General features: G+C 68.9%; 106 protein-coding genes and 2 pseudogenes (2 of these 108 running past the window's edge). 53 read left to right on the top strand and 55 right to left on the bottom strand.

What is annotated here, in order from left to right; translation table 11 throughout:
- Nucleotides 1-2200 carry the 5' portion of a bifunctional lysylphosphatidylglycerol synthetase/lysine--tRNA ligase LysX gene (lysX, locus tag ACZ5BU_RS07450; RefSeq protein WP_465696343.1) on the bottom strand. 1157 nt of this gene lie to the left of the window's left edge, so 2200 of the gene's 3357 nt are visible here — the first part of the coding sequence; the start codon lies at nucleotides 2198-2200; its stop codon lies off the left edge, out of view.
- A gap of 109 nt (nucleotides 2201-2309) precedes the next feature.
- On the opposite strand from lysX, the gene ACZ5BU_RS07445 reads away from it, so the two are divergent.
- Nucleotides 2310-3017 (top strand): DUF998 domain-containing protein, encoded by a 708-nt coding sequence (locus ACZ5BU_RS07445; RefSeq protein ID WP_465696341.1) that lies wholly within the window; start codon nucleotides 2310-2312, stop codon nucleotides 3015-3017.
- The gene (locus ACZ5BU_RS07440; protein ID WP_465696339.1) at nucleotides 2980-3759 is read left to right on the top strand and encodes an alpha/beta fold hydrolase; all 780 of its coding nucleotides are present in this window, start codon (nucleotides 2980-2982) and stop codon (nucleotides 3757-3759) included. Before ACZ5BU_RS07445 ends, ACZ5BU_RS07440 begins: the two co-directional genes overlap by 38 nt.
- Here the strand turns inward: ACZ5BU_RS07440 and ACZ5BU_RS07435 are convergent.
- Nucleotides 3730-4890: an epoxide hydrolase family protein gene (locus ACZ5BU_RS07435; protein WP_465696338.1), complete on the bottom strand. Its 1161-nt coding sequence runs from the start codon at nucleotides 4888-4890 to the stop codon at nucleotides 3730-3732. The two genes, ACZ5BU_RS07440 and ACZ5BU_RS07435, sit on opposite strands and share 30 nt — an antisense overlap.
- 79 nt (nucleotides 4891-4969) lie before the next feature.
- On the opposite strand from ACZ5BU_RS07435, the gene ACZ5BU_RS07430 reads away from it, so the two are divergent.
- Nucleotides 4970-5524, top strand: coding sequence for a CGNR zinc finger domain-containing protein (locus tag ACZ5BU_RS07430; RefSeq protein ID WP_465696336.1), 555 nt, complete (start codon nucleotides 4970-4972; stop codon nucleotides 5522-5524).
- Here ACZ5BU_RS07430 and ACZ5BU_RS07425 read toward each other — a convergent pair.
- The 4 genes from ACZ5BU_RS07425 to ACZ5BU_RS07410 form a co-directional block, all read right to left on the bottom strand.
- Entirely contained in the window at nucleotides 5517-6767 is a 1251-nt protein-coding gene (locus ACZ5BU_RS07425; RefSeq protein ID WP_465696335.1) for an ROK family transcriptional regulator, read from the bottom strand. The two genes, ACZ5BU_RS07430 and ACZ5BU_RS07425, sit on opposite strands and share 8 nt — an antisense overlap.
- Nucleotides 6768-6909: 142 nt before the next feature.
- On the bottom strand, nucleotides 6910-9834 hold the full coding sequence (locus ACZ5BU_RS07420) for an ATP-binding protein (protein ID WP_465696333.1): 2925 nt from the start codon (nucleotides 9832-9834) through the stop codon (nucleotides 6910-6912).
- 103 nt (nucleotides 9835-9937) lie between these two features.
- Nucleotides 9938-10150 (bottom strand): hypothetical protein, encoded by a 213-nt coding sequence (locus tag ACZ5BU_RS07415; protein ID WP_465696332.1) that lies wholly within the window; start codon nucleotides 10148-10150, stop codon nucleotides 9938-9940.
- A gap of 14 nt (nucleotides 10151-10164) precedes the next feature.
- Complete coding sequence (locus ACZ5BU_RS07410; protein WP_465696330.1) at nucleotides 10165-13128, bottom strand: type 2 lanthipeptide synthetase LanM family protein; 2964 nt, start codon at nucleotides 13126-13128, stop codon at nucleotides 10165-10167.
- A 242-nt stretch (nucleotides 13129-13370) separates the two neighbouring features.
- Between ACZ5BU_RS07410 and ACZ5BU_RS07405 the strand changes: the two genes are divergently transcribed.
- Nucleotides 13371-14456 (top strand): MsnO8 family LLM class oxidoreductase, encoded by a 1086-nt coding sequence (locus tag ACZ5BU_RS07405; protein WP_465696328.1) that lies wholly within the window; start codon nucleotides 13371-13373, stop codon nucleotides 14454-14456.
- Nucleotides 14457-14492: 36 nt separating this feature from the next.
- On the top strand, nucleotides 14493-15947 hold the full coding sequence (locus ACZ5BU_RS07400) for an NAD-dependent succinate-semialdehyde dehydrogenase (RefSeq protein WP_465696326.1): 1455 nt from the start codon (nucleotides 14493-14495) through the stop codon (nucleotides 15945-15947).
- Here the strand turns inward: ACZ5BU_RS07400 and ACZ5BU_RS07395 are convergent.
- The 6 genes from ACZ5BU_RS07395 to ACZ5BU_RS07370 form a co-directional block, all read right to left on the bottom strand.
- Nucleotides 15934-16644, bottom strand: a complete 711-nt coding sequence (locus tag ACZ5BU_RS07395) for a polysaccharide deacetylase family protein (protein ID WP_465696324.1) — start codon at nucleotides 16642-16644, stop codon at nucleotides 15934-15936. The genes ACZ5BU_RS07400 and ACZ5BU_RS07395 overlap by 14 nt on opposite strands.
- A gap of 157 nt (nucleotides 16645-16801) precedes the next feature.
- Nucleotides 16802-17530, bottom strand: coding sequence for a 3D domain-containing protein (locus ACZ5BU_RS07390; RefSeq protein ID WP_465696322.1), 729 nt, complete (start codon nucleotides 17528-17530; stop codon nucleotides 16802-16804).
- Nucleotides 17531-17621: 91 nt separating this feature from the next.
- Nucleotides 17622-20063 (bottom strand): glycoside hydrolase family 2 protein, encoded by a 2442-nt coding sequence (locus tag ACZ5BU_RS07385; RefSeq protein ID WP_465696320.1) that lies wholly within the window; start codon nucleotides 20061-20063, stop codon nucleotides 17622-17624.
- A 72-nt stretch (nucleotides 20064-20135) separates the two neighbouring features.
- Nucleotides 20136-20741, bottom strand: a complete 606-nt coding sequence (locus ACZ5BU_RS07380; protein WP_465696318.1) for an SGNH/GDSL hydrolase family protein — start codon at nucleotides 20739-20741, stop codon at nucleotides 20136-20138.
- Nucleotides 20738-21835, bottom strand: a complete 1098-nt coding sequence (locus tag ACZ5BU_RS07375) for a Gfo/Idh/MocA family protein (RefSeq protein ID WP_465696316.1) — start codon at nucleotides 21833-21835, stop codon at nucleotides 20738-20740. Before ACZ5BU_RS07375 ends, ACZ5BU_RS07380 begins: the two co-directional genes overlap by 4 nt.
- Nucleotides 21832-22581, bottom strand: a complete 750-nt coding sequence (locus ACZ5BU_RS07370) for a sugar phosphate isomerase/epimerase family protein (RefSeq protein WP_465696314.1) — start codon at nucleotides 22579-22581, stop codon at nucleotides 21832-21834. The genes ACZ5BU_RS07375 and ACZ5BU_RS07370 overlap by 4 nt, the downstream gene beginning before the upstream one ends.
- Nucleotides 22582-22834: 253 nt before the next feature.
- Between ACZ5BU_RS07370 and ACZ5BU_RS07365 the strand changes: the two genes are divergently transcribed.
- The gene (locus ACZ5BU_RS07365) at nucleotides 22835-23842 is read left to right on the top strand and encodes a LacI family DNA-binding transcriptional regulator (protein WP_465696312.1); all 1008 of its coding nucleotides are present in this window, start codon (nucleotides 22835-22837) and stop codon (nucleotides 23840-23842) included.
- Here the strand turns inward: ACZ5BU_RS07365 and ACZ5BU_RS07360 are convergent.
- The 3 genes from ACZ5BU_RS07360 to ACZ5BU_RS07350 all read right to left on the bottom strand — a co-directional run bounded on the left by ACZ5BU_RS07360 (nucleotide 23808) and on the right by ACZ5BU_RS07350 (nucleotide 27182).
- Nucleotides 23808-25916: a molybdopterin-dependent oxidoreductase gene (locus ACZ5BU_RS07360; protein WP_465696310.1), complete on the bottom strand. Its 2109-nt coding sequence runs from the start codon at nucleotides 25914-25916 to the stop codon at nucleotides 23808-23810. The genes ACZ5BU_RS07365 and ACZ5BU_RS07360 overlap by 35 nt on opposite strands.
- Before the next feature lie 32 nt (nucleotides 25917-25948).
- Complete coding sequence (locus tag ACZ5BU_RS07355; protein WP_465696308.1) at nucleotides 25949-26464, bottom strand: AAA family ATPase; 516 nt, start codon at nucleotides 26462-26464, stop codon at nucleotides 25949-25951.
- Nucleotides 26465-26582: 118 nt separating this feature from the next.
- On the bottom strand, nucleotides 26583-27182 hold the full coding sequence (locus ACZ5BU_RS07350) for a TetR/AcrR family transcriptional regulator (protein ID WP_465696307.1): 600 nt from the start codon (nucleotides 27180-27182) through the stop codon (nucleotides 26583-26585).
- Nucleotides 27183-27256: 74 nt separating this feature from the next.
- On the opposite strand from ACZ5BU_RS07350, the gene ACZ5BU_RS07345 reads away from it, so the two are divergent.
- Both ACZ5BU_RS07345 and ACZ5BU_RS07340 read left to right on the top strand, forming a co-directional pair.
- On the top strand, nucleotides 27257-27898 hold the full coding sequence (locus tag ACZ5BU_RS07345; RefSeq protein ID WP_465696305.1) for a Pr6Pr family membrane protein: 642 nt from the start codon (nucleotides 27257-27259) through the stop codon (nucleotides 27896-27898).
- Between the two features lie 4 nt (nucleotides 27899-27902).
- Nucleotides 27903-28553: a class I SAM-dependent methyltransferase gene (locus ACZ5BU_RS07340; protein WP_465696303.1), complete on the top strand. Its 651-nt coding sequence runs from the start codon at nucleotides 27903-27905 to the stop codon at nucleotides 28551-28553.
- Nucleotides 28554-28619: 66 nt separating this feature from the next.
- On the opposite strand, the gene ACZ5BU_RS07335 is transcribed toward ACZ5BU_RS07340, so the two are convergent.
- Nucleotides 28620-29252, bottom strand: coding sequence for a transglycosylase family protein (locus ACZ5BU_RS07335; protein WP_465696301.1), 633 nt, complete (start codon nucleotides 29250-29252; stop codon nucleotides 28620-28622).
- A 290-nt stretch (nucleotides 29253-29542) separates the two neighbouring features.
- Nucleotides 29543-30079 (bottom strand): DUF5946 family protein, encoded by a 537-nt coding sequence (locus ACZ5BU_RS07330; protein ID WP_465696299.1) that lies wholly within the window; start codon nucleotides 30077-30079, stop codon nucleotides 29543-29545.
- Nucleotides 30080-30177: 98 nt separating this feature from the next.
- Here ACZ5BU_RS07330 and ACZ5BU_RS07325 point away from each other — a divergent pair, with 98 nt between their 5' ends.
- Nucleotides 30178-30768 (top strand): response regulator transcription factor, encoded by a 591-nt coding sequence (locus ACZ5BU_RS07325; protein WP_465696297.1) that lies wholly within the window; start codon nucleotides 30178-30180, stop codon nucleotides 30766-30768.
- Here the strand turns inward: ACZ5BU_RS07325 and ACZ5BU_RS07320 are convergent.
- The 10 genes from ACZ5BU_RS07320 to ACZ5BU_RS07275 all read right to left on the bottom strand — a co-directional run bounded on the left by ACZ5BU_RS07320 (nucleotide 30765) and on the right by ACZ5BU_RS07275 (nucleotide 42454).
- Nucleotides 30765-32423, bottom strand: a complete 1659-nt coding sequence (locus ACZ5BU_RS07320) for an ABC transporter ATP-binding protein (protein ID WP_465696295.1) — start codon at nucleotides 32421-32423, stop codon at nucleotides 30765-30767. The two genes, ACZ5BU_RS07325 and ACZ5BU_RS07320, sit on opposite strands and share 4 nt — an antisense overlap.
- Entirely contained in the window at nucleotides 32420-34054 is a 1635-nt protein-coding gene (locus ACZ5BU_RS07315) for an ABC transporter ATP-binding protein (protein WP_465696293.1), read from the bottom strand. Before ACZ5BU_RS07315 ends, ACZ5BU_RS07320 begins: the two co-directional genes overlap by 4 nt.
- A 14-nt stretch (nucleotides 34055-34068) precedes the next feature.
- Nucleotides 34069-35904, bottom strand: a complete 1836-nt coding sequence (locus ACZ5BU_RS07310) for a prolyl oligopeptidase family serine peptidase (protein ID WP_465696291.1) — start codon at nucleotides 35902-35904, stop codon at nucleotides 34069-34071.
- 122 nt (nucleotides 35905-36026) lie between these two features.
- A complete protein-coding gene (locus ACZ5BU_RS07305; RefSeq protein ID WP_465696289.1) occupies nucleotides 36027-36164 on the bottom strand; it encodes a SapB/AmfS family lanthipeptide in 138 nt (45 codons plus the stop codon).
- A gap of 4 nt (nucleotides 36165-36168) precedes the next feature.
- Entirely contained in the window at nucleotides 36169-38733 is a 2565-nt protein-coding gene (gene lanKC / locus ACZ5BU_RS07300) for a class III lanthionine synthetase LanKC (RefSeq protein WP_465696288.1), read from the bottom strand.
- Nucleotides 38734-39105: 372 nt separating this feature from the next.
- Nucleotides 39106-39396 (bottom strand): DUF6247 family protein, encoded by a 291-nt coding sequence (locus ACZ5BU_RS07295; RefSeq protein WP_465696286.1) that lies wholly within the window; start codon nucleotides 39394-39396, stop codon nucleotides 39106-39108.
- 19 nt (nucleotides 39397-39415) lie between these two features.
- Nucleotides 39416-40477, bottom strand: a complete 1062-nt coding sequence (locus tag ACZ5BU_RS07290) for an ABC transporter ATP-binding protein (RefSeq protein ID WP_465696283.1) — start codon at nucleotides 40475-40477, stop codon at nucleotides 39416-39418.
- Entirely contained in the window at nucleotides 40474-41280 is an 807-nt protein-coding gene (locus ACZ5BU_RS07285; RefSeq protein WP_465696281.1) for an ABC transporter permease, read from the bottom strand. The genes ACZ5BU_RS07290 and ACZ5BU_RS07285 overlap by 4 nt, the downstream gene beginning before the upstream one ends.
- Nucleotides 41277-42059, bottom strand: coding sequence for a molybdate ABC transporter substrate-binding protein (gene modA / locus ACZ5BU_RS07280; protein WP_465696279.1), 783 nt, complete (start codon nucleotides 42057-42059; stop codon nucleotides 41277-41279). The genes ACZ5BU_RS07285 and modA overlap by 4 nt, the downstream gene beginning before the upstream one ends.
- Nucleotides 42059-42454 (bottom strand): TOBE domain-containing protein, encoded by a 396-nt coding sequence (locus ACZ5BU_RS07275; RefSeq protein WP_465696277.1) that lies wholly within the window; start codon nucleotides 42452-42454, stop codon nucleotides 42059-42061. Before ACZ5BU_RS07275 ends, modA begins: the two co-directional genes overlap by 1 nt.
- 115 nt (nucleotides 42455-42569) lie before the next feature.
- Between ACZ5BU_RS07275 and ACZ5BU_RS07270 the strand changes: the two genes are divergently transcribed.
- Together ACZ5BU_RS07270 and ACZ5BU_RS07265 are read left to right on the top strand one after the other, a co-directional pair.
- Nucleotides 42570-44468 (top strand): acyl-CoA dehydrogenase family protein, encoded by a 1899-nt coding sequence (locus ACZ5BU_RS07270; RefSeq protein WP_465696275.1) that lies wholly within the window; start codon nucleotides 42570-42572, stop codon nucleotides 44466-44468.
- A gap of 2 nt (nucleotides 44469-44470) precedes the next feature.
- Nucleotides 44471-45097 (top strand): hypothetical protein, encoded by a 627-nt coding sequence (locus tag ACZ5BU_RS07265; protein ID WP_465696273.1) that lies wholly within the window; start codon nucleotides 44471-44473, stop codon nucleotides 45095-45097.
- 713 nt (nucleotides 45098-45810) lie between these two features.
- On the opposite strand, the gene ACZ5BU_RS07260 is transcribed toward ACZ5BU_RS07265, so the two are convergent.
- Nucleotides 45811-48327 carry a bifunctional FO biosynthesis protein CofGH gene (locus ACZ5BU_RS07260; RefSeq protein WP_465696272.1) on the bottom strand — a complete coding sequence of 839 codons (2517 nt, stop codon included), beginning with the start codon at nucleotides 48325-48327 and terminating at the stop codon, nucleotides 45811-45813.
- Between the two features lie 91 nt (nucleotides 48328-48418).
- On the opposite strand from ACZ5BU_RS07260, the gene ACZ5BU_RS07255 reads away from it, so the two are divergent.
- The 4 genes from ACZ5BU_RS07255 (at nucleotide 48419) to ACZ5BU_RS07240 (ending at nucleotide 53635) form a co-directional block, all read left to right on the top strand.
- On the top strand, nucleotides 48419-48973 hold the full coding sequence (locus ACZ5BU_RS07255) for a TetR/AcrR family transcriptional regulator (RefSeq protein ID WP_465696270.1): 555 nt from the start codon (nucleotides 48419-48421) through the stop codon (nucleotides 48971-48973).
- Nucleotides 48974-49022: 49 nt separating this feature from the next.
- Nucleotides 49023-51341 carry a CehA/McbA family metallohydrolase gene (locus tag ACZ5BU_RS07250; RefSeq protein ID WP_465696268.1) on the top strand — a complete coding sequence of 773 codons (2319 nt, stop codon included), beginning with the start codon at nucleotides 49023-49025 and terminating at the stop codon, nucleotides 51339-51341.
- Complete coding sequence (locus ACZ5BU_RS07245; protein ID WP_465696266.1) at nucleotides 51341-51739, top strand: hypothetical protein; 399 nt, start codon at nucleotides 51341-51343, stop codon at nucleotides 51737-51739. The genes ACZ5BU_RS07250 and ACZ5BU_RS07245 overlap by 1 nt, the downstream gene beginning before the upstream one ends.
- Before the next feature lie 69 nt (nucleotides 51740-51808).
- On the top strand, nucleotides 51809-53635 hold the full coding sequence (locus ACZ5BU_RS07240) for an FtsX-like permease family protein (protein WP_465696264.1): 1827 nt from the start codon (nucleotides 51809-51811) through the stop codon (nucleotides 53633-53635).
- Here the strand turns inward: ACZ5BU_RS07240 and ACZ5BU_RS07235 are convergent.
- The 8 genes from ACZ5BU_RS07235 to ACZ5BU_RS07200 all read right to left on the bottom strand — a co-directional run bounded on the left by ACZ5BU_RS07235 (nucleotide 53592) and on the right by ACZ5BU_RS07200 (nucleotide 58745).
- A complete protein-coding gene (locus tag ACZ5BU_RS07235) occupies nucleotides 53592-54089 on the bottom strand; it encodes a DUF2867 domain-containing protein (RefSeq protein WP_465696262.1) in 498 nt (165 codons plus the stop codon). The two genes, ACZ5BU_RS07240 and ACZ5BU_RS07235, sit on opposite strands and share 44 nt — an antisense overlap.
- A gap of 10 nt (nucleotides 54090-54099) precedes the next feature.
- Entirely contained in the window at nucleotides 54100-54624 is a 525-nt protein-coding gene (locus tag ACZ5BU_RS07230) for a TetR/AcrR family transcriptional regulator (protein WP_465696723.1), read from the bottom strand.
- Nucleotides 54625-54669: 45 nt separating this feature from the next.
- Entirely contained in the window at nucleotides 54670-55884 is a 1215-nt protein-coding gene (locus ACZ5BU_RS07225; protein WP_465696260.1) for an MFS transporter, read from the bottom strand.
- Nucleotides 55881-56327: a MarR family winged helix-turn-helix transcriptional regulator gene (locus ACZ5BU_RS07220; RefSeq protein ID WP_465696258.1), complete on the bottom strand. Its 447-nt coding sequence runs from the start codon at nucleotides 56325-56327 to the stop codon at nucleotides 55881-55883. Before ACZ5BU_RS07220 ends, ACZ5BU_RS07225 begins: the two co-directional genes overlap by 4 nt.
- A gap of 127 nt (nucleotides 56328-56454) precedes the next feature.
- Nucleotides 56455-56589, bottom strand: a complete 135-nt coding sequence (locus ACZ5BU_RS07215) for a hypothetical protein (protein WP_465696256.1) — start codon at nucleotides 56587-56589, stop codon at nucleotides 56455-56457.
- Nucleotides 56590-56721: 132 nt separating this feature from the next.
- Complete coding sequence (locus ACZ5BU_RS07210; RefSeq protein WP_465696254.1) at nucleotides 56722-56922, bottom strand: hypothetical protein; 201 nt, start codon at nucleotides 56920-56922, stop codon at nucleotides 56722-56724.
- A 270-nt stretch (nucleotides 56923-57192) separates the two neighbouring features.
- The gene (gene rarD / locus ACZ5BU_RS07205) at nucleotides 57193-58107 is read right to left on the bottom strand and encodes an EamA family transporter RarD (RefSeq protein WP_465696252.1); all 915 of its coding nucleotides are present in this window, start codon (nucleotides 58105-58107) and stop codon (nucleotides 57193-57195) included.
- Nucleotides 58104-58745 carry a dihydrofolate reductase family protein gene (locus ACZ5BU_RS07200; protein WP_465696251.1) on the bottom strand — a complete coding sequence of 214 codons (642 nt, stop codon included), beginning with the start codon at nucleotides 58743-58745 and terminating at the stop codon, nucleotides 58104-58106. The genes rarD and ACZ5BU_RS07200 overlap by 4 nt, the downstream gene beginning before the upstream one ends.
- Before the next feature lie 96 nt (nucleotides 58746-58841).
- On the opposite strand from ACZ5BU_RS07200, the gene ACZ5BU_RS07195 reads away from it, so the two are divergent.
- Entirely contained in the window at nucleotides 58842-59705 is an 864-nt protein-coding gene (locus ACZ5BU_RS07195) for a LysR family transcriptional regulator (RefSeq protein ID WP_465696249.1), read from the top strand.
- Nucleotides 59706-59824: 119 nt separating this feature from the next.
- Here the strand turns inward: ACZ5BU_RS07195 and ACZ5BU_RS07190 are convergent, their stop codons facing one another.
- The 6 genes from ACZ5BU_RS07190 to ACZ5BU_RS07165 all read right to left on the bottom strand — a co-directional run bounded on the left by ACZ5BU_RS07190 (nucleotide 59825) and on the right by ACZ5BU_RS07165 (nucleotide 65893).
- Entirely contained in the window at nucleotides 59825-62440 is a 2616-nt protein-coding gene (locus ACZ5BU_RS07190; protein WP_465696247.1) for an RICIN domain-containing protein, read from the bottom strand.
- Nucleotides 62441-62512: 72 nt separating this feature from the next.
- Entirely contained in the window at nucleotides 62513-62767 is a 255-nt protein-coding gene (locus tag ACZ5BU_RS07185) for a hypothetical protein (RefSeq protein WP_465696245.1), read from the bottom strand.
- Nucleotides 62768-62779: 12 nt separating this feature from the next.
- On the bottom strand, nucleotides 62780-63742 hold the full coding sequence (locus tag ACZ5BU_RS07180; RefSeq protein ID WP_465696243.1) for a sigma-70 family RNA polymerase sigma factor: 963 nt from the start codon (nucleotides 63740-63742) through the stop codon (nucleotides 62780-62782).
- Between the two features lie 47 nt (nucleotides 63743-63789).
- On the bottom strand, nucleotides 63790-64491 hold the full coding sequence (locus ACZ5BU_RS07175) for an NAD(P)-dependent oxidoreductase (RefSeq protein WP_465696241.1): 702 nt from the start codon (nucleotides 64489-64491) through the stop codon (nucleotides 63790-63792).
- A gap of 29 nt (nucleotides 64492-64520) precedes the next feature.
- Nucleotides 64521-65069: a hypothetical protein gene (locus ACZ5BU_RS07170; RefSeq protein WP_465696239.1), complete on the bottom strand. Its 549-nt coding sequence runs from the start codon at nucleotides 65067-65069 to the stop codon at nucleotides 64521-64523.
- A 32-nt stretch (nucleotides 65070-65101) separates the two neighbouring features.
- Nucleotides 65102-65893 carry an SDR family NAD(P)-dependent oxidoreductase gene (locus ACZ5BU_RS07165; protein ID WP_465696237.1) on the bottom strand — a complete coding sequence of 264 codons (792 nt, stop codon included), beginning with the start codon at nucleotides 65891-65893 and terminating at the stop codon, nucleotides 65102-65104.
- Nucleotides 65894-66040: 147 nt separating this feature from the next.
- Between ACZ5BU_RS07165 and ACZ5BU_RS07160 the strand changes: the two genes are divergently transcribed.
- The 5 genes from ACZ5BU_RS07160 (at nucleotide 66041) to ACZ5BU_RS07140 (ending at nucleotide 70069) form a co-directional block, all read left to right on the top strand.
- Nucleotides 66041-66499: a methyltransferase family protein gene (locus ACZ5BU_RS07160; protein WP_465696235.1), complete on the top strand. Its 459-nt coding sequence runs from the start codon at nucleotides 66041-66043 to the stop codon at nucleotides 66497-66499.
- A 64-nt stretch (nucleotides 66500-66563) separates the two neighbouring features.
- Nucleotides 66564-67517 (top strand): hypothetical protein, encoded by a 954-nt coding sequence (locus tag ACZ5BU_RS07155; protein WP_465696233.1) that lies wholly within the window; start codon nucleotides 66564-66566, stop codon nucleotides 67515-67517.
- 73 nt (nucleotides 67518-67590) lie between these two features.
- Nucleotides 67591-68211: a TetR family transcriptional regulator gene (locus tag ACZ5BU_RS07150; RefSeq protein ID WP_465696232.1), complete on the top strand. Its 621-nt coding sequence runs from the start codon at nucleotides 67591-67593 to the stop codon at nucleotides 68209-68211.
- Between the two features lie 77 nt (nucleotides 68212-68288).
- Nucleotides 68289-69773, top strand: a complete 1485-nt coding sequence (locus ACZ5BU_RS07145) for an MFS transporter (RefSeq protein WP_465696230.1) — start codon at nucleotides 68289-68291, stop codon at nucleotides 69771-69773.
- Complete coding sequence (locus ACZ5BU_RS07140; RefSeq protein WP_465696228.1) at nucleotides 69770-70069, top strand: thiamine-binding protein; 300 nt, start codon at nucleotides 69770-69772, stop codon at nucleotides 70067-70069. Before ACZ5BU_RS07145 ends, ACZ5BU_RS07140 begins: the two co-directional genes overlap by 4 nt.
- On the opposite strand, the gene ACZ5BU_RS07135 is transcribed toward ACZ5BU_RS07140, so the two are convergent.
- Entirely contained in the window at nucleotides 70058-70789 is a 732-nt protein-coding gene (locus tag ACZ5BU_RS07135; protein WP_465696226.1) for an SDR family oxidoreductase, read from the bottom strand. The genes ACZ5BU_RS07140 and ACZ5BU_RS07135 overlap by 12 nt on opposite strands.
- A 99-nt stretch (nucleotides 70790-70888) precedes the next feature.
- Here ACZ5BU_RS07135 and ACZ5BU_RS07130 point away from each other — a divergent pair, with 99 nt between their 5' ends.
- The 3 genes from ACZ5BU_RS07130 to ACZ5BU_RS07120 all read left to right on the top strand — a co-directional run bounded on the left by ACZ5BU_RS07130 (nucleotide 70889) and on the right by ACZ5BU_RS07120 (nucleotide 74634).
- Nucleotides 70889-71749 carry a helix-turn-helix transcriptional regulator gene (locus ACZ5BU_RS07130; protein ID WP_465696224.1) on the top strand — a complete coding sequence of 287 codons (861 nt, stop codon included), beginning with the start codon at nucleotides 70889-70891 and terminating at the stop codon, nucleotides 71747-71749.
- A gap of 150 nt (nucleotides 71750-71899) precedes the next feature.
- A complete protein-coding gene (locus ACZ5BU_RS07125) occupies nucleotides 71900-72970 on the top strand; it encodes a WD40/YVTN/BNR-like repeat-containing protein (protein WP_465696222.1) in 1071 nt (356 codons plus the stop codon).
- A gap of 248 nt (nucleotides 72971-73218) precedes the next feature.
- Nucleotides 73219-74634, top strand: coding sequence for a C40 family peptidase (locus ACZ5BU_RS07120; RefSeq protein WP_465696220.1), 1416 nt, complete (start codon nucleotides 73219-73221; stop codon nucleotides 74632-74634).
- A 17-nt stretch (nucleotides 74635-74651) separates the two neighbouring features.
- On the opposite strand, the gene ACZ5BU_RS07115 is transcribed toward ACZ5BU_RS07120, so the two are convergent.
- The 3 genes from ACZ5BU_RS07115 to ACZ5BU_RS07105 are packed head-to-tail and all read right to left on the bottom strand — an operon-like array spanning nucleotide 74652 to nucleotide 77276.
- Nucleotides 74652-75359: an SDR family oxidoreductase gene (locus tag ACZ5BU_RS07115; RefSeq protein WP_465696218.1), complete on the bottom strand. Its 708-nt coding sequence runs from the start codon at nucleotides 75357-75359 to the stop codon at nucleotides 74652-74654.
- 47 nt (nucleotides 75360-75406) lie between these two features.
- The gene (locus tag ACZ5BU_RS07110) at nucleotides 75407-76297 is read right to left on the bottom strand and encodes a LysR family transcriptional regulator (protein WP_465696217.1); all 891 of its coding nucleotides are present in this window, start codon (nucleotides 76295-76297) and stop codon (nucleotides 75407-75409) included.
- Between the two features lie 13 nt (nucleotides 76298-76310).
- Nucleotides 76311-77276 (bottom strand): quinone oxidoreductase family protein, encoded by a 966-nt coding sequence (locus ACZ5BU_RS07105; RefSeq protein ID WP_465696215.1) that lies wholly within the window; start codon nucleotides 77274-77276, stop codon nucleotides 76311-76313.
- Between the two features lie 88 nt (nucleotides 77277-77364).
- On the opposite strand from ACZ5BU_RS07105, the gene ACZ5BU_RS07100 reads away from it, so the two are divergent.
- Nucleotides 77365-77802, top strand: a complete 438-nt coding sequence (locus ACZ5BU_RS07100) for a MarR family winged helix-turn-helix transcriptional regulator (RefSeq protein WP_465696213.1) — start codon at nucleotides 77365-77367, stop codon at nucleotides 77800-77802.
- Here ACZ5BU_RS07100 and ACZ5BU_RS07095 read toward each other — a convergent pair.
- The gene (locus tag ACZ5BU_RS07095) at nucleotides 77799-78287 is read right to left on the bottom strand and encodes an inorganic diphosphatase (RefSeq protein WP_465696211.1); all 489 of its coding nucleotides are present in this window, start codon (nucleotides 78285-78287) and stop codon (nucleotides 77799-77801) included. The two genes, ACZ5BU_RS07100 and ACZ5BU_RS07095, sit on opposite strands and share 4 nt — an antisense overlap.
- A 50-nt stretch (nucleotides 78288-78337) precedes the next feature.
- Between ACZ5BU_RS07095 and dacB the strand changes: the two genes are divergently transcribed.
- The 14 genes from dacB to ACZ5BU_RS07025 all read left to right on the top strand — a co-directional run bounded on the left by dacB (nucleotide 78338) and on the right by ACZ5BU_RS07025 (nucleotide 90731).
- The gene (gene dacB, locus ACZ5BU_RS07090; RefSeq protein ID WP_465696209.1) at nucleotides 78338-79705 is read left to right on the top strand and encodes a D-alanyl-D-alanine carboxypeptidase/D-alanyl-D-alanine endopeptidase; all 1368 of its coding nucleotides are present in this window, start codon (nucleotides 78338-78340) and stop codon (nucleotides 79703-79705) included.
- Between the two features lie 29 nt (nucleotides 79706-79734).
- The gene (locus ACZ5BU_RS07085) at nucleotides 79735-80826 is read left to right on the top strand and encodes a zinc-dependent metalloprotease (protein ID WP_465696208.1); all 1092 of its coding nucleotides are present in this window, start codon (nucleotides 79735-79737) and stop codon (nucleotides 80824-80826) included.
- Nucleotides 80798-81838: a tRNA lysidine(34) synthetase TilS gene (gene tilS / locus ACZ5BU_RS07080; RefSeq protein WP_465696206.1), complete on the top strand. Its 1041-nt coding sequence runs from the start codon at nucleotides 80798-80800 to the stop codon at nucleotides 81836-81838. Before ACZ5BU_RS07085 ends, tilS begins: the two co-directional genes overlap by 29 nt.
- 4 nt (nucleotides 81839-81842) lie before the next feature.
- A complete protein-coding gene (gene hpt, locus ACZ5BU_RS07075) occupies nucleotides 81843-82397 on the top strand; it encodes a hypoxanthine phosphoribosyltransferase (protein ID WP_465696204.1) in 555 nt (184 codons plus the stop codon).
- Between the two features lie 175 nt (nucleotides 82398-82572).
- Nucleotides 82573-84618, top strand: a complete 2046-nt coding sequence (gene ftsH / locus ACZ5BU_RS07070; RefSeq protein WP_465696202.1) for an ATP-dependent zinc metalloprotease FtsH — start codon at nucleotides 82573-82575, stop codon at nucleotides 84616-84618.
- A 72-nt stretch (nucleotides 84619-84690) separates the two neighbouring features.
- Complete coding sequence (gene folE / locus ACZ5BU_RS07065) at nucleotides 84691-85263, top strand: GTP cyclohydrolase I FolE (RefSeq protein ID WP_465696200.1); 573 nt, start codon at nucleotides 84691-84693, stop codon at nucleotides 85261-85263.
- Between the two features lie 137 nt (nucleotides 85264-85400).
- The gene (locus ACZ5BU_RS07060; RefSeq protein WP_465696198.1) at nucleotides 85401-86537 is read left to right on the top strand and encodes a S1 family peptidase; all 1137 of its coding nucleotides are present in this window, start codon (nucleotides 85401-85403) and stop codon (nucleotides 86535-86537) included.
- A gap of 114 nt (nucleotides 86538-86651) precedes the next feature.
- Nucleotides 86652-87449, top strand: a complete 798-nt coding sequence (gene folP / locus ACZ5BU_RS07055; RefSeq protein ID WP_465696722.1) for a dihydropteroate synthase — start codon at nucleotides 86652-86654, stop codon at nucleotides 87447-87449.
- Entirely contained in the window at nucleotides 87446-87916 is a 471-nt protein-coding gene (locus ACZ5BU_RS07050) for a nuclear transport factor 2 family protein (protein WP_465696196.1), read from the top strand. The genes folP and ACZ5BU_RS07050 overlap by 4 nt, the downstream gene beginning before the upstream one ends.
- Before the next feature lie 75 nt (nucleotides 87917-87991).
- A complete protein-coding gene (gene folB / locus ACZ5BU_RS07045) occupies nucleotides 87992-88384 on the top strand; it encodes a dihydroneopterin aldolase (protein ID WP_465696195.1) in 393 nt (130 codons plus the stop codon).
- Complete coding sequence (folK, locus tag ACZ5BU_RS07040; protein WP_465696193.1) at nucleotides 88381-88938, top strand: 2-amino-4-hydroxy-6-hydroxymethyldihydropteridine diphosphokinase; 558 nt, start codon at nucleotides 88381-88383, stop codon at nucleotides 88936-88938. Before folB ends, folK begins: the two co-directional genes overlap by 4 nt.
- 59 nt (nucleotides 88939-88997) lie before the next feature.
- Complete coding sequence (locus ACZ5BU_RS07035) at nucleotides 88998-89450, top strand: DUF3180 domain-containing protein (RefSeq protein ID WP_465696192.1); 453 nt, start codon at nucleotides 88998-89000, stop codon at nucleotides 89448-89450.
- 11 nt (nucleotides 89451-89461) lie between these two features.
- Entirely contained in the window at nucleotides 89462-89902 is a 441-nt protein-coding gene (locus ACZ5BU_RS07030; RefSeq protein ID WP_465696190.1) for a hypothetical protein, read from the top strand.
- A 61-nt stretch (nucleotides 89903-89963) separates the two neighbouring features.
- Nucleotides 89964-90731 carry an inositol monophosphatase family protein gene (locus ACZ5BU_RS07025; protein ID WP_465696188.1) on the top strand — a complete coding sequence of 256 codons (768 nt, stop codon included), beginning with the start codon at nucleotides 89964-89966 and terminating at the stop codon, nucleotides 90729-90731.
- A 1-nt stretch (nucleotide 90732) separates the two neighbouring features.
- Here the strand turns inward: ACZ5BU_RS07025 and ACZ5BU_RS07020 are convergent, their stop codons facing one another.
- Nucleotides 90733-91926, bottom strand: coding sequence for an NADH-quinone oxidoreductase subunit D (locus tag ACZ5BU_RS07020; protein WP_465696186.1), 1194 nt, complete (start codon nucleotides 91924-91926; stop codon nucleotides 90733-90735).
- 26 nt (nucleotides 91927-91952) lie between these two features.
- Between ACZ5BU_RS07020 and ACZ5BU_RS07015 the strand changes: the two genes are divergently transcribed.
- Complete coding sequence (locus tag ACZ5BU_RS07015) at nucleotides 91953-92441, top strand: PH domain-containing protein (RefSeq protein ID WP_465696184.1); 489 nt, start codon at nucleotides 91953-91955, stop codon at nucleotides 92439-92441.
- Nucleotides 92438-93844, top strand: a complete 1407-nt coding sequence (locus ACZ5BU_RS07010) for a PH domain-containing protein (protein WP_465696182.1) — start codon at nucleotides 92438-92440, stop codon at nucleotides 93842-93844. The genes ACZ5BU_RS07015 and ACZ5BU_RS07010 overlap by 4 nt, the downstream gene beginning before the upstream one ends.
- A gap of 107 nt (nucleotides 93845-93951) precedes the next feature.
- Here the strand turns inward: ACZ5BU_RS07010 and ACZ5BU_RS07005 are convergent.
- Nucleotides 93952-94599 (bottom strand): annotated as a pseudogene (locus tag ACZ5BU_RS07005) (SAM-dependent methyltransferase); the annotation flags it as partial.
- Nucleotides 94596-95150 (bottom strand): 2'-5' RNA ligase family protein, encoded by a 555-nt coding sequence (locus tag ACZ5BU_RS07000; protein ID WP_465696180.1) that lies wholly within the window; start codon nucleotides 95148-95150, stop codon nucleotides 94596-94598. The gene ACZ5BU_RS07000 and the pseudogene ACZ5BU_RS07005, both read right to left, overlap by 4 nt.
- Nucleotides 95151-95232: 82 nt before the next feature.
- Here ACZ5BU_RS07000 and ACZ5BU_RS06995 point away from each other — a divergent pair, with 82 nt between their 5' ends.
- From ACZ5BU_RS06995 to ACZ5BU_RS06970, 6 genes are all read left to right on the top strand, one after another.
- A complete protein-coding gene (locus ACZ5BU_RS06995; RefSeq protein ID WP_465696178.1) occupies nucleotides 95233-96072 on the top strand; it encodes a Rossmann-like and DUF2520 domain-containing protein in 840 nt (279 codons plus the stop codon).
- On the top strand, nucleotides 96069-96896 hold the full coding sequence (panC, locus tag ACZ5BU_RS06990) for a pantoate--beta-alanine ligase (RefSeq protein ID WP_465696176.1): 828 nt from the start codon (nucleotides 96069-96071) through the stop codon (nucleotides 96894-96896). The genes ACZ5BU_RS06995 and panC overlap by 4 nt, the downstream gene beginning before the upstream one ends.
- 22 nt (nucleotides 96897-96918) lie before the next feature.
- On the top strand, nucleotides 96919-98577 hold the full coding sequence (locus ACZ5BU_RS06985; protein WP_465696174.1) for an L-aspartate oxidase: 1659 nt from the start codon (nucleotides 96919-96921) through the stop codon (nucleotides 98575-98577).
- On the top strand, nucleotides 98570-99424 hold the full coding sequence (gene nadC, locus ACZ5BU_RS06980; protein ID WP_465696172.1) for a carboxylating nicotinate-nucleotide diphosphorylase: 855 nt from the start codon (nucleotides 98570-98572) through the stop codon (nucleotides 99422-99424). Before ACZ5BU_RS06985 ends, nadC begins: the two co-directional genes overlap by 8 nt.
- 1 nt (nucleotide 99425) lies before the next feature.
- The gene (locus ACZ5BU_RS06975) at nucleotides 99426-100190 is read left to right on the top strand and encodes a type III pantothenate kinase (protein ID WP_465696171.1); all 765 of its coding nucleotides are present in this window, start codon (nucleotides 99426-99428) and stop codon (nucleotides 100188-100190) included.
- A 62-nt stretch (nucleotides 100191-100252) separates the two neighbouring features.
- Complete coding sequence (locus ACZ5BU_RS06970) at nucleotides 100253-100684, top strand: DUF6220 domain-containing protein (RefSeq protein WP_465696169.1); 432 nt, start codon at nucleotides 100253-100255, stop codon at nucleotides 100682-100684.
- 13 nt (nucleotides 100685-100697) lie between these two features.
- On the opposite strand, the gene ACZ5BU_RS06965 is transcribed toward ACZ5BU_RS06970, so the two are convergent.
- A complete protein-coding gene (locus tag ACZ5BU_RS06965) occupies nucleotides 100698-101258 on the bottom strand; it encodes a carboxymuconolactone decarboxylase family protein (protein WP_465696168.1) in 561 nt (186 codons plus the stop codon).
- A 130-nt stretch (nucleotides 101259-101388) separates the two neighbouring features.
- Between ACZ5BU_RS06965 and ACZ5BU_RS06960 the strand changes: the two genes are divergently transcribed.
- On the top strand, nucleotides 101389-102684 hold the full coding sequence (locus tag ACZ5BU_RS06960; RefSeq protein WP_465696166.1) for a hypothetical protein: 1296 nt from the start codon (nucleotides 101389-101391) through the stop codon (nucleotides 102682-102684).
- Here ACZ5BU_RS06960 and ACZ5BU_RS06955 read toward each other — a convergent pair.
- From ACZ5BU_RS06955 to ACZ5BU_RS06940, 4 genes and pseudogenes are all read right to left on the bottom strand, one after another.
- Nucleotides 102670-103329 carry a DedA family protein gene (locus ACZ5BU_RS06955; RefSeq protein WP_465696165.1) on the bottom strand — a complete coding sequence of 220 codons (660 nt, stop codon included), beginning with the start codon at nucleotides 103327-103329 and terminating at the stop codon, nucleotides 102670-102672. The two genes, ACZ5BU_RS06960 and ACZ5BU_RS06955, sit on opposite strands and share 15 nt — an antisense overlap.
- A gap of 193 nt (nucleotides 103330-103522) precedes the next feature.
- Nucleotides 103523-104272: pseudogene (locus tag ACZ5BU_RS06950) on the bottom strand (SPFH domain-containing protein); the annotation flags it as partial.
- Nucleotides 104260-104706, bottom strand: coding sequence for an NfeD family protein (locus ACZ5BU_RS06945; protein ID WP_465696163.1), 447 nt, complete (start codon nucleotides 104704-104706; stop codon nucleotides 104260-104262). The gene ACZ5BU_RS06945 and the pseudogene ACZ5BU_RS06950, both read right to left, overlap by 13 nt.
- A 72-nt stretch (nucleotides 104707-104778) precedes the next feature.
- Nucleotides 104779-105357 carry an ArsR/SmtB family transcription factor gene (locus ACZ5BU_RS06940; RefSeq protein ID WP_465696162.1) on the bottom strand — a complete coding sequence of 193 codons (579 nt, stop codon included), beginning with the start codon at nucleotides 105355-105357 and terminating at the stop codon, nucleotides 104779-104781.
- A 58-nt stretch (nucleotides 105358-105415) separates the two neighbouring features.
- On the opposite strand from ACZ5BU_RS06940, the gene ACZ5BU_RS06935 reads away from it, so the two are divergent.
- The 5 genes from ACZ5BU_RS06935 to ACZ5BU_RS06915 form a co-directional block, all read left to right on the top strand.
- On the top strand, nucleotides 105416-106630 hold the full coding sequence (locus ACZ5BU_RS06935) for an MFS transporter (RefSeq protein ID WP_465696160.1): 1215 nt from the start codon (nucleotides 105416-105418) through the stop codon (nucleotides 106628-106630).
- A gap of 9 nt (nucleotides 106631-106639) precedes the next feature.
- Nucleotides 106640-108160, top strand: a complete 1521-nt coding sequence (gene lysS, locus ACZ5BU_RS06930; protein ID WP_465696159.1) for a lysine--tRNA ligase — start codon at nucleotides 106640-106642, stop codon at nucleotides 108158-108160.
- 188 nt (nucleotides 108161-108348) lie between these two features.
- Complete coding sequence (locus tag ACZ5BU_RS06925) at nucleotides 108349-108681, top strand: histone-like nucleoid-structuring protein Lsr2 (RefSeq protein WP_325039858.1); 333 nt, start codon at nucleotides 108349-108351, stop codon at nucleotides 108679-108681.
- Nucleotides 108682-109022: 341 nt separating this feature from the next.
- Nucleotides 109023-111563: an ATP-dependent Clp protease ATP-binding subunit gene (locus ACZ5BU_RS06920; protein ID WP_465696158.1), complete on the top strand. Its 2541-nt coding sequence runs from the start codon at nucleotides 109023-109025 to the stop codon at nucleotides 111561-111563.
- Between the two features lie 380 nt (nucleotides 111564-111943).
- Nucleotides 111944-112759: the 5' end (the start) of a kinetoplast-associated-like protein gene (locus tag ACZ5BU_RS06915; protein ID WP_465696156.1), read on the top strand. It continues 1233 nt past the right edge of the window; only the first 816 of its 2049 coding nucleotides appear in the window; its start codon is at nucleotides 111944-111946; its stop codon lies off the right edge, out of view.

The raw sequence follows: 112759 nt of genomic DNA, 5'->3' as shown, positions 1-112759 counted from the left end.
GGTCGCCGATGTCGACGAGTCGCCGCCACTGGTCCAGCGGTACGTCGCCACACGCGTCGGCGGTCAGCATCACCTGCAGCTGGGTCAGCCCGTCCTGCAACTGCGCGAACGACAGCCCGCCGTGGTCCCGCATCCGCAGCACCCGGCCGGTGACGGACACGGCGTGGCCGGTGTGGTGGTCCGGCGGGAGGTTCGGGTACAGCTCGCGGACCCGTTCCAGCGTCTCGGTACGCGGCACGCTGACCGGGTACGGGTCGATGCCTGCGGCAACAAGCTCGGCCAGCTTGGTCCGCCGGATCTGCTCCTGCTCGGTGAGCTTCCGGGTCGGCAGCGCGGGCCGTAGCAGCTCGTCCTCCTGCTCGCGTACGGCCGTTGCGAACACGCCGCCGTCCGTAGCCCTGATCGCGTGCCGCTCGGCCGCCTCCACGGTGTCTACACGTGTCCACGGCCGTGGCGCGGGCAGGAAGCCCTCCGCCGTGCCCGCAGCGAGGACGACCTGGGCGAGCGACGCGCCACGCGAGTAGCACATCAGTCGCGGTGACCAGCGCGGCAGGTACTTCTCGTTCGACTGGTAGAGACTTTCCAGTTGCCAGAAACGGGACGCCCCGGTCAGCAGCGCGTTCGTGAGTCGCAGTACCGGGCCGGCGCCGACGCGTTCGGCGTCGCTGAAGATCTCGCGGAACATCGCGAAGTTCAGCGAGATCCGGTGGATCCCGAGATCGTGACCCGCCTCGATCAGCGAGGTGACCATGAACTCCATCAGCCCGTTCGCGGACTCCGGGTCGCGCCGCATCACGTCCAGCGACACCCCGCGCACTCCCCACGGTACGAACGACAGCAACCCGCGGACGATGCCGGCGGAGTCCCGCGCGATCACCATCACGCACCGCGCGTCGGCCGGGTCGCCGAGCCGCCCGAGCGCCATCGAGAACCCGCGCTCGGTCCGCGCCCCGCGCCACTTCTCGGTGAGATGGACGTACTCCGCCAGCGCTTCGGGGGACAGGTCCCCGTGCCGTACCACCTCCGCGTGGTACCCCGCCCGCTGCACCCGCGTGACCGCCTGGCGTACCGGCCGCATCGTCCGGCCCTCGAGGGTGAAGTCGGCGACGTCGATGATCGCCTCGTCGCCCATCGACAGGGCGCGCAGCCCGGCGTCCACGTACGCGTGCGCCGCCTCCTCGCTCGCGGACAGCACCGCGGGGGACCAGCCGTACCGGCGGGCTTCGGCGAGCCAGCGCTGGATCGCGGCCGGCCAGGCGGCCGGGTCACCGAGCGGATCGCCACTGGCCAGGCTGACCCCGTTCACCACCCGGTACGCGATCGCGGCGTCGTTGCCCGGGGCGAACACCACCGCCTTGTCCCGGCGGGTGGCGAAGTACCCGAGGGAGTCGCGTTCGCCGTGCAGCAGGAGCAGGCGCCGTACTTGGAGCTCCTCGGGCTGGGTGAGGTACCGGACCCGCTGGACGGAGCGGAGGAAGATCCAGAACGCGACCACCAGCGAGGCCGCCGAGATCGCGCCGACGGTCAGGCCGATCCAGCCGTGGCCCTCGTGGCCGCCCATCTTGCTGCGGGACTGCCCGAGCGCGGCGATCACGGCCCAGCCGATCTTCTGCCGCTGGCCGGACAGGGTCCGCGGGAACAACTGGGTGAGGGTGATGCTGACCGCGATCGAGATCAGCATGCCGAACACGAGTGCGCCGATCGCGAGCCGGCGGCTACCGGGTGCCAGCCGGGCCGGGAACGCGCCGCGGATCTGCCACAGCAGGACGACGATGGCAGCGATCACGACCGCCTGCACGATGCCCCACTCCAGGTCCTGGACGCTGGCCGGGCCGAAGTCGCGGAGCAGTTCCGCGTCGGTCGGGTTGGCCAGCCGGACACTGGTGAACGCGATCCCGGCGATCTGCGCCAGGAACCAGAGCGCCTCGAAGACCCACAGCACCCAGAGCAGCGCGGCGCGCTTGCCGCGCAGCAAGGCACTGCCGACGACTGCGAGGTAGACGGCGGAGAAGATCGTGTGCCCGGCCGGGATGCCGACGAAGTCGAACGCGATGTCGACGTGCTTGACCAGCCTGGGATTCGCGACATGCAACGGGATTGCAACAAACGACCAGACCGAGGCCAGCACGACGACGCGGCCCACCCAGACCGCGGCTCGGTGTTGCCACACCGGTACTACTGCTGTTTGCTCCGACCGCACCAGCCGATCATCCCATTAGTTTGCTGAGACTTCGGTCGACCTAGGTCTACCCAGACAGTACAGCTGACGCTACAGCCAATACTTTGGTTGACATGCCACGCTGACGACTATGGCGCTTGTCCCGTACCGCCTGGTCCGCAACCTGCTCGTCGTGGCCGCCGTGCTCTACTGCAGCCTGCTGCTGGAAGCGGCTGCCGGGTTCCCGCTGGACATCCACAGCTCGTTCCTCAGCGAGCTCGGCGCGAAGGACCAGTCGACCAGCCTGTACGCGCGGGGGATGGACCTGTCGAGCAGCGTGCTGACGCTGGTCGCGGTTCTGCTCTCCCGGCGCGCGGCCAACCGGCGGTGGGACGTGGCCGGCCTGCTGATCAGTACGGCGCTGTTCGCCGTCGGGACGATGTTCGACTCGTTCTTCCCGATGGAGTGTGCACCATCGGCCGGCGAGGCCTGCCGGAGCGCCGAAGGCGGCGGCCAGGCCGGAGCGGCGCTGGTGCTGCACGAGGCGACCTCGACGATCGCAGGCGCCGGCACCATCGCTCTCGGCGTCTTCGCGGTCCTGGTGCTCTGGAGGTGCGGCTGGGGCGGGTGGCTGAGCAAACTGGTCGCGGCGCTCGCCGCCGGGGTCGTGGTGACCCAGGTCTGGCTGGGGACAGTGGTGGCCTACGAGACCCTGAGCGGTGCCGACGTGATCGCACCGGGTCTGCTGCAACGAGCCTCGACCTTGGTGACCTGCGTAATGCTGGCGACGGCATTACCAGGTCTGAGGCAGGCTTGTCCCGATGACCGTGACCTGGATCGTGGTGCCCGGCCTGGCTGAGACTCCGGAGGAGTTCAGCCGGGTCGTCGAGTTGCTGCCGGACCTCGACGTCCGCGTCATCGATCCGTGGCGTACGCCGATCACGTCGGACGTGGACACGCTGCGCGCCGCAGCCGGCCTGTCGCCGGACGCGGAGCTCGGCCTGGTCGGCCATTCGATCGGTGGGCTCGCCGTTCTGCGCTGGGCGCTGACGCGGCCGGACGAGGTGTCGCGGCTCGTACTGGTGGACAGCAGCCTCACGTCGGAGACCGGGTGGCGCCCGTTCTACCCGGGGATGCCAGGCGACCGGGCGGTGCGTTCGGTGGCGCGGCTGCTCGGGAGGGTCGGCGTACCGCAGTTGCTCGGTCCCGCCGTACGGCGGCTGATCGTGCGGCTCGGTAGCAAGTACAACCGCGACCTGCTGTCGAGAGCAACCGCCAAGAGCAGGTACGGCGGCCGCGATTCGTGGCTGCTCTTCTGGGACGAGCTGGCCGGCAGCTGGGAGTTGGCCGCCGAGGTAGGCAGGCTGGTGGCCGCCCCGATCGGCAGCATCGCGCCCACCTCCCTGTTGGTGGCAACCGGCGGCACCTCCCGTTTCACTGCCAAAGGCTGGCTCGCGGGCCAGCAACGCCTGGCTGACGCACTGAACGGAACGGTGGAAGTCCTGCCGGACTCCGCTCACCTGGTCCACCTGGATCTCCCAGACGCAATCGCCGCCACTGTCAAGAAGCCGTCACGGACTCGCGGCCAGCACAGCAGCTAGGCCTTCTCGTAGGTCGGTGACGAAGTACTCAGGGACCTCCAGCGACGGGAAGTGTCCGCCGGCTTCGGGGGACCGCCAGCGGACGATCTGCCGGTACCGCTGCTCCGACCAGGGCCGTGGGTACTTCTCGACGTCGGCGGGGTAGATGGTGATGGCGGACGGGACGTCGACCTTGAGCTCGGGGTCGAGTGAGGCGTGGCTCTCGTAGTAGATGCGGGCCGCCGAGGCGCCGGTCCGCGTCAGCCAGTACAGCGTGACGTCGTCGAGGATGCGGTCCCGGGAGATCCGTTCGAACGGGCTGTCCTCGGTGTCCGACCAGTCGGCGAACTTGTCCAGGATCCAGGCGAGCAGGCCGACCGGTGAGTCGACGAGCGAGTAGCCGATGGTCTGCGGCCGGGTTGCCTGCTGCTTCGCGTACGCCGCGCGGTGTTGCCAGAAGTCGTACGTTTCCTCGGTCCACCTGCGTTCGTCGTCCGTCAGGCCCTCGGTCGTCAGCCCGGGCGGTCCTTCCGCGAACGTCGTGTGGATGCCGAGTACGTGCGCCGGGAAACGGCCGGCCAGGACGGTGGTGATGTTGCCGCCCCAGTCGCCACCGTGGGCGGCGAACCTGGCGTAGCCGAGCCTGCCCATCAGTTCGACCCACGCAGCCGCGATCTTCTCGGTTCCCCAGCCGGTCGTGGCCGGCTTGTCGCTGTAACCGAAGCCGGGGAGCGACGGGACGACGACGTGGAACGCCGGTACGTCTGCGTTCTCCGGGTCGGCCAGCTCGTCCACCACGTCGACGAACTCGGCGATGCTGCCCGGCCAGCCGTGGGTCATGAGCAGCGGCGTCGCATCCGCGCGCGTGGACCGGCGGTGCAGGAAGTGGATGCCGAGGCCGTCGATGGTCGTACGGAACTGGCCGATCCGGTTGAGGCGCTCCTCGAACGGCCGCCAGTCGTAGCCCGTGCGCCAGTAGTCCACGACGTCGACGAGGTCGGCGAGCGGAACACCCTGATCCCAGCGGCGCTGGCCGGGCGTGGCGCCGTACACGGTCTCAGGCTCCGGCAGCCGCGCGGCGGTCAACCGCGCGCGCAGCTCGTCGAGCTCGGCGTCGGTCGCGTGGGCTTCGAACGCTTGTACGTCGTTCATCGGACCTCCTGTCGTTGGAACCGGCTAAGACGGTTCTAACAGGTTCCCGGCATGGGTCGCAACCGGCTAAGGTGGTTCCATGCGTGCCGGATTCCCCGATTTCCGTCTCGGTACCGTGCTGGCGACCAGCTTCACGGGGACCTTGTCGGAGCGCCTCGGCGAGCCCGTGGAGCGGATTCCCACGCCGCAGCGCCTCATCGACTGGCTGGCGGTCTACGGCCTCGCCGTCGACGCCTGCAGCACGGCCCAGCTCGACCTCGCCCGGGAGTTGCGTGAGTCGATCCACGCCGCCGCCACAGCCGCCGCGCTTCAGAAACCTCTCCCCGCCGCAGCCGTCCAGATCATCAACGAGCGCAGTGCTCAGGGGCGCCCCGCGGCCGTCCTGACCACCGAGGCCGAGCGCCAGTGGCGGATCGCGGGCGTGGAGGACGCCCTGAGCGTGATCGCCGCCGACGCCATCAGCGTCATCGCCGGCGAACGCGACGGACGGCTGGCCCTCTGCGCGTCGCCCACCTGCCAGGCCGCCTTCTTCGACACCAGTCAGAGCCGCACGCGCCGGTGGTGCGACATGAACACCTGCGGCAACCGCCAGAAGAAGTCCCGCTTCAATGCCAAGAAGGGTGAGCCTACGTAGTGCTGGTCATGGCTGGGGTCGGGAGCTTGCGCTGCCAGACCTCGTCCAGGGCCATCCGCATCGCGCCGGTCACCACCGCGTCCTCGGCCAGGGCGGAGAGCTCCAGCTTCGGGTGGTTGAGGGTGAGGAGGCGCAGCTGGTCCGCGATGGCGTCCAGCAGTACGGCGCCGGCGCGGGCGACGCCACCGCCGATGACGACGGCGGTCGGGTCCAGGACCAGTACGGACGGAGCAAGTGCGCGCGCGAACGTCCGGGCGACCTGCTGTACGACGGCCTGCGCGACCGGGTCACGTTCCGCCGCGGCGGCGAACACGTCCGCGGTGTCGAGCTGCTCTCCGCCGAGCTCGGCCAACCGCGACTGCGGGTTCTCCAGCGCGGCCTGACGCCCCAGCGCTGCGATCGCCTCCGACCCGACGGCGCGCTCCAGCGGGCCGCGGCTGTCGTCCGGGTTGATCACGTCGTCGGTGTCCGTGGCGATGAAGCCGATCTCTCCGGCGGCCCCGGTACCGCGGTGCAGCCGGCCGTCGATGACGATGCCCGCGCCGAGCCGCTCACCCCACTGGACCGCCAGGAGCGTGCCGGTACCGCCGCGCGCCGCGGCGATCGCCAGTGCGGCCAGGTTGGCGTCGTTGTCCAGCATGACCGGGCAGTCGAGCAGACCGCGGACGTGCTTGATCAGGTCGACCGCCGACCAGCCCGGAACACTCGGGACCAGCTGCACGCGGCCGGTGTGCTCGTCGACGATGCCAGGGCTCGCGGCGACCGCGGCCGCGACGTCCTCGGCCGGTACGTCGGCCTCGGCCAGCGCCTCGGTGATGACCTCACCGATGACGCCGAGCAGCTCCTGCGCGGTCCAGCCCGGTCCGGAGCGCCGTACGAGCGAAAGCTTCCGGCCGGCCAGATCGGAGACGCCGACGGTCACCCGGTGCGGGCCGACGTCCAGCCCGAGCACGGGCGCGGCGCGGCCGCGGAGCGAGACGCGGATGGCCGGGCGGCCGAGCGAGCGGTCCGCGGAATCGGGGCCGTGCTGCTGCAGCCAGCCGGCGTCCAGCAGCTCGTCGACGGCCTGGGCGACCGTCGGCCGGGCCAGCCCGGTGCGCTCGACCAGCTCGGCGACGCGCAACGGTGCGGGTGCGGACCGGCGGACCGCATCCAGGACCGCGGCGACATTGATCCGCCGCAGCATCGTCGTACCGCCGCCGCCGACCGTTCCCTTGCCCATGTCCGACCCCTTGCCTGCCACTCGCACAGTATAGAGAGCGAGCGTTCGTAAATACTGTCCAATTGGCGCTTCGGCTGGCGGATGCCGGTGCGTGCGTCGACAACTATCACCCCGCGGGTGCCGGATGCTCCAGTACACGCACCCTGCCCGGAATCGGGACTGTTCAGTCCTGAAGAACGGTCCTGGCGAAACTGCTCAGTGCCTCCCGGTCCGGTTGCTGGGTCTTGGTCATCAGGCTCGCCACGTGCTTCTCGACCGTTCGTGGCGAGATGTGCAGCCGGGACGCGATCGACTTGTTCCCGATCCGGTCCACCAGCAGCCGGCAGACCTCGTACTCCCGGGTGGTGATCCCCAGCTGCCGCAGGTACGCCGGGACCTGCTCCGACCCGCTCCGCCGCTGCGAGACGGTCGCACCGAGCTGCCGCATCAGCCCGCGGCACGCACTCGCCACCACCGCGATGCCCGCGGTGTGGAAGTAGTCCTCGGCCAGCCGCAACCACGCGACCGGTTCACCCCAGCCGTCCGCGGCGGCCGGCTCGGCCACCAGCCGCAGCCCGAGGTGCCGCGCCATCGGGAACAGCGCCGCGGTCTCCATCGCCTCCAGCATCTTGGCCTCGGCTGCCGCCGTCCGGCCGTCCCGGCCGAGCAGTACGGCGTGGGCGAACTGGACGAACTGCTTGTTCCACCGCATCCCGCTCGCCGCGGTCGCGGTGACCGCCTCGAAGTGCTCCCAGCCGTTCCGTCCCGACAGAACGCCGAGCAGCAACGCGAGGCCGTTCTTCCCGGAGAGGTGGAACGTGGTCGGGTTCTGCGCGTCGTACGCGAGGGCCTGCGCCAGCTCGGAGTCGGCCAGTTCGCGGTTCTCCTCCAGCAGTGCGCAGAACGTGCGCCCGAGGCCGTACGAGTACGGCAGCTCGTACGATGCCCGCTCGCCGCCCCAGTTCGCGATCTCGGCGAGCGTCGCCTCCATCGCGGACCGGCGGCCCTGGTGTGCCTCCAGGATCGCCTTCGTGGCCAGGAAGAACGTCGCCGACCGGCCGAGCCGCAGCCGCCGGGTGACCTCGACACATTCGTCGATGATCTCGGCGGCGCGCGCGTACTCGGCTCGCAGGATCAGCTGCTGGCCGAGCATGCTGTCCACGTCGTAGACCAGCGTGACGGCGCCGATCCGCAGCGCCTGCTGCCGGGAACGCTCCAGCTCGTCGCTGCCGCCGTCGGCGAGATAGACGCTGACCGCCTGGAGCATGTGCGAGACGACGCGTTGCAGTGTCATCCCGTGGTCCTCGGCGATCTGCCGGGCCCGGTGGAAGTAGTCGATCGACCGGTCGAGGTCGTGCTCGCGGGCGAGAATGCCCAGCAGCTGCAGGGCTTCGCAGGCCACGTCGGGAAGGTCGGCGCGTTCGGCCGCCGCGGCGGCACGGGTGGCCAGTTCGGCCGTGGTCTTCAGCCGTCCGGGGCTGGTCCGGGCGAACTCGAGGTTGGCGGCGACCACATCGATCGGCGCCAGGTCGGCGTCGCCGGCGTCGCTGCCGAGCAGCGACCGGGCGGTCGCGACGTGCTGGAGCGCGGCCGCCCAGCGGCCGGCCACCATCTCGGTGTTCGCGAGCTGGACGTGCAACGCGGCGACCTTGCGGCTGTCGAGATTGCGGTCGGCCAGCTCGTCGACGGTCGCGGCGTGCACGGCCAGCTGCTCGAAGCCGCCGGTCGCACTGAGCGCGAGCAGCAGGGCGCCGAGCACGTCGGCGCGATGGGCGATGTCGGGATCGGCTGCCAGCAGGGTGTTCGCGCGGTCCAGCAGGTTGGCCGCCGACCCGGTCGAGCCGTCGTCGAACGACCGGCGCCCGGCCAGCGCGAACAGCCGGCCGGCGCGGATGGTGTCGCCACCGGTCTCGGCGAGCTCGGCAACCATCGGGCACCACTCGCCGGGCAGCCCCGGATGCAGTTTCTCGACTGCGTCCGCGCAGCGACCGGCCAGGGCGGACCGTTCGGTCGGCGTCAGGCCGGCGAGCAACGACTCGGCGGTCAGCGGATGCCGGAACGCGTACCAGTCCGGCGCCGGCTCGTCCGGACCGACCAGCTGGGCGGCGACGCCGGCCCGGAGCGTTGCCAGCAGCAACCGTTCGTCCGTGCCCGTCGCCTCGCGGACGACGCTCAGCGGGAACCTGTGCCCGATCACGGCGGCCAGCACCAAGATGTCCCGCGACTGCTGCCCGAGCTGGGCGGTACGGCTCCCGATACTGCGCACCACCGCGGCCGGAACCTTCGTGTGCAGATCGTCGACCACCTGCACGCTGCCGTCCGGCCCGGACACCAGCTGTCCGCTGCGGTTCGCCTCCTGCAGCAGTTCCTCGACGATAAAGGGGATTCCGGCACTGTCGTCCCACAGCCGGTCGGCCAACTGCTCCGGCACGCTGTCGACCGGAACCTCCAGGCAACCAGCGGCGAGCTCGGCGACCTCGCTGCGCTGCAAGGGCTGCAGTTCGACCAGCGCGGCAGCACCGCGCTGCGCCGACAGTCGTGCCAGTTCGTACGCCGGGCACGTCTCGGACCGCAGCGTCGCGACGAGGGTGATCGGCTGGTCCTCCAGGTTGTCGAGCAGGTACTCGATCACGGCCAGCGTCTCCGGGTCGGAGCCGTGCAGGTCCTCGAGCACCAGCAGGCACCCGCGGTCCCGGCCCACCAGTGTGAGCAGTCGCAGTACTGCCTCTCCGAGTACGACCGGTGACGCAGCGGTGTCGTGCGCGCTGCCGTCGTCCCACTCCGGAACGAGCCGGCCGAGCACCTGCCGGTACGGCCCGAGGCCTTCCGTGGAGGGCATCTCGCCGCGCCGGATCAACGAGAGCAGTGCCTCGGTGAACGGGCGGAAGGCAACCATCGTGCCGATCGCCCCGACCCGTCCACGCAGCGTCGTCATGCCCGCGTCGAGGGCCTGGGTGGTGGCCGTCGCGGCGAGTCGGCTCTTGCCGATGCCGGGCTCGCCAACGAGGAAGATCGCACCACCGTGACCACCGCGGGCTCCGGCCAGCAGGTGGTGAAGGCTCTCGATCTCCCGGTCTCTGCCGACCACAGTAGGCGAGCGGGTCTGCATGGTTGCCAACCTTAACGAGGAATCGCTGTCACCGCAGACAGCTTGACCGAGGGCCGGCCCCCGCCGGCCCCCGGTCAAACGTTCGCTGGTCTCCGCAGCCGGCTCAGCCGCTGGTCGTCCACGGGATGCCGTTGGGGGCCATCACGGCAACTGCCATGGTGCTGAAGCCGACGACCCCGGCGAGGGCCATCGCCCGGGCGCCGACCTGGTGCCGCTTCGGCAGCGCGGGCGGGCCGAGCGGATCGGTGCGGTCCGGCGCCGCTTGCTGTTCGGCTGCCGGAGGTTCGTGCTGAACATCGTGGTGCTGGGCGGTCATGCTGTAACCCCTTGTCACACAGTGGGCTCCGGTGCTGTGCCCCACCTCGGCCCGGCGGTTGGTTGGAGCAGCAGCACGGACGGAACCTGTTCGGGGTACGCAAGACGGAGCAGTCCGTGGCCGATCCCTGCCAGACCGGTCAGCAGGCCTGGAGACGGTACGGCGTTGGGTGTCCCGCACTGCGGTCCGTACTGCTCTAGTACCGCGAGCACCAGCCCTGCACGACGTCGTCGTGCTGCCTCTGCGGCTGGGTACTCACGTGCGGCGAGCCACAGCAGTGGCTCCACCGCGCCGAACTCGCCGTGGCACAGACTGAGATCGGCGAGCACCGGACGTTCGGTTGCGGACCGCAGGTAAGCGTCGAGGTCCGCGGGTACTCCCGCCGTAGCCCGGGCCAGGGTGGTGCCGGCATCACCCGAACACCACCCGTGGCCGGCTGGACCGTTCCGGCGGTCCAGATCAGTTGCCGCTCGCGCAGCGTCGAGGTACCGGTCGCCAGGTGCGCCGTACTGCCCGAGCGCCCACGCGATGCCCTGGTAGCCACGAGCGAAGCCGTGGTCCGCTGCTACTCGGCCACGGAGGCCGCTCTCGACAGTGGCTACCAGTTGGTCCGCGTAGCGCTCGGCCAGCCGGCCGGCAGCCGGAAAGCCTGCTATTGCTTGCATCGCGGCCAGTCCGCCCGCCGCGCCTTCGGCGTACGACGGGAACTCGGCAGGGTCAGGTACGAGGCGTTCGCTGAGCTCCAGCGACGCTTCGAGCCAGGTGTTGAGGTCAGGGTCGTCCAGGAGCTCGGCGAGCCGGTGCAGGCCGTAGCTGATCCCGCCGAGACCGTGATAGCCCGGCCCGATCAGTTGGGCGGAATCCGGGTCGCCGGCGAGGGCTTCGAGCAGCCGCGGGATCGGACGGATCGCGTCGCGTGCCAGCTCGCTGTACACGTGTGCCCCGGTCAGTGCGCCGACCTGTGCGAGGAACAGCGCCGTTCCGGTGTAGCCGTTGGACAAGCCGGCGCCCATGGCGTTCACGGCCCAGTGGTGGTCGTCCAGAAGTTCGAGACCGAGCCAGTTGGCGGCGCCGTCGCGTTCACTGATCACCTGGGCCACGACCTCGTCGGCGATGTCTGTGGCGGCTGCGAGGAGACGGTCCGGGTCTGCTTCGTCAGTACCCACATGCGGCCGGGTAGCCGTACTCACGTGGCTGATCGGCTCTGGGCGAGTCGCCAGCGACGCGGAGATCAGCCAGGTCTGGCGGTGCTCGTCGACGTCGCCGAGGTTCCTGAGCTTGTCCTCGACGGCGGACAGGCCGTCGGTGGTCAGTACGTCGGCGACGCGTGTGCCGTCGGACGACCATAGGTCGCGGCTGTTCGGCTGCACGGTGAAGAGCGGTACGTCGCCGGCCCACAGGTCAGCGAGCTCGAACGGGACGATGGCGTGCAGCGACGCGTCCGCATCCCACAGCAGGTCCAGCAACTGACTGCGACCTGCTGCGTCGCGTAATGCGTCCGGGTGCGTCGACTCGTCGAGCAGACTCGTGTAGAGACGCGTACTGCGTGGCACGAAGCGGACCTGGTCCGAGGCGCACTGCGCGAGCAGTCCGTCCGTTCCGAGGAACTCGTCCCGATGCAAGCCGATCGCCTGGTACGCGCTCCGAAACCCCGTCAGCACAGCGATCTCGTACTCCCGCGGCTCCGTCAGCTGCCCGTCGAGCAGCGGCCGGTTCGCGGCGCGCCGCGCCTGCCCGGGACGCCGGACGAGGTGCATCGAGTCCAGCCCGGCGTCGGCCCAGGCGACCTCGCTGATCGGTGCCGACGAGCCGGCGTCACCGCCGAGCCCGGACATGTCCGCAACACCGTGTTCACTCGACACGAGCATCGGCAGCAGGGCGGTGCGGTACACCGAAGCCAGGAGCGATCGTTGCGCCGGATCGTTGCCCAAGGCATTCGACGGCCCGTGGCAGGGGTGGAACAGCGTCTCGACGTCCACCAGCACCGGCTGGTCGCCTGCGGCGATCAGGTTCTCGAAGTGCATGTCCGTGCCGTCCAGCACGTACAGCAGTGCCAGCAACGCGCCCTGCCGGCGGTAGAACCGGCGGACGCCGGCAGCGTCGTCGCAGGGCTCGTGGACGACGTACTCGAGCCAGCCGTACCCGTCGCGAGGGAGCAGACGAACCGTACGGATGCCCAGCGCGGTCTTGACGTTCAGCCAGTCCACGAACCCGTTGAAGTGCTCGTGCAGCTCGAGCGGCCGGGGCTTGTAGACCAGGCGCTGCCCGTCCTCGAAGGTGAGGATCGCGGTGCAACGCCCGCCGCGGTGCGGGTCGCCGCCGGGCTCGATCGCGATCAGCGCGCCGGGGTCCCGGCCGTTCAGCAGCCCCGTGACCAGTGACTCACGGTCCTCGGCGAGTCGTGCCAGCAGCTCGAGGTGTCCCTCGACGCCCTGACGGCACGACTCGCCCAGGACCCGGGCCAGCACCGGGTAGGCGGCCAGGAACTCCGCCAGCTCGCTCCCTCCGACGAGCCGGTGGGTGAAGTCCAGGAAGCGCGCGGCCGGGGTGTCACCGGCCAGCTCGCCGCGGTCGCGGGCCTGGGCGAGCTCCCGGACCAGCGTGCGGGCGGCCAGCTTGACCAGCCGCAGGCCCAGCCGCTGCAGGAAGGCCTCGGCCAGTACGCCGCTGTGGCCCGCCGCGGCCAGGTCCTGGCGGGCGGAGTCCAGCAGCGGCTCCAGGCAACGCATGAGCGCCTGCCGCCAGTCCGTGCCGGACCCATCCGTTGCCGCGGCCGCCCCACCTGACGTGTGGCCGCCGGTGGCACCGGTCCCTGCAGGGTCTCGACCGGCGGCAGGCGCGCTCGGTGGGAGAGAGGTACTGCGTTCCACGTACGCCGCCCAGGCAGGGGCGGTCAGTGCGTGGTTCAGCTCCTGCGGCCGCAGCCCGGCGGACCACCAGGTGGCCGTCCGGTCGGTGCGGGTCGCGGAGTTGAGCACGCGCTCAGGCTGTCATCGCACCCTGGGCCGGGGCATGGGGGATCGGCACCCATATTTGTCCCGCATCCGTGGCGTCACAGCGGGTGTCTGCCGTGAGGTGACGACCGGGTTCGAGCCGGTACGATGCCTGCGCCCTGCCCGCACCGGCAAGAGCCGCGATCACCCAAATTCCGGCCGCACCGGCAGCCCACGAACTGGGGGCTCGTCCACCGGAAGATGGGGGTGCTGTCCCCATGCGGCGGATGGCTGTGCGCTGCGACGGTGAGCCAGTGCTCACCCCTGTTGCTCCCGGACTGCCCGTCTCGGCCCACTCGGTCCTGGACGTCGTTCCGCAGCTGCCCGGTCAGTCGGCTGCGGCCGCGCTCAGGGAAACCGCGGAGGTGGCACTGGCCGCCGACGACCTCGGATATCGCCGTTTCTGGGTAGGCGAGCAGCACGGCGTCCGAGGTGTCGGCGGTGCCGCGCCGGCCGTTCTTGCGGCAGTACTGGCCGCAAGGACGGACCGCATCCGGCTGGGTGCCGGCGGGCTCCTGCTCACCAATCACCAGCCCTTGGTCGTGGCCGAACAGTTCGCCGCGCTCTCAGCGGCGTACCCGAGCCGGATCGACCTAGGCGTTACGGAGCAGCGGAGCATCGCAGCTAGTACTGCGGCTGCTCTCGCCGGAGGTCCTCGCGGTACGTTCGCGCAGCGGTTGGACGAGCTGTGCGGGTTCCTGCGCGACGGTACGCCGGGCCGGGCGCCGGTGGGCGACGTACGGCTGTCGTTGGCAGGGCTGCCGCCACCTGTGTTCGTGCTGGCCGACCAGCCCGCTACTGCGGTAACAGCAGCCGTACGAGGGCTGCCGGTGTTCTTGTCGAAGGCGTCGCCTGAAGCAGTAGCGGCGTACCGCGAGCGCTTCGAGCCGACCGGTCCGAAGGTGCAGCCGTACGTGGCTGTCACGGTCGGTGTGGTCGCGGCTGACTCGGACGAGGCGGCGTTGACCCGTTTCGCCGAGTACGTCCGTGTGAAGTCCCGGCTGGCCGCTGCTGGACCACGGGCGTCCTCAGGCGAACTCATGGCTCTGCTGGAACCACCTCTTACCAGCCGCGAGCGCGGCCAGGCAGAGCGGCTGCTGGACGACCCTGCGCACATCATCGGCTCTCGCACGACCGTATCGGCGCAACTGGGCGAACTAGTACGCGAGACAACAGCAGACGAGGTAATGCTCGTACCGCTGGCCTTCGACGGCCTGATCCGTTCGTCGATCCTGCGCACCGTCGCAGCCGGCCTGAGCCACAACGTCCGCACGGTCCCGAGGTACGCATCGCCCCTGATCGCCACCGCCTAATGTGGGTACTGCCGAACCAAGTCGAAAGGCAGGCTCATGTCACGAGAGCGGGAAGTCGTCGAGGCTTGTCCGAACGAGTTGTTCATCGGTGGCAAGTGGGTCGCGGCCGGGAAGACCTTCGCCGTGGAGGACCCGGCCACCGGTACGACGCTCTGCGACGTTGCTGATGCGAGCCCGGCCGACGGGAAGGCTGCCCTGGACGCGGCAGTCGCCGCGCAGGCGGACTGGGCCGCGACGCCACCACGCGAGCGGGGCGAGATCCTGCGCCGGACGTACGAGCTGATGACCGAGCTGGCCGACGACCTCGCGTTGCTGATGACGCTGGAGATGGGCAAGCCGGTCGCCGAGTCGAAGGGTGAGATCGCCTACGCGGCCGACTTCTTCCGCTGGTTCGCCGAGGAGGCGGTACGGATCGACGGCGGCTACCAGATCGCGCCGAACGGTGCGAGCCGCTTCCTGGTGATGCGCCAGCCGGTCGGACCGTGCCTGCTGATCACGCCGTGGAACTTCCCGGCCGCGATGGGCGCCCGCAAGATCGGCCCCGCGGTCGCGGCCGGCTGCACGATGGTGATCAAGCCGGCGTCCCAGACGCCGCTGTCGATGCTCAAGCTGGCCGAGCTGATGACCGAGGCGGGCCTCCCGGCCGGCGTACTGAACGTGATCACCACGCAGGACGCCGGCGGCGTGATGGAGCCGCTGATCCGCGACGGCCGCGCCCGCAAGCTGTCGTTCACCGGCTCCACCGCGGTCGGCCGCAAACTGCTCGAGCAGGCCTCGGACCAGGTGCTGCGGACCAGCATGGAGCTCGGCGGCAACGCACCGCTGATGGTCTTCGAGGACGCCGACCTGGACAAGGCCGTCGACGGCGCGATGCTGGCCAAGATGCGCAACGGCGGCGAGGCCTGTACGGCGGCCAACCGGATCTACGTGCACTCGTCGGTGATGGAGTCGTTCGCGTCGAAGCTGACCGAGCGGATGGCCGCGCTGAAGGTCGGCCGTGGCACCGAGCCGGGCGTCGACGTCGGCCCGCTGATCGACGCCACCCAGCGGGACAAGGTGGCCGACCTGGTCGCCGACGCGATCGCGCAGGGCGCCCGTACGCTGACCGGCGGGTCGGTTGCCGACGGCAACGGGTACTTCTACCAGCCGACCGTGCTGGCCGACGTACCGGAGAGTGCCCGGCTGCAGAAGGAGGAGATCTTCGGGCCGGTCGCCCCGCTGACCGCGTTCGAGACCGAGGACGACGCAGTACGGATGGCCAACGCCACGGAGTTCGGGCTGGTGTCCTACCTGTTCACGAAGGACCTGAGCCGCGCGCTGCGGGTCTCGGAACGGCTCGAGGCCGGCATGATCGGCCTCAACCAGGGCATCGTGTCCAACCCGGCCGCCCCGTTCGGCGGCGTCAAGCAGTCCGGCCTCGGCCGCGAGGGCGGCACCGTCGGCATCGACGAGTACCTCGAGGTCAAGTACGTCGCGGTCAACGTCGACTGACGAGCTGCGTCACCGTCACCAGCTGGTAGCCGCGGGCTCGGAGTTCGCGGACGATCGGGCCGACGGCCTGGGCGGTGTACGGGGCGTTGTCGCCGCCGTGCATGTGGAGGACGACGATCGAGCCGTTCTGCACGTGGTCCAGGACCTGCTTGATGATCGGCTGGGCCGACTTGGCGAACCCGTCCGCGCCCGGGACATCCAGCCCGACCGCTGTGACACCAGCCGGCGCCAGCTCGTGCAGTGCGGTCGCGTCGTAGCAGTCACCGGGGAAGCGGAACCACCTGGTGGCGTGCGGATCCAGCTTGTCCAGCTCCACGATGGCCCGCCGTACGTCGGCCAGCATCTGGTCGGGTGGCACTGTCCCCAGCGTGTAGCAGTGCTTCGTGAAACCGCGGTGGTCGTACGTGTGTGAGCCGAGCTCGAACTGCGGATCGTTGGCGAGCTCTCGCGTCACCTCCGGGTACTGCTCCATCCACATCCCGGTGAGGAACAGGGTGGCCGGTACGTGCAGTGCACGCAGCTCTTGGATCAGGGCCGCGTTGTAGTACGACTTGACCTTCCCGGAGAGCAGCCGTCGCCGCATCAGAGCCGTGAGGTCCGCGTCGAACGTCAACGCGACCTCCTTCTTGTCCCGCGGCCCGTGGTCGAACACAGGCATCACCCGGGCGTTGTTGGACGTACCAGGCTTAACCTGCACGGGCGCAAGCGTCGGCCGCACAGGTTTCCCCGTACGGACCGGCTCCACCGGTGCACTGGTCTGCGGTACGACACCCGCGGTTTGCTTGGTGTCGCTGCACGCGACAAGTGTCAGTAGGAGCGCACCGACTGCAACACGTTTCCCCCAAGTCACCCGTTCACTGTACGGTGAGCGTCAGACGCTGGATCCCCCAGTTGTCCGCATCGGGGCCGGGCGGGAACCAGACATCGACGATGTCGTCCTTGATCCAGCTGCCGATGTCAGCCGCGTAGCAGTGCCCGTAGCCGGGCACGTAGAGCCGCGTACCCCACGGGATGATCCGCGCGTCCACTGCACAGATCCCTGTGCCGGCGTTGTAGCCGAGAGCGGTCTGCGCGACGTCGTTGTACGCCGAGACGCGGTAGTTCAATGTCGTACCCGCCGGCAGCCGGTACGCAGCCAGCCGGTTCGAAGAGTCCAGGCGGTACGACGTACTGATCTGACCGATCGACGACGCCGCGGTGTCCTCGGAGGACATCGCGTACACCTGGTAGTGCGCGCCGTCGCACGGGCTCGCGTCCGTGACCTGCAGCGTCGGCTGCCCCCAGTCGCTGATCCACTGCAGCGCCTGCCCGTTCCGGAACGCGCGGTACGCCTTCGCGCCCGCGACCCGGTTGAACGTGAACGTCACCTTCCCGTCGCTACCGAGACCGCCCGCGACCCCGTCAGGCGCAGGCAGCCGGCCGCTCACGTCGTACGGCGGTGCGATCGTCCCGTTGCCGTGACCGCCGGAAACGGGACGGTCGGGGATCGGGCCGGTGTAGAAGTGCTGACAGACCGGCAAGGTATTGGTGGGCGCTACGAGAAGAGAGCTGAGACTCAGCAGGGCCACGGCAAGAGCGCGCATGACGACAAGACCTCCGAGGTGGGGCGGGACCAGGGGGTTTCACTCTCAAGTAGCGGTCCCGCCACACCTTTAGTCAAGGTCTCGACATAAATCAGCGCAAAAGATCGTTGGCCGACCTCAGCACCGGGACGCCGACCTGCTCCGGCGCGCTCGCGCCGGTGACGTGGAACGTGTGGCTCTCGCCCGCGGACAGGGTGACGAGGCACGAGTCCACCCGGGCCGCCGCGTCCAGCCGGTCCGGGAACAGCGCCAGGTCCTTCGCCAGAGCGGTCGCCGTGACGGTCACGTCGTACCCATCGTCGGTGGGCGTGACGGTCGCCGCGTAGGCGTCGCCCGCGAGCTGCAGTGCGGTGTCTTCGACGAAGTACCAGTACGCCGTCTCGCCGTCACCGGCCCGCACCTGGAGGTACTCCTCCGACGGCTTCCCGGCCACCGCGACGGACTCCGGCAGATCGTTGACGACAGCCGAGCGCGCCGCGACCTCGATCGCGAACGTCTCCTGGGCCAGCACCTCGGCACCGGTGGTCGACCGCCGGGTGACCGTCACCTCCGTCGTCCAGGCCGAGTCGGTGTCGTTGTGTGCGGCAACGACCAGGCCGTGCTCGCGCGGCTGCACGGTGAGCAGGCGGTCGGCGTACACGCGCTTGAGTGCGTACCACAACGGCTTGCGGATCCCGTGCCCGTCGACGGCTGCCCACGAGACCACCGGCCAGTTGTCGTTCAGCTGCCACACGACCGCGCCGGTGTTCAGCGGGAACAGCGACCGGAAGTGTTCGATGCCGTAGGCAACCGCACGCGCCTGGTTCAGCTGCGTCGTCCAGTGCCAGTCGTCAATGTTCTTCCACACCGGAAGGTGCTCACCAAGCCCGCGCTCGAGCTTGAGGTTTCCCTCAAACGCTTTCTGGTGAACGAGCATCTGCGAACCGTACGGATCCAGCGGTACGTCGTGCACGACCGACGTCAGCGTCGACCACGCCGGCGGGCCCTGGAAACCGAACTCGGAAACGAACCGCGGCTTGTACTTGCGGTACGTCGTGTAGTCCACCTGGTTCCACACGTCCCAGATGTGCATCGTCCCGTGCCGGTCGTCGTTCGGGTGGATGAACTGGTCGAACGAGTACGGGCTGCCGGGCGAGTACGGTGTCCGCGGGTCGAGCTCGGCCACGATCTTCGGGAGCAGGTCCAGGTAGTACCCCGCACCCCACGGCCTGCCGGCCAGCGGGACCCGCCAGCCCCACTCGACGTACCCCCAGATGTTCTCGTTGTTGCCGTTCCACACGGCGAGGCTCGCGTGCTTGCTCAGCCGTGTCACCGCCTGGCGCGCCTCGGCCTCGACCTCGCTCCACAGCGGCTCGTCCTCGGAGTACGCCGCACACGCGAACAGGAAGTCCTGCCAGACCAGGATGCCGAGCTCGTCGCAGACGTCGTAGAACAGCTCGCTCTCGTAGATCCCGCCGCCCCAGACGCGCAACAGGTTCATCCCGGCGTCGACGGCGTCCTCGATGCTGGTCCGGTAGGTTTCCGCGTTCAGCCGGGTGACGAAAGCGCTGTCCGGAATCCAGTTCGCGCCGCGGACGTAGACCGGCTTCCCGTTCACCGACAGCACGAACGGCGTCCCGTCGTTGTCCGGGGCAACGTTCACGGTGATGTTCCGGAAGCCGACCCGGCCGTGCCAGTCGTCGTCGTTCACCGTCACGGTCACGTCGTACAGCGGCTGCTCGCCGTACCCGCGCGGCCACCACACGTCCACCGCGGAGACCGTGTTCACGAGTTCGAGGGTCTCGGTGCCCGGCTGCACCGTCACCGACTGCTGCGTACCGCCGACCTCGACGGTCACGGCCGCCTCAACCGCGTTGTCCGTCCAGGCCAGCTCGACGAAGGTCTTGAGTACGCCGTCCGTGCGTTCAACGCCGGCGAGCGGCCGGACCGAGGAGATCCGGACACCGGACCAGGACTCGATCCGGATCGGCCGCCAGATGCCCGCGGTCGCGACGTCGGGTCCCCAGTCCCAGCCGAAGTTCGAGGCCATCTTGCGCAGCTCGTTGTAGGGGTGCAGGTTGGTGTGCGGCCAGCTGCCGACCTTCGCGCGCTCCGCCTCGGCCGCGGTCATCGGACCCTCGAACTCGACCACCAGCTCGTTCTCTCCGGCAACCAGCACACCGGTGACGTCGAACCGGTACGACCGGTGCTGGTTCGCCGTCCGGCCCAGCTCCTGCCCGTTCAGCGTGACGGTCGCGACCGTGTCGAGTCCCTCGGCCACCAGCTCCTGCCGGTCGTTGCCATCGGCAACCCATTGGAATCTACTCGTGCAGCTCCAGCGGGTACGGCCGATCCAGTGCAGCTTCGACTCGTTGTCGCCGTCGAACGGGTCCGGGATCTCGCCGGCCGCGAGCAGGTCGGTGTGCACCTCACCGGGCACGGTTGCGGCCAGTGCGCGGCCGATCAGGCCGTCGGGGGCCGGACCCTCGACGGCCTGCACGGTCCAGGTGGCACCGCCGTCGGTGGTCAGGTCGAGGGTCTTGAGTGATGTCACAGTGAGGCTCCAGGGGATGAACCGGTTTAGTAGAACCGCACCGCTCCCCGCGAAACGAGGAGCGGTGAAACGTCAGGTGTCCAGGACGTACCGGCGCCACAGATCGGCGAGCGCCTGATGTCCGGCCGCCGACGGATGGACGCCGTCACCTGCCAGCGTGGCCGCGCCGACCGAGGCAGCTTGTTTGGTCAGCTCGACGTCGGTCGGTACCAGGATCGCGCCGTACTCGACGGCCAGCTTCCGGACAACCTCGAGCTTCGGGTCGAGGTCCTCGCGCCACTCCTCCTGCCCGTCCTTCACCGGCAGCAGGAACGGCTCCATCAGCACGACCGGACAGGACAGCGGGTCGAGCAAGGACCGGTACGACGCCTCGAAGGACTCCGGCGTCGTCGGGTTGTTCTCGTCGTACCGCCGCCAGGTGTCGTTGATCCCGATCAGGATCGACACCAGCGCCGGGTCGTGGGCCAGTACGTCGGTGGTCCACCGGGCGGCCAGATCGACCGCGCGGTTGCCACTGATGCCGGCGTTGACGATCGCCGGCCGATGCTCACCGAGGTCGTCGTACAGCCTGCGGACGTAGCCGTCGCCGAGCCCGACCGGGTCGGTACGGCGGCCGCAGTCGGTGACCGAGTCCCCGGCGAACACCACGGTCCGCCGGGGATCCAGAACGACACTCACAGAGTGGCCGCCGTGACGTCCCAGTCGTCCGGCAGGATCGGTGCGACCTCGACGGTGCTCTGTACGTCGACGAACGCACCGGTGTCGATCGAGTCGGTGACGGAGGCCATCACGTCGACGATGTGGAACGCCAGCGCGCCGGTCGCCCGGTGCGGCCGGCCGGCCCGGATGGCGCGCGCCATCTCGAGCACCCCGGTACCGCGCTGCGCGACCGCCCTGGTCTCCGCGATCGTCTCCCAGTCCTCCGCACCCCGGCGGCGGATCTTGATCGCACCGTCGAACCCGTTCGGATCCGGTACGGCGAGCGTCGCGTCCGAGCCGGTGATCTCGACGAACCCGGCCCGCGGCAGCGGCGAGTCGAAGCTGAAGATGCTCTGCGACGACTGTCCCGACTCGAACTTCGCGATCGCGCTGACATGCGTCGGCACGGTCACGTCGAAGTCGGTCCCCGCCAGCGGACCGGAGCCGATCGTGCGCTTCTCACGCGACTTCGAGCCGAGCCCCGCGACCGCGGCGACCGGACCGAACAGCTGCACCAGGGTGGTCAGGTAGTACGGGCCGATGTCCCAGAGCGGGCCCGCGCCCTCCTGGAACAGGAACGCCGGGTTCGGGTGCCAGGACTCCGGGCCGGGGGACTGCATCAGCGTCAACGCGGTCAGCGGCGTACCGATGTCACCGCGCTCGATGATCCGGCGGGACTCCTGCAGCCCCGGGCCGAGGATGGTGTCCGGCGCGCAACCGAGCCGGACGCCCGCGTCCTGGGCCGTCGCCAGCAGCTTCAGGCCGCTCGACTGGTCCAGCGAGAACGGCTTCTCGCTCCACACATGCTTGCCGGCGGCAACGGCCGCGAGGGCCACCTCGACGTGTGCGACCGGGATGGTCAGGTTGACCACGATCTCGACGTCCGGGTTGTTCAGCACCACCTCGGGACCCCCGTGGGCCTCGATGCCGTACTCCTTGGCCTTCGCCTCGGCCGCCTCCGGCCGGAGGTCGCCGATCGCGACGACCTTCAGGTCCGGGAAGCTCTGCATGCTCTTGATGTAGGCGTCGGAGATCACCCCGGCGCCGATCACCCCTACTCCGACGGCCGTCATTCGGGTGCGCCCTCTCCGGTGAGGAACTTGTACGAGCCCTCGACCGCGTCGAAGATCTCGCCGGAGAAGTCGTCCAGCTCGACGACCCGCAGCGCCTGCGGTGCCGCGGCCAGGATGTCCCGGACCGCGATGGTGCCGTCGCCGACCGCGACCTGCGCCTTGTTGTCCAGCGTCCCGTCGCCGTCCTTGACGTGGATCGCGGTGACCCGCTCGCCGAACTTCTTCAGCAGCGCCGGTACGTCGGCACCGCCGACCGCGGCCCAGTACGTGTCGACCTCGAGGATCACCTCGTCGGACAGGTTGTCGACCAGGATCTCCAGCGCGTGCACGCCGTCGATCTTCGACTCGAGCTCGAACTGGTGGTTGTGGTAGCCGACCGTGATGCCCTGGTCGGCGGCCTCCTTCGCGGCCTCGTTCAGGCCCGCGGCGATGACCTTGATCTCGTCGGCCGACTGCCAGCGGGCCGGGTCGGTGTGCGGGTCGATGACCGTGCTGATGCCGAGCCGCTTGGCGGCGGCGTAGATCGGGGCGCTGTCCTCGCGGAGCAGGCCGGCGTGGGTGGTCGGGGCCGACAGTCCGTGCTTGGGCAGCGCGTCGGCCAGACGGTCCGCGAAGGCGGTCACACCGAAGGGCTCGACCTTGGTGTAGCCGAGCTCCGCGATCCGGGCCAGGGTGCCGTCGAAGTCTTCTTCGAGCTTGCCCCGGACCGTGTACAACTGGAGGGACAGGTGGTCCTTTGCGACCATGGTTTCTCCTTGTCGGCGGCGCGTCACCCGCTGCCCTGGGGTTGGCGCCGTCTGCTAAGCCGAACCGGTTAAGTAACGAAGGAAACCGTATCCCACCGCGGCCCGTCCACACCACCCTCCGCCCAACGACTGGGCGGTCACAAGTTTGATCAAACGGTCACCTTCTGTACCTGTGTGATGACAGAGGGTTGGAATCGCGGGACACTGGATGGTCCGGACCCGTCCGTCCGGGCGCCCCGGTGAGGAGGGTGTCGTGTCTCGTGTGACCATCAAGGAGATCGCCCGGCGGTGCGGGGTCTCGCCCGGCGCCGTCTCGTACGCGCTGAACAATCGCCCGGGTGTATCGGCCGCGACCCGAGCGCGGGTGCTCCGGGTCGCCGCCGAGCTGGAGTGGGTGCCGAACACCGCGGCCCGCCAGCTGTCTGCGGCGCGGAGCGAGACGTTCGGGCTGGTGCTCGCCCGGTCTTCGCAGACGCTGATCGAGGAGCCGTACTTCATGGGCTTCGTCGGCGGCGTCGAGTCCGTACTCGCCGAACACTCGTACGCGCTGTCCCTGCAGGTGGTGGCCGATCTCGGCGCGGAGCTCGCGACGTACCGGAAGTGGGCCGCCGAGCGCCGGGTCGACGGGGTGATCGTGGTCGACCTGCGGGTCGGTGATCCGCGCATCCCGGTACTGCGCAAGCTCGGGCTGCCGGCCGTCCTGGTCGGCGATCCGGCGCACGCGGAGGGGATGCCGTGCGTGTGGACCGACAGTACGGCGGCGATGAACGCGGCGCTCGACCATGTCGCGTCTCTCGGCCACAAGGTGATCGCACGGATCGCGGGTCCGCCCGACTTCGGCGATGTGTGGATCCGCGACCAGGCGTTCGAGACTGCCGTACGCCGGCTCGCGCTGACCGCGACCACGCGGCACACCGACTACTCCGCCACGGAGGGCGCCGCCGCGACCCGTGAGGTCCTCGCGGGTCGTCCGACGGCGATCGTGTACGACAACGACCTGATGGCGGTCGCCGGACTGGCTGTCGCGCAAGCGCTCCACCTCCGCGTCCCCGACGACCTGACGCTGGTCGCCTGGGACGACTCGGCGCTGTGCCGGGTCACCCATCCCACGCTGACGGCACTCAGTCACAACATCGTCGGGTACGGCGCCGAGGTCAGCCGCCGCTTGTTCGACCTGCTCGCGGGGGCTCAGCCGCAGTCGCACCTCTACTCGACACCGCTGCTGATCATCCGGCAGAGTTCGGCGCGGCGCACGCCGTGACCGTCACAGGTACGCCGTTCACCGCCGCGGTGCCGGCCGTCGGGTCGGTGAGCGCCGCGTCGGTGACATCGTTGACGCTCGGGCCCGGGACCTGGTTGGCCACCGAGAGCCGGGATCCGGTGCGGTTGTGACCGAACCCGTGCGGCAGGCTGACCACCCCTGGCATCATGTCGTTGCTCGCGGCAACTTCCACGTCCACGGACCCGGCCGCGGAGGTGACCGTGACGAGCTGGCCGTCGGTGAGGTCCCGGGTGCCGAGGTCGTCCGGGTGCATCAACAGGTGATGCCGCGGCCGGCCCTTCACGAGTCGTGCGGAGTTGTGCATCCACGAGTTGTTGCTGCGGAGATGGCGCCGTCCGATCAGCAGCAGTTCGTCGGCGGACAGCGTCGTCAGTGCGTCGAGGCGCGGGAGGTCGTCGAGGATCATCCGTTGGGCGAGGTCGATCCGCTTCGACTTCTTGTGCAGTGCTCCGGGGAGTGCGGGTTGCAGTGGTCCGAGGTCGATCCCACCGGGGGAGCGGCGCAGTTTCCCGACCGACAACCGGTACGGCCCGATCCGCAGCCCGGCGTCGACGATCCATCGCGGCGACAACCGCAACCGCGCGATGACTTCGGCACGCCGCCGACTCCAGGGAGTACGCCGTACCAGCGCCAGCCCCAGGTCGCGGAAGATCTCCCAGTCGTGCCGGGCCGATGCGGGTTTGGGGAGTACGGCGTCGTTCCAGCGGGCCGTGTTCCGGACCGCCAGCTGATGGAAAACGATGTCGTAGTGGTCTCGCTCCAGCGGCGGGGACGGCGGCAGGATGACGTCCGCGTGCCGGGTCGTCTCGTTGATGTACGGGTCGATCGAGACCATGAAGTCCAGCGACCCGAGTGCCTCGTCCAGCCGGCGTCCGTCCGGGGTCGAGAGGACCGGGTTGCCGGCGATCGTCACCATCGCGCGGATCTGCCCGTCGCCGGGCGTCAGGATCTCCTCGGCCATCGTCGACACCGGCAGCTCGCCACCGAACTCGGGCAGCCCGCGGACCCGGCTCTTCCAGACGCCGACGTGCCCGCGGCCCAGGCCGAGCAGCGCGTTCACCGCCGGCCGCGGGAACATCGTCCCGCCGGGCCGGTCGAGGTTCCCGGTGATGATGTTGAGCACCTGGATCGCCCACTGGCAGATGGCCCCGAACTGCTGCGTCGACACCCCGACGCGTCCGTAACAGGCGGCCCGCTCGGCCGACCCGAACTCACCTCCCAGCCGTTCGATCACCTCGGCGGGAATGCCGGTGATCGCGGCCGCCCGCTCCGGCGTCCACTTCTCCACCACGGCCTCCACCTCGGCGAGACCGTCGACGTATTCGGCCGGACGGGCGAATCCCTGCGCGATCACCTCGTGGATCAATGCCAGCAGGAATGCGGCGTCCGTTCCCGGGCGGACGAAATGGTGTTCGTCGGAAACCGCTGCGGTTTCGGTCCGGCGGGGGTCGATGACGACGACCTTTCCACCGCGTTTCCGCAAATCCTTCAAACGTTTTCCGAACCCGGGTGCAGTCATCATGCTGCCGTTCGACGCGAGCGGATTCGCACCGAGCATCAACAGGTACGACGTCCGGTCGATATCCGGTACCGCGACCATCAGCTGATGCCCGTAGAGCAGGTACGACGCGAGCATCTGCGGCAGCTGGTCGATCGAGGTCGCGCTGAACTTGTTCCGGGTCCGGAGCTGGCGGACCATCGTCGGCATGTGCGTGAGCGCGCCGACGCTGTGCACGTTCGGGTTGCCGAGGTACACGCCGACCGCGTTCCGCCCGTGCTCGCGCTGGATCGCGGTCAGGTGGGCGACGATCAGCTCGTACGCCGCGTCCCATTCGATCGGCTGCCAGCCGTCAGGTGTCCGGCGTACCGGCGTGGTCAACCGGTCCGGGTCTTCCTGCAGGTCGCGGAGCGCGACCGCCTTCGGGCAGATGTGACCGCGGGACAACGGGTCCGACTCGTCACCCCGGATGTCGGTGACCCGGCCGTCCTCGACGGTGACGAGCACACCGCAGATCGCTTCGCACAGGTTGCAGGACGTCCGCCGTACGGTCATCTCCTCAAACTACCGTCGAGTAGGTGATCCCGCTACGAGTCGAAGCGTGCCTCGTCGAGGTGGCCGAGGATCGCGTCCACGGTTTCGCCGACGCTCAGGTCGGAGTTGTCCAGCCACAACCCGCGCCGCGGACTGAAGGCGTGCAACTCGTAGTCGAGTTCGTCGACCAGATGATGCGCGCCGCCGAGCCGGTTCGAGATCACCTCCGGCCGCGGTGTCAGTACGACCAGGTAGCGCGGCCGGGTGCGGATCCCGTCCAGGAACTCGCGCAGCAACTCACCGATCACGACGTCCTGCAGGACGACGGTGAAACCGGCCTTCGCGTACTCGTCGGCGGCCAGGCACGCGAGCCGGTAGCGCAGCTGCAACTGGCGCTGTGCCGCGAGCACGTCATCGGCCATCGAAGCCTGTCCACTCACGATCATCCGCCGGAAAACGTCCCCCCGCAGATGCACGCCGTACTCGAATCTCTCGGCCAGCATCTGGGACACCGACGACTTCCCCGCCGCCATGATTCCACTGACGACGATCACCCCCTCGGACTCCATGCGGTGATCGTGCCACGTGCCGCGACGGTTTTGGGCCGGTCACGGCGATTCTTGTCGAAAACCCAGGTTTGTAAGGGCTTTTGAGTCCCCGCCCCTCGCTTCGCTCGGGGCGGGGAGGTTAGGAAAGCAGTGACTCGATGTGGTGCCGCATCAACTGGCGGACACGGGCCGGTGTGGTGCGTTGCGGCTGGATGGCCGCGTGCAGGGCCAGACCGTCGAGCAGGGCATGCAGACGCTCGACCTCACGCCGTACGTCGAGACTGTCTTTCAGCAGGCCGGCTTCGGCCAGGGCGCGCACCAAGGACTCGCACAGCTCCCGGAGTCCGTTGTGGACGGTGTCGACGTGGCTGTGCAACGTGCCGGCGCCGGTCTCGGCCTGGGCCTGCGCCATGAACGCCAGCCAGACGTCGAACTCCGCGCGCCGTTCGGCGTCCAGCGGAAGGACCTCGTCGAGGTACCGCAGCACGATCGCCGGAACGCTGCCCTTGGCCTCGATCGCGCCGACCCGTTCGGTCACCCGTCGCGACACCAGGTCCATCGCGAAGCTGAGCAGGCCGTCCTGGTCGGGGAAGTAGTAGCGCACCGCGCCCGCGGACCAGCCGGCCTCGGCCGCGACGGTCCGCACCGAGGCGGCCCGGATCCCGTCCCGGCGAACCACCCGCCAGAGCGCCTCGGCGATCTCCTCGCGGCGGGTGGCGTGGTCGACGATCTTCGGCATGCAATCCTTTTTAGCACAACTGTGTTAGGCGCCGGCTCGCGTACGTGGTCGGCTACTCGTCGTACATTTCCTGCATGACGACGATCGGGCGGGTCTGGGCGGCGGTCACCGGTCTGATCGTGGTGGCCGGCATCTGTATCCAGTTGGTGGTGACCGCGAACGGGCACGAGGGATTCTTCCCGGACAACCCGGAGCGGGTCTTCAACGTGTTCTCGTACTTCACCATCCAGTCGAACCTGCTGCTCGGCGGCACCGTGCTGATGCTGGCGGCGCAACCGGCCCGCCCGGAGAGCACATTGTTCCGGACTCTGCGGCTGAACGGTGCGCTCTGCATTGCGGTCACCGGCATCGTCTACCACGCCGTGCTCGCCGGCATCGACGACCTGCACGGGTGGGCCGCGGTCGCGAACTTCCTGCTGCACACGGCCGCGCCGGTGGCCGGCGTATTCGGCTGGCTGCTGTTCGGGCCGCGCGGCGAGACCGACTGGCGGATCGTCGGGTGGTCGGTCGTGTTCCCGCTGCTCTGGCTGGTGTTCACGCTGGTCCGGGGCGCCTTCGTGCACTTCTACCCGTACCCGTTCGTGGACGTCGACCAGCACGGGTACGGACGGGTACTACTGAACTGTCTCCTGGTGGCGATACTCTTCCTGGCTCTGGCGGCAGGGGCGAACACGCTCGACCGCCGGTTGCGCCGGAAGACAACCGTCGAAAGGTAGACCCGTGCTGGTGACCTCGCGCTCGTACGCCGAGTACGAAGCGATGTTCGACCTGAAGGAACTCCCCGACTCCGTCCTCGACTGCTGCGCGGGTGGTGCCGGCTTCACCGCCGAGGCCGCCGCCCGGGGCGTGGACGCGATCGCCGCCGACCCGGCGTACGAGCTCGACCACCCCGAACTCGTCGACAGCGTCCGCAAGAGCCTGCCGGCCACGTCGGGAATCATCGACGAGCACCAGGGGAGCTTCGTCTGGAGCTGGTACGGGTCGCCGGAGCGGAAGGACCAGTACCGGATCGAGGCGGCCGACCGGTTCCTGCAGGACGTCGCGACCGCGCCGGAGCGGTACGTGGCCGCCGGTCTGCCCGACCTGCCGTTCGGTGATCGCCGGTTCGAGTTGGTGCTGTGCTCGCATCTGCTGTTCACCTGGGCCGACAAGTACGACCAGGACTGGCACGCGGCCGCGCTGCGGGAGCTGATCCGGGTCAGCAACCACGAGGTACGGATCTTCCCGCTGGTGCTGCAGGGCGACGGCCGGAAGATTCCGTGGCTGCCCGAACTGCTGGACTCGCTCGAGGGCGTGACCTGCGAGATCCGCAAGGTCCCCTACGAGTTCCAGGCGGGCGCCGACGAGATGCTCGTCATCAGCCGGGACTGAGCTGTCCCGGACGGCCGGATGGACAGGGGGAGGACGGTCGACCGCCGTCCATCCGGCCGGGGTGTGTCAGCGCAGGAATCGGCCGCAGACCGGCCACGGGGAGGCGCCGCGCTGCGCGTACAGCTTCTTCGCGCGCATCAGCTGCTCGCCCGCCGAGGCGTTGATCGGGTTGCCGGAGCCGCCGACGCTGCGCCAGGTCTGCAGGTCGAACTGGAACAGGCCGTAGTAGCCGGCGCCGTTCACGGCCCGCGGGTTGCCGCTGGACTCGCAGTTCGCGACCTTGGCCCAGGCGCCGCTCAGGCTCGCCCTGCTGCCGGCCGACGGGCGGTCCTCGGAGCGGCTGCTCCGGGTCTTCCGCTCGGACTTCTTCGCGTCGTACTTGCGGGTCTCGGCCTTCTTGACCACGCGCGGCGTCCGGTCGCGGTCGGCGGTGGTCTTCACACCGTCCAGCGTCAGCGTCTGCCCGATCAGGATGAGGTTCGGGTCCTTGAGGTGGTTGATCCGGGCCAGCTCGTGCCAGTCGGCACCGTTGGCCTGCGCGATCTCGGAGAGGGTGTCGCCGGACTTGACCGTGTAGTCGGTCGCGAACGCCGAGGCGGCGCCGGCAGCGGTGATGCCGGCTCCCAGGCCGGCGATCGAGATGGTTCGGGCCACCCGGCGAGTACTTCGCCGGGCGCGCGCATGTCGAGCCTTGGACATCGGTAAAGCGCTCCTCGTGAACTCGGGCATGGTGGAGCACACCAGGCCCCCCGGTACAGGGGTGGGGGCACTCGGGCACGGCTCGCTACAGGTAACGGGACAGCGTCCGAATGGTCACGCCCCGGTAACGGCGCGACCTGAGCCATCCTCGGCGAGGAAGTCCGGAAACGCAACCCCAGATCGCGATCTGCCCCGAACTTTTTCCCGGCCCGGAGCTTCCGAAAGCCCAACAACTGAACGGTTTCCGGGTCCGGCCCGCCGTCGCCGAGGGGGTGGAACCGATCGGTTTATCAGTGTCGGAACAAGCGTTCCGGGACCAGTTCCACGGTCAGCTTCCGGATCGTTTCCCGGTCGGTGTCCGGCCATGACTCCCACACCTGGGCAGCCCACCTGAGCAGGGTCGACTCAACCTCGTCGACCCCGCCGGCGGTGAGTACGTCGTACGCCGTCAACTCGCCGACCCGGGCCGGCGGGACGAGCCGCGGCCAGTCGTCGTACGAGTTCGCCATGATCCCGTGGGCCGTCCGTACGTCGATGTTCCCGGAGCCGCGTTCGAGATACATGTACAGGCCGTTGAGCGCGAACACCGGGCCGATCCGCGGGGCGTCCGGGTTCACGTGCTGGGCGCCGTACGCGTCGATCCGGAGCTGGTGCAGGTACCCGAGGCGAGCGGTGTGCTCGACCTCGAAGCCGAGCAGCTCGCCGGCCACCTCGGCGCACTCCCGGGTGGCGTTGTACCTCGGCGTGTCCGGCCACTCCGATCGAGGCAGTTCGGCGCGGCAACCCGGACAAACTGTTGACGACTGCGTGTCATCCGGCGTGTTCACTCGTTGATCGAAGCACGGGTACCGCCACCCGGCACGTGCTTTTCCTCTGGGGGCGGATGAGGCAACGAATGTGATGGGGGCGGGAAGCGGTGATCCGAGTGGCGCTCGGCCATCGTGGCACGCTGGTGCGTGGTGCACTGGCCGCGGTGCTGGCAGGGGAGAACGACCTGGACGTGGTCGCGGACGTGGACCGCTCCGAGGACATCCTCCAGGTCGCCGGCCGACGGCCGGACGTGTTCCTGCTCGACCTGCAGTTGCCCGGACGGATCCGGATCGAGGACCTCTGCCGCAAGCTCAGCGGGCGCGGCGTGCTGGTGCTGGTCGACCACGAGTCGATCCCGGCCACGAGCCTCGCTTTGGTGAAGCAGGCGCCCCGGATCGGGCTGATCGCGACCGACGCGACCACCGACCAGCTGGTGCAGGCGGTTCGCGACGTCGCGAAGGGGCTGCCCGTGGTCGACGTACGACTCGCTGTGGCGGCGCTGAAGGCGGGCGACAATCCGCTGACCGATCGTGAGTGCGAAGTGCTGCGTCAGGTCACCACCGGCGCGACGGCGCAGGAGGTCGCACGTACGTTGAGCCTGAGCGCTGGGACAGTTCGTAACTACCTCTCGCGCATCCTCGCGAAGACCGGTTCGCGGAGCCGGATCGAGGCGATTCGAAAGGCTCAGGACGCGGGCTGGATCTAGATCCAGTTGCCGTGCAGGTCGCGGTACATGCGCGACGTCCGCATCAGGCCCGCGTGGGTGCCGAGGGTGGCCTTGTTGCCGTCGAGGACCAGGATGCGTTTGGCACGCAGGGCCGAGCTGATCCGGTGCGCGATCACGATCAGCGTGCCGGGCCGTCTCGCGAAGGCTTCCTCGGCCTGGCGTTCGGCCTCGGGGTCGAGGAAGCAGGTCGCCTCGTCGAGGACGACGAGCGGCGCGGGGGACAGGTACGCGCGGACCAGGGCGAGCAGTTGCTTCTCGCCCGCGGACAGTTCGGCCGGCTTGACCTCGGCGTCCAGGCCGCCGAGACGTTCGGCGAGCTGGTCGGCGCCGACGGTCTTCGCGGCCAGTTCGAGTTGGTGATCCGTTGCGTCGGGCAACAAGTACGCGAGGTTGTCGCGGACGGTGCCGCTGAAGACGTACGCCTCCTGCGGAATCAGCACGCGGGTCCGTGCGAGCCGCTCGGTGGTCACCTCGGTCGGTGCCGCACCGCCGAGCAACAGCCGGCCCCGGGTCGGCGTCAACATCCCGCAGACCAGTCCGGCCAGCGTCGACTTGCCGATTCCGCTCGGTCCGACGACGGCCAGGTGCTCACCTTCGGCGATCGTGAGTTCGAGATTGTCCAGTACGGGTTCGGCTTTCGGGCCGTACGCGAAGGTCAGTCCCCGGAGCCGGACCTGGTAGCCGCTCAGCTCGCCGACCGGACGCGGTTCCGGTGCGGGCGTTGACGTGTCGAGGATCCGGCCGAGCGTGATGACGTACCGCAAGCCGCTGTCGCCGAGCGCGTTCATGACCGTGTTCAACGCCGGCTGCAACCCGATCAGCACGTACGTCAGCCCGCCGAGCAGGGTGCCCGTACTGATGCCCCGTCCGACCAGCCACGGCCCGGTCGCCAGCAGGATCAGCAGCGGCAGCCAGCCGCCCACCGCGAAGCACAAGGTCCGCAACGCCGACACCTTCGCCAGCGCACGCTCCGCCGCCGCGTGCGCCTCGATCGGCCGGCTCGTCAACCATTCGGCGTACTCCTCGGCGCCGGTCGCGGTGAGGTCGCGTACCCCGCCGAACACCATGCCCGCCGTGGACGCGAGCTCCTCGTCCGCCGTCAACGACGCCCGGACCCGGTCCGCCGCCATCCCGAGCACGGCCAGCGACAACGCGAACCCGAGCAGGAACGGCGGTACGACGAACACCGCGACCAGCGGGGCCAGCGACAACAGGCCCGCGAGTACTCCGAACAACGTGACCGCGAAGCTCCGCAGGACCAGGACGAGCCCCGCGAACGTGTCCCGGACGATCTCGACCTGCCGGTTCAGCCGGGCCACCGCTCCGTCGTCCCCGGTCCGGAGCGCGCCGCCGACCACCCGCCGTACCAGGTCGTCCCGCAGCGGCTCGACCAGGTCACCCAGCCGCCCGTACACCTGCCGCGCCCCGGCCGCACCGAGCGCCGCGGTCGCGACCAGGCCACTCAGCCACGCGATCCCGCTCCACGCGTGCCCGGCGAGAAAACTGTCGGTCGCCCGCGCCACTGCGATCCCGTACACCGCCGTCGGCAGGAGCTCCGGAACCGACCACCCGATCAACTTGACCGTGGCCTTGTTCCGCAGCGCCGCAGCACCGTACGACAGCTCGCGCTTCATCCGAAGACAGCTCGGTACGAGGTGTTGTGCCAGAGGTCGGCATGCGGGGCGATCGCGCGGACCTGGCCGTGGTCCAGCCAGATGACGAGGTCGGCGCGGGCCGCGGTCGCGGGGCGATGGGTGACGATCAGGCGGGTGCGGTGCTGCCTGTCCTCGGTGAGGGTGCGGCTGATCTGGCGTTCGGTCGCGGTGTCGAGGCTCGACGTGGCGTCGTCCAGGACCAGCAGCCGGCGGGCCGACCAGGCGCGGGCGAGGCCGAGGCGTTGCCGTTCGCCGCCGGACATCGGTGCCTTGCGCAACGAGGTGAAGTACCCGTCGGGGAGCCGGCTGACGAAGTCGTGGGCGTGCGTCGCGCGGGCCGCGGCGAGGGTCCGGACCGGGCTGACCGCGTGCGGGTCGATCGCCTCGCCGACGGTCCGGCCGATCAACTGCGGGCGCTCGAACGCACAACCGACCGCGTGCCGCAACGCCCGCCGGCTGACGGCCTGCAGCGGTACGCCGTCCAGCGAGACCTGTCCGGTCGACGGGTCACGCAGGCGCGCCGCGACCGCCGCGAGCACCGACTTGCCGGCGCCGCTCGGACCGACGACCGCGACCGTGACACCACCCGGAAGGTCGAGATTCACGTTGTCCAGCAGGATCTTCTCGCCCGCGAAGACGCTGACGCCGTCGAACGTCAGCTGCCCGGTCCCGGGCGGTAGCGTCAGCGAGCCGTGGGCGACAGGCTCGATCGCGGTCACCTCGGCGGACCGCCGTACGCCGGCCTTCGCGCGCGCGAGTTCGCCGAGGATCCCGGTCAGGTTGCCGAGCCCGGCGCCGAGAACGGCGTACTGCGAGGCGGCGAACAGCTCGCCCGCGGTGACGTTGCCGGCCACGAGCTGCAGTCCGCCGACGGCCAGGACCGCGACGAGTACGAGTGGACCGACGAGCGCGGCCTGTGCGCCGGAGCGGGCCAGGATCCGCCAGGTGACGACGCCGTGCCGGTGCAGTTCGGGGAGGAGACCGAGGATGCGGCGCTCCTCGCGTTCTGTCGTACCGGCGGAGCGGATGGTGCGGATGCCGGTCAGGGATTCGGACAGCAGAGCGGCGATCCGGCCCTGGGTCTCCTGGTAGGAGAGGCTGACGTCGGCGGTGCGTTTCGCGAACGTCCACAGGACCAGGATCACCAGCAGTACGCCGCCGAAGAACGCGGCCGCGAGCCATGGGTCGATGACGGCCAGGAGGACTAAGCTGCCGAGGGGCGGAGCGATCGCGGCGATCGCCGTCACCGCGGCCGGTCCGGCCTGGGCGGCGTCGGTCGCGTTGGCCGATACCCGGGTGACCAGGTCGCCGGTCTCGAAGTCGCGCGTACCGTCCGGGCCGCCGCGGACGACGTGCCGGACCAGCCGGTTCCGCAGCCAGGCCGTCGTCTCGGCGACGCAGGCCGCGCCGGCGAACGCGTCGATGATGCTGGCCGCGATCCCGAGCCCGATCAGCGTGGCCGTGACGATCAGCCAACGGGTGTACCCGTCACCGGCGACGATCGAGTCGACCGAACGACCGAGGATCGTCGGCAACGCGAGGGTGACCCCGCTGCCGATCAGCGCGTTCACTCCGATCAACGGCAACCAACGGCGCCCGTGCTTCGCCACTTCGCCGAAGGTGATCATGCGTCGAGGCCCGTCTGGTCGGCGAGGAAGGCGAGCAGGTCGGCGGCCAGGTTGATGCCTCCGGTCGTGTGCCCCGCGTCCTGTTCGAACCGCAGCAACACCGGGCGTGGACCGGCCGTCGCATGCTGCAGCGCAGCGCAGAACTTCCTTGCGTGCAAGGGATCCACACGGGTGTCGTTCCCGAACGCGGTCAGGAGTACGGCCGGGTACTTCACACCGTCGACGACGCGGTGGTACGGCGAGTACGAGAGCAGGTTCTTGAAGTCGTCGGCGTCCTCGACGGACCCGTACTCCGCGGTCCAGCGCTCGCCGAGACCAGATCGCTCGTAGCGGATCATGTCGGTCAACGGAGCCGAGCAGACCGCGGCGGCGAACAGTTCGGGGCGCTGGGTGAGTGCGGCGGCGGTGAGCAGACCACCATTGGACTCGCCACAGATCGCGAGGTGGTCCGCGGTGGTCCAGCCTTCCGCGATCAGGTATTCGGCGGCGGCGATGAAGTCGTCGAAGACGTGCTGCTTGTCGTGGCGGGTCCCGGCGTCGTGCTTCGTACCGTCGCCACGGACGGTCGCAGTCACGAAAGCGCCGCCTGCTTCGACCCAGGCCAGCGCGAACGCGGAGTACGTAGGCGTCAACGCCTGCCCGAAACCGCCGTACCCGTAGAGGATGGTGGGGCCGGGCTTCCCGATCACTTGCAGCTCGAGCCCCTCGCGGTAGCTCAGCCGGTGCGCCTCCGCGGCTCGCCCTTCCTCCGCCGTTCCCCAGGGCTTTGCGGAACTGGCGCCCGGCTCGTAGCAGTACACGGTCGGCGGCGTCACGCTGTCCGTGTAGCTGAACCAAGCGCGGTTGCCGTCCGCGGTAAGTGACCCGACCGACCCGTGGCCCGGCAGCTGCACGTTGCCTGTTCGTACGCCCGTCAGCCGATCGTGTACGGCGATCGCGGTCGCGCCGGCGACCAGCACCACGTCGTCGAGGATCGCGAGACCGGTCAGCGGCCCATCAGGCCTCACGTACTCGCGCCAGACCGTCGGCGCGGTCGGGTCACCAACGCTGATCCCGTCCGCCGTGACGACGTACAGCCGCCCATCCGGACCGACCGACATGATCGTGGTGGTGATCGTCGGGATGTGCTGCGGCGGCCCTTCGGCTCTGAGGTCCGCGAACCACAGGTCGTCTCGGGTGCAGATCGTCAGCCAGCGGCCGTCCGCGCTGACCTCCAGCCCGTACGAGGCTTCGTCCGCGAGGATCGTCGTATCCGCCTGGCCGAGTGAATGCCGGCGTACCTGGCGGAAGCGGACATAGTAGAAGGTGCTGCTGTCCGGCAGCCAGGCCACCGGTGAGTACCGGCAACCGTCGAGCGGCCCGTCCACGACCTGGCCGGTGCCGACGTCGAGAACCGACAACGACGCCTGCTCGGTACCACCACGAGACAGCTGCACCGCGACCTTGCGGCCGTCCGGCGAAGGCTGCCACTCGTCGAGCGTGGTCGACCCGCTCGGATCAACCTGCTTCAGATCGAGCAGCGGCGTCTCGTCGACGAACAGTACGGCCTGTTGCCCGGCCTCGCGCCGCACCGTGAAGCTGCGGCCGCCGCACCACACCGGGACGGACACGCTGCCTACGTTCGACAGCCGCCGGACGGCGTTCTTCCAGCGGAACCGGGTGCTCAGCGAACCGGCGTACGTCAGCCACAACTCGTCCTGATCCCGCAGCCAACGGGCGGCGTCTGCCGGATCTTCGAGCCAACGGTACGGGTCCGCAACGGAACAACCGTGCACCTGCTCCACGAGCGTCAGACGCTCGGCGCATGGATAAGCCTGCACGGAATCGATCACCCCACTCTCTCTCCCACCAACACAACGAGCCCGGAGGCTCGGAGCTACCCCGGAGACAGGACGGCCCTGGGTGGGCATGCCCACCCAGGACCTCACTACCTGGCAAATGCAGGTTTGCCGTATCAGTGGCAGAGCAGCAGGCTCAGGTTGCTCGGAGTCTGCGACGCGCAGCCCAGCACGGTCAGGGTGGAGCCGCCGTGGTGGTGGCCACCGCAGCCGTAACCCGGGGTCTCGAGACCCTGGAGGTCGAGAAGTGCCATGTGTTTACACCTCCTTCGGTGCAGGTTGTCGGGATGGGTACTCGGACCACTGGGGAGGTCCGAGGAACGGGAGGGACACCGGCGCATGATCCGCAGGGTGCAGCGCCGTACCCAGGGCCAGCAGTACGCCGGCCGATCCGGTGGCCAGGTCCATCGAGAGCCGGAGCAGCTGGTTGCCGGGAAACGCGAGACCACCCTCGAACGGCATCGCGTGCCAGCCGAGGCCGTGTACCAGGTCGTCGACCTGATCACCGAGTGCCGCAGCCGTGAGGAGAACTCCGGAGCGGCCCATGAACAGGCCGGGCTGGACGTAATAGGAGCAGTGCGTGACGCGCTTGAGCTCGTCCAGCGTTCTGGTCAGCTCGTCGGACGGCCGGTGGCGCAGGTAGCGCTCGAGGACGAGCGCGATGCCGGCGGAACCTTCCTCCAGGTACGGCAGGGTTCGCCAGCCCTGGTTGACCTGGCGCATGCCGTCGTCGGTGAGCACGGTCCGCTTCAGGTCCTGCCGGATCGCGATCTCCGCGAGGTCGAGCAGACCGGTGTCCCCGAGCTGCTCGAACGCGTTCAGGAACAGCAGCGCCGGCCCGGACGATCCGTACATCAGGCCGGCCCGTGCGTACTGACCGCCGCTGAGCTCGGGTACGTCGGCCTCGAGGCGATCCGCTACCAGGTCGAGGACGCGGACGGCCTGCGCACGGAGCGCCGGCTCGGTGTCGAAGTGCAGCAGGTTGAGGCCGATCCCGGCGAGGCCGGAGTGCAGGCCGAGCTCGCGGGTGCTCCAGTCGTCGGCGAGCGTACGGTCCACGATGTCCAGCGCGTCCTGACGGTGGCCGAGCTCGTCGAGTACGTGCGCGACGCCGTGCAGACCGTCGTACAGCCCTGGGCCGGCGGGGGTCGTCAGCGCGTGCTTGCGGAGCCAGTCCTCGTACTGCGGGAAGCGCCCGGCGCCGGTCTTCGCGAGCGCATAGAGGACACCGGCGGCACCCGTCGCCAGGTCGATCCCGCCGCCGTCGCGGAACTGCGCGATGTCGCCGGGGAACAGGCGGTCGGTGCGTTCCGGTGTTGCGCTGGCGACGATCGCCTGGGTGAGCGCCGCGCGTACCTCGGTCCACTCGGCCTCGCCGGGGAGCGCGACGCCTTCGAGGTCGTTCGCCGGGTTGGCGCCGACGATCGTACGGACCGCGTCGTCGAGCGTGGCGCGCGGCACCGGGAACGTGTCCGCGATCATGTCGGCGAGCTGGAACGCCTTACCTGGATGGAGATTCAGCAGGATCGTTGCCTGCGGCGCGTAGACGCCGAGCGCGATACAAGCCAGCGCGTACCGGTCAACGTCGACGCCCTGCCGGTCCTGCGGGGCGGCGTACCCGGGGTGGGCGAGCGTCGAACGCGCCTGGTCCTCGGCCTTCGTCGCGACCTCGAAGTCGATCAGCGTGAGCTTGCCGTTCACGTCGAGGAGCAGGTTGTCCGGGTGCAGGTCGCAGAACACCACGCCGCGTTCGTGCAGCTGGCCGACGGCCTCGCCGACCTTGGCGACCATCGCGGTCGCCCAGTCGGCGTACTCGGCCTTTTGGGTTTCGGTCGCGTCGGGGTGTGTCAGCGGGTAGCGGCGGACCAGGTCGCGCTGGAGCGACACCGAGTCGATGTGCTCCTGGACGAGGAAGTGGTGCTCGCCGAGCTGCAGGTAGTCGTGCGTCCGCGGTACGGCGTCGAGGCCGTCGAGCTGCGCCAGGATGTCGCGCTCGTGGGCGATCCGGGTCACCGCGTCACGGCCGGCCATGTCGAGACCGGCGTACGGACGACCTTCCTTGAGTACGACGCGGTCGCCGGACTCGGTGTGGTGGCCGAGGTACACGCCGCCGCCGTTGGAGAACTGGATGACGCCGTCGATCGTGTACGCGAGCTCGTTCGTGGTGACCGCGTTGCGGGCGTCGAGGTGCGGCTGCAGGAAGTCGGGGAGCTGGACCCAGGGCGGTACGACGAAGGTCGGGCCGCGGTGGTCCGGGACGAGGTTGCCGTGGGCATCCTCGATCGCGAGCACGCGCTTACCGGTCGGAGACAGACAGTACCGGCTGACGAAGGCGCCGTACCGGACGAAGAGCGGGCCCTCCGCGTAGCGCAGATCGCTAAGGATATAAGGGCCCTCGACGCCGCTCAGTACTTCGTTGAGGTCCTTGAGGACGAGCTCGAGCTGCGCGTCGTCGGCCGGGTAGATCGTCACCAGCTTGCCGCTCGACCCACGGGGCGCGGCCTTCGAGTTCGTCATCACGAGGACGGCCTCGTTGCGCAGGAACTTGAACGCGATGCCGCGGGGAACGCAGTAGTCCCAGACCGCCTCGAGCGTCCGCGCGACGTCTTGCAGGCGCGCCGAGACGTGGATCTTCCAGCCCTGGTCCGGCAACCGGAGCCCGTCCGGCGCGTAGTTCATCCACTGCTCACCCGGCACGTGCCGCCATCCGTCCGGGACCTCCCGGCGCGTAATCGAGAAATCCGGGTGCCGCGCACCACGATTGGCCGGCGTCTCGTAGAACCGCCGATCCGCAAGGCAGTAGAACTCGTAACTCTCATGCATGACTGTCCGACCCCCTTTCGCGGTGCCCCGCCACATCTTGGGCGCCCCGTCAGGTATCGGCGTAGTGCACGATGTCATCACTCTCGTGTGAAGAACCCACGCACTACGAGTGAGTAACTAAACACTCTTCGTTACCGTACCGCGCGATCCAAGCGCGAAACCGGTCGTAACAACATGTCAATCCATGACAGCAACATCACAACGCGTAACTTCCACGAATGTACTTCGTCAGCGCTCGGCTGACGGGTCCCACGTCCTCCGCGACCAGCAACGTCTTAGTCGCCGGGACACGCTCCACGAGAGCGTCGAATGGTTGCGACAGCAATCCGTCGAGCTGAGCGAGCGCTGCCGCGTGGAACTCCACGCGATAGTTCACTGCCGATCTGACCAGCCCGGAATGACCTGCTCGGCAGGTGTGAACTCCTCTGCTCTGCCTTCACGAGTTGCTTGCATTCGCTCGTCGAAGCCTGGGCTGGAGTAAGCGACGGCGCGTAGGTGCCACAGATGAAGCACGTCGCGCAGATGCTGGAAACGCCACACCTCGTGCGCGGCGTCGAGCGCCTGGTGGTAGTCGTGCAGGAACTGCTCGTGCCACTTCGGCGGCAGCACAGCGAGGATCTGCTCCGGATCCTCCGCCGACCGATCCACAGGCTGCGCCGTCATGCCGTCAGAATACTCTGACCTACACCGGGTAGGTGCGGACCTCGGTTGCTTTGAGGGTGGTTTGGAGGGGTTGGCCGGGGTGTAGGTGGAGGTCGGCTACGGCGGCGGGGGTTATGTCGGCCAGGACTTCTGTGGGGCCGGTGGGGGAGGCGTCGAGGCGGACTCTGACGGTGTGGGCGTGTTGTTCGATGCCTGTTACTACGGCGGGCCACGTGTTGCGGGGGCTGCCTGTGGGGGCTTCGGTGTAGAGGCTTACGGCGGTGGGTGGGAAGGCTACGTGGACGCCGCCGGTGGCTGGTTCGGCGAGGGTTATGGTGCCGCCGTCGGTCAGGCGGACGGTGGTGCCGGTGGCGGTGCCTCGGTAGAGGTTGAGGCCTACCAGTTGGGCTACGTAGTCGGTGCGGGGGCGGTGGGCTACCTCGGTGGGTTTGCCTTCCTGGACCACCTGGCCGTTCTCGATGATGACCAGACGATCAGCCAGGACCATGGCGTCCAGCGGGTCGTGGGTGACGAGTAGCGTGCGGCCCTCGAAGCGGGAGAGGTGCTGACCCAGCTCCGCACGGACGTGCAGCGTCGTACTCGCGTCCAAAGCAGCAAGCGGTTCGTCAAGCAGTAAGAGCTCCGGGTCAGTCGCCAGGGCTCTCGCCAGCGCTACTCGTTGAGCCTGGCCGCCGGACAGCGCGCGAGGACGAGTACGGGCGTACTCCGAGAGCCCTACGACCTCCAGCCACCGTGCAGCCTCCTGGCGGGCTGTTTGCTTCTCCATGCCGCGGGCACGTAGGCCGAACGCCACGTTCTCCAATGCGCTCAGGTGGTTGAAGAGCAGGTAGTCCTGGAACACCACGCCAATCGGACGGCGCTCCGGCGTACGGAACGTGTGCGGCGGCTCGTCCCACACCGACGAGCCCAGTGCGATCCGTCCACCGTCAAGCGCGAGCAGTCCGGAGATAGCACGGAGCGCAGTCGTCTTGCCGGCGCCGTTAGGCCCAAGCAGCGCAACAACTTCGCCTGGCTCCACAGTCAGATCCACTGCGAGGTTGAAGGCGCCACGGCTCACCCGCAGCTCGGCGTACAGCGTCATCGCAACCCACTGATCCAGCGCTCGCGCAGAGACGCCAGGACGACGACAGAAACGAGCAGCAGCACGAGACTCAGTACGACGGCCACGTCCGGATCGGTCTCCAACGCCAGGTAGACCGCCAGCGGCATCGTCGTCGTACGCCCTGGGAAATTACCCGCGAACGTGATCGTCGCCCCGAACTCGCCCAGCGCCCGCGCCCAGCACAACACCATGCCCGCAACGACCCCCGGTGCGATCGACGGCAATGTCACCCGCCGGAACGTCAGCCAGCGGCCCGCACCCAGCGTCGCGGCCGCTTCCTCGTACCGCGGGTCAGCCGCACGCAAAGCACCCTCAACAGAGATCACCAGGAACGGCATCGCGACGAAAGCCTCGGCCACCACCACACCAGCCGTGGTGAACGGCAACGACACCCCGAACCACGAGTCGAGGTACTGACCGACCAGCCCGCGCCGCCCCAGCACCAGCAACAACGCCACCCCACCAACAACCGGTGGCAGCACCAGAGGCACCGTCACGAACGCCCTGATCACACTGCGCCCCGGCAGCCCACCCCTCGCGAGCAGCCACGCCAACGGAACGCCCAGCACCACGCACAACGCAGTAGCGGCTGTAGCGCACACCAGAGACAGCTTCAGTGCCTGCCATACGTCCGCACTGTGGAGCTTGGCCGGGAGCGTCGACCAAGGCGCCTTGACGAGCAGTCCGAGCAGCGGCACGAGCAGGAACGCCAGGCCGATCAACGCAGGCAGCAGGAGCACAAGGGGCAGGCGCCCGCTCGTACTCCTGCTGCGACGACTCATGGTGCCGAGAAGCCGGCCGCGGTCAGGACTGCCTTGCCCTTGTCGGACAGCACGTAGTCGACGAAGGCCTTCGCAGCGTCAGCGTTCGGCGCCTTCGTCAGCGCGACGATCGGGTATTCGTTGACTGCCTTGCTCGCTTCCGGGAACTCGATGCCGTCGACCTTGTCCTTCGCGGACAGCACGTCGGTCTTGTAAACCAGCGCGGCGTCGACCTCACCGAGACTGACCTTGGTCAGTGCGGCCTTCACGTCCTGCTCGAGGCTGTCCGGCTGCGCGGTGACGCCGCTCGCTTTGAACACCTTCTCCGCCGCCGCGCCGCACGGCACCTGGGGGGCACAGAGCGCGATCTTCTTGCTCTTGTCGGCGAAGTCCTTCAGGCCGGTGATCTTGCCCGGGTTGCCCTTCGGTACGGCGATCTCGAGCGTGTTGCTGACGAAGTTCGTCGGGGTGCCCTTGTCCTTCACGGCGTCCATGTTCTTCGGCGCCGCCGAGGCGAACACGTCGGCCGGCGCACCCTCGTTGATCTGTTTCGCGAGCGCGGAGCTGCCGGCGAAGTTGAACGTCACCTTCACGCCGGGGTGAGCGGCCTCGAAGTCCTTGCCGAGCTGGGTGAACGCGCCGGTCAGCGAAGCGGCCGCGAACACGTTGACGCTGCCGGACAACGCCTGCGTGCTGCTCGAGGACGGCGCGGAGGACGACGCCAGCGTGTCACCCCCGCACCCGGCCAGGGCAAACGTGGCGACAGCGGCCAGGGCGGCGGCAACGGTACGGCGGAACATCAGGCCTCCGGGATCTCGACGACGACATGGGTGGACTTGATCGAGGCCACGGCCACGACGCCGGGCTCCAGCCCCAGCTCGTCGGCGGCCTCCCGGCTCATCAGCGACACGACGCGGAACGGCCCGGCCTGCAGCTCGACCTGGGCCATCACGCCGTCCTTGAGCACGCGGGTGACGATCCCGCGCATCCGGTTCCGCGCCGACGCGGCGGCGGTGTGACCCGGTTCCGGGGTGTCCGCGAGCTCCTGGGCGAACTTGGCGAGCGCTTGCCCGTCGATCGCCATCCGCCCGCTCTCCTGCTTGGACGGCAACCGTCCCTGATCGATCCAGCGGCGCACCGTGTCGTCACTGACGCCCAGCAGCGCCGCCGCCTCACTAACCCGCAAACTCGGCACGGCACCCAGCATACGGCCGCACCTGCGGCTTGATGCCAGCTTGTCCACAGTCACGGATCGGTGACGAAAAGTGGGGGTGAATCCTCGTACGTTAAAGGGCATGAGGACAACGGCGATGCAGGATTACTTGGACGGGCCGCATAAGGCGGCGCGGGACGTCGTGCGGGCCGAGCTGGCCGCGCACGCCGACCTGGCGGAGCTGGCGGTGCGCCTGCCACGCGACGAGTACCGGGACAGGGTGCTGGAGTTGCTGCTGCGCTCGGCCGCGAGCGGGCTGCCCGCCCGTGGATACCCGAAGGAGTACGGCGGGGCGGCGGACCTCGGCGGCTTCATCGCGGGCTTCGAGACACTTGCCTTCGGCGATCTGTCGCTGATGGTCAAGGCCGGTGTGCAGTTCGGGCTGTTCGCGGGCGCGATCCTGCACCTGGGGACCGAGCGGCACCACGAGCAGTATCTTGCGGACGCGATCGGCGGCCGGCTGCTGGGCTGCTTCGCGATGACCGAGACCGGGCACGGGTCGAACGTCCAGGCCCTCGGCACGACGGCGACGTACGACGAGTCCACGGGAGAGTTCGTCGTCCACACGCCGACCGCGGCAGCGCGCAAGGACTACATCGGGAACGCGGCCCGCCACGGGCGGATGGCGGCGGTGTTCGCGCAGCTCGTGGTCCGCGGGGAGAGTCACGGCGTGCACTGCCTGCTGGTGCCGATCCGCGGCGAGGACGGCGCAGCTCTGCCCGGCGTCACCCTGTCCGACTGCGGACCGAAGCTCGGGCTGAACGGTGTGGACAACGGGAGGATCGTGTTCGACCAGGTCCGGGTGCCGCGGGCGGCCCTGCTGGACCGGTACGCCCAGGTCGATGCTGACGGCAACTACACCAGCGCGATCGAGAACCCGGACCGCCGGTTCTTCACGATGCTCGGCACGCTCGTCCAGGGCCGGGTGTCGGTCGGCGGCGCGGCGATCAACGCGAGCAAGGTCGCGCTCACGATCGCGATTCGGTACGCCGCTCAGCGCCGCCAGTTCGGCGCACCGGGGAGCAGCGAGGAGACGTTGCTGCTCGACTACCGGATGCATCAGCGCCGGCTGCTGCCGTTGCTCGCCCGGACGTACGCGCTGCACTTCGCGCAGGCCGAGCTGGTCGAGGAGTTCGCGCGGGTGTTCACCGATGAGCGGGACGAGCACGACAGGCGGGCGCTGGAGGCCCAGGCGGCCGGGACGAAGGCGCTCGGGACGTGGCACGCCACCGAGACGATCCAGCTGTGCCGGGAGGCGTGCGGGGGCGCCGGTTACCTGGCGGAGAACCGGTTGGCCACTCTGAAGGCGGACACCGACGTCTTCACCACGTTCGAGGGTGACAACACGGTGCTGCTACAGCTTGTCGCGAAGGGTCTGCTGACCGACTACCGCAGGTCGTTCGGCGAGCTGGACCCGTTGGGTACGGCCCGGTTCGTGGCGGCGCAGGCGGTGGAGATCGCGGTCGAGAAGGCGGCGCTCCGCCCGCTGATCGAGCGGCTGCGCGACGTCGTACCGAACCGTTCCGACGCCTCCGATCCGGATGCCGGGCTGCGGGACGACGCATACCACTCCGGTCTGCTCGGGTATCGCGAGCAGCACATGCTGTCCGGGGTGGCGCGCCGGCTGAAGGCTGGGATCGATGCCGGGGACGACGCGTTCGATGTGTTCAACCGGTGCCAGGACCACGTGATCGCGGCCGGCCGGGCGCATGTTGACCGGATCGTTCTCGAAGCCTTCCAGTCCGCAGTGCGAGACGCCCCGGAGGAGGTCCAGCCGCTGTTGCACGACGTGTACGACCTGCACGCGCTGTCGACGATCGAGGCGGAGCGCGCGTGGTATCTCGAACACGGCCGTCTGTCACCGGGCCGTTCGAAGGCGATCACCGCCCTGGTCAACGACCTCTGCGCCGCCGTCCGCCCGGCAGCAGTAGAGCTCGTCGACGCGTTCGGCGTACCGGCCTCGGCAGTGGAGGTGCCCATGGTTGTACCGTCCTAGTCATGAGTGAGTCGATCGAACCTGCGTCGGCTGCTGAGGCCGCCCGTGAGCTAGCCCGGGTGTTGCTCGAGCAGGCTGATGCATTGGATCTCCACGATCTGCGGGCCACCGGCGCGATCGAGAACGTCCGGGTGCAGGCCCGGGCGCTCGCGGACGCAGTCCACGAACGCGGCTGGGGCGACATCTTCCTCGGGATCGACTCGTACGACCCCGACGAGCTGGACGACCTGCCGCTCGGGCCGGACGACTTCGACGACCCGGCGGACTACCGGGAGATCGTCGACGGTGGTGCGCTGGACGACCTCGGGGAGCTCGAGGAACCGATGCTGCCGGAGAACGGGCTGCGGCTCAGCTACCAGGCGCGGTACGACTACGTCGTGACCGACCCGGACGCCTTCGTGCAGTACGTGCGCAGCCGGGCGGACGAGGCGCAGAACGAGGACGTCATCGACGACATCGAGGACGCCCAGTCGGCGTTCGAGCTGCTCTGCTACCTGGACGGCGTCGGCTCGAAGGAGTACGAGTCGTTCGGCCTGGTCCCGGGCGGCGGCGAGGAGTCGCACAAGGTCGTCAAGTTCTCGCTCTGGGACCTGGACCCGACCCGCCGCGACGACACCTACCCCTACTGACCCCCAGAACAGAGCCGCTCCGCTCGTACTGGTCCCCAGCAGCACCAGTACGAGCGGAGCGGTCTTTTCCGTAAGAAACGCCGGCCGCGCCGGGCGTTGGTCGCCACCTCACTGGCGACCAACGCCCTGTTGGCGCGGCCGGCGTCCTGCTGTTGCCCCGAGAGGGCAGTGGCCCGAAGGAGGGTGGGCCCGAGACCCATTCCGCGGCCGGCAGGGGAGGTACAGTCCGGTCGCGGACGGAAGTACATCGGGAACCACCTGGACCCAGTGCCGGCGACCCGTCCGTCGCCGACAACAGAAACCTGTCATGCGGCCCGGCGTACCGGGAATCCTCCGGTTCAAACATTTGCATTGCCTTTGAAGTAAGCAACGCTCAGTAGAGGTTCCTTCACTTTCTGTACTGATGTTGCCTTCCGCAACAACTAACCAGTCGTCAAGACCTCAACTGCGGAACCGGCTCAGCGCTCACATCGCCTACATCGCGATCTACGCCTAGTGCTTCACGTTCCCGACGCTCTACCTGCTGCGGGCCTGGGTCGGTGACAGCCACCAGGCGTTCCCGGCCGATCCGGACAAGCTCCCGATCGCGTACTTCGCCGTCACCGCCGGCATCTACGTCGCCGGCAACCTGCTGGTCGTGCTCGGGCACCGCGTCGGCAGCAAGCGCCGTACCCGAGCAGTCGATCTCGACCCGGTCAAGTAGCCAGGTCCTGTCAGGCGAGTTCGAGCTCCGTCGCCGGGCGGGCCGGGACCTCGCCGTACGTCGTGGTGCGCTGCCGCGCCGGCCGGCCGGCGGCGTCCGCCATCGCGGTGAGTTCGGCGATCGACTTGCGGCTGCCGTGCTTGGAGCCGGCCATCCGGCTGATGGTCTCCTCCATCAAGGTGCCGCCGATGTCGTTCACGCCACCGTTCAGTACGGCGACGCAGCCGTCGACGCCGAGCTTCACCCACGAGCACTGGATGTTGTCGATCCGCCCGTGCAGCATGATCCGCGCCATCGCGTGTACGGCCCGGTTCTCGTCGTACGTCGGACCCGGCCGGGCGACGCCCGCGAGGTAGATCGGCGAGTTCTGGTGGATGAACGGCAGCAGCACGAACTCGGTGAAGCCGCCGGTCTCGTCCTGGACCGCGGCGATCGTACGCAGGTGCTGCACCCAGTGGTGCGGGGCGTCCACGTGGCCGTACATCATCGTCGAGCTGGACGGCAGGCCGACGCGGTGCGCGGTGCTGATCACCTCGATCCAGCTTGCCGTCGGCAACTTTCCCTTGGTGAGGATCCAGCGGACGTCGTCGTCGAGGATCTCGGCCGCGGTGCCGGGGATGCTGTCCAGGCCGGCCTCCCTCACCGAGATCAGGAACTCCTCGATCGACAGGCCGGTGCGCACCGATCCGTTGACGATCTCCATCGGGGAGTACGCGTGCACGTGCATGTCCGGGACGCGGTCCTTGACGGCGCGGACCAGGTCGGCGTACGCGGTACCGGGGAGGTCGGGGTGGATGCCGCCCTGCATGCAGACCTCGGTCGCGCCGATCACCCACGCCTCCTCGGCGCGCTGCCCGACCTCGTCCATCGAGAGCGAGTACGCGTCGGCGTCGGTACGCCGCTGGGCGAACGCGCAGAACCGGCAGCCGGTGTAGCAGACGTTGGTGAAGTTGATGTTCCGGTTCACCACGTAGGTGACGTCGTCCCCGACCGTTGCCTTGCGCAACTCATCGGCGATCCGCGCCAGCTGGTCGAGCGCCGGCCCGGTTGCCGTCATCAACGTCAGAGCTTGTGAATCGGAAAGCCCGGCGGGGTCACGCTCGGCGGCGGCGAGAGCTTCCTTCACGTCACCTTCGAGACGTTCCGGAGCGGTTCGGCCGGCCACCTCCTCGCGGAGGACGTCCCAGTCGCCGTAGGCGGCGTCGAAGTCGGAGCGGGTCTCGGTGCGCCGGCCTTCGGTGTCGATGGCGGTGTGGAGGTCGGTACGGCCGACGCTGTCCCAGCCGCCGTCCGGCTCCTGCCAGGGGAGCCCGACCGGCATCGCGGACTCGTTCGCCAGACCGGTCGCCGGGTCGACGAGAGCCTCGACGTGAGAGATGAGCCGCGGGTCCAGCCACGGTTCACGCAGGTACTCGGGATGTGCCGTCAGACGTTCGCGCAGTACGAACCCCGCCTCGGCGGTCACCTTCGCGAGGTCGTCGATCTGCGGCCACGGGCGCTCCGGGTTCACGTGATCCGGCGTCAGCGGGGACACCCCGCCGAAGTCGTCCACGCCGGCGTCCAGCAATGCGCGGCACTCGGCCAGGTCGACCAGGTTCGGCGGCGCCTGGACCCGGACCCGCGGCCCGAGCACGACCCGCGTCACCGCGATCGCCGCCAGCCATTCGTCCAGCGGTACGTCGGCGTCGTTCCGCATCGCCGTGTCCGGCTTCACCCGGAAACCCTGGATGATCACTTCCTGGATCCCGTTGTACTGCCGCGCGATCTTCCGCAAGGCGAAGATCGAGTCCGCACGTTCCGCCAGCGTTTCGCCGATCCCGATCAGCAGCCCGGTCGTGAACGGTACGTTCGAACGCCCCGCGTCCTCGAGCACCCGGAGCCGCACCGCCGGGTCCTTGTCCGGCGACCCGAAGTGCGGCTGACCCTTCTCCTCGAACAGCCGCCGGGACGTGGTCTCCAGCATCATCCCCATGCTCGGCGCGACCGGCTTCAACCGCTGCAGGTCCTGCCACGACATCACACCCGGGTTCAGGTGCGGCAGCAGCCCGGTCTCCTCGAGGACCCGGATCGCCATCGCCCGTACGTAGTCGAGCGTGCTGTCGTACCCGGCTTCCTCCAGCCACGTCCGCGCCGCGTCCCAGCGCTGCTCGGGCGCATCGCCCAGCGTGAACAGCGCCTCCTTGCACCCCAGCGCGGCACCCTGGCGCGCGATCTCCAGTACCTCGTCCGGCGACAGGTACGGCGCGTGCACCCGGCCCGGCGTGGTCGCGAAGGTGCAGTAGTGGCACCGGTCCCGGCACAGCCGTGTCAGCGGGATGAAGACCTTCTTCGAGTACGTGATCACGCCGGCCCGGCCGGCGTCGGCCAGGCCCTGGTCGCGGACCCGGGCCGCGGTCGTCATCAGCGCGGTCAGCGCCTCGCCGCTCGCCGCGAGCAGCACCTCCGCTTCGGCAGGGTCGAGGGTCTTGCCGTCGGCCGCGCGCTTCAGTGCGCGGCGCATCGCAGTACTGAGTTCTGAAGTGGCCACGGAATCCGAGCCTAAGTTGCAGAAAACGGTTGATCCCGCGATTCCGGACAGCAAAATCAATCCGTACAGACGTCCTGATAGTTTGCTGTTCATGCAGGTCAGACGGGGTGTCGACGGGCGGCGAGTGCGCGGTGAGCAGCGCCGCAGCGAGCTGCTGAGGGCGACGCTTTCCGTGATCGAACGCGACGGAGTCGCAGGTGTGAGCCATCGGGTGGTGGCCGCGGAGGCCGATGTGTCGGTCGCCTCGATCACGTACCACTTCCCGACCCTCGACGATCTCCTCACTGCCGCGCTGCAGTCCGCCGCTGAGGATCTCGCCGTCGAACTGCACGGCCGCGGCAGCGAGTTGGGTCCGCGTCCGGCCGACGAGTTGGCCCGCCTGATCGAGCACAGCGTCGTACGGCGTCGTGGCCGGACGCTCGCGCTCTACGAGCTCTATCTGTATGCCGCTCGCCGGCCCGAATTGCGCGAGCCCGCCGCGGCGTGGCTGGAGCCGCTGACCGAGATCGCGCGTACGTTCACCGCCGATCCGCAGCAGGCCCGCCTTCTCGTCGCCGCGCTCGACGGCCTGTTGATGCAGACGCTGATCGGCGCCCGCGACCTGGACCGGGCCGACGTCGCCGCGCTAATCGAGATGCTGAGGTAGGACCCGCCGGGTAGGGTCGCGAAGGAATTCGCCATCAGGGAGGTCCCCGGTGTCAGCGACTCCAACTCAGCCCCCGGTCCAGCCGTTGTTCGCGTCCGTGCTCCGCGCCGTCCGGAAGCTGCGAGAGCTCGGCGATCCACTACCCGACGATCTCGTCGCGCAGCTGTCGAAGCTGGAGACCAGCGAGCTGAGCGAGGCCGATCGCCGCGACCAGCTCGAGACCCTGCTGAAGCCGTTCGTCCTGGTTGACGTGATGATCGACGAACAGGGCGTGGCCACCAGCACACCCGGCGCCGCGCCGCCCCGACTGGTACAGCACGGCTGGCGCAGTTTCCTCGTACGCGTGGCCAACCCGCACCGGCTCGAGGGAAACCTGAGCGCGTGGGACGGCGGCGTGTACGGCCTGATCGACCACCACAGCCACTCCGCGCGGATCGCCCTGGCCGACACGTTGACCGTCGTACCGCGGATCAAGAACGCCTGGCTGGACGCGAAGCTCGCCGGCCCGGACGCGCTTTCCGGCCTCGACACCGAGTACCGGGTGATCAGCCTGTACGCCCGCGACAGCGGCGTGCGCTCGGGCGGTGTGACGCTCTTCGCAACGGACGAGCACAACCACCGGAGCCTGAGCCGGTCATCGCTCGGGCTTGCCGGCCAACGGGCGAGCTTCGAGCAGCGCACGTACGGCGCGTCGTTCGAGTTCGACTGTGCGCCGGCCCGTGAGATCGAGCTCGACATCCGTGAACCCGACGGCCGCAGCTGCATGGCCGCGATCACCGTCACCGATGCCCAGGGCCGCGCGTACCCGTCGAAGGCGATGCGGCTGGCACCGGACATGTTCTTCCAGGAACACGTGTATCGCGCGACCGGCGAGGTGATCGCGCTGCCGGCGGGGAAGTACGAGGTCACCGCGATCCGCGGGCCTGAGTACCGGCCGGTGCGCTTCGGGACCGAGGTCGATCAGGGTACGGAGCGGATTCCGGTCACGCTCGACCGCTGGGTCGATCCGGCGAGCCGCGGGTACTACTCGGGCGACCCGCACATCCACGCCGGCGGCTGCTCGCACTACAACGTTCCCAGCGAAGGCGTCACGCCGGAAACGATGATCCGGCACGTTCGCGGCGAAGGTCTCTGGCTTGGCAGCGTGCTCACCTGGGCGCCCTGCTACTACCACCAGAAACAGTTCTTCAGCGGCGAGTCGATCAGCCCGCCGGCGGAGCTCGAGGACCCACCGATGCAGGCCGCGCAGGGCATGACCTGGACCCCGCGACCGACCGATCGGGACGCAGAAAGCGCCTTGCGGTACGACATCGAGGTCTCCGGCTTCCCGTCCAGTCACTCCGGCCACCTGATCCTGCTCGGCCTGACCGACCAGGACTACCCGGGCACCAGCATCATCGAGGACTGGCCGTCGTGGAACCTGCCGGTACTGCGCTGGGCCAAGGCGCAGAACGCGCTGGTCGGCTACGCGCACTGCGGGATCGGGCTCGGCGTCGGCACCGAGGAACTGCCGAACTACATCGTGCCGTCGTTCCAGGGCATCGGCTCGAACGAGATCATCGTCGACGTACCGCTCGGCGCCGCCGACTTCCAGTGCGGCGGCGAGTTCGCGCCGGCGGCCGAGCTGAACATCTGGTACCACCTGCTCAGCGTCGGCTACCGCACCCTGATGCTCGGCGAGACCGACTACCCGTGCATCTACGACGAGGGCCCCGGCGTCGGGCGGACGTACGTACGACTGGCCGAGCCGCCGACGGGGCCGCAGGCGATCGAGGCGTGGATCACCGGGCTGCGAGAGAACGCCTCGTACTTCGGTGACGGCCGGAGCCACGTGTTCGACCTGGCCGTGGACGGTGATGTCGGTCGTGAGCACCCGTTGGATGCGCCCGGTCCGGTGCGGGTCAGCACGACGGTCGCCGCGTGGCTGCCGGAGGAACCGCCGCCACCGCCGGCGGGCCGCCCGATGTACAGCGCGCCGGTGGGCTGGCACCTCGAACGGTCCCGGATCGGTACGTCCCGGACCGTCGAGGTCGAGGTCGTCCTGAACGGTTTTGTGGTCGCAACGCAGGAGATCGTTGCTGACGGCATCGAGCGCGAGCTCACCTTCGATGTGACGGTCGAACGCTCGTCCTGGCTCGCTCTGCGGCTCCTGCGCAGCGTGCACACGCAGCCGATCTTCCTCGAGGTCGACGGCCGGCCGATCCGAGCGTCCCGTCGCAGCGCCCAGTGGTTGCACGACTCTGTCGACCGGCTGTGGAAGATGAAGTCCGGGTTCATCCGGGAGAGCGAGCGGGAGGCGGCGCGGCAGGCGTACGACGAGGCGCAGGCCGCTTACCTGTCCAGGCTCTCGGAATGCGAGGCTGACTGATGACTCATCATGCGCCGGCAATCGGCTGTTGCGGGCCGGTCGAGACGGATGCGCCGATCGCGGTCACGATCAACCCGGAGGCGCGGGTGAACGTCGCCCGCAGCGGCGCGCCGATCGGCGTACTGACGCCGGGCGAATGGCACACGATTTCCGTGACGGTCGTCAACGACGGCTTCGTCACCGGACCGCTGGCCGTCGAGGCGGATCCGGTTCGCGGGCTCGAGCTCGACCTGCCGTTGCATGAGCTGACCGGTGAGCCCCGGCAGGACGCCGGTTTCCGGGTGCGGCTCGGCGAGCCGACCGTTGTCGACGTGACGTTGACCTTCCGTGCGCTCGGGGCGCTCGGTGGGCTCGCCAACCACAGCACGGTCAACCTGTTGCTGTCATCCATGAGGTAGCGCGCGGGCTACCTGCGGCCGGGTGTTCGGGCCAGCGCGCCGCCGGTTCGCGCGCGGTTGGCTGGATGGATGCTGAGGTTGTCTGTCGGGGCGCTGCGGACCAGGTGGCAGTTGTTCGCCGGCGCGGTGGTGGCCGTTGCACTCGGGGTAGGCCTGGTGCAGTCCGATCTGCAGTTGCTGGCGGCAACCGATCGTCCAGTGCTTCCGGCCGGGTTGTCGGCGTACCAGCAGGCGCAGGTCCGTGAGGGGTACGTCGGTGCCGCGATGCTGCTCGGGATGTCGGTGATGCTCGCCGTTTTCCTGAGCGTGTTCATCGTGAGTACGACGTTCGGGTTCATCACCGTGCAGCGGCGGCGGGAGTTCGGGCTACTGCGGCTGGTCGGGGCACAGCGTTGGTACCTGTGCTTGATGGTCGTGGTGGAGGCTGGGCTGCTCGGGGTGGTCGGCAGCGTGCTCGGGGTGGTGGTCGGGTTGCTGGCGACGGTCGCGCAGTCGTGGTTGCTGGTGCAGTTGAAGATGCTGCCGCCGTGGTTCGACGCGCCCTGGGATCCGGGTGCGATGTGGGCCGCGATGCTCATCGGGGTCGGTACGGCGTTGGCCGGCGTACTGGCCGCCGCCTGGCGGGCGTCGCGGGTGAACGCTCTCGAAGCGATCGTCGAGGGCCGCGCGGCGCGGCAGGCGATGACCTCGTGGCGGTGGTTCTGGGGCCTGTCCGCCGCTGTGGGCACCGTTCTGCTGGTCGCCGTCGCGCAGGCCGCGCGGGATCTCGTCGCCGGGTTGATGGTCGGGCTGGTGGTGATGATCACCGGATCCGTCGCGTTGAGCCAGCTGAGCCCGGTCGTCGTACCACTGGCCGGGCGGATCCCGGCGGTCGTTGTCCGTGGCAACTTGATCGCCGACCTGGCACGGGCGGGCGTACTGCACGCCGTACGGCGGAGTGCGGCGACTGCCGCGCCGTTGATCGTGCTGGTCGGGCTGGTGGTCGGGATGTGGGGTCTGTTCGGTTCGCTGGCGAAGGCCGTCGGGGTCGAGCAGCAGCGGCTGATCACCGCCGACGTGGTGGTCGGCCACGCGGTGCGAAACGGTCCGGAAATCGCGGTTTCCTCGGTGCAGACGGCCGTACCGATCACTGTCACGCGCGGGCGGACAACGGTGTACTCCGAAGCCGTCGGGATCGATCCGGTGGCGTACCAGCAGACGCACCGGCTGCGGCCGCGGAAGGGATCGCTGGACCGGCTGACCGGGAACACGATTGCGATCGGGCCGGGAATGGCGGCCGAGGGCTACCGTCTCGGATCGGCGCTGAAGGTTGCGCTGGGCAACAGACACGTCGAGGTGCGGGTGGTCGCGGTCATGCCGGAAACGCTTGACGTCAGTGAGAACTTCTTCATTCCGAGGACCTTGCTGCCGGCCGGTGGGCGTACCGAGTCGTTGGTGAAGCTCGCGCCGGGCGGGTCCCTCGACGGGCAGTCCGTGAAGCAGTGGGCGGCGGCGCGGGGTGAGGCACAGCAGCGCGCGAATTCCGATCTCTTCGCGGCGCTGCTCGGGCTGGCCGGGATCTTCACAGCGGTCGCGGTCGTGAACGCGGTGGTGATGTCGACGGCCGACCGGCGGCAGGAGTTCAAGCTGTCCCGGCTGGCCGGGATGACCCGGGCGCAGGTCGTCGCGGTTGCGGTCGTCGAATCCGGAACCGTCGTCGTGGTCGGCGTACTGCTCGGCGCTCTGGTCGCCGGGGCTGCGCTGGCGGGGATCGCGGCAGGCCCTTACGGCCTTGCAGCGTTGGCGATTCCGTGGCGGTTGCTCGGGCTGATCTTCGCAGCCGCCTTGGTCGTGGTCGGTGGTGCGGCCGCGATCACTGCTTCGCGTACGACTTCTCGCCGGCTCGGCACATACTGAGCAGGATCACATGGTGGAACGGGCGGATCAGGTTGTAGTAGAACCGCCCGGCCGGGCGCAGGAACTGCACGAGCGTGACGACCTTGAAGGTGGCCGGCTTCTCGTTGTCGGTGATGATCGCGAGGTACCCGATCAGGTGGTTGTCGGTCACCTTGAGCAGCAGGTAGTGGTCCTCCTCGCCGCGCATCACGGTGAAGAACGCGTCCTTCTCGCCGGGCGTGAAGCTCACGGTTTCCGGCCGCATTCCGCGCGAATCCGGTACGCCGGCGGTCTCGAGCCGCAGTACGGCCGCGACGGCCATCCGGACCGCGAACAGTCCCTTCACCCAGAACGGCGTGTGGCTCAAGGCGTTCGCGGTGAACTCGCGCAGCGTCACGTCGCCGCGGGCCGTCTTCACGTCGATCTCGTCGACAACCGGGATCAGGTCGTCGAGCTCGTGCAGCGTGGTGGGCATTGCCGCTCCTCTAGTCGATGAGGCGAAGGACGAGGTCGTAGATCTTTCGTACGTCCCGCTTGTCGATCGGCGGCACGACCTGCTCGGCGCCGATCAGAATCAGGTACAGCAGCTGCGCGAACCGATCCGGATCCACGTCCGTGTCCAGCCCCCGGCACAACTTCTTCAGGTACGCCGTCCGCGCCTTGTCCACCCGCTCCTGCGCAGCCCGCACGTCCGGATCCTGCAACGCCCAAGCCCGCACAGCGATCTCCAGCGAGCTCGCGTCCGGATCTGCCAGCACAAGCAGCAGCAGGTGCTGCAGCTTGTCTCTCGGACCGGCCGTCTCGCTCTCGATGGTGTCGATCAGCCGAGTCGTGTACTGCGCCTCGAAGTACTCCAGCAGCGCCTGCTTGAAGCCCGCGGCGCTTCCGAAGTGGTGGTAGAACGAGCCCTTCGTCATCCCGAGCTCGCCGGTCAACCGCTCGATCGTGAGCGCCGGGGCGCCCTCGGTCTCCAGCAGCTGGAGCCCAACGTTCAACCACTCGATCCGCATCACCACGGACCAGACCATACCATACCGTTTGGTATGGTCGATCGATCAGGCGTCGGCGGTGGTCAGGGCTTCGGCTTCAGCTTGGGAGTGGTTGGTGGGGACGTGGAGGTGGGAGAGGGGCTTCCAGCCGGTAGCCAGTACGCCTACCGCGAGCAGGACGGCGATGGCGCCGACGTAGAACGGGAGCTGGATGTTGAACTCCTCGCCGAGTTTGCCGGCCAGCCACGGGGCGACCGCGCCGCCGGAGAAGCGGACGAAGGAGTACGCGGCGGACGCCGTACCGCGCTCGACCGGGGCGGCGCCCATCACGGCCTCGGTGATCAGCGTGTTGTTGATGCCGAGGAACAGGCCGGCGACGATCACGCCGATCGCGAGCACCGGCTTGTGGTGCGCGTACACACCCATCACAGCGAGGTCGACGGCGAACAGGAACAGCACCGTCATCGCCACCGGCAGCGTCCCGAACCGGGCCTGCAGGCGCGGCGCGACGAACACCGAAGTGAAGGCCAAGCAGAGACCCCAGCCGAAGAAGATCAGCCCGATCTGCCGCGCCGACATCGCCAGCGGGAACGGGGTGAACGCCAGCAGCGTGAAGAACCCGAAGTTGTACAGCAGTGCCGTGACCGCTACGGTCGCCAGCGAACGGTGCCGTAGCGCCTTCAACGGCTCGATGATCGACGTACGGCGGGCCTGCGGCGGCGAGGCCGGCAGCAGGAACGCGGTCGCGGCGAGCGCGATCGTCATCAGTACGGCGACGCCGAAGAACGGGCCGCGCCAGGAGATCGTACCCAGCTCACCACCGACGAGCGGGCCGGCGGCGATCCCGACACCGAGCGCGGCTTCGTACAGGATGATCGCCTGGGCGACCGAGCCGGAGGCCGAGTTCACGATGGTGGCGAGGGCGGTCGCGATGAACAACGCGTTGCCCAGACCCCAGCCGGCCCGGAACGCGACGATCATGCCGATCGAGTTGGACAGGCCGGCCAGCGCGCTGAACACGACGATGATCGCCAGGCCGATCAGCAGGGTGCGCTTCGCGCCGATCCGGCTGGAGACCGCGCCGGTGATCAGCATCGCCACCCCGATGACTGCCATGTAGCTGGTGAACAGCAGCGAGACCTGGGACGGGCTCGCATGCAGCTGCTCGGCGATCGGCTTCAGGATCGGGTCCACCAGGCCGATGCCCATGAACGCGATCACGCAGGCGAACGCAACCGCCCAGACGGATTTGGGCTGCTTCAGGAACGACGAGTTACTCACCGGGGCGTGTCCTCCAACGGTTCGAGGGTGAGGAGTTTGTGGATGACGGCGACGGCGGCCTCCAGGGTGGCGAGGTCGGTCGCGGGCAGTTGACTCAGGTGGCCGGCGAGCGCTTCGCCGGCCTGATGGCGGGCGCTGCGCAGTTCGGCCAGACCTGCGTCGGTGAGGCTGATCAGGCTGGCCCGGGAGTCGGCCGGGTCCTGCGTGCGCAGTACCGAGCCCTGCTCCTCGAGCCGCTGCACGAGGTTGGACATGGTCGGCTGCGAGGTCCGGTCGGCCTTCGCCAGCTCACTGATCCGGGCCTGCCCAAGCTCGTCGAGCCGCCCCAGCACCCGCATCGCGGCGTGCGGCAGCGTGTTCACGTTCCGGGTCGCCAGCCGCGACAAGCGCGTCGACGCGACCACCATCTCTTCACCGAGCCGAGTCAGGTCCCTTGCAATCACACCCACAAATATACATAGCTTTACTATGCATCTCCACAGAAGTGAACCAGCTCACTCCGTCTCCGTATTGGTGACCGCCTGGTGGGCATGCCGCGGTCGATCTGCTCAGGGAGCTCCGATGGCGTCGTCAGATGTACGGCCGGTGTTGAGATCGGCGTTGGAAGCTGGCGGTGTACCAGTAGGTAGGGGTGGCGAGGAGTGTGTGGTCGACGTGCGTGCCGTGCCGGTTGACCAGGCCGAGCGCCTCACGGTCTACCTGCACCCGGAGGATCATGGTGCGCTGGCAGCTGCCAGAGTCGACGACGGGATCATGGCGAACGCCAGGCCCCAGTCCCCTGATCAGCCCGGCGAGGGGCCGCGGGTGGCGGAGGTTGGGGGCGAGTCGGGGCGCGGTTCACGACCCCAACATTGCTAGACGAGGCACTAGCGGCGCTACGGTGGTGACGGTCAGCGGACCTTGATGGGTCGTCGATTTCATCTTGGTCGTCTTCACACCCAGCACCTTCAGCCCGCGGGTCTTCTTCAGCGCGGCCAGTTTGCGCTTCGCGGTGGCGACGGTGCTGAGTCCCTCGGTGGCCTTGCCGAAGCGGATCATCCGCGGCGCGTTCCGGTCCGCGAACCGGAACTCCCCGTTGCTCAGCTCGACGTAACGCTACGACTTCGGTAGTACCGCGAACGCGCGGCACCCGTCCGAGCAGTCCCACGACCGCGTCGTGTACGTCAGCAACTGTACGTTGCTCGAAGCAACGATCTTCTGCGGCGTGTCCACCGCCGCCTGAGTCGGCTGAGACGCCACCCCACGCCAGAAGGTTGACAACCGGTAGCGACCGCCCCGACTCGTGGCCAGAGGCAAACATAAGCGCGATCACCCAGCGGATCGAGGGCGCCTACCGGCTGCGGTGAAGATTGCCAGGGCGGTCCAGATGAGGAGGAAACCGATGAGGCGTGTGAAGGGCAGGGGTTCGCCGAAGAGCGAGATGCCGAGGAGGAACTGGGTCGACGGAGTCAGGTACTGCAGGAGGCCCAGGTAGGTGAGCGGGATCCGCCTGATGGCCCCGGCGAACGACAGCAGCGGGATCGCTGTGGCCGGGCCGGTGGCCATCAGGAGGAGCGATGTCGACAGGCCGGCGTGAGCGAAGGTTGCACGGCCGACGAGCTCGAGCCAGACGAGATAGCCGAGCACGAACGGCAGGATGATCGTCGCCTCCACCGCGAGCCCCTCGACCGCGCCCGCCCCGGCCTTCTTCTTCAGCATGCCGTACGTCGCGAAGGTCACCGCGAGCCCGACCGCGACCCACGGAATCCGGCCGTAGTCGACGGTCAGCCACAGCACCGCCAGCCCGGCCAGCGAGATCGCGAACCACTGCGCGCGCCGCAACCGCTCGCGGAACAGCAGCACCCCGCCGACAACGGTGATCAACGGGCTGACGAAGTACCCGAGGGAGGTCTCCACGACCCGGCCGTGGTTGACACCCCAGATGTAGAGGTACCAGTTGAACGCGATCACGAAGGCCGCCGCGGCGAGAGCGCGCAACGCCGCCGGCCGCGCGCGCAGCTCCTGCCGCCAGCCGGGCCGCGGCCGCATCCACAACAGCACCGCGATCACCGCCAGTGTCCAGAGGAAGCGGTGCGCGAGGACCTCGACCGCACCGGCGCCGTCGAGCAACCGCCAGTACAACGGCAGCAGCCCCCAGATCCCGTACGTCGAGACTCCGAAGAGCAGGCCGCGGTTCAGCGAGGCGCGAGCGTCGGCGCTCGCCGCCACGGCGATCCCGCTCATCTCAGGACCCGGTACTTCAGATGCGCGACCCCGGGCCCCTCGATGGCCCGCACCTGCTCGAGCTGGACCTGCAGGCCATCGCCGAACACGCGCGACCCGCCGCCGAGCACCACTGGCGTGACGTGCAACTCGAGCTCGTCGAGCAGCCCGGCCGCCAGGTACTGCTGGATGATCGTCCCGCCGCCCCAGAGCATGACGTCCTTGCCGTCGGCGGCCTTCTTGGCCTGTTCGAGCGCGGATTCGATCCCTTCGGTGACGAAGTGGTACGTCGTCCCGCCCGCCATCTCGATCGACTCCCGCGGATGGTGCGTCACCACGAAGACCGGGTAGTGGTACGGCGGGTTGTCGCCCCACCAGCCCTTCCAGTCCGGGTCGGTCCACGGACCGCCGCCGATCGGGCCGAACATGTTCCGGCCCATCACCGCGGCGCCGATGTTCGCCCGCGACTCCTCGACGACCTGTCCGCTCGCATTCACCTGGCCACCCTGCTTTTCGTGCGCCTCCCGCCAGGCGGCGAGCGGGGTGATCCAGTCGTGCAGCCGCTCCCCGCCCTCGCCGAGCGGGTCCTCGACGCTCTGGTTCGGTCCGGCGACGAAGCCGTCCAGCGAGATCGAGATGTGGCACCTGAACTTGCTCATCGTTCCTCCTCGGATGTGCGGTGCTCTCAGCATGGGTTCGGAGTCAGATGACGTCTAATGCCAATTCGTCGCGCAACATATTGATATTCTTGATGTGTGCTCAATCCAGTTCATCTGCAGGTGCTCGCCTCGGTCGCCCGGCACGGCTCGGTGACGGAGGCCGCGCGCGAGCTGCACTACTCACAGCCGTCGGTAAGCCACCACCTGGCCCGCCTGGAGGCCGCCACGGGGGTGAAGCTCGTCCAGCGGATCGGCCGGGGCATCCGGCTGACGCCGGAGGGCGAGCTGCTCGCGAACCGCGCCGCCGAGATCATCGGCCGGATCGATGCCGCGACCAACGAACTCGCCGCCCAGGTCGGCCTGCAGTCCGGCCGGGTCCGACTGGCCGCGAACGCGTCGGTGCTGAGCACCCTGGTCCCGAAGGCGGCGGCCGCGCTGGCCGAGGCTCGTCCGGGGATCGAACTGAGTCTGCTCGAGCGGCATCCGGCCGAGGCGCTGCAGCTGCTGCGGCGCGGCGAGATCGACGTGGCGCTCAGCTACCGGGCCGCTGACGCGCCCGCCGAGGAGGATGCGTTCCGTTTCGTGCACCTTCGCGACGACCCCATCTACCTGATCAGCCGGAGCGCCGGCGACAGCCTTGAGAACCATCGCTACTCCCCCTGGATCGGTGGTTGCGAGCGTTGTCAGGAGGAGCTGTTCGCGGTGTGCGGCGCGGCCGGTTTCACACCGCGGATCGGCTCGCTGAGCGACGACATGGTTGTCGTCCAGGCCTTCGTCGCGGCCGGGATCGGCGTCACCACCCTGCCCGGCCTGGCCCTCGAGGCCCACCGGCTCCCCGGCATCCACGCAACCCAGGTCCCGGGCTACCGCCGCGAGATCCACGCCGTCACGTACGGCGAACCCCCGGACCCACCCGCCACGATCGCCCTGATCGAGGCCCTACAGGAATCCGCTCGCTGACCAAGCAGTGCGCCGCGGCTTCGACGGATTCGGGAAGCCTTTGGACAGGCTTGATGTCCAGCCGCAGCAGCCGTGCTCCGGGTCCGCCTACCGGCCGACCCGGAGCACAGGGGTGTGCGTCAGGACGGGTCGCCGTACAGCAGACCGCGTCCGTTGGTGCCGATGTAGACGCGGCCGTAGGTGTCGGGGTCACCGGTGATGACGCCAGGTCCGCCGATGCTGCCCCACTGGTGCGCGTCGTCGTTGATGCGGACCCAGCTGGCGCCCTTGTCGGTGGAGCGGAAGACTCCGGTGACGTTCTGGACAGTGCCGATCAGGTAAAGGGCCTGGTACGTCGTGCCTGGCGCGGCCTTGCCGAAGCCGAGGGCGGAAGCGGACTGCACCGAGGCGAGCGCGGTGAAGCTGCGGCCCCCGTCGGTGGAGTGCAGCAGGCCCCTGCCGCCGCCGGAGATCCACAGGTCTCCTGCGACGCCGGGAACGGCAGTGAGCCGGCCGGCAGGCAGGTTGCCTGCGCGGGCGGTGAAGGTCGCGCCGCCGTCGGTGCTGGCGTAGAGCGTGCCGCCCGTGAGTGAGTAGAAGGTGCCGGCCGAGGAGCGGTCGGCGACAACCACGGCGTCGGTGCCCAGGCCGCTGACCTTCGACCAGCTCGCTCCCTTGTCCGTCGAGCGGTACGGCGCCTGGCCGGCCTCGGTCCATACGATGGTGGAGCCGTCCGCCGCGAGCGCGACATGGCCGCTGTTCGCGCTGCCCACCGGCTCTGCCGTGAAGCCGTTCCAGCTGCTGCCGCCGTCGGTGGAGTAGGCGCCGTCCTGCGCGCCGCCAGTGCCGACGCGGACCATCACCGCGGGGGCCGACTGGGCGAAATCGATGTCGGTGCTGCTGCTCATCAGCGGGTTCTTCAGCCGTCCGGCGGGCACCTCGGTCAGGGAGTCGTGGCGGAAGCCGCCTTGGTCGCCCATGGAGGTGATGACGGTGGCGCCGCCGGGAGGCGCGATCGCGTCCGCCAGCGAGGTCTCCTCCAGCCCCCGGGCCCCGGAGATCCAGTGGCTGGTACCGCCGCTGTCGGAGGCGTTCGCGTCCTTGCTGCGCCAGATGCCGTTGCCGAGGCCGTACAGCACGTCCCCGGAGTCGAAAGGATCGATGGCCAGCGCGGTCATCCAGTGCCCGATCCCGGTACCGACGTACGGAGCGCCGGAAGCGTCCCGCACCGACTTGTCGGCCAGCGGCGTCCACGTCGTACCGCCGTCGGTGGTCCGGTAGAGCTCGTCCTGGGGCCACCAGCGGTCGAGGGTGGTGACCATCACCGTGGACGGCTTCTGCGGGTCGACGGCCAGACCGGAGAACCCGTAACTGCCCTGGGACGGGGAGATGTTCTTCCACGCGCCGCTGGACGGCGTGTACTTCCACACCGAGCCCGCCGTCACGTCGTTGGGGCCGATGTCGTTGCTGTACGTCAGGTACAGCGAACCGTCACCGGAGACCACACCGTGCTGCGGCATCTGGCCGGCCGGCCGGCCGGAGACGGCCTGCCAGCTGTTGCCGCCGTCGGTGGAGCGGTACAGGGAGGTGGACTTGTCGTTGACGCCGATGTAGACCGTGTTGCTGCCCGCCGGGCCGTACGTCACGAACGAGATGCCCGCGCCGCTGCTCGCCCCGTCCTTGACGGGGAACGAGGAGACCTGACTCCAGGTCGCGCCGTAGTCGGTGCTGCGCCACAGGCCGTTCTTGCGGGTGCCGAGCAGCAGGGTGCCGTGGTTCGCGGGGTCGATCACGAGCCGCTCGCCCGCCCCGCGGCCGGGCTCGTTGCTGCCCAGCTTGAACGGCAGATCGGTGCGCTGGAAGCTGCGGCCCCGATCGGTGGAGCGCAGAATCGCGCCGTTGCCCGCCCAGTCGTTGGTGTAGGTCCCCGCCCCCAGGTAGAGCCGGTCGGGGTCTACGGGGTCGGTGGCCAGCGAATCGATGCCCAGCAGGTTCCAGTCCTTCTCGCCGGCCCAGTCGGTCAGCGGGATCCACTGCTCGGCCGCGGTGTCCCAGCGGTAGGCGCCGCCCATGTCGGTGCGCGCGTACAGCAGGCCCTTCTCGCGCGGGTTGAACACCAGACCGGTGACGTATCCGCCGCCCACCACCTGGGCGTTCTTCCACGCGTACGGGCCGGAGCCGGGCGTCTCGGGCTGGTCCGACTTGACCAGCTTCCATTGCTGGTTGGCGCCGCCCGTAGCGGGAAACTGGATGACGGCCGCGCCCTCGGCGGTGGAGTTTCCGAAGACGTCCAGGAGCTGGCCGCTCTTGTGGGAGGTGAAGGTGACGGCGTCGGAACCGCTCACCTCGCTGATCTTCCACTCCTGAGCGGTGGAGGAGCTGTCGGTCTGTTGCTCGGCGGCCGCTGCGTTGGCGGTCGAGCTGCCCGCTATGCCGAGCACTTTGCCGCTGTTGCGGTTCACCAGCTCGTAGTAGCCGTCCCCGGTGGCCCTCAGCTTCCACTGCTGGTTGGCGGTGTGCTGGTCGGTCCACTGCTGGACACGGGCGCCGTCGGCGGTGGAGAAGCCGTTGACGTCGAGCACCTTGCCGCTGCGCACGGAAACCAGCTGATAGTAGGCGTTGCCGTCGATCGTCGCGGCCTGCGAGTCCTGCTGCGCGAACAGGATGCACGGTACGGCGATGGCGGGCACGCCGGCCAGCAGACCGGCGGCGGTCCAGCGGCGGCGGTATCGCCCGCGACGCGTGGGGTTGTCCATGGGGGATGTACTCCTTGCAGGTCATTCACCGGAGGAAGACGGATGCAGGCAACGGGGCGGCCTGATCTCCCCCTAGTTGTCACAGGCACGGCAAAGGTTGCCGCCGCCCGGATCTTTCCGCCGGACTCCGCAGAGGTTGGCTGCGATGCGGAACAGGTGGAGGCAGTCCGGCGGGCGGCCCTCCTGGTCGTCGTCGAGTGCGCGGCGGTGGATCTGTTCGAGGGCGGAGTCGGCGGCTTCGGATGAGCCGAGCATCAGTTCGCAGAACAGCCGCAGTTGCGCGTGGAGCGCGGCGTCGTGTTCAGCCCGGTGTTCCTGTTCGGACATGCGGGTGCCTGGTCAGAGGCCGAACAGTGGAAACAGCCCGGAGCCGTGGAAGGCGACGATTCTGCTGACGCCCTGCGGGGTGAGTGTCAGTACGTGGATTGCGTGTGGTTGGTACGCACCGTCGCGGCCGCGGGCGTACACCGCGAACGCGGGCTGTCCGTTGGCCGAGGTGGCGACCAGTTCGGCCGGCCCGATCGTCTGCATTTGTTTGGCCAGGAAGGCGACGATCGTGTCGCGGCCTTCGAACCAGGTGGCGATCGGCGGCATTTCCCAGCGCGCGTCCTCGGTCAGGACCGCGACGAGCTGATCGACGTCCGCGGTTTCGAAGGCCTTGGTGTACCGGTCGAGAAGCGCCCGCTGCTGTGGCTCGACAGGTTCGGTGAGGCGGTCCTCGTTGAGCGGAACCTGCGCTCGGGCTCGCTGTAACGCGCTGTTGACGGCCGCGGTGGTCATCTCCAGCAGTTCGGCGACTTCGCTGGTCCGCCACTGCAGTACGTCGCGAAGGATCAGCACGGCACGCTGCCGCGGTGGTAGCTGTTGGAGAGCTCCCACCAGGGCGAGCCGCATCGTTTGCCGTTCCACCACGGCCGTTGCCGGATCGACCGGTGCGGTGGTGAAGAGGAAGTCGGGTATCGGCTGCAGCCACGGTACTTCCGGCGTTCGCTCGGCCAGCCTGGCCTCCGGGTTTGTCTCGGGCGCGCCGAGGTCGGCGGGCAGCGGCCTGCGCCGGCCCTTCTCGAGCGCCTTGAGACAGGCCCGGGCCGCGATTCGGTACAGCCAGGTCCGCAGCGACGACCTGCCCTCGAACCTGTCGTACGCACGCCAGGCGTCGAGGAGGACGTCCTGTACGACTTCTTCGGCCTCGTGGACCGAGCCGAGCATGCGGTAGCAGTACGCCAGCAACTCGCGCCGGAACGGTTCGCTCAGCGTTCCGAAATCCTCGTTGCCGGCCTCGGATTCAACCACGGTGCGCATGATCCGCCCTTCCTGGCTCGGTTGTCGACGTCACGTCGGTGCCGGGCTCAATAGCCGATGGTGAAGCGGCGCTGTACGAAGCGCGGAAGCTCGGCCTCGTCGAGAACAGCGACGGCCGCGTCCTCGGCGGAGATCCGGCTGCGCCCCTCGGCGTCCATGACGGGCTGGTCGCCACCGATCCGGAACCGGCCGGTGCGTTCGCCGGGGGCGATCTCCAGGGCTGGGCTGAGGTAGGTCCAGAGCCGGTTGGAGGTACGGAACAGGCTCAGCGCATCGCCGTGGCCCCGCATCGCCGCGGCGTACTCGCGAGGCAGCCCGAAGCCGTCGATCGCGGCATGGAGAAGTTCGTCGGAGTCGGCAAACACCCGTCCGGGCTCGAGTTCGAGACTCGCCGCGCCGCCGATCACGATCAGCCGAACCCGTGGGCTGCCTGCCAATGCGGTCAGCAACGCGGTGGCAGCCCGGGCGTAGATGCCGGGGTCGGCGATGGCGCGTACCACCGCGTCACCGGGGTCGTCGGCGGCATTGCCGGGTCCGAATCCGCTGATCAGGACGTCGAGGCCGGGCAGGACCGCGGCGATACTGCCGGCCTCGGTGACGTCGACCTTCTTCCACTGGATGTTCTCGCGGTCTTCCTGAACGCCGGAGACGTCGCGGCTGTACGCCGTGACCTGGTGCCCGCGGTCGAGCGCCTCCGTGACGACTCGGCTGCCGATGGTACCGGTGGCGCCGATGACTCCGATGTGCATGATTCTCCTGCAGTGGAAGGAAATTCGGATCAGCAGACGCTGATGCCGGCCATGTCGATGGCTACCAGGACGATGCGCTCGTCGCCCACGGTGGCGTACGCCCGGCGAGTGGCCGGGACGATGATGCCGTCGACGTTGCGGTAGTCGGCGGCGTACAACTGCGACTCGGTGCCGGGGTCGACGATGTCGATGGTGAAGTCGTGGCGGCGCAGGAGTCCGTCCGGGCCGAAGCAGAAGACCTGTTCGCGGGTGTGGCTCTTGATGTGGTCGGGGAACGTCACGTGCAGCCGCCGCCAGGTTTCACCATCGACGTCGATGGGCGCGATCTCCTCGCAGGCGAAACCTGCTGACGTGAACAGGAACGGCGTGTTCAGGTACGTCCACAGAGCTTCGCCGGTGAAGTACGCGAGGTGCAGAGCATCCCACGGCGTCTCGAACCGGTGGCCGTCGAACGACCGCTCCGGCTCGTCGCGAGCGTCGACAATGGTGATGGAGGCGTCGACGCGGATCGCCCGGATCCGATTCCACCTGTCCATCCCACCGTGAGCGGCGACCGCGTTCGCGAGTAGATCGTTCATTGCCATGCACCTCCCATAGCGGCGAATCAGGGTCAGTCGACGATGAGTCCGCCGGTCAGGTTGGCGACGGTTCCGGTCATGGCGGATGCCTGGTCGGAGGCGAGGAAGACCGCGACCGAGGTGAGTTCGGCCAGGGTCGTGGGGCGTTTGCGGTGGGTCATCGCGCCGGCGGCGGCGGTGAACTGGTCCTTGGTGATGCCCAGCGCGTCGGCGTGCAGTCCGTACACGATGTCGATGACCGGTGTCTCGACCATCCCGGTGGTACGCAGGCAGATCGAGCGGACGCCGTACTGGGCCCATTCGGCGGACAGTGCCCGGTTGAGGGCCTCCATCGCCGCCCAGCCGACGCTCATGCCGCCGACCAGGGGCAGGCTGACACGGGCCGGTTCCGGGGTGTGCATCATGATCACTCCCGATCCGCGCGGGATCATGTGCCGTGCGGCGGACTTCGCGGTCACGAAGTGAGCCTGGGCGTACGTCGTGACCGGTCGCAGGAAGTTGTCCACCGGTAGGTCGGTGAACGGGATGCCCTGCAGTCCGCGCGGTGAGATTCCGATGGCGTTGAACGACACGTCGATGCTGCCGGCGTCGGCGACGACTGCGGCGAGGTGTTCGGTGACGGACTTCTCGTCCGTCGCATCGACGACGGCGGCCTCGGCTGCTCCGCCCGCGGCCGAGATCTCCTTCGCGACGGTGTTGACGTTGTCGGCATTCCGCCCGGTCAGGAACACCCTGGCGCCTTCACGGGCGAAGCCGCGTGCGACCGCGCCGCCGACTGCTCCGCCGGCGCCGTAGACGACCACGTTCTTGTTCTCCAGCAACATTTTCGTTCTCTTTCTCGTCGATCTCGCGAGCCCGGCGACCACCGCTACGGGCGACCTTCTACTCGTACAGAGCGGACCACCGAGCAAAAGTCATCGGAGTGGCCGGAGAACGTCGCGCCGGGATGGGGCCGCGGTGCAGGATTCAGCATGACCAAAGCCATCCTCGGCAGCGCGGCGTTCTTCTTCGCGGCCCCCTGCGTCGTCGCCGGAGTCCTCCCGTGGTGGGTCAGCGGCTGGTCCGGCCCACGCTTCTGGCCGGCGTTCGTCATCGTCGCGGCCGGCGCGTTCGTCGTACTGCGAGCCTTCGTCCGCTTCGTCCGCGAAGGCCGTGGCACCCCCGCCCCGATCGCCCCGACGGAAGAACTGGTCGTCGGCGGCGACTATCGCTTCGTCCGCAACCCGATGTACGTCGGCGTGGTCACCGCGATCCTCGGCCAAGCACTTCTTTTCCTGGACTGGCGAGTCCTCGTTTACGGCGCCGTCGCCTGGGCAGTAATGGCGTCCTTCGTCCACTGGTACGAGGAACCGGTACTACGAGCCCGCTACGGCCGCCAGTACGAGGAGTACTGCCGCGCCGTACCAGCGTGGATTCCCCGGGTCAGGTGACAACTTCCGGGGCGGTTCGTGCATCGAGCTGACTGAGAACATCCCCGCGAAGAGGCGGTCACCCATGAATCGTTCGTCTTTCACAGCCTGTGCGGCAGCTCTGGGGATGGCGGCGACAGTCGTCGTGCCGGCTCCAACGGTCGCGGCCGCCGCCATGTCGAAAAGCACAGTGAGCTCGACGGCGTGCGTGGTGACACCCGGCGCTGTCAACGCTGCCGGCGACGTCCAGCGCACCATGGTCGTCGCGAGCACACCGCCGACCGTCGAAGCCCTCGGCGGCCCGGACAAGGGCGTCTTCGCGCCGGGCCAGGTCCGGATCGCCGGCTCGACCGTGATCACTCCGGACGTGCCTGCGCCCTACACCGGCTACGTCTCCGGCTATCAGGTCATCGGTAGCTCGATGTACGACACCGGCTATTACTTCGGCGCCGACGGGAACTTCGACCCCACGAGCCTGTACCGATCGCTGGTCGGTGGTGGCTGGGGAAGCTTCACCTTCTTCGACGTGACCCGGTTCTACCCGGCGACGCAGTACGGGGGCGAGTACCGCCATCAGTACGCGTTGCGCTCGGACGGGACGCTGTTCCGTTGGCAGAACAACAAGCGCGCCGACTGGGCGAACAAGCAGTCCGCGCCTGGGTTCGCCGCGGTCAAGTCGATGGCGCTGATCAGCCAGACCCGGACGTACGAGACCTTCCTCGCCAACACCCGCAGCGGGGCGCTCTACACGATCAGGCTGCCGCTCAGCTCGCCGCTCAAGCCGGTGGTGAAACTGGTCCGCCGATCGACCTGGCAGAAGTTCGACACGCTCCTCGCGCGCAAGTGCGGTCAGTACGGCGTCGTGCTGCTCGCGATCGACAAGGACACCGGCCAGGGCTTCCTGTACGCCGTTGGGCATGCCAACGGAACGTCGACGGTGATCCAGGGGTTGGGGAAGGTACCGGCCGGCTACACGGACCCGGTGTACTACCGCAGTTCGATCATCCCGGGTTCCGAGCCGCAACCGTTCGGAGAGTGACCGATTGCACTCACTGCAAGATTTCAGAGTTAATAGTTTGCAGTGAGTGCAAGTTTCTGCCTAACCTGGTCAGGTGGGGGCTGAGGGTGGGTTGCGGGAACGCAAGAAGCTGCAGACGCGGGCGGCGCTGGCCGATGCCGCGCTGCGGCTGGCGTTGGAGAAGGGGCCGGAGCACGTCACGGTCGAGGAGATCGCCGAGGCGGCCGACGTGTCGGTGCGGACGTTCTTCAACTACTTCCCGCACAAGGAGCACGCGATCCTCGCGCGCAACCCGGAGCATCTCGACCGGGCGCTCGAGCGGATGCGGACCGCGCCCGCCGGCGAGTCGCCGCTGACCACGATGTGGTTGATCGTGCGCGACGTACTGCGCGAGCTCGAGAGCGACGGGCAGTTGTCGCGGCGCGGCGAGCTGATCATGAGCTCCCCGACGCTGCTGTACCAGCTGATGATGTCGAGCATCGACGACGAGCGTCAGCTCACCGAAGCACTCACCGAGCGGATGGGCGAACCGGCCGGGTCGATCCGGCCCGCGCTGATCGTCAGTACCGCGGGCGCCGCCTGCCGGGTGGTGATGGAGCTGCACAAGAGCGCTCCGGACCGGCCGATCCCCGGCCTGCTCGACGAAGCGTTCGAACTACTTGCCCAAGGCATCGACACCGCCTTCGGGCCGTCCAACCGGAAAGGCAACTCATGACGACGACCTCGTCACCCACTCCTGAGTCCGTGGGTGCGGTCAGTCCCTCACTCACCCCGCGGCAGACGATCCAGGCCATGTCCGGCCTGATGATGGGACTGTTCGTGGCGATCCTGGCCGGCACCGTGGTGTCGACCGCGCTACCGAGGATCATTCACGACCTCGGCGCGAGCCAGTCGTCGTACACCTGGGTCGTCACGCTCGAGCTGCTGACGATGACCGCCACCGTGCCGTTGTGGGGCAAGCTCGCCGACCTGTACAACAACAAGCTGCTGATCCAGCTGTCGCTGAGCTTCTTCGTGGTCGGCTCGCTGGTGGCAGGCTTCGCGCCGAACATCGAGGTGCTGCTCGGCAGCCGCGTCCTCCAGGGCCTCGGCGGTGGCGGTCTGACCGCGCTGGTACAGATCGTGATGGCGGCGATCATCCCGCCGCGCGAGCTCGGCCGGTACTCCGGGGTGTTCGGCGCGATCTTCGCGTCAGCGACGGTCGGCGGGCCGTTGCTCGGCGGCTTCCTGGTCGACTCTCCGCTCGGCTGGCGGGCCTGCTTCCTGATCGGTGTGCCGTTCGTGATCGCGGCGATGATCCTGCTGCAGCGGACGCTGAACCTGCCGACGGTCAAACGGGACGTGAAGATCGACTGGTGGGGTGCGGTGCTGATCATGGGCGGTGTCAGCACGCTGCTCGTCTGGTCCTCGTTCGCCGGGAACAAGTTCGACTGGGTCTCCGGCTGGAGCTTCGCGCTGGTCGCGGCGGCCGCGGTCCTGCTGCTGGCCGCCGTACTCGTCGAACGCCGGCACCCGGAGCCGATCATCCCAATGGACCTGTTCCGCAACCGGACGGTGACGCTGGCCATCGTCGCGAGCGCACTGGTCGGCGTCGCGATGTTCGCCGGTTCGGTATTCCTCGCGCAGTACTTCCAGATCGCGCAGGGCTACACGCCGACCAAGGCCGGCCTGATGAGCCTGCCGATGATCCTCGGCATGATGACCGCGTCCACGATCGCCGGCGCGCTGATCACGAAGTACGGCCGGTGGAAGATCTACCTGGTCGTCGGCAGTGTGCTGCTGCCGATCGGGCTCGGGTTGTTCGGCACGATCGATGCGCAGACGTCGAAGTACATGCTGTGGGGCTTCATGCTGGTCCTCGGTGTCGGCATCGGTCTCGTCATGCAGAACCTGGTCCTCGCGGCGCAGAACGACGTACCGGCCCGCGAGCTGGGTGCGGCGACGTCGGCCGTCAGTTTCTTCCGGAGCATGGGCGGCACCATCGGCGTCAGCGTCCTCGGTGCGATCCTCGCCAACAAGATCACCGAGACGCTGAACCCCGGCGGTGCGTCCTCCGGCGGCGGGAACGCCGTACCGAACATCAAGGACCTCCCGGAGCAGGTGCGGGTCGTCGTCGAGAACGCGTACGGCGACGCGACCGCGGACCTGTTCATGATGTCGGTGCCGTTCGCCGTACTGGCCCTGATCGCGGTCCTGTTCATCAAGGAGAAGGCGCTGCTCACCACCTCCGGAGCCGAGCGCCGAGCACAGGAGGAGCCTGACATCCTGGACGCATGATCGTTGCTTTCAGTATCAGCCCGTCGGCAGGTGACGAGACCGGAGGCGTGAGCGAGGCGGTGGCCGAGGCCATCCGTGTCGTTCGTGCCTCCGGTCTTCCCAACGAGACCAACGCGATGTTCACGAACATCGAGGGGGAGTGGGACGAGGTGATGGCAGTGGTGAAGCAGGCCGTCGACGCCGTGGCCGCCGCGTCGCCTCGGGTGAGTTTGGTGTTGAAGGCCGACATCCGGCCGGGGTACACCGGTCAGCTGACCGCGAAGGTCGAGCGGATCGAGCAGGCGTTAGCGGACTGAGTTGAGGGCCGCGACGACGGCCTCGTAGCGGTTCTCCTTCTCGGCGTTGCGAAGGAAGTGGACGCGCTTGACCAGGATCTCCTCGGCGTCGGGGTTGTCGTGGAGGAGCTGGATGGTTTCGTCGGCGTACTCGGCCAGCGGCATGGCGTGCGGGTCGTTCTCCTGGTTGAGCATGGTGGTCTGTACCGCGGGCGGGACGAGCTCGATCACCTGGATCGGGAGCTGGTGGCGGAGGCTCTGGGTGTAGCTGTGGATGGCTGCCTTCGTCGCGTTGTACGTCGGCGTCATCACCAGCGGGACGAACGCGAGACCTGAGCTGACCGTCATCACGACCCCGTCCGGTTGCTCGAGCAGGTGTGGCGTGAAGGCCGTGATCGTACGGATCGTGCCCAGCAGGTTGATCGTGATGATCTCTTCGGCCAGTGCGAGGTCGTGGTTCAGGAGGTCCTCGGGCTGCATGATGCCGGCCATCGTGATCAGGACGTTGAGCTCGGGGTACTTCGTGGTGACTGCTTCGTAGGCGGCGGTGATCGACGTCGGGTCGGCCACGTCGAGTTCTACGCCGTCGATGTGGTCCTCGGCGGCGATCCGGTCGAGGAGGTCCTTGCGGCGGCCGCTGATGATCACGGTGTTGCCGAGGTCGCGGAAGCGGCGGGCGAGTTCGAGGCCGATACCCGACGTACCGCCGGTGAGGAAGATCGTGTTGCCGGTCGTTTTCATGACTCCAGGCTGCGACTGGATGCCGACGGCAACCAGGCTGCGGTCAGCCACTGCTCGGCAAGCAGTGGCTAACGACCGGGACCCGTGGACACTGGACGTATGGAGTACTCCGAGCTGTCCGACTTCCTGCGCAAACGCCGCGAGGCCCTGCAGCCCGAGGACGTCGGCATGCCGCGCGGACGCCGCCGCCGTACGCCGGGCCTGCGCCGCGAGGAGGTCGCCGCGCTGGCGTCGATGTCGGCCGACTACTACAGCCGGCTCGAGGGCGGCCGCGGCCCGCAGCCGTCGGCCGAGATGCTCGGCGCGATCGCGCGGGCGCTCCGCCTGACGCTCGAGGAGCGCGACCACCTGTTCCTGCTGGCCGGCCACGGTACGCCGCAACGGACCACGCGGGCGTGCCACGTCGACCCGGGCATGCTGCGGATCCTGGACCGGCTGCAGGACACTCCCGCGATGCTGCTGAACCGCTGCGGCGAGGTCGTCGCACAGACGCCGACGCACGTCGCGTTCGCCGGCGAGCTGACCAACTTCCAGGGCATGGAGCGCAGCGAGGTCTACCGCTGGTTCGTCCACCCGGAGACCCGGATCCTGTACGCCGAACCCGAACTGTCCACGCACAGCCGGCTGCTCGTCTCGATGCTGCGTACGGTCGCGACGATCGACGGCCCGAAGTCGTACGCCGCCTCGATCGTGCGGGCGCTGCAGAAGGCCAGCCCGGAGTTCGCCGAGATCTGGGACGCGCACGAGGTGGTTGTCGCGCACAGCCGGACCAAGCGGTTCCGGCACCCGTCGGTCGGCGAGCTGGAGCTGTACTGCGAACTGATCGACAACCGCGACCAGCAGCAGACCCTGATCGTCTTCACCGCCGAACCAGGCAGCGAGAGCGCCGAGAAACTGCGGCTGCTGAGCGTTCTCGGCAGTCAAACGATAGGCATCGATCGGGTGTTGATCGAAGACTGAAACGTCTGCAACCGGCCGGGTGTCAACTCATCTTTGTGAACCCACCAACCACTTCCGGGCCCGAGAAATGGTTGGTGGGTTCACAAAGATGACAGGTCCGGGCCTGGATGCGTTCGGACACAGCCCTGTGGGTGGGCTAGGTTCACGCGCATGAGAATCCTGCGTGTGGCCGCTCTCGCGGCAGGAGGTCTGTTGTTGATGGCGAACGTCGTACCCGCTCAGGCGCACGGCGGACCGTCGTACCGGTGGGAGTTGACGCCGACCGGTACGACGGCGCAGTTCCGTGGGCTGGCTGCGGTCAGCAAGGACGTCGCCTGGGTGGGAGGTACGTCGGGCACCGTCTTGCGGACGGTCGACGGCGGGAAGCACTGGCAGAACGTGAGCCCGGCCGGGGCGGAGAGCCTGCAGTTCCGCGACGTCGAGGCGTTCGACGCGCGGCGGGCCGTCGCGCTGACGATCGGGGAGGGTGAGGATTCCCGGGTCTACCGCACCGCCGACGGCGGCCAAACGTGGTCGGAGACTTTCCGCAACACCGATCCGAACGCGTTCTACGACTGCATCGCGTTCAACGACGACAAGCACGGGCTGGCGATGAGCGACCCGGTCGACGGAAAGTTCCGGATCGCGGCCACCTCGGACGGTGGCAAGTCCTGGACGGTACAGCCGACCGGCGGGATGCCGGCCGCGCTGACCGGTGAGTTCGGGTTCGCCGCCAGCGGGACGTGTCTGGTCGCCGGACCTGGCCGGACGGCGTGGTTCGCGACCGGTGGTGGCGACCGGCCGCGGGTGTTCCGGACCGACGACGGCGGCATGCACTGGACGGTCGCGGACTCGCCGATGGCCAGTGGTGCCGCGGCCGGAATCTTCAGTCTGGCGTTCCGGAACACGTTGTTCGGCGTTGCCGTCGGCGGCGACTTCACCAAGCCGACCGAGGCGGTGAACGCGGCGTCGGTGACGTACGACGGCGGTCGCACGTGGCGGCTCGTACCGGCGGACCAGGCGCCGAAGGGCTACCGGAGCGGCTCGCACTTCGTCCCGTGGTCGCCGTTCACCGTGATCGCGGTCGGTCCGTCCGGCAGCGACGTGAGTGTCGACGGCGGTCGTAGCTGGAAGCAGTTCTACGACGGCAGCTTCGACAGCGTCGAGTGCGCCGGCCACGGCATCAACGCCGGCTGCTGGGCCTCCGGCGCGAAGGGCGCCGTCGGCCGCCTGGTGCACTGACGTTCAGCAGTCCCGCAACGCCCCTCCGTCACGGATACGGAGGGGCGTTTTCACGCGCCCACCTGGGACTTCACGGAATTACAAGCTTGTAGTTTGTCAAGCCGACACACGGGTGAAACAAAGATACTTGTGTGAAAACTGTTCCCAATGGGGCTGTAGGCAACTAGTGTCACCTATGTGGTCCAGGAGGACCAAAAGTTCACGAACCCTGGGGAAGGGGTTCGTGACCGGCGGAAGGAACGATCCCGATGCGGACGCCCCAACGGGCCAGGTCCGGCGAACGGGTCGCGAGTGCTGGGAAGACCGGACGGGCAGGCAAGGTGCTGCTCTCCGGGGTGCTCGCGATCTGCTTGGCCGGCTCGATGGCCCTGCCCACGCTCCCGGCCGAGGCAGCCAAGCCGAAGCCGCCGGTGATCCCGTCCAAGGCCGCGGTCGAGCGGGCCAAGCAGGCCGCCAGCTCGAAGGCCGCCCAGGTCGCCAAGATCGAGCGCGAGCTCGCCGCCGCGAACGCCCGGCTCGAGCAGCTCGGTATCCAGTCCGGCATCGCCGACGAAGCGTACAACGGCGCCGTGTACCGGTTGCAGCAGGCGAAGGCCGCCGCGACCGCCGCCGCGGCCCGCGCCAAGGAGGCGGAGCAGACGCTGGCCGTCCAGCGGCAGCAGATCGGCCGCTTCGCCGCCGCGTCGTACCAGGGTGGCGGCGACATCGCGAAGCTCGCGCCGCTGTTCACCGCGGACGGCCCGCAGCAGCTGCTCGACTCCGCCGGCGCCCAGCACTCGGTGTCGGCCGCGATGCAGGGCTCGTACCTGCGGTTCTCGGCCACCCAGGTGATGACCAACCTGTTCAAGGTGCAGGCCGACCAGGCGCTCGCCAAGGTGAAGAAGGCCACCGACGAGGCGGCCGCGGCGAAGAAGGCCGCTGAGGCGGCGGAGGCCGCGCAGGCGGCAGCCGTGACCGCGATCGGCGTCCAGCGGACGAACTCGATCAACCAGCTCGCCGTACTGCAGAACATCTCGGTCAAGGTCGCCGCGCAGCGGCAGCGTGGGCTCGAGGAGCTCGCCCGGATCAAGGCCGCCGAGGAAGCCGCCCGCAAGGCCGCCGAGCTGAAGCGCCGGATCGCCGCCCGCGAGGCCGCCGAACGTCGCGCCGCGGCCGCCGAGCGCGCCCGCGAGGAGCAGGAAGCCCGCGAAGAGGCCAAGAAGAACCACGGCAAGAAGCCGAAGCACCACAAGCCCTCCGGCGACAACGGCGATGGCAACGACGGTGGCGGCAACGACGGCGGCGGCAACTCCTCGGGCGGGGACGCGTCGGCGGCGATCAGGTTCGCGATGCACCAGCTCGGCGACATGTACCTGTGGGGTGCCACCGGTCCGAACCGCTGGGACTGCTCCGGTCTGACGCAGGGTGCCTGGGAGCGGGCCGGCGTCCAGCTGCCGCACTACAGCGTCGCGCAGTACGAGCAGATCCAGCACATCCAGGAGGACGACCTGCGGCCCGGCGACCTGATCTTCTGGGCGCTGAACCCGGACGACCCGGGCACCATCCACCACGTCGCGATGTACATCGGCGGCGGGATGATGATCCACGCCCCGCGGACCGGCAAGCCGGTGCAGATCGACAGCGTCTACTACTGGATCCCACCGAACTTCTTCGGCCGCCCGTAGCCGAAGTCGCATTCCTGTTAGACGAGCCGGTGTCCGCCGTCGGCGTGGAGGACGGTGCCGGTGATGAAACCGTTGCGCAGCAAGGCGATGATCGCGGCCGCGATGTCCTGGGTACGGCCGATGCGGCCGACCGGAAGCCGGTCCGCCATCGCGGCCAGGGTCGCGGCCGCGGCGTCGCCGGCGACGTCCTGCCAGATCGGCGTGTCCACCCAGCCGGGCGAGATCACGTTGACGCGCAGTGGCGCCAGTTCGACGGCGAGCGCCGCGGCCAGCGAGGCGAGTGCGCCGTTGAGTGCCGCGAGCAACGATGCGCGAGGCCCGGGGCGGTACGCCGCGATGCCGGACGTGAACACGATCGACCCGCCGGGTTCGAGTACGGGTGCGCCGTGCTTGGCGAGCAGCAGCGGCCCGAGCAGCTTGGAGTCGACGGCAGACCGGGCCGCGTTCACGTCGTACTCGATGATCGGCTGGTAGGCGCCGCCGACGTCCGCCGCGGTGGTGACGATGTGGCTGACCTTGCCGGTGGTCGCGAACAGCCGCTCGGTGTCCCGCTCGTTCCCGAGATCCATCTCCACGGTCCGTACGCCGAGCTCCCGGCGTACTGCTTCCAGCTTCGCGGGCGTGCGCCCGGCGATAGTGACTTCGCTGCCCTGGGCAACGAGTTCGGCGGCGAGCGCACGGCCCATACCTGAGCTGCCGCCGACGATCACGACGTGTTCCTGCAACTGAATCTCCTTCAATGGTTGACGTTTCGAGCCAACCACCGCGGAGGTCAGTCCGCCACGACTTGTTGCCTAATCACCGTTAGGCCGGGGCTAACGGTCATCGCCCGCAGGACCGGGTTGGTCGAGTCGGTGCGCCAGACGGCGGCGTACCGGGCCACCAGCGGGCGGCCCGCGAGTGGTCGCCAGACGACGTCCGGGGTCGCGGCCCGGCGGGACCCGAGGCTGATCGCGGACCGCCGTACGAGCAGGGCGGACCGGAGCTGGGAGTGACTCATGCTGATGTCGCTCAGCCGGACGCCGGACCCGATCCGGCGGAGCGTGTCGTCGTGGAACTCGGGCGCGGCGGCCCGTGGGATCCAGATCAGCTCGAGTCCGCTCAGGTCGTCGAAGGTGAGCTCGGCGCGCTCGGCGAGCGGGTGCCCGGCGGTCAGCAGTACGCCGAGCTCCTCGGTGGCCAGGTGCTCCGAGGTGACTGCCGGTGGCAACGTCACCGGCGTACGGACCAGGGCGAGGTCGATCTCGCCGGCGTCGAGCATCCGGAGCTGGTCCGTGGTGGTCCCTGCCTCCAGCGTGACGGTGCTGTTCGGGAAGCGTTCCGTGGCGAGCTGTTCGAGCGCCGCCGGGAGCCAGCCGGGGATGCCGTTCAGCAGGCCGAGGCGGAGCACCGGCTCGTCCAGACCGGCGGCCCGGCGCGTGTCCTTCAGCGCCAGGCCGGCCGCCTGGAGGGTTTCCCGAGCGCGGGTCAGGAAGACCTGGCCGGCCGGGGTGAGTTCGACACCGCGGGAGTGCCGGATCAGCAGCCTGGTACCGACCTCGCGTTCGAGCTGCTTGATCTGCTGGCTGAGCGTCGGCGTGGAGATGTACAGCCGCTCGGCGGCCTTGCCGAAATGCAGTTCTTCGGCGACGCCGACGAAGTACCGCATCTGCCGAAGCTCCACGCCGCTCAGTATTTCAGGGGGTTGCGACCATCCGCCCCAGGTTTGTCCGGGCGTCGAGGGTCTCGTGGATCCGGGCGACCTCGGCGAGTGGATGGGTGGCATGGACGACGGGCCGCAGGTCGCCGGTCCGCCAGCGCCGGACGACCTCGGTGAGGTCCGCGTGGGCTGCCTCGGGGCGGGCTTTGCGCCAGCCCACGATCGCGACGCCGGTGACCGACTTGAACCCGAAGAGGGCGCTGAGCGGTATCACCGGCAGCTCGGTGGTGATGGCGCCGTACGTCACCATGGTGCCGACCGGCCGGATCAGGCCGAGGCCCTGCTCGAAGACCTTGCCGCCGACCGCGTCCAGGACCGCGTCGACGCCGTCGGGAGCGAGTTCGCGGACCTTGGCCGGCCAGTCCGGGTCGGTCAGGTCGACGGCCTCGGCGCCGAGCGAACGGATGAAGTCGAGGCGGTGCGGGGAGGACGCCGTACCGATGATCGTCTTGGGGTCGTAGGAGTGCGCGAGCTGGACGGCGAGGTGGCCGATGGTGCCGGCCGCCGAGTGGATCACCAGCGCGCCGCCGGCCGGGACGTGCGCGGTCTCGAGCAGCCGGTAGGCGAGCGGGCCGGTCATCGCCATCATGGTCGCCTCGGCCGCGTCGGCGTCGTCCGGGATCGGGGCGAGGAACGCGGCGTCGGCGACGGCGTACTCGGCGAACGCGTCCTCGGCCAGCGCCGCGACCCGTTGGCCGACCGCGACACCGGGCGGGGTCTCCGGGCCGAGTGCCGTGATCCGGCCGACGACCTCACCGGTCAGTGCGCCGGGGAGGGGGCGGTCCCAGGGCGTGCCGCCGCGGCGGAGGACGGTGTCGATCGCGTTCGCACCGATGGCCTCGGCCTGGATCAGCACCTGGCCGGGGCCGGGATCGGGTACGGCGACCTCGTCGAGCTGGAGGACGTCGGGACCGCCGTGGCGGTGGTAGCGCACTGCGCGCATCGTGGGTGCTCCATATCGTGGGATATATAAATAATGGGAGATTCCCACGATAACGCCAAGTGGAGGCGCTGCCAATAGAGTTGATGGGGTGGATACGTCGCCGAACCATCGGCTGTCCGACCAGGTGCTGTTCGCGCTCGGCCGGGCGAGCCAGCACGCCCAGCGGCTGGTCCGGCAGCACATGACCGAAGGCGGCGTCCGGACGCTGCACTACCACGTGCTGGCGAGCCTGGCCGACGACGGCGAGGCGGTCCAGGCGACGCTCGCGGACCGGATCGGGATGGATCGCAGCGACCTGGTCACGCTGCTCGACGAGCTCGAGGAACTGAAGCTGCTGGCGCGCCGGGTCGACGCCGCCGACCGGCGCCGGAAGATCGTCGCGATCACGCCGGCCGGCGAGGAGCACCTGACGGACATGGACCAGCTGATCTACGCCGCCGAGGCGGACCTGCTGGCACCACTGACCGCGGCGGAGCGCAAGACCTTCTTGAGCCTGCTCCGCCGCGTCTCAGCAGATCAGGACTAGTGGCCTTCGGCCTTCAGGCGTTCGAAGGAGGCGGTGATCTCTTCCTCGGCGGCCGCGCGGCCGACCCAGGTGGCGCCCTCGACGGACTTGCCGGGTTCGAGGTCCTTGTAGACCTCGAAGAAGTGCTGGATCTCCAGCCGGTCGAACTCCGGCACGTGATGGATGTCGCGCAGGTGCTCCTGGCGCGGGTCACCGGCCGGGACGCAGAGCACCTTGTCGTCCGGGCCCTTCTCGTCGGTCATCCGGAACATGCCGATCGCGCGGGCCTTGATCAGGCAGCCCGGGAAGGTCGGCTCCGGCAGCAGGACGAGCGCGTCCAGCGGGTCGCCGTCCTGGCCCAGGGTGTCCTCGATGAAGCCGTAGTCGGACGGGTACTGCGTCGCGGTGAACAGGGTGCGGTCCAGGCGCAGACGGTTCGTCTTGTGGTCCAGCTCGTACTTGTTGCGGGTGCCCTTGGGGATCTCGATGAAGACGTCGAACTCCATACGGCAGATACTGTCACGGTTCGGACCGACGAAATGACAGGAGCAGCCCGGTGGCCCGACCTGCCCGTGCGGCATTCGTCACGCTGCTGACCACCGCGCTGTGCGCGGGACTCGTCAGCAGCGCCCGCGCCGTACCCGCATCCGTGCAGACAGCTGCCTTACAGACAGCTGTGCAGGCCCCGCCGGTGCTGGCTCCGCTGACGACCGAGGGTGCTGCTCCGACCGCGGCTGGTGTCGGCGCGGCGCTGGCGGCGATCTTGAAGGACCCGTCGCTCGGCCCACACCACGGCATCTACGTGTACGACGCGTCCCGCGGGAAGCCGGTCTTTTCGGTCGGGGCCGCGACGCCGTACACGCCTGCCTCCACGTTGAAGCTGCTGACCACGGTGTCGGCCCTCTCGACGCTCGGGCCGGAGCACACGTTCGCCACGAAGGTCGTGAGTACCGGCAAGGGCTCGATCGTGCTGGTCGGCGGCGGCGACCCGCTGCTCACTGTGCAACAGGCGACCGACTACCCGGCCCGTGCGACCCTCCAGACGCTCGCGGCGAGTACGGCGAAGGCCCTCAAGGCCCAGGGGGTCGCCTCGGTCACTCTCGGGTACGACGCCTCGCTGTTCACGGGCCCGGCCGTCAACACGCACTGGGAGGCGAAGTACGTACCGGAGGGCATCGCCGCCCCCACCTCCGCGCTATGGGTCAACGAGGGACGCATTGCTCCAGGAATGGCCAAGCGGTCGCCGTCACCGCCGCTGGCAGCTGCGGCGTCGTTCCAGAAGCTGTTGCAGCAGTACGGCATCAGGGTGGCCGGTGCCACCAAGGCGACCGTAGCGCCGCCGACGGCGACGTCTGTGGCGCAGGTGAAGTCACCGACGCTCGGGCAGATCGTCGAGTACATCAACCTGCACAGCGACAACGACGGCGCCGAGACGCTCCTGCGCCACGTCGGGATCGCTACCGGCAACGGAGGGTCGTACGCCGGCGGTGTGGCGGGCGTACGCGCCACGCTGACCAAGCTGGGCCTCGACGTGTCCAAGGCGACCATCTACGACGGCAGCGGCCTCACCCGCGCCAACAAGGTCCCGTTGGAGCTGCTGGCCGGTGCTGTACGCGTAGCCGTCTCGAAGGACCACCCAGAGCTGCGGCACCTCCTGACCGGTCTACCGATCGCCGCCTTCAACGGAAGTCTCACCAAGGGGAAGCGGTTCACTACGCCAGGCACCAGCTTTGGTACCGGACTGGTCCACGCGAAGACCGGAACGCTGACCAACGTCCACAGCTTGGCCGGGTATGCCCGTGACCGCACCGGCACGCTGCTGGTGTTCGCGATCGCCAGCGACAGTGTTCCGGAGCCGAAGACGCTGGATGCCCGGGCGGCACTCGACCATGCAACCGCGATCCTTGCCAACTGCGGCTGCTGATTGTTGGGACAAACCACTAGGGTTTTGTTATGAGTACGGCTGAAGGCGGGACCACGACCGAGTTGGTCGACTGGCAGCTGGCGACTGGCGTGGCGCGGAAGCTGGTGCGCCCCGGCCCGGCGGTCAGCCGTGCGGAGGCGGACCAGGTGGTCGCCGACCTGCGGCAGTTCGCTGCCGAGTCCGAGGAGCACGTCCGCGACTTCACCGGGCTGCAGGCCACGTCGGCCACCGCGCCCGTGGTGATCGTCGACCGCCCGGGCTGGGTGCAGGCGAACGCGGACGGCCTGCGGACCGTGCTGCAGCCGCTCGCCGACAAGCTCCGCGAGAAGGCCGACCGTGCTGCCCTGTCGTCGGCGGTCGGCTCGCGGGTGACCGGTATCGAGGCCGGCGCGCTGCTGGCGTTCCTGTCGTCGCGGGTGCTCGGCCAGTTCGACCCGTTCTACCCCGCGAAGCCCGACCCGGACAGGCCCGGCGTCACTGGGCGGCTGCTGCTGGTGGCCCCCAACGTGGTGCACGTGGAGTCCGAGCTGGGCGTCGTACCGCGGGACTTCCGGTTGTGGGTTTGTCTGCACGAGGAGACCCACCGGGTGCAGTTCACCGCCGTACCGTGGCTGCGCGATCACCTGCGGTCGGAGATCGCCCTGTTCCTGGACCAGGCCGAGCTGGACGCGTCGGCGTACGCGGCGATGTTCCGGGAGGCCGTGCAGCGGCTGGGGCGGTCGGTGCGCGGTGAGGGCGAGCTGAGCCTCGTGGACCTCATGCAGTCACCGGAGCAGCGTGCGGTGCTGGACCGGCTGACCGCGGTGATGTCGCTGCTCGAGGGCCACGCGGACTTCGTGATGGACGGGGTCGGGCCGACGGTGATCCCGACCGTCGAGACGATCCGGTCCAAGTTCACGTCGCGGCGGGCCGGCGGGAACCCGGTGGACCAGCTGCTGAAGCGCCTGCTCGGGCTGGACGCCAAGCTGCGGCAGTACAAGGACGGTGCGGCGTTCGTACGTCGCGTGGTCGACCGAGTGGGTATGGAGGGCTTCAACCGGGTCTGGACCGGTCCGAACACGCTGCCGACCAAGAACGAGATTGCGAACCCCGATGCCTGGGTCGCCCGACTCCACGGCTGAGAGCCTGATCGAGGGACGGCGCGGGAAGCTCCACCCGGCCGTCGCCCGAACACGCGAGGCCGTACGCGCGACGCTGTCCGAGCTGCCGCGGGGCACGACGGTGCTCGTGGCCTGCTCCGGTGGGACGGACTCGCTCGCGCTGGCGGCCGCAACCGCGTTCGAGGCCCCGAAGCTCGGGCTGCGGGCGGGGGCGGTCGTGGTGGACCACGGGCTGCAGGCTGACTCCGCTCACGTGGCGGAGGTCGCTGCTGAGCAATGCCGGTCTGTTGGGCTGGACCCTGTGCAGGTGAGGGCGGTCGAGGTCGGTACTGGGGGCGGGCCGGAGGGTGCTGCTCGGACGGCTCGGTACGACGCTCTGCGTGATGCGGCGGATGAGCTGGCCGCCGACGTCGTTCTGCTGGCGCACACACGTGATGACCAGGCGGAGACCGTTCTACTGGGGCTGGGCCGCGGTTCCGGTGCGCGTTCGCTGGCCGGCATGGCTCCGGTGGTGGGGCTCCTCAGGCGGCCGTTCCTCGAGGTGCCTCGGGCTACTACGGCGGCCGCCTGTATCGCGTCGGGACTGCGGCCGTGGCACGACCCGCACAACGACGATCCGCAGTACACACGGGTCCGCGTACGGCACGAGGTGCTGCCGGTGCTGGAGGAGGCGCTGGGACCCGGCGTGGTCGAGGCCCTGGCTCGTACGGCGGGCCTGCTCCGGGCGGACGCCGACGCACTGGACCAGCTCGCCGCGGACGTCGCCGAGACCGCACTGAGCCGTGCCGAAGGACAGGTCCGCTGCGACGTCGGCGTGCTCGTGGAAGAGCCCCCCGCGATCCGCACGCGCGTACTACGACAGGCCGCGCTGGAAGCCGGTTGCCGGGCCACGGACCTGTCCGCGGGGCACGTCGCGGCCGTCGACGCGCTCGTCACCGACTGGCGCGGCCAGCGCTGGATCGATCTGCCGCAGGGGATCCGCGCGGTTCGCCGGGGCGGATTCATCGCATTCGGCCCTGATGTGACAGGCTGACCGCGTGGATGCTTCGGACATCGAGAAGGACCTGAACACGATCCATTACACCGAGGACCAGATCCTGGCGAAGCTGCGGGAACTGGCCGGGCGGATCGAGCAGGACTACGAGGGCAAGGACCTCCTCATCGTCGGCGTTCTCAAGGGCGCCGTGATGGTGATGGCCGACCTCGCCCGGGCACTCACCCGGCACGTCGAGATGGACTGGATGGCGGTCTCGTCGTACGGCTCCGGGACCAAGTCGTCCGGCGTGGTCCGGATCCTGAAGGACCTGGACACCGACATCAGCGGCCGGCACGTGCTGATCGTCGAGGACATCATCGACACCGGCCTGACGCTCACCTGGCTGGTCAGCAACCTGCAGTCCCGCGGGCCGGCCTCGGTCGAGATCTGCACCGCGTTCCGCAAGCCGGACGCGGCGGCCAAGATGGCGGTCCCGGTGAAGTACGTCGGCTTCGACCTGCCGGACGAGTTCGTCGTCGGGTACGGGCTGGACTACGCCGAGAAGTACCGGAACCTGCGCTGCGTCGCGACACTGGCGCCGCACGTCTACTCCTGATCCTGCCTTCAGGGCAGACTTTGGTGGCGGCCTGTACAACGGGTCGTACTGTCCATTGGTGACCCTCCTGCTGTGTTGTCTTGTGCGGCACGAGACACTTGGACTGGTATTACCGTCACAAGCCCGTCACACCCGGGCCTGCCGAGCTAGGAGGGACGGGGCCCAGGCCTCGATCATGGACGTGAAGCGCATCTTCCGCGGACCCCTGTTCTGGATCGTCGTCGCCTTCCTGGGCGTACTGGTGATCGGGCAGCTCCTGACCGGCTCGACCGGCTACAAGACCGAGCCCACCGGCCAGGTCGTCCAGCTCATCCAGCAGGCCAAGTCGTCGAGCGACAAGACGATCAAGTCGGTGACGCTGAACAACCCGGACGAAGAGATCCGGGTCGAGAAGACCGACGGGACCAAGATCCGGGCGCACTACGTCGACGGCCAGGGCGAGACCCTGGGCACCGACCTGCAGGCCCTGTTCCAGGACAGCAAGATCGAGCGGTACGACGTGGAGAACCCGAAGCCGAGCTTCATCGGCCAGGTGTTCTCGACGCTGATCCCGTTCCTGCTGATCGCGGTCGTGTTCATCTTCCTGATGAACTCGATGCAGGGCGGCGGCTCCCGGGTGATGAGCTTCGCCAAGTCGAAGGCGAAGCTGGTCACCAAGGACACCCCGAAGACCACGTTCGCCGACGTCGCCGGTGTGGACGAGGCGATCGAGGAGCTGCAGGAGATCAAGGAGTTCCTGCAGGAGCCCGGCAAGTTCCAGGCCGTCGGCGCCAAGATCCCGAAGGGCGTGCTGCTCTACGGCCAGCCCGGTACCGGTAAGACCCTGCTGGCCCGTGCGGTGGCCGGCGAGGCCGGCGTGCCGTTCTACTCGATCTCCGGTTCGGACTTCGTCGAGATGTTCGTCGGTGTCGGCGCCTCCCGGGTCCGGGACCTGTTCGAGCAGGCCAAGACGAACGCCCCGGCGATCGTGTTCATCGACGAGATCGACGCCGTCGGCCGGCACCGTGGTGCGGGTCTCGGCGGCGGCCACGACGAGCGCGAGCAGACCCTGAACCAGCTGCTGGTCGAGATGGACGGCTTCGACGTCCGCGGCGGTGTGATCCTGATCGCGGCCACCAACCGGCCCGACGTACTCGACCCGGCGCTGCTCCGGCCCGGCCGCTTCGACCGGCAGATCGCCGTCGACGCGCCGGACATGCCCGGCCGGCAGAAGATCCTCAAGGTGCACGCCCGTGGCAAGCCGATGGCGCAGGACGTCGACCTCACCGCGGTCGCCCGCCGTACGCCCGGCATGACCGGCGCCGACCTGGCCAACGTGCTGAACGAGGCGGCCCTGCTGACCGCCCGGTCGAACGCGCAGATCATCGACAACCGCGCGCTGGACGAGGCGATCGACCGCGTGATCGCCGGCCCGCAGCGCCGGACCCGGCTGATGTCGGACAAGGAGAAGGTGCTCACCGCGTACCACGAGGGCGGGCACGCCCTGGTCGCGGCGGCGCTGCCGCACTCCGACCCGGTGCAGAAGGTGACGATCCTGCCGCGTGGCCGCGCGCTCGGCTACACGATGGTGATGCCGGACGAGGACAAGTACTCGACCACTCGCTCGGAGATGCTGGACAAGCTGGCCTACATGCTCGGTGGCCGGGCGGCCGAGGAGATGGTCTTCCACGACCCGACCACGGGCGCGTCCAACGACATCGAGAAGGCGTCGGCGCTGGCCCGGGCGATGGTCACGCAGTACGGCATGACCGAGCGGCTGGGTGCGATCAAGTTCGGCCAGGACGGCAGCGAGCCGTTCCTGGGCCGGGACTTCGGCAGCCAGCGGAACTACTCCGAGGAGATCGCGGCCGCGGTCGACGAGGAGGTCGGCAAGCTGATCCTGAACGCGCACCAGGAGGCCTTCGACATCCTGGTCGAGAACCGGTCGGTCCTGGACCACCTGGTCGAGGAGCTGCTGGAGAAGGAGACCCTCGACAAGCACCAGATCGCCCGGATCTTCGAGCCGGTGATCATGCGCGAGCGGCGGCCGGCCTGGACCGGCTCGTCCACCCGGGTGCCGTCCGACCAGCCGCCGGTGATGCCGGTCCCCGCCGAGCAGAACGGGCACGACGGCCAGAACGGCTCGCTGTCCGACGTCCTGCCGGGTGGCTCCGTCGGCCCGGACGAGGCGATCCGCCCGCCGGACTACGGCAGCGGCCCGACCCCGCCGAGCCACCAGTAACCAGGCACCGCGAACGCCGCCACCCAGCCGGGTGGCGGCGTTTCTGCGTGCCCGACGGGTAGCGTTCCAAGGATGACGTCACCGAAGTTCGACCACGCCCGGGCGGAACGGGCGGTCCGCGAGCTGCTGTTCGCGATCGGCGAGGACCCGGACCGGGAGGGGCTGCGGGACACCCCGGCCCGGGTGGCCAGGTCGTACGCCGAGATCACCGCCGGCCTCGGGCAGCGGGCCGAGGACGTACTGACCACCACCTTCGCGCTCGAGCACGACGAGATGGTGCTGGTGAAGGACATCGAGGTGTGGAGCCTCTGTGAGCACCACCTGGTGCCGTTCACGGGGGTCGCGCACGTCGGGTACATCCCGAGCCGCGACGGGCGGATCACCGGCCTGTCGAAGCTCGCCCGGCTGGTCGACGTGTACGCGAAGCGCCTGCAGGTCCAGGAGCGGCTGACCACGGAGATCGCCGAGTCCCTGGTGGAGCTCCTGCAGCCGCGCGGCGTGATCGTGGTGATCGAGTGCGAACACCTGTGCATGACCATGCGCGGCGTCCGGAAACCGGGCGCGAAGACGATCACCTCCGCGGTCCGCGGCATGCTCCGCAACCCGGTCACCCGCGCCGAGGCGATGAGCCTGATCGTTGGTTGACCCACCCGTAGCCCGGGGGCCGGTGGCGTCGTTGAAGGTTTGAGAGTCCGGGACTATGGACATTCTGTCGCTGAGCGTTTACTTTCCGTAGTGGTGCTTGGCCAACGGGGACCAGGTGCCGGTGTGAGGAGGACAGGATGTCGGGGCGTTTCCGGATCGGCGCCGCAGTGGCCGGGGTCGTCGTCCTGACGGCGGGCGGGCTCGCCGCAGCGAACTGGGCCACCGCGGACACGCGGACCAAGACCGCGCCGAAGGTCACCACGAAGACGCCTGTCGACCCGCTGGTCGCGGAGACCCTGGAGTCGGAGCTCGGCTCGGACTCGGGATTCGTCGGCAGCTACTACGACGACGCGGGCGAGTTGGTCGTCGCGGTCTCCGACCTGTCGACGGCCGCGCTGGTCCGGCAGATCGGCGCGATCCCGCGCCTGGTCAAGTACACGGCCCGCCAGCTGAACGCCGTACAGGGCGAGCTGAACCACCTCGCGAGCACCTCCAGCGCCGGCAAGGTCCGGTCCTGGTACGTCGACCCGGTGTCCGGCACCGTGGTCGTGTCGGTGCCGAAGAACGCGCACGACCTGATCACCGAGCGGTTCCTGTCCCGCGCCGAGGCGAACGGCGACCGGGTGACGATCCGCCGGGTCGCCGGCACCATCCGGACCACCGCGGACGACTTCGGCCTGCGCGGCGGCGTCCAGGTCGACAAGAACACCGGGTACGTCTGCTCGCTCGGCTTCAACGCCCGGACCCGCAAGGGCACCCGGATCTTCCTGACGGCGGGGCACTGCACGGCCGGCAAGCCGTCGTTCTCCCGGAACGGCTACGTCCTCGGCGACACGTACACCTCGACCTTCCCGGGCAGCGACTTCGGTTCGGTCGGCGTGATCGAGGGCTGGGACCAGCAGGGGTACGTCGAGGGCTGGGGCAACGGCAACGTCGCGGTCGAGGGGATCGCCGACGCCACCATCGGCTCGACGCTGTGCAAGTCCGGGAAGAGCACCGGCTGGACCTGCGGCCGGATCGTCGCCCGGAACGTGACCGTCAACTACGGCAACAACCGCGTCGTCCGCGGCCTGTTCGAGCACACCGCCTGCGTCGAGGCGGGCGATTCCGGCGGCGCCAACATGACCGGCAACTACGCGCAGGGCATCACCAGCGGCGCGGCCCTGATCAACGGGCAGTGCCTCGAGAAGTACGGCCAGACCAACGAGTCGTACTCCCAGCCGATCGGCGTCGTTCTGCAGTCCACGAAATCGCGGCTGATTCTCGCGAACTGAGCGATCCTCGGGCCCAGCCTGCGGAGTGGGGGTGGGGGCTACTACGGTGTCTGGGTGAGAACTGAGCCGTGGGGTCACGTGGACGGGTTGCCGGTGCTGGACCGGTGCCTCGTCATGGGCGTGGTGAACGTGACGCCGGACTCGTTCTCCGACGGTGGCGAGTGGTTCGAGCCGAGCGCCGCGATCAAGCACGGCCGGGAGTTGCTGGCCGAGGGCGCGGACCTGCTCGACGTCGGTGGTGAGTCGACCCGGCCGCGGGCCGTCCGGCCGTCCGAGGAGGAGGAGCTCCGCCGGGTGATCCCGGTCGTCGAGGCGCTCGCCGCGGACGGCGCGATCATCTCGGTCGACACGATGCGGTCCCGGGTCGCGGAGCTCGTCCTGGACGCCGGCGCCACGATGATCAACGACGTGTCCGGCGGGCTCGCCGACCCGGACATGCTCCCGCTCGTCGCCGAGCGCAAAGCGCCGTACCTGTGCATGCATTGGCGCGGCCACTCGATCGACATGCAGAACAAGGCGGAGTACGGCGACGTGGTCGCGGAGGTGATCGCCGAGCTGGCCGAACGCCTCGAGGCGCTGCGCGCGGCCGGCCTCGACCTGAACCGGGTCGCCCTCGACCCCGGGCTCGGTTTCGCGAAGAACGCCGACCACAACTGGGAGATCCTCCGCCGGATGCGGGAATTCGCCGTACTGGGAAGACCGTTGCTGATCGGTGCGTCCCGGAAGACGTTCCTCGGTAGGCTGCTCGCCGACGAGCAGACCGGTGAACCCAGACCGGCCGTACGACGAGACGACGCGAGCGTGGCCGTATCCGCCCTGGCCGCCGCCGCGGGTGCCTGGTGTGTCCGGGCGCACGCGGTGGCACCCAACGTGGACGCGGTCCGGGTGGCACAGAGATGGGGAACGGTATGACGGATGCACCACGGCAGGGCACCGGAGGCGATGCGCGTGGGGCTACCGTCGAGGCTGCCGTGCTGAACGCCAACACGGCGTTCTACAACGCGTTCGAGGCCGGCGACCTCGATCTGATGGCGGCCGTCTGGCTGCCCGAACCCGATCCGGTCTGCGTGCACCCGGGCAACGCGGCGATCTCCGGGTACGCCGAGATGATGCGGGCCTGGGCGATGATCTTCGCGAACACGCCCTACATCCAGTTCTTCCTCACCGACGTGCAGGTACGGGTGGCTGAAGACGTGGCATACGTCACGTGTACGGAGAATGTCCTGTCGTCGGGTGAGGGTGCGCCGGAGGACGGGTTCGCGGGCGGCAAGGCGTACGCGACCAACGTCTTCCGCCGAACTTCTGGTGGCTGGCGGTTGTGGATCCACCATGCCTCCCCGGTACTGTCGTCTGGGGGCCGACAGGAGGAGGCGCCGTGAGCGAGCGGAGCGAGGTCACCATCAAGCACAGCGCGCTCGTGCCTCATCCGCGCCCGCAGCGAAGCGAGGACGTGGATGAGTAATCCCGTTTTAATCCCTCCTGATGTGATCGAGATCCGGGGTATCCGCGGGTTCGGGCGCCACGGGGTGTTCGAGCACGAGCGGGCCGACGGACAGGAGTTCGTCGTGGACGTCCGGCTGGAGCTGGACACCCGGGCCGCGGCGGCCTCCGACGACCTGGCCGACACCGTGAACTACGGGGTGGTGGCCGAGCGGGTGCACCAGGCGATCGAGAACGACCCGGTGGACCTGATCGAGACCCTCGCCCAGCGCATCGCCGATCTCTGTCTCGCCGACGAACGGGTGACAGCGACGGCCGTGACCATCCACAAACCCTCGGCGCCGATCACGGTGCCGTTCGACGACGTTGTCCTGACCGTGCAGCGCAGAGCCGGAGAATCCTCGTGACTGAGACCCCTAGTCCCCACGTCATCGACGCCGACACCCTGAGCGGCGGCCTGCGGCCGATCCGCCAGGTGATCCTGTCGCTCGGCAGCAATCTCGGCGACCGTGAGGCGAACCTGCAGGGCGCGGTCGACGCGCTGCGGGACACCCCGGACGTCGTGGTGGTCGAGGTGTCGCCGGTGTACGAGACCGAACCGGTCGGCGGGCCGGACGAGTCCGGGCCGTACCTGAACATCGTGCTGCTCGCGGACACCACACTCGCGGTCGACCTGCTGCTGGAGCGCGCGCACGCGGTCGAGGAGGCGTTCGGCCGGGAGCGCAGTGTGCCGGGCGCGCCGCGGACCCTCGACATCGACCTGATCACCTACGGGCAGAAGACGATCGAGACCGAGGAGCTGACCATTCCGCACCCGCGGGCGCACGAGCGGGCGTTCGTGCTGGCGCCGTGGCTCGACATCGAGCGGGACGCCGTACTGCCGGGCCACGGTCCGGTCGCGGAGCTGCTCGCCAAGGTCGGTACCGACGGCGTGACCAAGCTCGACATCGAGCTGCAGTAGTGGTGTCCGGCGGTACCGAGCCCGGCCGGGCACCCCAGCAGGAACCGCCCTCGGGTTCGGTGCGGCCGACGTCTCGCCGGCTGCTGATCGCGATCGCCGTCCTCGGTGTCGCGGTCGGCGTCACGCTGGTCAAGGCTGTCGAATCCCGCGGCGGCGTCGCACCGACGGTGTCCTGGCTGTCGCTGATCGCCTGGGCCTTCCTGGCCGCGCTGCTGTTCGCGGCGGCCCGCAACACCCACCAGCGGATCCAGGTACGGCGCGAACGGATGGAGCCGTCGCGCGCGGTCTTCCTGTTGATGATCGGGAAGGCGAGTGCCTTCGTCGGCGCGTTGTGCGCCGGTGTTTACGCAGGGTTCGCGTTAAGCTTCGTACAAGCGATGGGCTTCTCGGGGCCTCGTAACCGTGTGATCATGGCCGGCGCCGCGGCGGTGATCTCAGTGCTGGTCGTCACGGCCGGATTGTTGCTCGAACGTGCGTGTCGCATTCCCGAGGACCCCGACGAGACCCCCTAACATGGCGACCCATGGGGTCAAGGGGTAGCCGCCGTCGAACCAGGACCACAGTTCTCACCGTTGCCAACGGTCTGCTGATCGTTGTCTGCCTGGGGGTGAGTATCGCGCTGTTCTCGCAGAACGCGTGGATTCTCCGGGCCGCCGCTGGTGGGGCCGTACTGGTCGCGATCGCTGCCTCTGTGCTGTTCCGGCACCAGTTGCTGGTGGAGCGGCTGGCCCACTCGGACGAGCGTGCGCAGGTCGCGCAGGAGTACTCGCGGATCACCAGCGCGCGCGTTGTCGAGAACGCCGAGTTCGTCGATCTGATGCAGCGCCGGCTGGACAAGATCGACCAGCGGCTGGACAAGATCGACCAGGAGGTCGCCACGGTGGTTGCCGCGGGCGACAAGCACTCGCAGGCCGACGCGCCGACCGTCGTGGACCTCAAGCTGCGCGGCCTGGCCGCTTCCTGAGTTCCCGCCTGGTGGACCGCCGGGCAGGCGGCCGGCGGCGGCACCGCGTAGGTTCTGGGGTGTGGATCTTGCGGAGTTGTTGAAGGTTGCCGGGGCTGCGGTCGACGTGGGGCGCGCGGTGACCGAGCGGATGACGCCTGGAGTGCTGACCTCCAAGGGGGATCGGGACATGGCCTCCGAGGTGGACTTCGCCGTGGAGCGGGAGGTGCGGGAGTTCCTCGAGCGGGAGACGCCGGAGATCGGCGTACTCGGCGAGGAGGAGGGCGGCGCCACCGACGGGACGCGTTGGGTGCTGGACCCGATCGACGGCACGGTCAACTTCATCCATGGCCTACCGCTGTGGGCGATCTCGCTCGGCCTGATCCACGAGGGCCGCGCTGTCGCCGGCGTCATCGACCACCCCGCGCTGAAGACGACGTACGCCGCAGCCGAGGGCCTGGGCGCGACCTGCAACGGCAAACCGATCCGCGGCAGCGAATGCGCGAACCTGTCCGACGCATTGGTTGCCGTAGGCGACTATGCCGTCGGCCCGAACGCGGAGCAGCTGAACGCCGACCGCATCGCCCTGACGCAGCGCCTCTACCCGCGGGTCCAGCGACTCCGGATGATCGGTACGGCGGCCACCGCCCTGACCTGGACCGCGAACGGCTACTTCGACGCGCTGATCATGTTCTCCAACAAGCCCTGGGACACCATGGCCGGCGTAGCCATCTGCCGCGAAGCAGGACTCACAGTCCTCGACCTCGACGGCACCGACCACGCCCCAGAGTCCCGCGGCGTCTTCGCGGTCAGCCCCTACCTGAAGAACCAGTTGCTCGAACTGATCTGACCTACTTGTCGATGTCGCCGACGACGAAGAACATGCTGCCGAGGATGGCGATCATGTCGGGGATCATCGTGCCGGGCAGTAGCGCAGGTAGTGCGGAGATGTTGTTGAAGCTGGCCGAGCGGAGCTTCAGCCGCCACGGGGTCTTGTCGCCGCGGGAGACCAAGTAGTACCCGTTGATGCCGAGCGGGCTCTCGGTCCAGGCGTACGTCTGCCCCTCGGGCACCTTCAGGATCTTCGGGAGCCGGACGTTGACGGGGCCGGCCGGCATCGATGACAGCTTGTCGAGGCAGGCGTCGACCAGGTCGAGGGACACCTTCACCTGTTCGAGCAGTACGGAGAAGCGCGCGAAGCAGTCGCCCTCCGGACGGGTGACGACCCGCAGCACGTCCTGCAGTTCGCCGTACGCGAGGTAGGGCTCGTCGCGGCGCAGGTCGGCGTCCACGCCGGAGGCACGCGCGATCGGCCCGGAGACGCCGTACTGCGCGACGAGTTCGGGGGAGAGCTTGCCGATGCCGACGGTGCGGGCGCGGAAGATCTCGTTGCCGAGGACGATCTCCTCGATGTCGGGCAGCCGCTTGCGGACCGCGGCGGAGGCGGCGGACGCGCGGCCGAGCCAGCCGTACGGCAGGTCCTCCTTCAGCCCGCCGACCCGGTTGAACATGTAGTGCATCCGGCCGCCGGACAGCTCCTCCATCACCGCCTGGATCGTCTCGCGCTCGCGGAACGCGTAGAACACCGGCGTGATCGCGCCGAGCTCGAGCGGGTACGAGCCGAGGAACATCAGGTGGTTCAGCACCCGGTTCAGCTCGGCCAGCAGGGTACGCAGCCAGACGGCGCGTTCGGGGACCTCGAGGTTCATCATCCGCTCGACGGCGATCACCACGCCGAGCTCGTTCGCGAACGCGGACAGCCAGTCGTGCCGGTTCGCCAGCACGATGATCTGCCGGTAGTCGCGGACCTCGAACAGTTTCTCGGCGCCGCGGTGCATGTAGCCGATGATCGGCTCGCAGCCGGCGATCCGCTCCCCGTCCAGGGTCAGCCGCAGCCGCAGTACGCCGTGCGTCGCCGGGTGCTGCGGCCCGATGTTGAGCACCATGTCGGTCGTCGGCAGGTCCGTCCCGGCGCCACCCCGCTCGTACGCAGGGTCGAATCCAGCGGCTCCGGCCCCGACTCCCACGACCTTTTCCGTGCTCATGACCTCTATCGTGACAGGCTTGGGGTGTGGATGACCTCTTCGCACCCTCGGATGTCAGTTGGACGCCGGTCTCGCCGAAGCTGGCCAGGCTGCGGCGGCTGAGCTTGGGGATCTTCGCCGGCCTGGTCGCGATCGTGGCGCTGGTCGTACTCGGGCTGACGGCCGGCTGGGGGTTCGGCGTACTCGCGGTCGTCGTGATCGGCCTGGCGTTCGGCTGGGCGTGGATCCTGATCGGGCGCAACCAGCGGTCCTGGAAGTACGCCGAGCGCGAGGACGAGCTGCTGGTCAGCCACGGGATCATGTTCCGCGAGCTGGTCGTCGTACCGTACGGCCGGATGCAGTTCGTCGACGTCACCGCCGGGCCGCTGGAGCGGGCGTACGGGATGGCCACGGTCGAACTGCACACCGCGACCCCGGCCACCGACGCCAAGATCCCCGGGCTGCACCCGGACGAGGCCGGCCGGCTGCGTGACCGCCTGTCCGCTCTCGGTCAGTCCCAGGCGTGGGGCCTGTGACACAGCAAGTTGTGGAGACCGTCGGGCAACGGCTCCATCCACTGACCCCGTTCGTGAAGGGCTGGGGGTACTTCGTCGTCGCGGCTGTCGCCCTGGTCAACAACGAGGGCCTCCGGCAGAACCTGACCCTCGCGGGCATCGGCCTGGCCGCGGTGCTCGTCGGCGGGATCCTGCTCGGCACCCTGTCCTGGTGGTTCACCAAGTGGCAGCTGACGGCCGAGGCGATCCGCGTCGACAGCGGGTTCCTGTTCCGGCGGACGCGGATCATTAGGTTCGACCGGATCCAGGCGATCGACGTGGCGCAGCCGTTCGTCGCGCGGCTGTTCGGGATGGCCGAGCTGCGGATGGACGTGGCCGGCGGCGGCAAGAGCGACGGCAAGCTCAGCTACTTCCGGTACGACGAGGCGCAGCAGGTCCGTACGACACTGCTGGTCCGGGCGAAGGGGGAGCAGGCTGCTGGACAGGAGGCTGTCGAGCAGCAGGCCGAGACGGTCGCCCCGCCGCTCCTGACAGTTCCTACCAGCCGTCTGCTCGGTGCGACGTTGCTGTCGTCGACCGTGGTGGGTAGTGCAGGTGCCCTGATCTGGCTGATCGTCGCGACGATGGTGCTGAACTTCCACGTCGGTCTGGTCGCCGGTCTGCCGCTGCTGCTCGGTGTCGTGCAGCCGATCTGGAAGCAGGTCGTCGGGAACCACGGGTTCGCGCTGTCCGAGTCCAGCCATGGTCTGCGCACCAAGCGCGGTCTCTTCGACGTGCAACGGCAGACGATTCCGCCTGGGCGGGTGCAGGGTCTGTTGATCACCGAGCCGTTGATCTGGCGGCTGCTGGGCTGGTCGCGGGTCGAGCTGGACATCGCTGGGATCGCGGGGAAGAAGGAGGACGGCGACGACGAGCGCGAGGGTGCGCAGCTGCTGCCGGTCGGCGAGCGGTCCGAGGTGGCCTACGTACTGGCCCGGGTCCTGCCCGGGTTCGACCTGAGCCGGATCGAGCTGCACCCGTCGCCGGAACGGGCCAAGTGGTTGCGGCCGATCGGATGGCGGTACCTGACGTACGGCGTGGACGAGCAGGTGATGGTGACGACGCGCGGTTGGGTGAGCCGGCGTACGTCGATCGTGCTGCACCACAAGACGCAGTCGGTCCGGCTCGAACAGGGGCCGCTCCAGCGGCGGCTGCGGTTGGCCAACGTACACGTGGATACGCCGCTTGGTCCTACGGATGCCATTGCGCTTCACCAGGATGAGGCGGCGGCTGCGGCGCTGGTGGAGGCTCAGGCGGATAGGGCGCGCGCTGCACGTCGTACTGTCTCTTCGTCGGCCGCGGTCCAGACCCAGCCGAATCCGCCAAGCCCTGAGGGGTCCAGTAGCTCGGCTGCCTCGCTCGCTGACGACAGCTCGGACAGGTAGCGCGCAGGGTCTTCGTACGCGAGTTCCACGGGCGGTCGGCTCGCTGACACGCCGAGGCTTTGCAACGCGTCCCGCTGCGAGATGATCCGCCCGCCCACTGCCGCCGCAACTGAGTCGAGCGCTACATGCGCCGTGATGTCACACGTTCCGTCCGGCGTGGGCTCACACTCCCGCCCGTTGCGGAACCCCGTGAGCGTCCCGTACGGCGGCCTGTCCGCCATCACGTGCCCGTAGTCGACGGCGATCGCGAGACTCCCCACCGTGAGCCGACCGGCCACGTGGGCCCAGGACTGATCACGAGCAGTTCCCACCTCAGCTCGCCAACCTCCCCTGGGCCACCACTGCTCTAGCCAACGTAGGTCGTCGCCCTTGACGACCGGCCCTAGGCTCGCGTCGGCGAGTAGGTAGCGAGGGATGCCTTCGTCGTCCCACTCGATTACCTCGCAGGGGACGTTGTCCAGCCACTCGTTGGCGATCACCAGGCCGGTCAATCGGTCGGGTAGGTCGTCGTCCAGCTCGATGTCGACGACAGTCAGACCGGAGGCTCGTAGTACCTCGCCCAGTTCGCCGGAGCCGGCGCCGACGTCCACGACCTGATCGAGGCCAAGCTCGAACGCCAGCCGCGCGAGCGCCTGCCCGAAGAGCGGCGACGCGTGGACCGACGTACGGAAGTGGGCAATAGGACGTTCCCGCCGGTAGAAGCCGTCGGGGCCGTAGAGGGCCCGCTGCCACGCGTCCCGGAAGGTTTCGGTCATCCGAGCGGTATGGCGCCGAACTGGCTCCACACGCCCTCGGCGTTCTCCCGCCAGAGGCCGAGCTCGGTCAGCCGCACGGTCGGAGCCGGTGTGGCAGCCAGTGCGGCGTTTGCCTCCGCGACGACGGCCGGGCCGCCCTGGGCGGAGGAGGAGATCGTCAGGTGCGGATGCGGGTCCTGGAACTCACCGCCGTAGGGCTGGCACTCAGGGAACGCCTCGAACACCTTCAGGAGCAGCGCGCGGACCTGGTCGAACGGTTCCGGCTTCAACCACGCCGTACCGTTCGGGAATTGGCCTGCAGTCGGGAAGCTCAGCTCGAACGCCGGTACGCCGGACACCGCGGCCTGCAGACGCGCCACGTCCGCGTCCGTCGGCTCGGTGACCCAGGGGACCAGCACTGTCACGTGTGGCGGGATGAGCTCGGCCAACGGAACCTGTGGCCGGGCCGACGACCGTGACACCGAACGCCACCGGTCCGTGTAGGCCGCCAGTTCCGGCACTGTGATGAGGATCGCCGTCAATTCCGTCCGTGCAGCCCACGCTTCACTCACCGCCACATGCTCTCATCACCTACGCTGACAAGTAGATCGTCTGGTACCCCGCCGTGGGACTGGAACGAGAAGAGAGTGAGTGATGGAACGGATCGGCTTGATCGGAGCCGGCCGGGCCGGGACCGCCCTGGGAGCAGCCTTGGCGGCAGCCGGACATCCCCTGGTCGGAGTGACCGCGCGGTCGGACGCGTCGCTGGAACGCGCTGCCCGCCTTCTGCCCGCTGTCCCTGTGTTGTCCGCCGGCGAGGTCACCACCCGCGCTGACGTCGTGCTGGTCGCCGTACCGGACGACCTCATCCGTGAGGTCGCGCAGACGCTGCCGCTGACAAGCGGGCAGTACGTCGTACATCTGTCCGGAGCACACGGTCTAGACCCCCTGGCCGGTCTGGCTGCGACACCAGTCGCACTCCACCCAGCCATGACGTTCCCAGGTGGCCCTGTGGTGCTGGACGGAGTCATGTTCACCGCCACCGCACCCGACGCTGCCAGAGAGCTGGTAGAGCGTCTGGTGAAGGCCCTGGGCGCGCAGGTGCAGTGGGTCGCCGACGACCAGCGCACGGCGTACCACGCCGGTCTCGTCCACGGTGCGAACCATCTGACCACCCTGGTCACCCAGGCGGTCGCCGTACTGCGGGAAGCGGGCGTGGCCGATCCGGTGGCGACACTCCAGCCGCTGCTGGCCGCAACCCTCGACAACACGCTGCGATCCGGTCATCATGCGCTCACCGGGCCGATCGCCCGGGGCGATGTCGACACGGTGGCCGCACACCTTGCCGTACTGCGCGGCCGTACGCGGAGCACGTACGCCGAGCTGGCCAGGGCGACGGTCGAACTGGCCGGGCTGGACGCACAGACGGCCGCCCGGTTCGGGGAAGTACTGAACGGGCACCGGGCAGACCGGACAGGGGAGGCACCGCGATGAGACTCACCCAGACCAAGGCCGAATTGCGAGCCGCGGCCGCGATCCGGCCCCGGGCCGTCGTGATGACCATGGGCGCCCTGCACGAGGGTCATGCGGCGTTGCTGACCGAGGCCCGCGAGCGGGTCGGGCCGGACGGCAGCGTAGTGCTGACGATCTTCGTGAACCCGTTGCAGTTCGGGCCGACCGAGGACTTCGACCGGTACCCGCGGACGCTGGCCAGCGACCTGGCGATCGCGAAGAACGAGGGCGTCGACCTGGTCTTCAACCCGTCCCGCGACGAGCTGTACCCGAACGAGCCGTCGATCACCGTGCACCCCGGACCGCTGGCGGACGAGCTCGAGGGCGTGTTCCGCCCGGGCCACTTCTCCGGCGTACTGACCGTGGTGTCGAAGCTGCTGCACCTGACCGCGCCGGACATCGCGCTGTTCGGGGAGAAGGACTACCAGCAGCTGACGCTGATCCGCGAGATGGTGTGCGACCTGGACATGGACGTCGACATCGTGCCGGTGCCGACCGTACGTGAGGCCGACGGGCTGGCGCTGTCCTCACGCAACCGGTACCTGAGCGAGACCGAGCGTGACGAGGCGCTGGTGCTGTACCGCGCCCTGAGTGCCGGTGCGAAGGCCGGGATGAACGGCCCGGACGCCGTCCTGGCCGCCGCGCAGGCCGAACTCGAGGCCGTGCCGTCGGTGAAGATCGACTACCTCGCGCTGCGCGCCCCCGACCTCGGCCCGGTGATCGGCCCCGGCGAAGCCCGGATGCTGATCGCCGCCCGGGTCGGCCTGACCCGTCTCATCGACAACATTTCCATCACTCTCAGATGAATTCGGTTGATACCGTCGCCGAATGACCGCACCAGCAGTCCCGCAACGGCTGTCCGCGCCGGAACCCGGCTGGACCGACGCCGTCGACGTGGTGGTGATCGGCTCCGGGGTCGCCGGGCTGACCGCCGCGCTGAAGGCCCGTGAGCTGGGCTCCGTGCTCGTGGTGACGAAGGACGTGGTCGCCTCCGGGTCCACCCAGTGGGCCCAGGGCGGGATCGCCGCCGCCCTCGACCCGGAGGACTCGCCCGAGGAACACCTCCACGACACGCTGGTCGCCGGCGCCGGCCTGAGCGATCCCGAAGCCGTCCGCGTCCTGGTCACCAAGGGCCCCGAGGCGGTGCACGACCTGATCGACCTGGGCGCGCGGTTCGACACCCTGGCCGACGGTGAGATCTCGCTCGGCCGCGAGGGCGGCCACCACCGCAACCGGATCGCGCACGCGGGCGGCGACGCCACCGGCGCTGAGATCGAACGGGCGCTGGTCGCCGCGGTCAAGCGGTCCAAGGACATCCGACTGATCGAGCACGCGCTGGTGCTCGACCTGCTGACCGCCGAGGACGGCGCGGTCGCGGGTGTCACCCTGCACGTGATGGGCGAGGGACAGCTGGACGGTGTCGGCGCGATCCGGGCCCGGGTGGTGATCCTCGCCTCCGGCGGCCTCGGACAGTTGTACGCGGCAACGACCAACCCGAGCGTCTCCACCGGTGACGGGATGGCGCTCGCGCTACGGGCCGGTGCGAAGGTCCGCGACCTGGAGTTCGTCCAGTTCCACCCGACCGTGCTCTGGCTCGGAAAGAGCGCGAAAGGCCAGCAGCCGTTGGTTTCCGAGGCGGTCCGCGGTGAGGGCGCGTTCCTCGTCGACCACACCGGAAAGCGTTTCATGCAAGGGCAGCACGAGCTCGCGGACCTGGCGCCGCGGGACATCGTGGCGAAGGCGATCATGCGCCAGATGCTTGCCACCGGCAAGGATCATGTGTACCTCGACGCCCGGCACTTCGGCGACGAGAAGTGGCGGGTCCGGTTCCCGACCATCCTGGCGTCCTGCCGTTCGCACGGTATCGACCCGGTCCGCGAACTGATCCCGGTCGCGCCCGCCTGCCACTACTCGTCCGGCGGCGTCCGGACCGATCTGAACGGCGAAACCTCCGTACCCGGCCTGTACGCCTGCGGCGAGGTCGCCTGTACCGGCGTCCACGGTGCCAACCGCCTCGCGTCGAACTCGTTGCTCGAGGGCCTCGTCTTCGCCCGCCGGATCGCCGCCCACCTCGCCGACGGCCTGCCGGCCCAGCGCGAGCCGGCCGAGGACCGTCGTACGGCGGGACTCGTGGACGCGGACGTCGTACCCGAGCTGCAGCGGGCGATGACCGTCGGCGCCGGCGTGATCCGGAGCGCCGCCGGGCTCGCCGAGGCGGGTGCGACGATCGGGAAGCTGAGCGAGCTGCCCGCGGGCGAGCCGGGGACACCGGGCTGGGAGGCGACGAACCTGGTGACCGTCGCCTCCGCGCTGATCGCCGCCGCGACCGCCCGGGAGGAAAGCCGCGGCGCGCACTGGCGCGAGGACCACCCCGACCGCGATGATCTGCTGTGGTTCGGCAGCCTGGACGTCACACTCGACAGGAACGCTGTGCCGCAGCCCACATTTGTTCCGCGCAATTCCGAGGAGAATGACCGGCATGGATGAGACAGTCGACCGGCAGTGGGTCGGTGACCTCGTGCGGGCGACCATCGAGGAGGACCTGGCCGGAGGCGTCGACGTGACCACCACGGCCACGGTCGACCCGGACCAGGTGTCGGTCGCCGAACTGGTGGCCCGCGCCGACGGGGTGGTCGCCGGTCTGGAGATCGCCGAGCTGGTGCTCCGCCAGGTCGCCGCTCCGGACCAGATCGAGCTCGAGCACTCGGTCCGTGACGGTGCGTCCGTGCACGAGGGCGACGTACTGATGACGGTCCGTGGCAAGACCCGGCAACTGCTGACCGCCGAGCGCACCGCACTCAACCTGCTCTGCCACCTGAGCGGTGTCGCCACGCTGACCCGGCGCTGGGTGGACGCCGTCGAGGGCACCGGCGCGGTCATCCGCGACACCCGCAAGACGATGCCGCTGCTCCGCTCGCTGGAGAAGTACGCGGTCCGCTGCGGTGGTGGGAAGAACCATCGAATGGGCCTGTCCGACGCGGCGCTGATCAAGGACAACCACGTGGTCGCGGCCGGCGGGGTCGCGGAGGCGTTCCGCCTGGTCCGCAAGGCGTTCCCGGACATCTCGATCGAGGTCGAGGTGGACTCGGTCGACGACGCGCTGATCGCGGTGGAGTCCGGCGCCGAGCTGATCCTGCTCGACAACATGGACCTCCCGCTGCTCCGCGAGGCCGTCGAGAAGGTGGCCGGCCGCGCTCGGCTCGAAGCGTCCGGCGGGCTGACCCTCGACCAGGCGCGTGCCGTTGCCGAGACGGGTGTCGACTTCCTCGCGGTCGGCGCGCTGACGCACTCCGCGCCGGTCCTCGACATCGGGCTGGACCTGAGGCCTGCCTGACATGTTGCTGACCGTCGCCGTCGAGAACACCAGGACGCTGGTCGGCCTGGTGTTCGAGGGTACGGTCAAGCGGCACTGGTGGGTCGGCACCGATCCCCGTCGTACGGCGGACGAGTGGGCGGTACTGCTCCAGGGCCTGCTCACCGGCGAGGCTCCGGTCAGCGGGATCGCGGTGTGTTCGGCCGAACCGCATGTGCTGCACGAGTTGCGGGACGTCGTCTCCCGGTACTACCCGAACGTCCCGAGCGTGGTCGTCGAGCCAGGCGTGAAGACCGGGCTGCCGGTGCTGGTGGACAACCCGCGCGAGGTCGGTACGGACCGGATCGCGAACGCGCTCGCCGCCGTGACGCTGTACGGCGCGCCCTGCCTGGTGGTGGATGTCGGTACGGCGATCACGATCGACGTGGTCAATCCGGCCGGGGCGTTCATCGGCGGAGTGATTGCCCCAGGCATCGAAACCGCGACCGACGCACTCGGGCAGGCGGCCGCGCAACTGCGCCGGGTCGAGCTGGTCCGGCCGCGGTCGGTGGTCGCCAAGAACACCGTCGAGGCGCTACAGTCCGGCGCCATCCACGGCTTCGCCGCACTCGTCGACGGTCTGGTCGCCCGGATCCGGACGGAACAGTCTCTGAACGACGACCTCCCGGTCGTCCTCACCGGCGCCCTTGCGCCGCTCCTGACCGGCCAGCTGACCACCCCGGTCCGCGAGGAACCGCTACTGACCCTGCGCGGCCTGTATCAGGCCCACGCCCGCAACTTCACCTAAAGCTCTTGTGCCCTTGAGGTGACCAGGATCACTATGTAGGCAGCTACGTAGTGGGGGGAACCATGAGAGCTGCTTATCGGGTCCTGGCCGGTCTGGTCGCGATCAGTGTGGTGTTGCAGGCGATGTTCATCGCCTGGGGATTCTTCAGGGTGGGTAAGGACATCGACGGCGGCACTGTGTTCGACAAGAACTCCAGCGACCCGGTCGGCTTGTCGCTGCACGGGATCTTCGGGTCGTTGGTCATCCCGCTGCTCGCGATCCTGCTGCTGATCGTCGCGTTCTTCGCGAAGGTCGACGGCGGCGTCAAGTGGGCCCTGTACGTGTTCGGTCTGGTGGTGCTGCAGATCGCGCTCGCGTTCGGGGGGTTCCTCGCGCCGGTAGTCGGTGCGCTGCACGGGGCGAACGCGCTCGCGCTGCTGGCCGTCGCCGGGATCGCCGGTCGCCGGGCAGCCGGCGCACCGGCCGTGGCCGATTCCACCCAGACCACCGCATAGTTGCCGTTGGCAATCACCCCGGGTGGATCGGGCGGCCGACCGTGAGGGCTGTGCGTAGCGAGTCGGGCAGTCCGTTGAAGGCCGAGTCCGGCTGGGTGCCGGTGGCGTCGAGGGTCTTGGAGAAGAACGCGCGGGCGGCCGCGGCCAGGGCGACGTCGAGTACGTCGGTGTCAGTCAGGCCGGCTGCCTTCAGTTCGTCGACATCGGCCTGGGTGACCGTGTCCGCGCCGAGCGCGACCTTGCGGGCGAACGCCATCACGGCCCGGTCGACGGGGTCGTTCGGCGGCTCGTCGACGAGCGCCACGACCTCCTCGGACGTGTAGAACTTGTCGGCCAGCACCTGGCCGTGCGCGAGGCTGCAGTAACTGGACTTCAGCGCGGTCGCCGCGGCCAGCGTGGCGAGCTCGTAGCGGCGCAGGTCCATCGACTCCTTGATCGCGCCGTTCAGCTGTTTCCACGCTTCGTACACGGCAGGCCGGGCCGCGAAGGTGCGGACGAAGTTGGGTACGTGCCCGGCCGCGGCCCGGTTCGCCTCGAACATCCCCGGATTGTCGGGCGTACTGATGAAAGCCATCGTGGTTCCCCCCTCTGTGGCTGCTCTCACGTTAGAACCGTGATACCGATCCGGCAACGGCCGTGCCGGATCGGTACCTGTGACTGGGTATGGTTCACCCGGTCACTCGTGAGGCACGGAGGTGGTGGGAGTGCGGCGTACGGTTGCCGGCGCCCTGGCGGTACTGGCGGGGGTCACCTGCCTGACCGCGTGTGCCTCCGATCCGGCGCCCAGCGACGTCGGCGTGGCCTGGGCACCCAAGGGCGGCGCGGTACTGGTCACCTGGAAGGACAACGGCCAACCGAACCGGATCACGATCGAGGGCGTACTCAGCGAGAGCCCGTCGTACGTGAAGTACATCCCGGCGAGCGACCCGAACAAGTGGGCGATCCCGACCTCGGAGTTCCCGCCGGACGGCAACTACAAGATCGTGGTCGCGACCGGTACGTCGCAGGGCGGCGTGACGAGCAAGCCGTCCAAGTCGCCGGTGTTCGACACCGACGGCCCGGTCCGGCCGAGTGCGGCCACCGTGGCGCAGCAAGGCCGCGGCGTGATGATCAGGTGGTCGGTACCGGTCGCGCCGCAGGACTTCACGCCGCACGACCCGCTGGACTCCGACGGCAAGAAGACCCAGCGGTACGTGCCGATGGTCGGCCGCCCGGGTCAGCTGCTGAAGGCGATCGGCCCGGCGACCACGTCGACCCACCAGCTGATCAAGAGCATCAAGCCGCCGTACGTCTTCCAGCTCAAGACGCAGAACGAGTGGAGCGCCCGCGTCGGCGGCGAGGTGCTCGGGCTGACGAGTTCGATCAGCGGCGTCGTTCCGCCGAAGGCGCAGTACAGCGTGCCGATCCGGGCGCGGGGCCGGGTCATCCTGCACCAGGTCGGCTGCGACCTCGACGCGCCGTGTACGAGCAGGCGGGCCACCCCGGCCGGCGTACCGGTCGTCGTACTGACGCAGGTCACGCCGGACGCCCGCTGGACCCCGGCGGCGCGCGGCTCGACGACCGCCGGCGGGTACTACGACATCGCCGTACCGACGGCGGGGAGCCGGCCGTACAAGATCATCGTGCCGGTGAACACGAAGGGCGGCATGTTCACGGGTACGTCGACCAGCAGGCCCGAGTACACGAAGACCGTTGTGCGGATCGTGTCGGCCGGGTTCGCCGGCGGCGACACGGCCGTGGCGCACGGCTCGATGGTGACCGTGTCGGTGGCGGTCGCACCGGGTCTGAACACGACCGTGATGCTGCAGGCCTGGAACCGGCAGACCCGCCGGTGGATGGACGCGAAGGCGCTGGCGATGCGGGGCGGCCGGGCGGCGCTCGCGTTCAAGGCCGCGCAGCCGGGTGACTTCGTCTACCGGATCGTGGTGCCGGGCGCGATGATGTTCGGCCGGCCGATGGAAGGGATCACCACGCCCGGGTTGCAGCTACACGTCCGCTGACTCGACCTCTGAGGTGGCGGCCGGCTCCTGCTCGCGGCGGCGCTTGCGGACCTTGTGGACGACGTACAGGCCGACCGCCACGACCGCGATCGCGATCAGCGCGCCGACCGAGACCCGGCCGAAGATCTTGTCGGCGTTGTCGCCGACCTGGTACCCGACCACGCCGATCGTGGTCGCCCAGGCGATCCCGCCGGCCGCGTTCGCGGCCAGGAACCGCGGGTACTGCATCCGCAGCATGCCGGCCATCGGCCCCGCGAAGATCCGCAGCAGCGCGACGAACCGGCCGAAGAACACCGTCCAGACGCCGTACTTGTGGAAGTACTTCTCTGCGCGGACGATCCGGTCCTCGGAGAAGTGGTGGAACCGTTTGCCGAGCCGCTCGAACAGGGAGCGGCCCGCCTTCCGGCCGATGAAGTACCCGATCGAGTCGCCGACGATCGCGCCGAGCGCGGCCGCCAGGATGACGAACTCGATCTTCAGGTGGTGCTGCGAGGCGAGCAGCGCGGCCGCGATCAGCGTGGTCTCACCGGGCAGCGGTACACCCATGCTCTCGACCCCGATGACGAGGCCGACCACGAGGTACGCCAGCACGGCGACACCGGTCGGGATGGCGATGGCCTGAGCGAGCAGCAGAGGTTCCCCCATGCACCCATAGTGACATCGAGGGACAACCGATTACGTGCCGGGGCAACTATCTGGGGGTGATTTCAGGGTCGTGTCCGTTCTCGGAGGGAATCTCCACGGGAAGCTTCGGTGTCTCGCCGGTGAAGGCCTTGGTCACACTCTGCAGCGCGGCGGTCACCTCGGAGGGGATCACCCAGAACGTGTTGCCGGGGCCCTTGGCCAGCTCCGGCAGCATCTGCAGGTACTGGTACGCGAGCAGCTTCGGGTCCGGGTCGTTGCGGTGGATCGCGTCGAAGACGGTGTCGATCGCCTTCGCCTGGCCCTCGGCCCGCAGGATCGCGGCCTGCCGGTCGCCCTCCGCGGTCAGGATCCGGGACTGCCGTGCGCCCTCGGCATTGAGGATCGCGGCCCGCTTCTCCCGCTCGGCCCGCATCTGCTTCTCCATCGACTCCTTGATCGAGGCCGGCGGCTCGATCGCCTTCAGCTCGACCCGGTTCACCCGGATCCCCCACTTGCCGGAGGCCTCGTCGAGGACACCGCGCAGGATCGAGTTGATGTGCTCGCGCGACGTCAGCGTCTTCTCCAGGTCCAGCGCGCCGATGACGTTGCGCAGGGTGGTCACGGTCAGCTGCTCGATCGCCTGGATGTAGTTCTGGATCTCGTACGCCGCCGCGCGCGGGTCGGTGACCTGGAAGTACAGCACCGTGTCGATGTGTACGACCAGGTTGTCCTCGGTGATCACCGAGTTCGGCTCGAACGACACCACCTGTTCGCGCAGGTCGATCAGCTGCCGGGGCCGGTCGACGAACGGGATCACCACGTTCAGGCCGGGCTCCAGCGTGCGCAGGTACCGCCCGAGGCGCTCGACGTTGCTCGCCCGCGCCTGCGGGACGATCCGCACGGTCCGCAGTACCAGTACGACCGCGAGCAGTGCGACGACGATCCCGATGATCAGTTCGGCCATGGCTCCTCCTGGGGATGGACGAGGGCGGTGGCCCCCTCGATGGCGAAGACGTCGACCCGGGTGCCCGCTGGGATCTGCAGGTCGGGGTCGTACGACCTGGCACTCCATTCCTCGCCGCCGATCCGGACCCGGCCGGCGTCGCGGTCGCAGGGCGCGAGCACGACGGCCTCCCGCCCGACCAGCGCGGCGACTCCGGTACGCAGTCCCGGGTGCCCGGTCAGGTGCCGGCGGGCGACCGGCCGGACCAGCGTGACCATCGCGGCCGCGGTCGCCAGGAACGCGGCCACCTGGAAGCTGATCCCGAGCCCGACGGCGCCGGTCCCGGCCGCGGCCAGCGCCGCCACGGCGAGCAGGAGCAGGTCGAAGGTCGCTGTCATCAACTCGGCCGTGCCGAGGACGGCGGCGACGATCATCCACAGAACCCAGGACTGCATGGCGACCACCCGACGCGGAAAGTACCGCTGTCTCGAAGGTACCTCTGTCTACGCGGATGTGTAGCTAACGGTTCAGCTATCTTGTGGCGGCTTCCCCGTCGGTACGACGGCCAGCAGGGTGGTGACCGCTCTGGTGCCGGCCGGGCGCGAGGTCGCCGTACGGTCCTGGCGGTACCGCTCGATCAGGTCGTTCAGCTGCTGGCCGAGCTGCTTGGTCTCCTCCCGGGTCAGCCACAGCCGGCTGCGGCCGAGGGTGCTGAACTCGTCCCACGGGTCGTCGGCCGGCAGCTCCTCGAACTGCTCCATCACCCGGTTGACGTTGATCCGCATCATCGCCTGGCTGGCCACCCGGCCGGATCCGGCCGACTGGGACGCGATCTGCAGCCCGGTGCCCAGTGACCGCCACGGGCGCTCGCGGCCGTCGGCCGAGGCCTCGGCGCGTTCGACGATGCCCCAGCGCTCCAGCGCGCGGAGGTGGTAGCTGGTCGCGGACGGGGTCAGTCCGGCCAGCTCGGCGCACTCGGTCGCGGTCAGCACCCGGCCGCTGTAGAGCTCGTCGATGATCCGCTGCCGGGCCGGATGGGCCAGGGCGCGGATGGCCCGTGGGTCGGTGATCACCACGCGCTTGTTCCTGGTGTTCTTCGCGGCCACGAGGTCAGCGTAGCGAAGGGCTTGACGGGAGTAAATATGAAGCATTAACTTCACAACTATGAAGCAAACCCTTCAGACTTCGATTTGGTCGCACCGCGACATCCGGCTGGTGCTGCCGGCCCGGGCGCTCTCGTACGCCGGCGACTCGGTCGCCCTCATCGCGCTGATGCTGCGCGTGTCGGCCGACGGCGGCCCGGGCGCGATCACGGCGCTGCTGCTCGCGTTCGCCGTACCGACGGTCGCGATGATCCCGTTCGCGGGGCGGATCGCGGACGGCCACGACTCGCGGACGGTCCTGGTCTGGTCGGGTTTGCTGCAGGCGGCCGCCGGAGTCGGGCTGGCCTTCTCGCACGGTCTGGCCGAAACCCTCGCCCTGGTGTGCGTTCTGCAGTTGGGCCAGGCCGTCGCGGGACCTGCGTGGGCTGCGCTGATCCCACGGATAGTCGGCGAGGAACTGGTGGGTCGAGCCACCGGGACCAGTCAGGCTCTCATCGGCGTGGCTACTCTGACGGGCTCCGCGGCCGGCGGTCTCTTGGTCGGGTGGTCCGGCGACCGCGGAGCCCTCCTGGTCGACGCGTCCACCTTCGTCGCCCTCGCACTCGTCGCACGCTTCGTCGTGACCCGGCGTCGGCCCACGCCAGGCGCCGTACGCGAGAAGGGAGCGATGTCCGCCGGTCTTCGCAGCCTCTTCGGCGATCCGTTGCTTCAGGTCCTGGTCCCGTGCCTGTGGGTGCTCGTGCTGGTCGGCGAGGCGATGAACATCGTCGAGGTCTTCCTGGTCACCGACGAGCTCGGGCTCAACGCGGCCGGGTACGGGTGGGTGCTGGCGGCTCAGGGCGGCGGCGCGATCGTGGGCGCCTGGATCACCGGACGGCTGACGAACGCCCGGTCGCGGTCCCGCGCGGTACTGGCTGGGATGGCTGCGATCGGGGCCTCCACTGTGCTGATGGGCCTCTCCGTCAACGTCGTCACGCTCGTCGCCGGGGCCATCGCCTGTGGATTCGGCAGCGGCATGCTGAACGCCGGGACCAGCACTCTGGTCGTCACCCGATCGCCGGAAGCTGTCCGTGGCCGGGTGAACGCCGCACTGATGGGGACGGTACGGGCGTTCAGCCTGGTGGCGCTCCTGCTCGGCGGCCTCCTCGGCGCACTGCTCGGAGCCCGGATGACCTTCGTGAGCTGCGGGATCGCCTGTGCGGTGGCGGCCGTCGCGGCCAGTCTGCTGATCGTGGCCCGGACAAAGGATTCGGCTGTGGAGGCGGTCAGTCACTAGCCTTTAGGCATGACTGACGCACACGTTGACCCGGTGGACCCCGACAGCGGGCAGGACGACCTGCCCGAGCAGATGCGGGTTCGCCTGGAGAAGCGTGAGCGCCTGCTGGCGGAAGGAGTGCCGCCGTACCCGATCTCGGTGCCGCGGACGCACCTGCTGAAGGACCTGCGGGCGAAGTACGACGCCCAGGAGCTGGAGCCCGACACCAGGACCGGCGAGCAGGTCTCGGTGGCCGGTCGGGTGATCTTCCTGCGCAACACCGGCAAGCTGTGCTTCGTCCGGCTCCGCGAGGGCGACGGGACAGAGCTCCAGGTGATGCTGTCGCTGGCCGACCTCGGTGAGGAGGAGCTGGCCCGGTTCAAGCAGCTCGTCGACATCGGCGACCTGCTGTCCGTACAGGGTGAGGTGATCACCAGCCGGCGCGGTGAGCTGTCCGTCCAGGTGACCGCGTGGCAGATGGCCGCGAAGACGCTCCGCCCGCTGCCGAACGAGCACAAGCCGCTCAGCGAAGAGGCCCGTGTCCGGATGCGGTACGTCGACCTGATCGTCCGCCCGGAGGCCCGGGAGATGGTCCGCGCGAAGGCAGCCGTACTGAAGGCGTTGCGCGCGACGTACGACGACCACGGCTTCGTCGAGGTCGAGACCCCGGTGTTGCAGCTGACCAACGGTGGTGCCGCGGCGCGGCCGTTCTCCACCCACCTGAACGCGTTCGACCAGGAGATGAAGCTGCGGATCGCGCTCGAGCTGGACCTGAAGCGGGCGATGATCGGCGGCGTCGACCGGGTGTACGAGATCGGCCGTACGTTCCGCAACGAGGGCCTGGACTCGACCCACTCCGCGGAATTCTCGATGATCGAGGCGTATCAGGCGTACGGCGATTACGACACGATGGCCGAGCTGATCCAGGAGCTGATCCGGAACTCCGGCCGCGCGATCGGCCGGACGTCGGTGACCGCGCGCGACGGACAGACCATCGACTTCGACCTGCCGTTCCGGCACGCGACGCTTTTCGGGCTGCTGTCCGAAGCGGTCGGTGAGACCGTCGACGTGACCACTGACCTGGCCGCGCTGCTGAAGTTGGCGGAGCAGCACGGGGTCGAGCTGCAGCCCGGCCGGAATGCCGGTGAGATCGCCGTGGACTTGTTCGAGAAGCTCTGCGAGCACACCCTGATCCAGCCCACCTTTGTCCGCGACTATCCGGAGTCGGCACGGCCGCTGGCGAAGCCGCACCGGGAAATTCCGGGACTGGTCGAGGCCTGGGACCTGTTCGTGAACGGCGTCGAGCTCGGGGTCGCGTACTCCGAGCTGAACGACCCGGTGATCCAGCGCGATCGCCTGGTCGCACAGTCCTTGCAGGCCGCGGCCGGTGATCCGGAGGCGATGGATCTCGACGAGGACTTCCTGCGCGCGATGGAATTCGGGATGCCGCCCGCCGGTGGCATGGGGATGGGCCTGGACCGGTTGGTGATGTTGCTCACCGGGACCGGTATCCGGGAGACGATTCTGTTCCCGTTGCTCCGTCCCGAGTGATTCTGGTAGTTGCATAGCACAACGGATCCGGCCGGCAAATTCAGGGTCGAATTGATTCCGGTCCGGCCGGTTCAGAAGCCGTGAATACTCTTGGTCACGACGACTGCGCAGTGTTGATGAATGACACGACCCTGGTTTGTGCGGTACAAATCAGGTGCTAACAATTCGGCGCGGAAAGGTTGTCATCGATGGCGCAAAGGGTGCAGGTGGTTCTCGAGGACGATCTCGACGGCGGTAAGGCCGACGAGACCGTCACATTCGGGCTGGACGGAACGACCTACGAGATCGACCTCTCCAAGAAAAACGCCGCCAAGCTGCGCGACGCCCTGGCCGCATATGTCGGCAACGGCCGCCGGGTGGCCGGCCGGCGGGGTGCGGCGGGCCGGTCCCGCGGCCGTGGCGGCCGGTCGGCGTCGGACTCCGCGGACATCCGGGCCTGGGCGAAGGAGAACGGGTACGACGTGAGCGAGCGCGGCCGGATCTCGGCCGAGGTGCGCGCCGCGTACAACGAAGCCAAGTAATTTCCCAGCAGTCGCCGGTCCCGGCCCCAATGAGGGTGCCGGGACCGTCCGCATTCCGGTTGTTCCACAGAGTGGGATTCGGGCGTGTCGGGCGTGATGGCTGACCGGACAGGTAGTCCAGGGAATTCGCTGGTGGCGAACATGCTGTTGCGACCCGGGCGGGCGGGAACACGCTGGAGTTCCGGTCGGTTGTTCCCTTGTGATGCCGCCCGGGTGGCCGTCGGGAGCGTGATCGGGTGTTCGCCGAGAGCGAGCCTGTCGGTGCCGGGGACTAGCATGCAGGTACGGGGGTCGGCCAACACGGCACGTCCGACTCCTCTGAGGCAAGGAGCGCTTTGGCGATGTTTGAACGATTTACGGACCGCGCCCGTCGGGTAGTCGTCCTGGCTCAGGAAGAGGCCAGGATGCTCAGCCACAACTACATCGGGACCGAGCACATCCTGCTCGGCCTGATCCACGAGGGTGAAGGGGTCGCCGCCAAGGCTCTCGAGAGCCTGGGTATCTCGCTCGAGGCCGTTCGCTCCCAGGTCGAGGAGATCATCGGCCAGGGGCAGCAGGCACCGAGCGGGCACATCCCGTTCACCCCCCGCGCCAAGAAGGTGCTGGAGCTCTCCCTGCGTGAGGCCCTGCAGTTGGGCCACAACTACATCGGCACCGAGCACATCCTGCTCGGTCTTATCCGCGAGGGTGAGGGTGTCGCCGCGCAGGTCCTGGTCAAGCTCGGAGCGGACCTGAACAAGGTCCGGCAGCAGGTCATCCAGCTGCTGAGCGGTTACCAGGGCAAGGAGACGCAGTCCACCGGCGCCGGCACTCAGGGTGATGCACCGAGCAGCTCCCTGGTGCTCGACCAGTTCGGCCGGAACTACACCCAGTCCGCCCGCGAGGCGAAACTCGACCCGGTGATCGGCCGGGAGAGCGAGATCGAGCGGGTCATGCAGGTGCTGTCCCGGCGTACCAAGAACAACCCTGTCCTGATCGGTGAACCGGGCGTCGGCAAGACCGCCATCGTCGAAGGTCTCGCCCAGCAGATCGTCCGTGGTGACGTCCCGGAGACGCTGAAGGACAAGCAGATCTACTCCCTCGACCTGGGCGCCCTGGTAGCCGGTTCGCGCTACCGCGGCGACTTCGAGGAACGCCTGAAGAAGGTGCTCAAGGAGATCCGTACCCGCGGCGACATCGTGCTGTTCATCGACGAGATCCACACCCTCGTCGGGGCCGGCGCGGCCGAGGGCGCGATCGACGCGGCGAGCATCCTGAAGCCGATGCTGGCCCGCGGCGAGCTGCAGACCATCGGTGCCACCACCCTCGACGAGTACCGCAAGTACGTCGAGAAGGACGCCGCGCTGGAGCGCCGGTTCCAGCCGATCCAGGTGGCCGAGCCCTCGATCGCACACACGATCGAGATCCTCAAGGGCCTCCGCGACCGGTACGAGGCGCACCACCGGGTGACGATCACCGACGCCGCGCTGGTGAACGCCGCGCAGATGGCCGACCGGTACATCTCGGACCGGTTCCTGCCGGACAAGGCGATCGACCTGATCGACGAGGCCGGCGCCCGGCTCCGGATCCGCCGGATGACCGCGCCGCCGGACCTGCGCGAGTTCGACGAGAAGATCGCGACCGTCCGCCGGGAGAAGGAGTCGGCGATCGACGCGCAGGACTTCGAGCGCGCCGCCCGGCTGCGGGACGACGAGAAGAAGCTGATCAACGCCAAGTCCGAGCGGGAGAAGCAGTGGAAGGCCGGCGACATGGACGTCGTCGCCGAGGTGGACGAGGAGCTGATCGCCGAGGTGCTCAGCACCGCGACCGGCATTCCCGTCTTCAAGCTGACCGAGGAGGAGTCCTCGCGGCTGCTGGACATGGAGAAGGAGCTGGCCAAGCGGTACATCGGCCAGACCGACGCGGTCAAGGCACTGTCCCGCTCGATCCGGCGTACCCGCGCCGGCCTGAAGGACCCGCGCCGCCCGAGCGGCTCGTTCATCTTCGCCGGTCCGTCCGGTGTCGGTAAGACCGAGCTGTCGAAGGCGCTGACCGAGTTCCTGTTCGGTGACGAGAACGCACTGATCAGCCTCGACATGTCGGAGTACTCGGAGAAGCACACGGCCTCCCGGCTGTTCGGCTCACCTCCTGGGTACGTCGGCTACGAAGAGGGTGGCCAGCTGACCGAGAAGGTCCGCCGCAAGCCGTTCAGCGTGGTGCTGTTCGACGAGGTCGAGAAGGCCCACCCGGACATCTTCAACTCGCTGCTGCAGATCCTGGACGAGGGCCGGCTGACCGACGCGCAGGGCCGCGTGGTCGACTTCAAGAACACCGTGATCATCATGACCACGAACCTCGGTACCAAGGACATCGCGCGCGGCAGCCTCGGCTTCGCGCAGGCCAGCGACACCGTCGGTGGCTACGAGAAGATGAAGTCCAAGGTGACCGAGGAGCTGAAGCAGCACTTCCGTCCCGAGTTCCTGAACCGCGTCGACGAGATCGTGGTCTTCCACCAGCACACGATGGCGGACATCGTCCAGATCGTGGACCTGATGGTCGCCCAGATCGAGCAGCGGCTGAAGGACAAGGACATGGGCATCGAGCTCACGCCCGCCGCCAAGGAACTGGTCGCGAAGCGTGGCTTCGACCCGGTCCTGGGTGCTCGCCCGCTGCGCCGCGCACTGCAGCGCGACGTGGAGGACGTGCTGGCCGAGAAGATCCTGTTCGGGGACCTGCGCCCCGGCCAGATCGTCCTGGTCGACGCGGCACCGGAGGGCACGGTCAACTCCGACGGCCTGACCGAGTACTTCACCTTCACCGGGAACCAGAAGTCCTCGACGTCCGACCTGGAGCTCACCGACCTGACCACCGGCGGCGGCAGCACCGGCGTCCAGGACTCGTAACCCACAACTGAACACGCACACCCGAGACGCTCGGCGGACCCACCGCCGAGCGTCTCGCACGTCTGCCGCCCCTCGCGCCCGCCTTCGGGTGGTCCAGGCCGGATCTGGGTCTGGACGACTGGTCAGTACTCCGGGGCGGCGCGGCGTACCGGGATGACACGCGGATTTGCACGGAGGCTACTGATTGGTCGTATCGTCCTGCGGAGCGTGATCATTCCGATGCGGCAACGACTCGCGCGCACCGAGGTTTCGATGGGAAGATCGCGCGACTGCTGATGAAGCAGTTACTTACCGCCTGTCTACCGCGTTGTAACCCTGTGACCACGCTGTTCGGACCCGGACTGTCGGAAAGGGGGCCGGTGATGGAATCATCTCGTCGCATGGACGCTCCGCGTCTGCCGTTGACCCAGGAACCGGTCGCCGACACCGGTTCCTTTGGCGTGCGGCAGGCGGGCGGGGTGCTCGAGCGCGCGCAGCGGATCGCCGACACGCTGCGCGAGCAGGCCGAGCGCGAGAACGACCTCGCCCTGGACGAGGCGAGCCGGATCCGGGCCGCGAACGAGCGCCTGAAGGCGGAGGCCGAGGCCGCCGCGAAGAAGCTCCGTTCGGACGCGATGACCGCGGCCCAGCGGGTCCTGAACGACGCCGAGCGGGCCGCCGAGCAACTCCGGGTCGAGTCGGAGACCGAGGCCGCCCGCGTCCGCTCGGAGGCGGAGGAGTACGCCGACCGGCTCCGCGCCGAGTCCAACGCCGACGCCGAGCGGCTCCGGGCGGAGTCGACCGCCGAGGCCGAACGGGTCCGTACGGAATCGACCGCCGAGGCGGATCGGGTACGGCGGGATGCGGCCGCCGCGGCCGCCGCGCTGACGGCGGAGTCGACCGCGAAGGCCGATCAGGTCCGGAGCGACGCTGCCGTCGTCGCGGAGCGGCTGCGGACCCAGTCCGAGTCCGCCGCCGCGGCGCTCCGGGAGACGGTGGCCGAGGAGGTGGCCAAGCTCCGGGAAGACGCGGAGACCGCCGCCGCACAGCTGAAGGCCGACAGCGAAGCGACGGCCGCGCGGGTGACATCGGCGAGCGAGGCCGCGGCCGATCGGCGGATCGCGGCCGCGGAGGTCGAAGCGCAGCGGGTGAAGGACGAGGCGGAGGCGCTGCTCGAGGACGCGCGGCTGGCCCGCGAGTCGGCGCAGACGGCCGTC

Source organism: Kribbella sp. NPDC031520, from assembly GCF_055580825.1.
This window is presented reverse-complemented; position numbering and strand designations above follow the sequence as displayed.

Excerpts from the sequence above, each read along its gene's own strand:
- ACZ5BU_RS07445 (WP_465696341.1), top strand. The coding sequence starts at position 2,310 with ATGGCGCTTGTCCCGTACCGCCTGGTCCGCAACCTGCTCGTCGTGGCC.
- ACZ5BU_RS07440 (WP_465696339.1), top strand. The coding sequence starts at position 2,980 with ATGACCGTGACCTGGATCGTGGTGCCCGGCCTGGCTGAGACTCCGGAG.
- ACZ5BU_RS07435 (WP_465696338.1), bottom strand. The coding sequence starts at position 4,890 with ATGAACGACGTACAAGCGTTCGAAGCCCACGCGACCGACGCCGAGCTC.
- ACZ5BU_RS07430 (WP_465696336.1), top strand. The coding sequence starts at position 4,970 with ATGCGTGCCGGATTCCCCGATTTCCGTCTCGGTACCGTGCTGGCGACC.
- ACZ5BU_RS07420 (WP_465696333.1), bottom strand. The coding sequence starts at position 9,834 with ATGCAGACCCGCTCGCCTACTGTGGTCGGCAGAGACCGGGAGATCGAG.
- ACZ5BU_RS07415 (WP_465696332.1), bottom strand. The coding sequence starts at position 10,150 with ATGACCGCCCAGCACCACGATGTTCAGCACGAACCTCCGGCAGCCGAA.
- ACZ5BU_RS07405 (WP_465696328.1), top strand. The coding sequence starts at position 13,371 with ATGGCTGTGCGCTGCGACGGTGAGCCAGTGCTCACCCCTGTTGCTCCC.
- ACZ5BU_RS07400 (WP_465696326.1), top strand. The coding sequence starts at position 14,493 with ATGTCACGAGAGCGGGAAGTCGTCGAGGCTTGTCCGAACGAGTTGTTC.
- ACZ5BU_RS07390 (WP_465696322.1), bottom strand. The coding sequence starts at position 17,530 with ATGCGCGCTCTTGCCGTGGCCCTGCTGAGTCTCAGCTCTCTTCTCGTA.
- ACZ5BU_RS07375 (WP_465696316.1), bottom strand. The coding sequence starts at position 21,835 with ATGACGGCCGTCGGAGTAGGGGTGATCGGCGCCGGGGTGATCTCCGAC.
- ACZ5BU_RS07370 (WP_465696314.1), bottom strand. The coding sequence starts at position 22,581 with ATGGTCGCAAAGGACCACCTGTCCCTCCAGTTGTACACGGTCCGGGGC.
- ACZ5BU_RS07360 (WP_465696310.1), bottom strand. The coding sequence starts at position 25,916 with ATGACCGTACGGCGGACGTCCTGCAACCTGTGCGAAGCGATCTGCGGT.
- ACZ5BU_RS07355 (WP_465696308.1), bottom strand. The coding sequence starts at position 26,464 with ATGGAGTCCGAGGGGGTGATCGTCGTCAGTGGAATCATGGCGGCGGGG.
- ACZ5BU_RS07350 (WP_465696307.1), bottom strand. The coding sequence starts at position 27,182 with ATGCCGAAGATCGTCGACCACGCCACCCGCCGCGAGGAGATCGCCGAG.
- ACZ5BU_RS07345 (WP_465696305.1), top strand. The coding sequence starts at position 27,257 with ATGACGACGATCGGGCGGGTCTGGGCGGCGGTCACCGGTCTGATCGTG.
- ACZ5BU_RS07335 (WP_465696301.1), bottom strand. The coding sequence starts at position 29,252 with ATGTCCAAGGCTCGACATGCGCGCGCCCGGCGAAGTACTCGCCGGGTG.
- ACZ5BU_RS07320 (WP_465696295.1), bottom strand. The coding sequence starts at position 32,423 with ATGAAGCGCGAGCTGTCGTACGGTGCTGCGGCGCTGCGGAACAAGGCC.
- ACZ5BU_RS07305 (WP_465696289.1), bottom strand. The coding sequence starts at position 36,164 with ATGGCACTTCTCGACCTCCAGGGTCTCGAGACCCCGGGTTACGGCTGC.
- lanKC (WP_465696288.1), bottom strand. The coding sequence starts at position 38,733 with ATGCATGAGAGTTACGAGTTCTACTGCCTTGCGGATCGGCGGTTCTAC.
- ACZ5BU_RS07295 (WP_465696286.1), bottom strand. The coding sequence starts at position 39,396 with ATGACGGCGCAGCCTGTGGATCGGTCGGCGGAGGATCCGGAGCAGATC.
- ACZ5BU_RS07290 (WP_465696283.1), bottom strand. The coding sequence starts at position 40,477 with ATGACGCTGTACGCCGAGCTGCGGGTGAGCCGTGGCGCCTTCAACCTC.
- ACZ5BU_RS07285 (WP_465696281.1), bottom strand. The coding sequence starts at position 41,280 with ATGAGTCGTCGCAGCAGGAGTACGAGCGGGCGCCTGCCCCTTGTGCTC.
- modA (WP_465696279.1), bottom strand. The coding sequence starts at position 42,059 with ATGTTCCGCCGTACCGTTGCCGCCGCCCTGGCCGCTGTCGCCACGTTT.
- ACZ5BU_RS07270 (WP_465696275.1), top strand. The coding sequence starts at position 42,570 with ATGCAGGATTACTTGGACGGGCCGCATAAGGCGGCGCGGGACGTCGTG.
- ACZ5BU_RS07265 (WP_465696273.1), top strand. The coding sequence starts at position 44,471 with ATGAGTGAGTCGATCGAACCTGCGTCGGCTGCTGAGGCCGCCCGTGAG.
- ACZ5BU_RS07255 (WP_465696270.1), top strand. The coding sequence starts at position 48,419 with ATGCAGGTCAGACGGGGTGTCGACGGGCGGCGAGTGCGCGGTGAGCAG.
- ACZ5BU_RS07245 (WP_465696266.1), top strand. The coding sequence starts at position 51,341 with ATGACTCATCATGCGCCGGCAATCGGCTGTTGCGGGCCGGTCGAGACG.
- ACZ5BU_RS07240 (WP_465696264.1), top strand. The coding sequence starts at position 51,809 with ATGCTGAGGTTGTCTGTCGGGGCGCTGCGGACCAGGTGGCAGTTGTTC.
- ACZ5BU_RS07235 (WP_465696262.1), bottom strand. The coding sequence starts at position 54,089 with ATGCCCACCACGCTGCACGAGCTCGACGACCTGATCCCGGTTGTCGAC.
- ACZ5BU_RS07230 (WP_465696723.1), bottom strand. The coding sequence starts at position 54,624 with ATGCGGATCGAGTGGTTGAACGTTGGGCTCCAGCTGCTGGAGACCGAG.
- ACZ5BU_RS07210 (WP_465696254.1), bottom strand. The coding sequence starts at position 56,922 with ATGATCCGCTTCGGCAAGGCCACCGAGGGACTCAGCACCGTCGCCACC.
- rarD (WP_465696252.1), bottom strand. The coding sequence starts at position 58,107 with ATGAGCGGGATCGCCGTGGCGGCGAGCGCCGACGCTCGCGCCTCGCTG.
- ACZ5BU_RS07200 (WP_465696251.1), bottom strand. The coding sequence starts at position 58,745 with ATGAGCAAGTTCAGGTGCCACATCTCGATCTCGCTGGACGGCTTCGTC.
- ACZ5BU_RS07190 (WP_465696247.1), bottom strand. The coding sequence starts at position 62,440 with ATGGACAACCCCACGCGTCGCGGGCGATACCGCCGCCGCTGGACCGCC.
- ACZ5BU_RS07185 (WP_465696245.1), bottom strand. The coding sequence starts at position 62,767 with ATGTCCGAACAGGAACACCGGGCTGAACACGACGCCGCGCTCCACGCG.
- ACZ5BU_RS07180 (WP_465696243.1), bottom strand. The coding sequence starts at position 63,742 with ATGCGCACCGTGGTTGAATCCGAGGCCGGCAACGAGGATTTCGGAACG.
- ACZ5BU_RS07175 (WP_465696241.1), bottom strand. The coding sequence starts at position 64,491 with ATGCACATCGGAGTCATCGGCGCCACCGGTACCATCGGCAGCCGAGTC.
- ACZ5BU_RS07170 (WP_465696239.1), bottom strand. The coding sequence starts at position 65,069 with ATGAACGATCTACTCGCGAACGCGGTCGCCGCTCACGGTGGGATGGAC.
- ACZ5BU_RS07165 (WP_465696237.1), bottom strand. The coding sequence starts at position 65,893 with ATGTTGCTGGAGAACAAGAACGTGGTCGTCTACGGCGCCGGCGGAGCA.
- ACZ5BU_RS07160 (WP_465696235.1), top strand. The coding sequence starts at position 66,041 with ATGACCAAAGCCATCCTCGGCAGCGCGGCGTTCTTCTTCGCGGCCCCC.
- ACZ5BU_RS07155 (WP_465696233.1), top strand. The coding sequence starts at position 66,564 with ATGAATCGTTCGTCTTTCACAGCCTGTGCGGCAGCTCTGGGGATGGCG.
- ACZ5BU_RS07145 (WP_465696230.1), top strand. The coding sequence starts at position 68,289 with ATGTCCGGCCTGATGATGGGACTGTTCGTGGCGATCCTGGCCGGCACC.
- ACZ5BU_RS07140 (WP_465696228.1), top strand. The coding sequence starts at position 69,770 with ATGATCGTTGCTTTCAGTATCAGCCCGTCGGCAGGTGACGAGACCGGA.
- ACZ5BU_RS07135 (WP_465696226.1), bottom strand. The coding sequence starts at position 70,789 with ATGAAAACGACCGGCAACACGATCTTCCTCACCGGCGGTACGTCGGGT.
- ACZ5BU_RS07130 (WP_465696224.1), top strand. The coding sequence starts at position 70,889 with ATGGAGTACTCCGAGCTGTCCGACTTCCTGCGCAAACGCCGCGAGGCC.
- ACZ5BU_RS07125 (WP_465696222.1), top strand. The coding sequence starts at position 71,900 with ATGAGAATCCTGCGTGTGGCCGCTCTCGCGGCAGGAGGTCTGTTGTTG.
- ACZ5BU_RS07120 (WP_465696220.1), top strand. The coding sequence starts at position 73,219 with ATGCGGACGCCCCAACGGGCCAGGTCCGGCGAACGGGTCGCGAGTGCT.
- ACZ5BU_RS07105 (WP_465696215.1), bottom strand. The coding sequence starts at position 77,276 with ATGCGCGCAGTGCGCTACCACCGCCACGGCGGTCCCGACGTCCTCCAG.
- ACZ5BU_RS07095 (WP_465696211.1), bottom strand. The coding sequence starts at position 78,287 with ATGGAGTTCGACGTCTTCATCGAGATCCCCAAGGGCACCCGCAACAAG.
- ACZ5BU_RS07085 (WP_465696208.1), top strand. The coding sequence starts at position 79,735 with ATGAGTACGGCTGAAGGCGGGACCACGACCGAGTTGGTCGACTGGCAG.
- tilS (WP_465696206.1), top strand. The coding sequence starts at position 80,798 with ATGCCTGGGTCGCCCGACTCCACGGCTGAGAGCCTGATCGAGGGACGG.
- ftsH (WP_465696202.1), top strand. The coding sequence starts at position 82,573 with ATGGACGTGAAGCGCATCTTCCGCGGACCCCTGTTCTGGATCGTCGTC.
- folE (WP_465696200.1), top strand. The coding sequence starts at position 84,691 with ATGACGTCACCGAAGTTCGACCACGCCCGGGCGGAACGGGCGGTCCGC.
- ACZ5BU_RS07060 (WP_465696198.1), top strand. The coding sequence starts at position 85,401 with ATGTCGGGGCGTTTCCGGATCGGCGCCGCAGTGGCCGGGGTCGTCGTC.
- folP (WP_465696722.1), top strand. The coding sequence starts at position 86,652 with ATGGGCGTGGTGAACGTGACGCCGGACTCGTTCTCCGACGGTGGCGAG.
- ACZ5BU_RS07050 (WP_465696196.1), top strand. The coding sequence starts at position 87,446 with ATGACGGATGCACCACGGCAGGGCACCGGAGGCGATGCGCGTGGGGCT.
- folB (WP_465696195.1), top strand. The coding sequence starts at position 87,992 with ATGAGTAATCCCGTTTTAATCCCTCCTGATGTGATCGAGATCCGGGGT.
- ACZ5BU_RS07030 (WP_465696190.1), top strand. The coding sequence starts at position 89,462 with ATGGGGTCAAGGGGTAGCCGCCGTCGAACCAGGACCACAGTTCTCACC.
- ACZ5BU_RS07020 (WP_465696186.1), bottom strand. The coding sequence starts at position 91,926 with ATGAGCACGGAAAAGGTCGTGGGAGTCGGGGCCGGAGCCGCTGGATTC.
- ACZ5BU_RS06995 (WP_465696178.1), top strand. The coding sequence starts at position 95,233 with ATGGAACGGATCGGCTTGATCGGAGCCGGCCGGGCCGGGACCGCCCTG.
- panC (WP_465696176.1), top strand. The coding sequence starts at position 96,069 with ATGAGACTCACCCAGACCAAGGCCGAATTGCGAGCCGCGGCCGCGATC.
- ACZ5BU_RS06985 (WP_465696174.1), top strand. The coding sequence starts at position 96,919 with ATGACCGCACCAGCAGTCCCGCAACGGCTGTCCGCGCCGGAACCCGGC.
- nadC (WP_465696172.1), top strand. The coding sequence starts at position 98,570 with ATGGATGAGACAGTCGACCGGCAGTGGGTCGGTGACCTCGTGCGGGCG.
- ACZ5BU_RS06975 (WP_465696171.1), top strand. The coding sequence starts at position 99,426 with ATGTTGCTGACCGTCGCCGTCGAGAACACCAGGACGCTGGTCGGCCTG.
- ACZ5BU_RS06970 (WP_465696169.1), top strand. The coding sequence starts at position 100,253 with ATGAGAGCTGCTTATCGGGTCCTGGCCGGTCTGGTCGCGATCAGTGTG.
- ACZ5BU_RS06965 (WP_465696168.1), bottom strand. The coding sequence starts at position 101,258 with ATGGCTTTCATCAGTACGCCCGACAATCCGGGGATGTTCGAGGCGAAC.
- ACZ5BU_RS06955 (WP_465696165.1), bottom strand. The coding sequence starts at position 103,329 with ATGGGGGAACCTCTGCTGCTCGCTCAGGCCATCGCCATCCCGACCGGT.
- ACZ5BU_RS06945 (WP_465696163.1), bottom strand. The coding sequence starts at position 104,706 with ATGCAGTCCTGGGTTCTGTGGATGATCGTCGCCGCCGTCCTCGGCACG.
- ACZ5BU_RS06935 (WP_465696160.1), top strand. The coding sequence starts at position 105,416 with ATGAAGCAAACCCTTCAGACTTCGATTTGGTCGCACCGCGACATCCGG.
- lysS (WP_465696159.1), top strand. The coding sequence starts at position 106,640 with ATGACTGACGCACACGTTGACCCGGTGGACCCCGACAGCGGGCAGGAC.
- ACZ5BU_RS06925 (WP_325039858.1), top strand. The coding sequence starts at position 108,349 with ATGGCGCAAAGGGTGCAGGTGGTTCTCGAGGACGATCTCGACGGCGGT.
- ACZ5BU_RS06920 (WP_465696158.1), top strand. The coding sequence starts at position 109,023 with ATGTTTGAACGATTTACGGACCGCGCCCGTCGGGTAGTCGTCCTGGCT.